This window comes from Nonomuraea fuscirosea (assembly GCF_003001935.1).
In the GTDB taxonomy this organism is placed as follows: domain Bacteria; phylum Actinomycetota; class Actinomycetes; order Streptosporangiales; family Streptosporangiaceae; genus Nonomuraea; species Nonomuraea fuscirosea.
Genome location: NZ_PVNG01000010.1, coordinates 56,625 through 167,684 on the forward strand (window position 1 = coordinate 56,625; position 111,060 = coordinate 167,684).

The window sequence follows — 111,060 nt, forward strand, 5'->3', positions numbered from 1 at the left end:
TGATGACCTGTTGTTCGTGGGGGAGGAGGTAGCGGTTGACCGACGATGGAGCTGAGTCCCCGTGGGTCACAAGTCTCATGAGAGGCTGTTCACAAATTGCGCCAGAGAGTCGGCTGCGTTGAACACCGTGTCGAACGCTCCTCTCACCGCGTCCGCGGCGTCAGCTGGTCGCGCGAACAGGTAGTACGCAACAAATGCGATACCACCGTATGTGAGGACCTTTTTGACCTGCACCGTCGCCTCCGTGCCACTTACCCACTCCACCCGCCGTATACATTACCCACCTGGATGCCAGGGTAAAGGTAAGTTGGCGGGTAAGTTCTGATCTTGCTTAGCCGCGTTCGCTGGCCACCAGAGCCAGGACGTGAAGGTGCTTGCGTGCGATGCGCTCGACAAGGCTCGGATGGGCGTAACCGGTGACCTCCAGCGCGCCGTAGTGCGCCGCCTCCACGCAGCGCGTTACGGTGGTCGTGGAGTGGACGCCGGCGAACTCGTCGCACAGCACCGCCTCCACGTCCGCGTACGGAGTCGGGTCCGCCTCGGTGTGATCGCTCATCGTGCTCCCCCACGCGCATGACGGAAGTTGCCTTCCTTCTCTCTTCGTACCCACTCAACCACAGTATGTAACGAAGAAGTGACTCCGCGTGACGGAAATGCGCCTTCGTGCGGTCACGTCGGACCTTGTGGCGCCCGAAGACGCTTCAGCCGGCGCTCACAGCAGCGGACGCCCGCTTGGACGACGCCCGCTTGGACGGCGCCTGCTTCGGGAATGCTCGCTCAGACGACGCCCGCTCAGACGACGCCCGCTTCGGGGGTGCTTGCTCAGACGACGCCGTAGAGCCGGTCGCCGGCGTCGCCGAGGCCCGGCACGATGTAGCCGTGCTCGTTGAGCCGCTCGTCGAGCGCCGCCGTGACCACCCGGATCGGCTTGCCCGAGTTGGCGAACACCTTGTCCATGTAGGCCAGCCCCTCGGGCGCGGCCAGCAGGCAGATGGCGGTGACGTCGACGGCGCCCCGGTCGAACAGGAACTGCACGGCCGCCGCCAGCGTGCCGCCGGTGGCCAGCATCGGGTCGACCACGTAGCACTGCCGTCCCGACAGGTCGTCGGGCAGGCGGGTGGCGTACGTCTCGGCCTGCAGCGTCGACTCGTTCCTGATCATCCCGAGGAAGCCGACCTCGGCCGTGGGCAGCAGCCTGGTCATGCCGTCGAGCATGCCGAGCCCGGCCCGCAGGATGGGCACGACCAGCGGGTACGGCTTCGCCAGCCGCACACCCGCGGCGGGGGAGACGGGGGTCTCGACATTGACCTCGGTGACGCGCACGTCGCGGGTGGCCTCGTACGCGAGCAGCGTGACCAGTTCGTCGGCCAGCCTGCGGAAGGTCGGCGAGTCGGTGCGGACGTCGCGCAGGGCGGTGAGCTTGTGGGCGACGAGCGGGTGATCGACGACGAGGGTCTCCATGGGTCCACACGCTATCTCCTGGCGAACGCTGCTGCCGACCCCTCTCACCTGGGGTGGATTCCGGCAGGCCGCGCGGGCGTCACGGAAACGGGCACACAGTCGCCCGGCACCTCAGATCTTTGGTTTTGATCACAATTTGGCCCGACAGGCACACGCCCAGTGGCTGGGTCTGGGACGATTGGGTCCGGATGATATCTGTCGTGTCAGAGGTCGGGTGGGGATGGCGATGACAGACGAAGACGCTCTCGACTTCGCCATCGTGGTTTATCGCGAGGACGACTGCTGGGATGCCGAGCTGCTGCCGGCCACCCTCACGTCGGACCTGCACGGGCTGATCCATGCCATGAAGCAGCAGCCGAGCGAGAGCGGCACGATCGGGCTGGTCGCCGTGGGCGACGAGTTCTTCGTGGCGCTGCGGGTCCTGGGCGAGCGGGTGGAGGTGTTCCTCTCCGACATCGCCGCCTCGTGGGACTTCCCGCTGGCGCGTCAGGTTCTCGACTATCTCGACGTGCCCGTCCCGGACGAGGAGGAGCTCGACGAGATCCTCCAGGACGAGGAGACCGCGCTCCCGGCCGGCGACCTGTCGATCTTCGCCGATCTCGGGTTGGACGAGATGGAGCTGGGCATCCTCTCCGGCGACATCGATCTGCTGCCCGAAGACGTGCTGTCCAGCATCGCCGCGCGACTCGGCTTCTCCGAGCCGTTCGAGCGCGCGATCGAATCAGTCTTCGGCTGACCCCCCTGGAGCGCGGACATGGCGGCCAACACCTTCTCTGCGGCTTTTGTCAGGACTTCCGACGGCTGGAGCGGGGCCGAGGTCGATCTCGGGGACGCCGAGATCGTCGATGACCTCGGCGACGCGGTCATGGAGTCGCTGGGGCTGACCGGCGACGAGCTGGCGCTGCTCTGTGTCGAGGTCGAGGACGAATGGTTCGCCATCGCCCGCTACCGGGGCGAGGACGAGCCGCGCGTGTTCCTGTCCGACGCGCACGCGATCGTCGCCAACGGTCTGGGTGAGCTGTTCGCCGAGTTCGCCGGGGTGGCTCCCGACAAGGAGAGCAACGGCCTCGGCGTACGCCCGGCGGGCGATTTCGAGCTGCTCAGCGACCTGGGCTTGAGCAGCGAGGAGCTGATCGAGCTCAGCATGGAGGAGGGCAACCTGCCCGCCGACGTCCTGTCGGTCATCGCCGAGCGGCTGTCGTTCGCCGACGAGCTCGACCGGTTGCGGTGACGTACGAGGAGGCCATGCGCTCGGCCCTGGAGCAGGCCGTCATGGCCGGCGACCGGGGCGAGATCCCCGTCGGGGCGGTCGTGCTCGGCCCCGGCGGCGAGGTGCTGTCCGCGGCGGGCAACGACCGCGAGTCCTCCGCCGATCCCACCGCCCACGCCGAGGTGCTCGCGCTGCGCCGCGCCGCCGGGCGGCGCGGGGAGTGGCGGCTGACCGGCTGCACGCTCGTGGTCACGCTGGAGCCGTGCACGATGTGCGCGGGCGCCGCGGTGCTGGCCAGGGTGGACCGGATCGTGTACGGCGCCGTCGACGAGAAGGGCGGGGCCGTGGGCTCGCTGTGGGACGTCGTCCGCGACCGCCGGCTCAACCATCGGCCCGAGGTCGTCATGGGCGTGCTCGCCGGGGAGTGCGGCGAGGTGCTAAAGCGGTTCTTCGCCACTCGCAGGATCCGGTAAGCTCGTTCGCGGTGGTGTCGCCTAGTGGCCGAGGGCGCACGCCTCGAAAGCGTGTGATGGGGCAACTCATCCGTGGGTTCAAATCCCACCACCACCGCCACAGCGAAGGGCCTCCGATCCACCGGGTCGGAGGCCCTTTTCGCTGTCCCGGCCCCTGCCGCCCGCGGCCGGCGGGCAGGGGTGCGAATGATCTCGCCGAAAGCGGCTGATAATCATAATCGTGCGGAAAATCCGACCCCCGGTGCCGCCCCGCACTCAGGAAAAGAAAGGGAGCCGCGAATCGCGGCTCCCTTTCTTTTCCTTTCTCAGTTGGGTAGCTCAAGGACCCTGGCGTGCAGGATCGATCGTTGGTGCAGCGCCGCCCGCAACGCGCGGTGCAGGCCGTCCTCCAGATAGAGCTCGCCCTGCCACTGCACCACGTGGGGGAAGAGGTCCCCGTAGAAGGTGGAGTCGGCGGCGAGCAGCGAGTGCAGGTCCAGCATGGCCTTCGTGGTGATCAACGAGTCGAGCCGGACCTGCCGTGGAGGAATCTGGGCCCACTCTCGGTGGCTCAGACCATGGTCGGGATAAGGGCGTCCGTCGCCGACTAGCTTGAAGATCACCCCCCTGATTTTAGGAGAGATTCCGATTCCTCGCGCTATCCGGCCGCGTCCGCACCGGCACAGTCGGTGGGCGCGCCCTTTTCGTATCCGCGTTGGAAGGCGTTGACGCGTTGCTCGGAGCTGCCGTGGGTGAACGATTCAGGATCGATTCTGCCGGTGCTGCGTTGCTGGATTCTGTCGTCGCCGACCGCCGCCGCGGCGTCCAGCGCCTCGGAGACGTCCTTGGCGGTGAAGGGCTGGTCGTAGAAGCCGGTCTCGTACGCGTTGCGCGCCCACACGCCGGCGTAGCAGTCGGCCTGGAGCTCGACGGCGACCGAGCTGCCCCCGTCGAGGGCGCCGAGCAGCTTCTGCACATGGTGGCCGTACTCGTGGGCGATCACGTACGCCTGCGCGAACGGCCCGCCCTTGGCGCCGAACTGGCTGTGGAGCTGGTCGAAGAAGCTCAGGTCGAGGTAGACGCGCTGGTCGCCGGGGCAGTAGAAGGGGCCGGTCGACGAGGTGGCGGAGCCGCACCCGGTGCGCACCTGCCCCGAGTACAGGACGGTCTTGGCCGGGCGGTAGCCGGAGACCTCCTTCTTCCAGTAGTCCTGGATGCTGTTGACCACGCCGACCACGCGGCACCGTTCGGACTGGTCGGCGTCCTTGCCCGTCTGGCACTGCTCGGAGAGGTTCGACGGCGGCCGCCGCTGCGCGGGCTCCGCGCCGCCTCCGACGTTGTTCAGGACGAAGACCAGCACCAGCACGATCAGGCTGACGATCCCGCCTCCGCCGACGATCATCCCGCCGGGGAAGCCGCCACCGCCACCGCCACCGCCGCCCCCCGCGTCTTCCACCTGTGAAGCATCGAGGTCGGCCTGGTCTCTGAAGTCCATGCTGAGGTCCCTTCTGGGCACTGCCAGAAGGACCACTTCCCCGTAGACGGCGGGGATATCGTGCTAGATCGCGCCGGAGAAGGTGTCGCAGCGCTGGGGGTCGCCGCTGTCGTAGCCGGTGCGAAACCACTTCGCCCGCTGCGCCGAGGTGCCGTGGGTGAAGCCGTCGGGGGTGACGCGGCCCTGCGTGCGGCGCTGGATGCTGTCGTCGCCGACGGCCGCGGCGGCGCTGAGCGCCTGGTCGATGTCGTTCTGGCTGAACGGCTCCTCGTAGAAGCCGGTCTTGACCGCGTTCTGCGCCCACACGCCGGCGTAGCAGTCGGCCTGCAGTTCGAGGCGCACGGAGGGGCTGCCGGCGCCGGGGCGGTGGTCGCGGCCGACCCGGTTCATGGTGCCGAGCAGGTTCTGCACGTGGTGGCCGTACTCGTGGGCGATCACGTACGCCTGCGCGAACGGCCCGCCCTCGGCCCCGAAGTCGCGCTGGAGCGTGTCGAAGAAGGTCAGGTCGAGGTAGACCTTGCGGTCGGCGGGACAGTAGAACGGCCCCACGGCGGAGTCGGCCGCGCCGCAGGCGGTGTCGACCGCCCGGGTGAACAGCACGGTCTTGGCCGGCGTGTACGCCCTGCGCTTCTGGTCGCCGAACGCCTGCCGCCAGTAGGACTGGATGCTGTTGACCGTGCCGACCACGCGGCAGTCCTCGGACTGGTCGGCGTCCGCGCCGGTCTTGCAGCGCTCGGCCAGGTTGCCGGTGGCCTGCGGCGGCGGGCTCGGCTGCTGCCCTCCGCCCTGCGGCCCGCTCTCGTCGCCGGTGAAGGGCGTGGGGACGAGGCCGAACAGGAACAGGCCCGCCACGGCCACGACCAGCAGCAGACAGCCGCCGCCCCGGCCGCCGATGGGCAGCATGCAGCCGCCCAGCATTCGGCCGAACCCGCCCCCGCCTCCGCCGCCCCGCTGCGGGCCCGAAGCGCGTACGTCCTCGACCTGTGAAGGGTCGAGGGACTTGTCGTCGTCGAACTGCATGTCGTCCCCCTGACGCAGTTCTCCCCTGTAGCGCTTCGAATACGCACCGCAGTCAATAATGCGAGTTTTTTGCGGATATATCGGATAATGTGCCGCTATGACGGTTGGCTTGATCGGGATCGCTCTGGTGTCCCTCGGCATGGTGCTCACCCCAGGGCCCAACATGATCTATCTGATCTCCCGTTCGCTCACGCAGGGCCGCAGGTCGGGGCTGATCTCGCTCACGGGCGTCTTCCTCGGCTTCACCCTCTACCTGACCGCCACGTGTCTCGGGCTCACCGCCGTCTTCGCGTACGTGCCCGCCGCCTACACCGCGCTCAAGCTGGCCGGCGCCGCGTACCTGCTCTGGATGGCCTGGAACACCCTGCGGCCGGGCGGCATCTCCGCCTTCGAGGCGCGCGACCTGCCGGTGGAGCGCCCCGGCAGGCTGTTCTCCATGGGGCTGCTCACCTGCCTGCTGAACCCCAAGATCGCCATCCTGTACCTGTCGTTGCTGCCGCAGTTCATCGACCCGTCCATGGGACACGTCCTGCTGCAGAGCCTCGCACTCGGCTCGGTGCAGATCGTCGTCGGCACCCTCGTCAACGGCCTGATCGTGCTGTCGGCGGGCGCGCTGGCCGCGTTCCTGGCCCGCCGCCCGGTCTGGGTGCGCGTGCAGCGGTACGTCACCGGCACGATCCTCGGCGCCTTCGCCGTCAGTATGGCGACCGACCGCTCCAAGGCCCTGGTCAGCGCCTGAACGGGGCCGGCCGGCTCACCGGTCGAACCACGTCGCGGACGGGGACCGGCACAGCTGCCCGAACGCGACCCCGGCCAGCAGCACGCCCAGCACGTTGCCCAGGCTGACGCTGCCCAGGAGCTGCCACAGGCCGAGCAGCGTGACCAGGAACTCGACGACGAGCCCGCACGCGCGTACCCATGAGCGACGCGTCGAGATCCGCAGCGCCAGGAACCCGATCAGCAGGATCGTCAGCAGCGGAACGGCCAGCGCGGCCAGCACGGCGCCGCTCGCCGGGCCGGCCGGAACGCTGCCCAGCAGCACGAACAGCAGGAACAGCCCCACCAGCCCCATGACCGCCTGGACCCACATGCAGATCCTGGCCACGGACACGGCGCGGGGCATCGCCTCGACGGCGTAAGGCTCGGACATCGACGAGCCTCTCGATTCGGGGAAGGGTGATCGACGGGCCGAGCATAGGCCGCCGCTCATGGTCATGGACGCCAACCACGCCAACCGGCATACGTGGCGGGGATTGCCGACCCGGGAATCGCGGAGTGGACTGAAGTCCTACCCACGTCGAGAGGAGGAGCGGTGAGCAGGCTTCGTTTCGGTGTCTTCCTGGCCCCGTTCCACACCGCGGGACAGAACCCCACCCTGGCCATCGACCGCGATCTGGCCCTCATGGAGCATCTCGACCGGCTCGGGTACGACGAGGCGTGGATCGGGGAGCACCACTCCGCCGGCACCGAGCTCATCGCGTCGCCGGAGATCTTCATCGCGGCCGCGGCGCAGCGTACCCGCCACATCAGGCTCGGGACCGGCGTGACCTCGCTGTCCTACCACAACCCGCTCTGGGTGGCCGACCGCATGGTGCTGCTCGACCATCTGACCAGGGGGCGCGTGATGCTGGGCGTGGGGCCCGGCTCGCTGCCCACCGACTCGGCCATGATCGGGCTCGACCCCACCGACACGCGGGAACTGCTCGACGACAACCTCGACATCGTGCTGCGGCTGCTGCGCGGGGAGAGCGTCACGGCCCAGACCCGTACGCACACGCTGGTGGACGCGCGGTTGCAGCTGCGGCCGTACACCCACCCGCGGTTCGAAGTGGCCGTCGCCGCGGTGGCCTCGCCGACGGGGCCGCGCCTGGCCGGGCGGCACGGCCTGGGCCTGCTGTCGATCGGCGCGACGCTCACCGCCGACGGCTTCGACGCGCTGGCGCACCACTGGAACGTCATGGAGGAACGCGCCGCCACGTACGGCACCACGGTCGACCGCGCCGCCTGGCGGCTGGTCGGGATCATGCACGTGGCCGAGACCCGCGAGCAGGCGATGCGGGACGTGGAGTACGGCATCGAGCCCTGGTTCCGCTACTTCCAGAAGGTGGCCGCGTTCCCGCAGATGGGCGTCCAGGGCGGAGACCTGAAGGAGATGATCGACTTCGTCCGCGGCTCGGGCATCGGCGTGATCGGCACCGTCGAGGACGCCAAGGCCCAGGTGCGGCGGCTGCTCGACCAGTCCGGCGGGTTCGGGGCGATGCTGCTGATGGCCCACGAGTGGGCCGATCCGGCGGCGACGAACCGTTCGTACGAGCTCATCGCCCAGCACGTGCTGCCCGAGTTCCAGGATCAGGCGGGGCCGACCCTGGACGCCGCCGCCCGCGCGAGCGCGGTCCGCGAGGACTACGCGCAGGCGCAGCTGAGCGCGGTCGCCCGCATGACGGACAAGTACCGGACGGAGGCGAACATCAAGGACTGAGCGCTATTGCGGCGAGTCGGAGATCTCTCCCGAGGGCTTGGGCCACTCAAGCTTGGTGCCCGGATCGACAGCCCAGGCGGAGGAGGCGGCCGCGGCGCCGATGCCGATGCCGATGAGCCCGGCGGCGGCCACGAGGGCGAGCCTCTTGAGCAGTCTGGTGTTTCTCACAAGACCTCCGTTGCGTGACGAACGTGCGAGGGTGATGTTAATGGGCGCGGAGATCAGGACACAATGTGTTTCGCGTGCACGGCTGGGGTCGAGCCTGCGCACGGCCAGAGAATGGCGCTGTCAGGTGAACACCCGACAAACGTCGCGGCGATCCCGCGACGTCAGGTGTGAGGCCGGATGGACGCTCTCCGCGACGGATCCGGGCGGGGTGCCGCATGGCGATCAGGCGTCTCGCGAGTCGGTTGTAAGGGAGTTGTAAGCCCGTACTCCTATACATGCACTTGTGCACCCCAGCGCCGGAAATTTCCGCATTTATGGCGTTGTATCCGCTATTGCGGGACCGGCGGGCTTATTGTCGACCCCAATGAAGGAGGGCAGCGCTCCTAGTGACGCTGGAGATCAGATTTCTCGGCCCGTGGCAGGTATTCGCCGCTGACGAACCGGTCCGGATCGCCGGGCGCCGACGCATCGGCGTGCTGACCAGACTCGCCCTGAACGCCGGGCAGGCCGTACACGCCGAGCGCATCCTCACCGACATCTGGGGAGAGAGCTCCACGGCGACCGCCGCCAAACAGCTCCACATCGTGGTCTCCAAACTCCGCCAGACCTTCGCCCCGCACATCACCGGAGACATCCTCCAGACCGTGCCCGGCGGTTACCGGCTCGCGGTCGAACCGGACGACGTCGACGCCCACCTGTTCCTGCGCCTGGCCAGGCGCGCCCGCACCGCCCAGGCGCAGGGGGCCGCCGCCGACGCGCTGTTCCGCCAGGCCCTGCGACTGTGGCGGGGCGAGCCGCTGGCCGAACTGACCGATCCCTGGGCCAGGATCGAGGCCACCCGGCTGGAGGAGGAGCACCTCACCGTCCTGGAGGACCACGCCGACCTGCGCCTCGCCGCGGGCGACCATCATGCGGTGGCCGCCGAGCTGGCCGTACACGTGCGGGTTCATCCCCTGCGCGAACGCCCGGCCGCGCAGCTGATGCTCGCCCTGCACCGCGCCGGCCGCCCCTCGGAGGCGCTCGCCGTCTACCAGGCCACCCGCCAGGTCATGATCTCGGAGCTCGGCCTCGAACCCGGAGCCGAGCTGCGCCGGCTGCACCAGGCCGTCCTGGCCAAGGACCCGAGTCTCGACCTGACCGTCCCGGCCCAGCAGGTCACGGTCGCCGGGTCGTACCCGCCGGCCGAACTGCCCGCCGACACCCACACCTTCACCGCCCGCACCGCCGAGATCGACCAGCTGCGCACCGCGCTCGGCCCCGCGGCGGGCCCGACGCAAGGCCCGCCCGTCACCGTGATCGACGGGCCCGGCGGCATCGGCAAGTCCGCCCTGGCCGTGCACGTCGCCCACGCCGTGGCCCCCGGGTTCGCCGACGGCGTCGTCTACGTCAATCTGCACGGATCCACCCCCGGGCTCGACCCGCTGACCCAGGACCAGGCCCTGCGCCATCTGCTGCGCTCCCTGGGCCTGGACGGCGCCGCCGCCCCCGCCACCTCCGGCGAGGCCGCCGCCCGCTACCGCTCCCTGACCGCGCGGTCCGACCTGCTGGTCATCCTGGACAACGCCCGCGACGTACGCCAGGTCCGCCCGCTCATCCCCGCGGGCCCCGGCTGCCGCGTCCTGATCACCTCCCGCGAACCGCTGGCCGCCCTCGACAACGCCCGCCACCTCAACCTGGGCGCCCTGGACGCCGCCGACGCCGCCGCGCTGCTGTCCCGCCTGGCCGGACCCGACCGGACCCGCGCGGAACCGCGGGCGGTCGAGCGGATCGTCGACCTGTGCGGCGGCTTCCCCCTCGCGCTGCGGATCATCGGCGCCCGCCTGGCCGCCCGCCCCGACCTGACCCTGTCCGGCCTGGAGGCACGGCTGGCCGACGCCACCCGCCGCCTGGACACGCTGGAGTACGCCGACCTGGCCATCCGCGCCAGCATCGCCGTCAGCCACCATCACCTGCGCGAAGAGCCCGCCGGCCGGGACGCCGCCCACCTGCTGCCCCGGCTCGGCCTGCTCGACCTGCCCACCCACACCCCGGCCGCCACCGCCGCCCTGACCGGCTGGCCGCAGCACCGCGCGGAGGCCGCCCTCGAACGCCTCCAGGACGCCCGCCTGCTCGAACCCGGCCCCGACCGCTACCGCTTCCACGACCTGGTCGGCCTCTACGCCCGCGAACGCGCACACCAGGACGTGCCGGAGGAGGAACGCGCCGCCGCCGTACAGCGGGCGCTGCACCACTACGTGGCCACCCTCTGGACGGCGGGCCGGATGCTCAACCCCGACGCCGGCTTGCGGGCCCCCGTCGAGCTGCCCGACAGCCCCTTCGCCGACCCGGCGCAGGCGGGCGGATGGGTCCAGGCCGAACGCGACAACCTGCTCGCCGTCGCGCAGCAGGCGCTGACCGGCCCCGACCCGGCGACCGCCGTCGGCCTCGTCGTCGGACTCCACTGGCCCTTCTGCTTCCAGGGCTGGCACACCCAACTGGCCGGCGTCTACGCGCAGGCCATCGAGGTGGCCCACCGCATCGGCGCCTGGGAGGACAAGGCCCAGATCAGCAGTTTCCTCGGCTGGGCCTATCGGGACCAGGGCCGCTACGACGACGCGATAGCGCAGCTGAAGACGGCGCTCACCGACTGGGACCGGGCCGGCCTGCCGCGCAGGAAGGTCGGCGTGCTCAACAACCTCGGCGTCATCAACACCATCGTGGGCCGCCTCGACGAGGCGCTCGGCTACCTGGAGTCCGGGCTGGAGCTCAACGACGAGGCAGAACGGCCCGTGGCCACGGCCACCCTGCGCAACAACCGGGTGCACGTCTACTACCGGCAGGGCCGCTTCGACGAGGCGATCGCCGAAGCGCGCCTGCTGGTGGAGCAGGCGCCGCGGACGGGCCCGCTCGCCGACGCGGGCATCGCCCACGGGTCGCTGGGCGACGCCTACCGCCACGCCGGCCGGCCGGCCGAGGCGGCGGAAAGCTACACGACGGCGGTACGGCTGCTGCGCGAGGCGGGATACCACCTGAAGGAGGCCGTGTCCCGCTGGTGGTTCGGCACCACACTGCACGACCTCGGCCGCCACGCCGAAGCCCGGCGGCAATGGGAGGACTCCGTCCGCCTGCTGCGCGACGCCCGCCTGCTGACGCCGGGGGAGGCCGGCGACATCCTCGCCCAGACCGTGCCGGAAACCCCCCAGCCGATCAGGAACATGCTCTGACCCGCCACCCTCGGAGCCGGGCTGCTCATGGCGCCGGCCACGCACGCCGCGCCCGATGCGAAGATCAATCGGCGTCGGCCCGATATCGCGAGAAGCTGAGCTCATGCCTGAACGGAGCAGCGCTACGGGTTGAGCGCGGCACGCAGCCGCTCCGCGTAGGCCCGGCGACGGTCGGCGGGCAACCACTCGGGCTCCGGGGGCGTGCGGTAGAGGTCGTCGCCGGGGTAGCGGGGGAAGAGGTGCTGGTGGAAATGCCAGACGTCCTGGTTGCCCGCGGGCTCGTTGTGCTGGCGGGTGGAGACCCCCGCGCAGTCGTACGCGCTGCGCATGGCGCGGGCGAGCAGCCGGGTGACGTCGAAGATCGCGTGCCCGTCGGCGGCGGGGAGGTCGTACAGGTTCTCGTGATGGGCGACGGGGATGATCAGCAGATGCCCCGCGTTCCGCGGCCACCAGCGGGGACAGATCATCGCGAAGACGCGCTCGTCGCGGTGGACCACGTCGGGCTCGCGGTCCGGGGTGAGATGGCAGAACGGGCAGTGGTAGTCGGCGGGGGCGTGGTTGTGCACGCGGCGTCTCCCTGGCTGGTCGTCATCCGTGGGTCCAGTCTGCTGCGAATGCCCGGCCACGACACGCAACGTACGCATTCGAGGCCCTTCAGGGACGCGCCGGCGGCGGCCACTCGACGAGCCCGTCGAGATCCGGCGGCCGGTAACCGGCCCCTTTGAGCACCTTGCCGTCCGCCCGGCGGAGTACCCGGCCGTCGGCGTCGAGCTTGCTCATGTTGGACCGATGAACCTCGACGAACACGGCCGGCAGATCGATCCCCAGCGCATCCGCGGCACCGTAGGTGACATAGAGCACGTCAGCCAGCTCCTTGGCCACCGCCTGATACGCGCCGAGCGGATCACCGCCGGTCCGCAGAGCCTTCGCCAGCTCGGTCAGAGCCTCGGCGGCCTCACCCGCCTCCTCGACCAGCAACGTCCGCCGCTGCTCCGCCACCTCGGGCCGCCCGGCCTCGGCCACACCGTCGAACACCTCGCGAAACTCGGCCACCCGCCGCATCGGCTCATGATCCATGCCCCGACCCTAAGCGCTCCGCACCATCGGACGACGCGTCACAGCCCTTGCGCGCGCAGCACGTCAGCAAGCGTCTGCGAAGTGCTGTTCTGCATGGAGTTGTAACTGAACCCCCCGAGTGTTCCTGCGCCGAGGAACCGCAGGTTGCGCAGATCCGTGGAGTACGAGAGCCCGGTGAGGTCGCTCGCCAGGGCGAACGATCTCTCCAGCGGGTGGTCGATCCCCGGCCCGTCGATGTCGTGATCGGGATCCAGTGCGACCTCACGCATCTTCGCGACCAAGCGGTCCGGATCACTGCCCGATCGCTCCTCCGGATACATCGGGTCGAACCAGACGACCGGCGCGCCGTCGACGATGTAGGCGAAGGTGTCCTGGGCATAGTCGTGGCGGCAGACCGACACGACCTCGGTTCCTCGTGAGACCGGGGCGTAAACCTCGTCGGCGACGGCCATCATCCATCCTCCCGGTTCGACGACCACAGTCCAGTCGCCGACCCGGGCGGCGCCGATGTAACCGGCCGCGTCGGCCCTCATGCTCTCCGCCGAGCGATACTCGACTTCGTGGAAGGCCACCTCTTCCACGGTCTTCTCGTCCACGCCGAACCGGCGGAGGGCCTCCTCCGGGGAGACATCGCGGACGAAGGACACACAGTAGATCTCACCCAACGTCTCGTAGCCGGGGAAGCAGGGAAGGTCTTCGGGGGCCTCTGTCATGGTCGCTCCTTGATCGTGTGAGCGGCATGATCGCAGCCCTCGCCGACAAACGGCCTCGCCGCGCGCGTTCGGCCTGGTCATGGGCGGCGTCCGACGGTGGGCGCGCTCAGATCCAGAGGTAGAGACCCTGACCGGCGCGTACGACCGGATCCAGCCAGTCGAAGAACTCCTCCACCCATGGATCCCGCACGCCCTCTTCCGCGACCGGCAACGCGGGCGGATGCCGTTTGAAGGCGCCCGGCACCACCCGGCTGAACGCGCGGGCGGCCTGATCCAGCAGCTCACCGTGCCGCGTCACCGCCTCACGATGCTCCCGCTGTCCGGGCTCTGCTCTGTCGTCCTCGACGGTGAGCGGCGGCGGGCCGGGGCTGGGCGCGGTGGGCGGGGCCGGCAGGGCGAACACACGGTGGCGGGCCTCGACGAAGGCGGGTCTGCGGGTCCAGGCGTTCGTACGATCCAGGGTGGTCTGTGCTGTGGTGAGGAGATCTTCCTGGGTTTCGGCGAGCAGGCGGCTCGTGTCCCACGTACGCAGCCGGTCGCGGTAGTGGCGGAACCCGCCCGCCATGGTCTCGGCGTACCAGCGGCGCCACCTGACCGCCCACCCCGCCAGCTCGTCGGGCAGGAGCGTCGCCCAGGCCGCCTGCCGCCACTCGGGCGGGAAGACGGGGTTGCCGCCGATGACGCCGACCCGGTGCGAACGGTCCTGATCGAGCACGAGCAACGAGCACAGCCGCTCGTCGAGCTCCCGCCACCGCGCGAGGATCGCGTCGTGCCCGGTCTCCTCCGGCGGGCTCGTCTCTTCCGGCGGGTCCGTGCGCAGCGTGCTCCCGAGTGCGTGGGCCAGGCGCGCGTGGGCGCGGGTCAGCCGGACGAGCTCACCGGGATCCCGCCGGGCGACGTCGCGTACGGCCGCAGGCACCCAATCCGTCCCCACGGCCCGTCATCGTAGCTGGCGATCATCCGAAGAGGTGTCCCTCAGGGAGTCGGTGCCGCGAGTCGCTCAGCGAACGCCGCGAGTCGCTCAGCGAACGCCGCGAGTCGCTCAGCGAACGTCGTCAGTCGCTCAGCGAACGTCGTCAGGGAAGCGAAGGTCGGCGCTGCGGTAGAGCCGGTCGACCGCCTCAACACTGTCGGCCGCACAGGTGGCGGCGACCTCGTCGATCAGCAGGTCGTAATCAGGGCCGGTCTTGCCCTCGTAGGACGCGGTCATCCGGCCCCATTCGTCCCACGGCAGCGTCTCCGTCTTGCACAGCGCGGCCAGGTCGCGGATCGCGTTGCCCCGGATCTCGGCCGCTCCCCACGCATGCGTCGTGCCCGCGACGCCGAACGTGTCCGGGTCGATCTCTCCCCGCCGGTAGAGCGTCCACGCTTCGCCGCCGGTCAGGAACTGTCCCGGAGCCAGGTCTTCGGGCCGTGCGACCTGGTCGCCGCCGAGGGTCTGGCTGTCGATGCGGACCCAGCGCCGCTCGCCGGCGTGCCAGTATTCGGTGACCCAGTGGTCAATGGCCTGCCCAGGGGCGAAGTAGGTGGCGAATCCACACCGCGCGCGTGCCGCGATGCCCCGTACCCGGAGCAGGGCGCAGCTCAGCGTGGCGAAGTGGCGGCAGGTGCCCACCACCCGCAGGTGCGCCGGCCGCTGGACCTCCAGCGGCGCGGCGTCGAGCCGCGTCAATGCCCCGACGATGGCGCTCGCCGGCCGCAGGTCCTTCTCCGCCATACGCTCCTTGGGCAGCGACAGCGTGGCGGCCTCGAACGGATGGATGACGATTCCACGTACGACGCGGCAGATCTCCACCGGATCAGTCGGAAGGCCGGCGATGAGAGGTAATTGGTCGGCGTCCAGTGTGGTGAAGATTCCAGGGCTGGCGTAGTCGATGACCATGCGGGAGACCCTACTGAAAGGGGCTCCGCCGCAACGGGAGAAGCACATAGGGCCTGCGTCGTTCGGCGTTGAGCAGCTTCAGTCCCGGCCCGCTGCGCCCGATCCCGACGATGGTCACGGACTCCTTGCCCGCGTTGACGAAGTCCACGGACACTTCGAAGCCGTCCTGGCCGCTGTATCCGCCCGTCCCGCCCGTTGTTAAGGGGCGGGGTTCGTCGACCGCGAGCGGAACACGATTCTTCGGCGCGAAGCGCGTCACGTCCTCAGGGTGTCTGGGAGCGGTCCGGGTCATCGCCGGCCGGGGTGGTGGAGCGGTGGTGGGTCTCGACGGCCGGCGCCAGGAAGATGGCGCAGGCGACGAAGACCAGGACCACGATCATGGCGGTACGCAGCCCCCAATGATCCCCGAGGAAGCCGAGGCCGGGCGGTCCGACCAGGAAGGCGACGTAGCCGAGGGTGGCTACCAGGCTGACGCGGGCGGTCGAGTCGGGGCCGGTTTCGCCGGCGGCCGACAGCGCGACCGGGAAGCCCAGTGAGGCGCCGACGCCCCAGAACAGGACGGCGGCACCGGCCAGCACGGCGTTGTCCGAGAAGATCACCATGAGCAGGCCGATCGCTCCGGCGATGGCGCTGGCGCGCATGACCGGGGTCCGGCCGAAGCGGTCGAGGAAGTAGCCGCCGCCGAAGCGGCCGATGGTCATGGCGGCGGCGAAGGCGGTGTAGACGAGGGATCCGGCGGTGGCGTCCACGCCGTGGCCGTCCACCATGATCAGCGGCAGCCAGTCGCTGGCGGCTCCCTCGGACAGGGCCATCGCCAGGACGATCGCGCCGATCAGGACGAGCTGGGTGTCCTTCCAGAGCTTCTGCCGCGGGTGCTCGGACCCCGCCTGAGCGGGCGCCTGCACGCCGGTCCCCGCGGGAATGGCGCGGATGGCGTACAGGAACAGGGCGGCGGCGATCACGGTGATCACGGCCAGATGCCAGTACGCGGGAAGGCGGGCGGCGGTGGCGGCGATGCCGGCGCAGGCGCCGAGGACGGTGCCCAGGCTGAAGCAGCCGTGCAGGATGGGCATGGTCGTCTTGCCGGTGAGCCGCTCGACGTCGGCGGCATCGACGTTGATCGCGACCTCACCGCCACCGATGCCCACGCCGAACACGAACAGGCCCACCACGACCAGCGGCACGGACGACAGCAGCAGCCCGACGCTGATGACGGCCAGGCTGGTCACCAGCATCCCGGTCCCGGCACCCATGACGGGCCTGGTGCCGTAGCGCGAGACGAACCGCCCTGAGCACAGGATCCCGACCATGGAGCCCAGCGACAGCCCGAACAGGATCAGACCCATCTGACCGGTGGACACTCCCAGTTGGTCGCGGATGTCCGGGGTGCGGGTCACCCACGACGCTATGGAGATACCCGGGAGCAGAAAGAACAGGAGCAGCGCTCGTCGGCGACGACGGGTGGCGAGGTCCATGAACAAGGGGTCTCCGTGGAGGTGCGAGGTCCGGCAGGCCAGCCGTCAGCGCCACCGACCGCGCGCAGACGTACAGGTAGACACTAAAGAGGAGGAAATAGCCGTAGACGGCCGGGAGTCCTCCCACGGCGAAGTGGGCCGGCGGCCTGATCTGGGAGACAGGGAAGAGCCCTCCGCGGAGATCAACGGGGGCCGGAAAGCAGGAAGGGGCGCGCCGTCATCCTGGCGCACCCCTTCTGAGCTGGCGGAGGATAGGGGATTTGAACCCCTGATAGGTTGCCCTATACACGCTTTCCAAGCGTGCGCCCTCGGCCACTAGGCGAATCCTCCGCCGACGAGCTTACCGGACTTCCCGGGGTGTGCAGACCACGTTTTTCGCGGGATGGCTCAGGGTGGAGCGAGCACTGCGGCATCCGGCTAGACTGTCCAGGGACCCCTCGCGCGGCGTCATCCTGTGAACCTCCCCAGGGCCGGAAGGCAGCAAGGATAAGCGGGCTCTGGCGGGTGTGCGGGGGGTCTCTTCGTTGGGAGCCCCCTCGCAGGCGGGATGGTCGTATGAGCCTTGCGCTTTACCGCAAGTACCGACCCGGGACCTTCGCCGAGGTCAAGGGTCAGGAACACGTCACTGATCCGCTGCGACAGGCGTTGCGTACGGGCCGCATCAACCACGCCTACCTGTTCAGCGGCCCCCGCGGATGTGGCAAGACGTCCAGTGCCCGCATCCTGGCGCGCTCCCTCAACTGCGAGAAGGGCCCGACCCCCGATCCGTGCGGCGAGTGCGAGTCGTGCGTAGCGCTGGCTCCGACCGGGCCCGGTCACCTCGACGTCATAGAGATCGACGCCGCCTCCCACGGTGGTGTGGACGACGCGCGCGACCTGCGTGAGCGGGCCTTCTTCGCGCCCGTGTCCGCGCGCTACAAGATCTACATCATCGACGAGGCGCACATGGTGACCCGCGAGGGTTTCAACGCGCTGCTCAAGCTCGTCGAGGAGCCCCCGCCGCATCTGAAGTTCATCTTCGCGACGACGGAGCCGGAAAAGGTCATCGGCACCATCAAGTCGCGTACGCATCACTACCCGTTCCGGCTGATGCCGCCCGCGACGCTCCGGGCGCTGCTGGAGGAGATCCTCACCTCCGAGAGCGTGCCGTTCGAGCCCACCGCGCTGCCTCTGGTCGTCCGCGCGGGCGCCGGCTCGGCCCGTGACTCGCTGTCGATCCTCGACCAGCTCCTCGCCGGGGCGGAGGAGGACGGCATCACCTACACCAAGGCCGTCTCCCTGCTCGGCTACACCGACGGCGACCTGCTCGACGAGGTCGTCGGCGCGTTCGCGGCGCGCGACGGCGCCCAGGTCTTCCACACGGTCAACCGGGTGATCGAGGGCGGCCACGACCCGCGCCGCTTCGCCTCCGACCTGCTCGAACGCTTCCGCGACCTGGTGATCCTGGCCAACGTTCCCGAGGCGGCCTCCAGCGGGCTGCTCGACCGGCCCGCCGACGAGCTGGAGCGGCTGGTGCAGCAGGCGGCCTCGATGGGGCCGGCCGAGCTGACCCGCGCCGCCGAGATCTTCAACGCCGGCCTCACCGAGATGCGCGGCGCCACCTCGCCGCGCCTGCTGCTCGAACTGATGTGCGCGCGGGTCCTGCTTCCGGGGGCGGCGCAGGGCGAGGGTGCGTTGCTGGCGCGGCTGGAACGGCTCGAACGCGGTGGCGCGGTCGCCCAGATGGCGGCGAGGTCGGCGGCTCCTGTCGCGTCCGCCCCACCTGCCGCCGCTCCACCCGCTGCTGCTGGGACGGCTGCGGGGGTACAGGGTTCTCCGAGTACGTCCGCTTCCGCCGGTGGATCCGCCGCTCCCGCGGTCGAGTCGTCGTCCGCGCCCGCTCGTGGTGGTGGTGACGACTGGCCCGAGGCGGTGCGTCCCGGTGCTCAGGCGGCGTCCTCTCCCGCTGCGGGGCCGGCCGCTTCCGGCGGCTCTGGCGGGGGGTACGCGACCGCGGCGGGCAGTGGCGCTCAGCAGGCTCCCCAGGGCGGCCCCAGCGGTCCGACGCCTGGTGGAGCCGGCGCCATCCAGGCGCAGTGGGCCGCGGTGCTGGCCGCACTCAAGCAGCGCAGCATCGTCGTCTGGGCCAACGTGAGCACCAACGCCCAGGTCGTGGGTGTGGAGGGCAACCTGGTCACGCTGGGGTTCGCCCAGGTCGGCGCGATGAAGAACTTCACCGGCGGCGGCAAGGACGCCGTGGTGGCGGCCGCGCTCGGCGACGTGCTGGGGGGCACGTGGCGGGTCGAGGCGGTCGTCGGCGGCTCCCCGGCTCCGCAGGCCGCGCGCGGGCCGGCCCGTACTCCGTCCCACGGCCCGGCCCAGGGCGGGCACGGTTCCGCGCCGGGAGGGCAGAACGCGGCCGGGCCCGGACAGTCCTCTTACGGGTCGCAGGGGCCCACCGGTCCGCAGGTGGTTGGTCAGCCGGCGCCCGGACCTCAGGGGGGTCAGGGCAAGACGGGTCCTCAGGGGCGTACGGCGTCCCACGGAGACTCGGCCGAGGACAAGGGCGGGCAGGACCCCGGCCAGCCTCCCGCCGCCCCGCCAGGACCTCTGGCCACCGACGAGTCCTGGCCCGACGCCCCCGACGATTTCGGTCCCGGCGCCCCGCCGAACCCGGACCCCACGCGCACCGTCGCCGCCGCCCAGCCCGCCGCCGCGAGTTCGGGCGCGCCCCCGGGAGCCGGCCTGGCCGCCGCTCGATCGGCCGCCAAGGCCGCCGCGCAGGCGGGTCCGCGCGTCCCGATGGCCCGTAGTGGGGCCGTCGCCTGGCCCGACAAGGTCCCCAGCCGTGACAAGAGCCCCGTTTCCGACGAGGTGGACCCGCTCAACGACGCCGACGCCGACGTGGACGCCCTCTCGGGCATGGCCCTGCTGGAGCGGGAGCTCGGTGCCCAGGTGATCGGCGAAATCGATCACGCCTGAGCGGCCCCACCTGACCCCCGGGTGGCTCGTGCCGAGGTGGGTGAGTGGTGCCGCCTGGCCCTCGGTGGCGCGCGCCGACGGTCGTGGTGAATGCCCTCAGCTGAGAAGGCGGGAGCGGGCGGCGGCGGAGCGGGGGTCGGTGGAGGGGAGGGCAGCAAGGCGTTCCAGGACCTCGTAGTCGTCGCGCCCGTTGCACGTCTGCGCGTACGCCCACAGATCCTCCGGCGATCCCTCCCGCAGCAGGCAGGCCCGCACCTGCGCCTCCAGTTCGTCGCGTTCGCGGCGGATCTCCGGCGACTCCGAGCGGGGCAGCAGCGGGCCGGGGTAGGCCCGGGACAGGGCGCCGGGGTCGGAGGCGGTCAGCAGGCGGCGCAGGGTCAGGAAGTCGGCCTCCACCGGGCAGGTCAGCCGGTACGGCTTGGCCGCGATGGCATCCCCGAGCTGGGCGCGCAGCCGGTGGATCTCGGCCCTGATGGTGACGGGGTTGCCGGCGTCGCCGTACAGGTGGAAGGAGAGCTGTTCGGCCGTCAGGCCGTGGGGGTGCAGGGCGAGGAGGGTGAGGATCTCGGCGTGCCGCAGCGACAGGGGGCGGTCGCGGTCGGAGAAGGTGGCCGACGGGGTGCCGGCGCCGAGGAAGGTGAGGGTCAGCGGCTGCGGGGCGGCGGAGGGCGCGGCGCGCAGGAGGAAACCGTCGGAGAACGGTTCGATCTGGGCGACGGTGCCGTCTCTGAGGATCATGCGCCGGCCGGGGCAGCGGGCGCTCTGCTCGCCGAGGTGGACGCGCTCGCCGAGGCCGCCGGCGGGGTCGCCGGAGATGACCCGGCCGGTGGGGGAGAGCAGGATGCCGGGACGGCCGTGCAGCGATTCGTAGCGGCGGCGCAGGCGTTCGTCGCGCTCGTGCATGCGCAGCGCGAGTTGCGTCTCGGCGAGCTTGGCCGTGGCGGCGACGAGGGCGAGCGTGGCGGGGTGCAGGGTGCGGGCGATGCCGCTGATGTCGACGCAGCCGATGACCCGGCCCGAGTCGGGATCGGTGATGGGGGCGGCGCTGCACGACCAGACGTGCAGGACGCGCATCAGGTGCTCTTCCGAATAGACGTGAACGGGCCTGCCTGTCGCCAGGGCCGTGCCCAAGCCGTTGGTGCCGACGTCGCCCTCGGTCCATTGATGCCCGTCGGCCAGGCCGACCTGGTCGGCGCGGCGCAGGGTGGCGGAAGCGCCGTCGCGCCACAGGATGCGGCCGTCGCCGTCGGTGACGATCATGATGTGGCCGGTCTCGCCGGCCAGCCCGGACAGGGTGTGGTCGAGCAGCGGCAGGAGATCCTGCAGCGGGTGGGACTCGCGCATGTCCCTGATGCGGGCGGGATCGCAGACGAGGGGCGCGCTGCTGCCCTCCGGGTCGACCCCGGCGGCCAGCGAGCGGCCCCAGGAGGCCTTGATCAGGTGGCGTGGCGGCTCCGGCCAGGCCCGGCCTGTCACCGCGGCTTCATGGGCACCGCGCAGAAGCCGGGAGTACGCGTCGAGATGGGGGTAACTCATCGGTCACTCCAAGTAGTCAATTAGAGGATCCGTCTTGTCCGGCCTCCGCGCAACCCGTTCAGGGGGATTGCAGAGGGTGATTGAATGAACGCAACGTGTGTGCAACGTTCGTCCGGCTAGCGTCCTCGTCAACGCGTCGGCGTGGTGCGGCCGCTCCGCCGACGTGATGGCCGGGTCTCGGACGCTGGAGGGGGGCCGAGATCCGGCCAGAACAATGCCCGGCGACGACGCCGGGGCACGTCAGAACACGCCGACGCGAGTCGGACCGCGGACCCGAGGGCCGTGCCGGGCGGCGGGAATCGCCGGTCGGGGACGGCGCACGGAGGCGGGGCGACCGCCCCGGGCGAGGCTCGGGCAGGAAACAGGGGGACACCCCAGTACATGACGCCGCCCAAACACCGTAGGCTCGTGGCAGTCAAGAACGCGGAGCCACGAGGAGCGCACGACGGTGAACCCAGGGGATGTCAACCTGCAGCAGCTGCTGGAGCAGGCCCAGCTCATGCAGCAGCAGCTTGTGAGCGCCCAGCAGGAGCTCAACGATGCGCAGATCGAGGGCTCATCGGGCGGCGGCATGGTCACGGCCGTCGTCAACGGCTCCGGCGAGCTGCTCGAACTCAAGATCGACCCGAGCGTGATCGACTCGGGAGACGCGCAGGACACCGCGGACACGATCGCCGACCTGGTGATCGCCGCCGTCCGCGACGCGGTGCGCGCGGCCGCCGACCTGCAGCAGGAGAAGCTCGGCCCATTGGCCCAGGGGCTGGGTGGCGGCGGGCTCGGACAGTTGCCAGGGTTCTAGCCATGTACGAAGGGGTCGTCCAGAACCTGATCGACGAGCTGGGGCTGCTGCCCGGCGTCGGTCCCAAGAGCGCGCAGCGGATCGCGTTCCACCTCCTGGCGGCCGATCCGGCTGACGTCAAGCGGCTGGCGCACGCGTTGCTGGAGGTCAAGGAGAAGGTCCGCTTCTGCCGGGTCTGCGGCAACGTGGCCGCCGAGGAGGAGTGCCGCATCTGCCGCGACGCCCGCCGCGACACGCACGTCATCTGCGTGGTGGAGGAGTCGAAGGACGTCGTCGCGATCGAGAAGACGCGCGAGTTCAGGGGCACCTATCACGTGCTCGGCGGCGCGATCAGCCCGATCGACGGCGTCGGCCCCGATGACCTGCGCATCCGCGAGCTCATGACACGCCTCGCCGACGGCCGTGTCACCGAGCTCATCCTCGCCACAGACCCTAATCTCGAAGGCGAGGCGACTGCTACCTACCTCGCCCGTCTGGTCAAGCCGATGGGCATCAAAGTGACACGACTGGCCAGCGGTCTGCCTGTGGGCGGTGACCTCGAATACGCCGACGAGGTGACCTTGGGCCGCGCGTTCGAAGGACGGAGGCTGCTGGATGTCTGACCAGTGGAGCACGCTGGCGGAAGAGATCGCCGCGCACGCACAGAACTACGTGGACGGCCTGACCAGGATGGCGGGCGGCGAGGGCGGCGACGCCATCTGGTCGATCCTGCTGGTGGAGGTCGCGCAGGTGAGCCTGGCGGGGGCCAAACTGGGCGCCAACCAGGACGTCATCCTGGCCGGCAACTACGAGCCGCCGATGAGCGAGGACCCCGACATCGACGGGGTGCGCACGGCGCTGGCCGAGCGGCTGGAGGCGGTCGACGACTACGCCGAGGTGTTCGACCCGTACAAGGACACCGGCGTCACGGCGTACCGGCTGTCCGACGACCTGACCGCGGTGGCGGCCGACCTCATCCACGGGCTGCGCCACTATCACGCGGGCCGGCCGCACGAGGCGCTGTGGTGGTGGCAGTACTCCTACTTCAACACCTGGGGCAACCACGCGGGCGCCGCGATGCGCGCGCTGCAGGCCCTGGCCGCGCACTCGCGGCTCGACGTGGCGGAGGAAGCGACCACCGTCTGATTCCACATAGTGGTACGAGCCATCAGGCGCATGAGAGGCCCCAAGTAGACTGGCACCTCACAGTCCAGACCGGGAGACTCTCGTGGCACTCGTTGTGCAAAAGTACGGTGGTTCGTCCGTCGCCGACGCGTCCTGCATCAAGCGGGTCGCGCAGCGGATCGTCGCGACGAAAAAAGCCGGCAACGACGTGGTCGTGATCGTCTCCGCCATGGGTGACACGACGGACGAGCTGCTCGACCTGGCCGAGCAGGTGTCGCCGCTGCCTCCTGGCCGCGAGCTCGACATGCTGCTGACCTCGGGCGAGCGCATCTCCATGGCCCTGCTGGCGATGGCCATCGCCAACCTCGGCCACGAGGCGCGCTCGTTCACCGGCTCGCAGGCGGGTGTGATCACCGACTCCACCCACGGCAAGGCGCGCATCATCGACGTGACGCCGAGCCGCATCCGGGAGGCGATCGACCAGGGTCACATCGCGATCGTGGCCGGCTTCCAGGGCGTCTCGCAGGACACCAAAGACATCACCACGCTCGGCCGCGGTGGCTCCGACACCACGGCCGTGGCGCTGGCGGCGGCGCTCGACGCCGACGTCTGCGAGATCTTCACCGACGTCGACGGCATCTTCACCGCCGACCCGCGCATCGTGCCCGCGGCGCGCCAGATCCCCAAGATCTCCTACGACGAGATGATGGAGATGGCGGCCTGCGGCGCGAAGATCCTGCATCTGCGCTGCGTCGAATACGCTCGCCGTTTCAACCTGCCGATTCACGTACGCAGCTCTTTCAGCATGAAGGAAGGCACGTGGGTCGTCTCCGACCCTTACACCGAAGGAACCGAGATGGAGCAGCCGATCATCTCCGGCGTCGCGCACGACCGGAGCGAGGCCAAGATCACTGTTGTCGGGGTCCCCGACAAGGTCGGCGAGGCTGCCTCGATCTTCAAAACGCTGGCCGACGCCGAGATCAACATTGACATGATCGTGCAGAACGTGTCCGCCGCGGCCACGGGCCGCACCGACATCTCCTTCACGCTGCCCACGGCCGACAGCCAGACGGCCCTGACGTCGCTGAAGAAGATCCAGCCCCGGATCGGGTTCGAGTCGCTGCTGTTCGACGACCAGATCGGGAAGGTGTCGCTGATCGGCGCGGGCATGCGCTCGCACCCCGGCGTCACCGCGACGTTCTTCGCGGCCCTCGCCGACGCGGGGGTCAACATCGAGATGATCTCCACCTCGGAGATCCGCATCTCAGTGGTCGTCGAGCAGGACGGTGTCGACGCGGCCGTGGCGGCCGCCCACCGGGCCTTCAACCTCGACGCCGACCAGGTCGAAGCCGTGGTGTACGGAGGTTCAGGACGATGAGCAGGAAGCCGAGTCTGGCTCTGATCGGCGCGACCGGCGCCGTGGGCACCGTCATGCGCGACATCGTGTCGACGCGGGCGGACATCTGGGGCGAGATCCGTCTCGTCGCCTCGCCGCGTTCGGCGGGCAAGGTGCTGCCCGTACGCGGCGAGGACGTCGTGGTGCAGGCGCTGGCGCCCGAGGTGTTCGACGGCGTCGACGTGGCCATCTTCGACGTGCCCGACGAGGTGTCGGCCGTCTGGGTGCCGATCGCGGCCGAGCGCGGCGCGATCGCCATCGACAAGTCGGGCACGTTCCGCATGGAGCCCGACGTGCCGCTGGTCGTGCCCGAGGTCAACCCGCTCGACGCGGCCGACCGGCCGCGCAACATCATCTCCACCCCCAACTGCACGACGCTGTCGATGATGGCGGCCATGGGGGCGCTGCACGCCGAGTTCACCCTCACCGAGCTGGTCGTCGCCTCCTACCAGGCGGTCTCCGGGGCCGGGGTGGCCGGTTCCGCGCGGCTCTACGACGAGATCGAGGCGCTCGCGGGCGACCGGACGATCGGGCAGAGCGTCGGTGACGTACGCAAGGTGCTGGCCAACAAGCTGCCGGAGGAGTCGCCCTTCCCCGCGCCCATCGCGTTCAACGTGGTGCCGTGGGCCGGCTCCGCCAAGGATGACGGGTGGGCCTCCGAGGAGCTCAAGCTGCGCAACGAGTCCCGCAAGATCCTCGGCATCCCTGACCTGAAGCTCTCCGCGACCTGTGTCCGCGTGCCGGTGATCACGACGCACTCGCTGGCCGTGCACGCGCGCTTCGAGCGCGAGGTCACGGTCGCCGAGGCGCACCGCGTGCTGGAGGCGGCGCCGACGGTGGTCCTCATGGACGACCCGGCCAACGGGGTCTACCCGACGCCTCTCGACGTGGTCGGCACCGACCCGACCTACGTGGGCCGTGTCCGTCAGGCGCTCGACTTCCCGAACACGCTCGACCTGTTCGTCTGCGGTGACAACCTGCGCAAGGGCGCGGCGCTCAACGCGGCGGAGATCGCCGAGCTGGTGGCGGCCGAGTTCTGAGGTTCTTCCTGATGTGAGCTGTGGCGCCGTGCGTTCCGTGCGGCGCCACACCTGTGTGCGGGGCACGGACGACTCTGTACGGGCACGGACGACTCTGTACGGCCACGGATGGCCCTGTACGGGGCGCGGACGGCTCTGTCCGGGCATTGGACGGTTCTCTGCGGGGCGCCGGCGGCGGGCCCTGTCACCGGAAGAGGATGTCCCAGTGGTTGCTCTCGTCGAAGAACGTGGTGCCCGAGTCCGACTTGTAGATCCGGGCTCCGTCGCTGCGTACCCCGGCCTTATGGTGATTTTTGGTGATGTGCCGGTCGATGCAGGCGTTGTGCGAGATGTCGAGCTTGTAGCCGTTGCCGTGACTGAAGTGACCCGAGGCGTGGCCCCGTTCGGTGCCGCCGGTCACCATGATCGGACAGCCGCTCTCGCGCTTCAGCTGGATCACCTTGGCGATGGTCCCGGTCCGTACCCGGTCGAGTGACGTGCAGTGGTGCATGTGCTTGCTCGTGCAGTTGCCGGTCGACCGCGTCCGCAGCCCGGCGCTCTCCAGCCAGCCGTGCGCCGTCGCGTGCGACATGTGCACGGCCGCCGTCCGCGGCAGGACCCGCGTCAGATCGACCTGAGCGCGTCTGTGGGCGACGTGGGACCGCGTACGGGGCATCTTGGCCACTCCGGTGCGCATGTGGCGCTTTCCCGCCTTCGTGGCCTTGGACCGCGTCTTGGCCTTCTCGGCGCGGGCCACGTCCTTACGGGGCCTGACCGTGCGCGGGTCGGCGGCCGGCCGGTGCTCGTACGTCGCCCACGCCTGGTCCGGGCGGGCCCGGGTCAGGTCGCCCCAGCCCGCGTGCGCGCCGTCCACGTCCGTCCAGTCCAGCTGCGTCGGGTTCGGAACGGCCCGGTCGGTACGTGGTCCGTCCAGAAGCGGCCGGCCTGTACGGGGTCCGTCCAGGAGCGGCCGGTCGGTACCAGGCCCGTCCAGGAGCGGCGGGTCCCCCGTGGGCCCGTCCAGCCGCGGCAGGTCCGTACGGGGCCCGTCCAGGAGCGGCCGGCCCGTACGGGATCCGTGCGAGTGCTTGCGGCGGACGCCGAGCCTGGGCCAGCCCCGTACGGCATCGAGGTTCCCCCGGCCGAGTACGAACCGATCGAAGTCCCAGGCGCCGGCCAGCCGCGGCCCCACCTCGTACGGGTCGGCGAGGACGGCGGCCAGCGCCGGAGCGTCCTCCCATGTGTGCTGCCCGACCTCGTACAGGCTGCCCTGAACCGGTGACCCTTCGGGGTGGGTGGCGGCGGAGGCGGCCGAGGCCAGCGCGATTATGGTGATCTCAATGCCGAGGAGCGCGACCACGATCAGCCGCACTGTTCCACGTATCCACATGTCGATGCCTTTTCGCGGAAATAGCCCTTCCGCCTGAAACGACAATCCCACCTTCCACAGGAGATAACTCATCCCGCGAGGGCAACTTTGCCTTGTGGCGGTGATCACCGTGCGGCTGCATGACCTAACCTCGCTCGACGACGTAAAGTGACGGACGTGTCCGAAGCCCGAAACCGCGGAGCGGAGAGCACCCGAGAGGTCATCGTCGAGACGGCGTTGCGCCTGTTCAGGGAGCGCGGCTTCGACGCGACCACGATGCGGGCCATCGCCGCTGAGGCGGGGGTCTCCGTGGGCAACGCCTACTACTACTTCGACAGCAAGGAAGCGTTGATCCAGGCGTACTACGACCGCGCCCAGGCCGAGCACGAGGAGGCCTGCCGGGACTTCCTGGCCACGGAGCAGGCGTTCGCGGCCAGGCTGAGCGGGGTGCTGCGCGAGTGGGTGCGGGTCTCGGAGCCCTACCACGAGTTCGCGGTGAAGTTCTTCAAGCACGCGGCCGAGCCGACCAACCCGCTCAGCCCGTTCAGCAAGCACTCCTCGCCGGCGCGTGAGGCGTCCATCGCCATCTACCGGCAGGTCGTCGAGGGGTCGCGGGACCGGATGAACGCCGAGCTGCGCGAGGAGCTGCCCGAGCTGCTCTGGCTGCTGTCGATGGGCATGGTGCTGTTCTGGGTGCACGACACCTCGCCCGGGTGCGAGCGCACCTACCGTCTGATCGACGTGACCGTGCCGCTGGTGGACCGGCTGGTCGGGCTGTCGCACCTGCCCGGCCTGCGCGGGATCACGAAGGATTTCATCGCGGCGGTGCACGAACTACGCGCCTGAAGCGGGGCGCGCTGCTGGAGCGGGTCGCGCGCCTGGAGTACATACCGGTCGGTTGGTAGGTTGGTCTCCGACGATCTGGAGGCCGGGCATGACACAGAGCTGGGGCATGACGATCCCCTTCTACGACCGTTCGCTGAGCAACTCGCAGGAATTGATCGCCCGGTTGCCGGAGCTCGGCTACACCGACGCGTGGTCGGCCGAGGTCAACGGCGTCGACGGCTTCGTGCCGCTGGCCATGGCCGCGCAGTGGGCGCCGGGCCTGCGGCTGGGCAGCGCCATCGTGCCCGTCTCGACGCGCGGGCCTGGCCTGCTGGCCATGTCCGCGGCGACGCTGGCCGACCTGGCGCCGGGACGGTTCACGCTCGGCATCGGTGCGTCCTCGCCGGCGATCGTCGAGCGCTGGAACGCCGGCACGTTCGCCAAGCCCTACGCGCGCACCCGGGACACCCTGCGGTTCCTGAAGCGGGCCCTGGCGGGGGAGAAGGTCTCGGAGACGTACGAGACGTTCGAGATCAAGGGCTTCAAGCTGGAACGCGCGCCCAAGACACCGCCGAAGATCGTGCTCGCGGCGCTGCGGCCGCGGATGTTGCGCCTGGCCGCCGAGGAGGCCGACGGCGCCATCACGAACTGGCTCTCGCCCGACGACGTCCGCAAGGTGCGCGCGGAGGTCGGCCCTGACACCGAGCTGATCGCGCGCCTGTTCGTCTGCGTGGACGAGGACGTCGAACGCGTGCGCGAGACCGCCCGGTGGATGCTGGCCAGCTACCTGACCGTCCCGGTGTACGCCGCCTTCCACGACTGGCTCGGCCGGGGGGAAGTGCTGCGCCCGATGCACGAGGCGTGGGCGGCGGGAGACCGGCGGGCGGCGCTCAAGGCCATCCCCGACGAGGTCGTCGACTCCCTCGTCGTCCACGGCGACGCCGCCACCTGCCGGGCCAGGATCAAGGAGTATGTCGCCAACGGGCTCGACACCCCCGTGCTCGCCCCCATCCCGGGCGGCGACGTCCCCCTCGACCAGGCGGTGCGCGACCTGGCCCCGGAAAGATGAGCTCCGGAGAGGTGAGTATGGACGAGCTGCTGAGACTCGACGCGATCGGGCAGGCCGAGGCCGTCAGGCGGGGCGAGGTGTCGCCGCGTGAGCTCGCCGAGGCCGCGATCGCGCGCATCGAGGCCACCGACGGCGTGCTGAACGCGGTCGTCCACCGCCGCTTCGAGCGCGCGCTGGCCGAGATCGACGCCATCCCCGCCGATGCGCCGTTCCGCGGGGTGCCGATCCTGCTCAAGGACCTGGGCTGGCGGGAGGCGGGTGAGCCGTACAGCGCGGGCTCGGCGGTCCGCGACGGCGTCGAGGACGCCGCCGACGACCACGGCGTCGTACGGCTGCGCGAGGCCGGCTTCGTGCTGCTCGGGCGGACCAACACGCCGGAGTTCGGCAGCACGATCACCACGGAGCCGGTGGCGTTCGGGCCGACGCGGAACCCGTACGATCCGGCGTACTCGGCGGGCGGGTCGAGCGGCGGCTCGGCCGCGGCGGTGGCGGCCGGGATGGTCGCGCTGGCCACGGCCAGCGACGGCGGCGGGTCGATCCGCATCCCCGCGTCCCTGTGCGGCCTGGTGGGGCTCAAGCCCGCCCGGGGCCGCGTGAGCATGGGGCCGGCCCTGGGGGAGGGGTGGAGCGGGTTCTCCACCCCCGGCTTCGTCACCAGGACCGTCAGGGACGCCGCGGCGGCGCTCGACCTGATCTGCGGCTTCCGGCCGGGCGACCCGTACGCCGCTCCCGCCCTGCCCGGCCGGCTCGCCGACGAGGTGGGCCGCGATCCCGGACGGCTGCGGATCGGGTTCCTCACCACGCACCCCAGGGGCGACGTGCCGCCGGTGCCCGAGCTGACCGAGGCCGTCACCGGGGCCGCCGCGCTGCTGGAGTCGCTCGGCCACGACGTGGCCCCCGGCGGCCCCGAGGCGCTCGCCGACCCCGCCTTCCCCCGGCACTTCGGCGCGGTCGTGGCCGCCAACCTGGCCGCCCACGTGGCCGGACTGGGCGAGCTGCGCGGCAAGCCCGTGCAGCCGGAGGAGCTGGAGCAGCGCAACGCCGCCATGGCGCAGGCGGGGCGCGAGCGCGGCGCCGCCGACCACATCCTGTCGCTCCAGTGGCTGGACGGCTTCCGCCGCCGCATGGCCGCCTGGTGGAGCGGCGGACATGACCTGCTGGTCGTGCCGTCGCTGGGCGTGGCGCCGTTCCCGCTGGGCTGGATCCCGCCCGACGACCTCAGCACCGCCTTCGGCCGGACCACGCAGGCGGTGGCCTACACCTCGCCGTTCAACGCGACCGGCCAGCCGTCGGTGTCGCTGCCGCTGTACAGGACCGGCGCGGGGCTGCCGGTGGGGGTGCAGCTCGTGGCCGCCGCCGGCCGCGAGGACCTGCTGGTACGGGTGGCGGCCCAGATCGAACGGGCGAGGCCGTTCGAGCACCCCGTACTTCCCTAGGCAGGGCAGGAACCCCTGGCCCTTCCGACGCGTTATGTCGTGAAGGACCGGGGGTAGGGGGTTGCACATGATGGCGAAGGCAGCACGGGCGGCGGCGGCGTGGCGGACCTACCGCGAGGTGACCAAGCCCGGGTCGCCCAAACTGATGACCAGGGTCCGGGCCATCCCGCGGATGATCGGCGCGGTGATGCGCGGCCAGTACACCGGTATGGGCAAGGGCAAGCTCGCCCTGATGGGCATGGGCGTGCTCTACCTCGTGTCACCGATCGACGTGATCCCCGACTTCCTCATGCTGATCGGGGTGGCCGACGACTTCGGGGTGTTCCTGTGGCTCATGGCCTCGCTGCTCGGTGAGAGCGGGCGTTATGTGCACCATGAGCACACGGTCATCCAGGCCCCGATGAAGGGACAGGTGGAGGGAAGCTAGATCTCCTCCATCCGCAGCCAGGCGCGTGACGGCAGCGGATGCCCGAACAGACGGGCGGCGTTGCCGTAGGCGACCCTGGCGATGTCGGCGGGCGGCAGCGTGCCGAGGTTGCGGGCGACCGACTGCTGCGTGTCGGGCCAGGTGGAGTCGGAGTGGGGATAGCCGCTCTCCTGCAGCACGTGGTCGAGGCCGACCGCGAGCCGCACGCCCGACAGCGCGTGGTCGTCGAGCGTGCCGAAGAAGAAGTTGCGGCGCAGCACCTCGCTGGGCTTGAGCCCGCCCTCCCACTCCGCCTCGCCGGCGACCGGGTGGTCGAGGGCGTAGTCGGCGCGTTCGGCCAGCATCGGCAGCCAGCCCACGCCGCCCTCGACGATGAGGATGCGCAAGGACGGGAAGCGCAGCGGCAGGCCCGACCACAACCAGTCGGCGCAGGCGAACATGGCGCTGGTCGGCATCAGCGTGGTGATGGCCTCGATGGGCGTGTCGGGCGAGGGCACGGGCGACCACGACGAGTCGCCGGCGTGCAGGCACACCACGGTGCCGGTCTCCTCGCAGGCGGCGAAGAACGGGTCCCAGTGGCCCGAGTGGATCGAGGGCAGGCGCAACCGGGTGGGGAACTCGGGGAAGACGACGGCCTTGAAGCCTCTGGCGGCGTTGGCCCTGATCTCCTTGGCGGCGACATCGGGGTCGGGCAGCCACGGGAGCTGCAGGCCGATGATCCGCTCGGGGTAGGTGCCCGCCCAGACCTCGATGTGCCAGTCGTTCCACGCCTTGACCAGGGCCAGGCCGAGCTCCTGGTCGCGGGTCCTGGCGAACGGCATGCCCGACTGCCCGGCCAGCATGCCCGGGAAGCAGAGCGCGGCCCAGATGCCCGCGGCCTCCATGTCCTGGACGCGGGCCTCGATGTCGTGGCACCCGGGGCGCATGTGCTCGAACCGCACCGGGTCGAGCGTCCACTGCTCGCGGGGGAGACCGGCGCCCACGTCGATGCCGGCGCACGGGTAGGTGGCGCCGCCGTAGCGCCAGACCTGGTGACCGGCCTCCGTCTCCACGACCTTGGGCGCGGCCTCGGCGTATTTCTCGGGCAGCCGGCCTTCGAACAGGTCGGGCGGCTCGATCAGGTGATCGTCAGCTGAGATGATCACATAGTCGCGCCGCCTGGGGTCAGGGTCGGGGAGCAGCGGCGTAGTCACGCACGTAACCGTACGACGGCCGGATAACGTCGAACAAGCTGCGACGTATCCGTTGGGTCTCCGAGATGGTTGACCCGGGACCGCCGGGAGGGGGATGGCTGGCGATCCCGGGAGTGGGAAGGCCCGATCGCGCAGGACGGACCCGGTGGGCCACTACCCCTCCAAAGCCTGATCAGTCAGCAGATGGGCGCGAAGTTCGGCTATCGTGGCGGAGGATAGCTGGAGCTCCTGGCGTACGTACCGCTCGATCGAGCCGTGCCGCGCGGTGAGATCGGTGAGGAAGTGCCGCATCGCCTCCGCCGGCGCGAGCCCGAAACCGGGCCACAGCGGCGCGCCCGGATGCCTCCTGGTCCAGTCGGCCACGAAGCGATCGGTGGCCAGCCCGGTGAGTGCGTAGTCCGCCACGATGTCGCTCTCGCTCACCCCCGCCAGCGACAGCACCAGCGCGGTCAGCACACCCGTGCGGTCCTTGCCTGCCGCGCAGTGGATGACCACGGGGGCGTTGTCGGCTCGCGCGATCGTCTCCAGGGCGGTCCTGAGGTTCCGTACGCCGTCCTCGGAGATCTCCAGGTAGCGGTCGGCGAGGTAGCGGGCCACGCCGAGTTCCTCGCTGAACGCGTCGGTCTGCCAGCGGCGGCCCTCGATCGGCAGGTTCTGGTAGTGCTGTCCCTCGCTCTCGGGGATCCGCCCGGCCTTCTCGACCTCGTACGCGTGCCGCAGGTCGATGACGCTGCGGACGCGCAACGCCCGGAAGGTCGTCAGATCGTCGCCGTCCAGCCAGCCCAGTGAGTCGGCCCGGTAGAGCCGCTGCCACCTGACGGTGCGCCCGTCTTCGGTGGCATATCCACCTATGTCACGGAAGTTGCAGAGATTGGTGAACTCAATATGGCGGATCACCCTCCACACATTAATTGGCGGTGGTCTGCGCCTTCGAGGCGACAGAGGACTCCGACCCCTCCTGCGCCTTCCGTTCGGCCACCTCGCGCCGGATGAGCAGGATCCAGCCGCCCACCGCGATCCCGATGAACAGCCACCACTGCACGCCGTAGGCGAGGTTGAGCCCGCCGCCCGACCCGACGTCGGGCGCGGGCACCGGCGCGGGCGCCGCGCCCGCCTCAGGCTGCTGCTCCGTGAGCTCGACGTAGCCGTCCACCAGCCGGTACGGGAGCCCCTGGCCGATCTTGCCGGCGTTGATCAGCAGCACCTGGCCGGGCGGCAGCCCGGGCCGCTCCCTGATGCCGCTGGACTCCTCGGTCTCGCTCGGCCGTAGCCGTCCGGTTAGAGTTACCTGCCCGGGCGGCGGAGGCGGCACCTCGGGCGCGGCGTCGGCGGTGGCGCCGGCCGGCACCCAGCCCCGGTTCACGATCACGGCCGTGCCCGGGCCGGTGACGAGCGGGGTCAGCACGTAGTAGCCGTTGCGGCCCTCCTGGGGGCGGCGGCGTACGACGAGGGCGTGGCCCTGGTCGTACGTGCCCGCCACCGTGACCCGCCGGAACCGGTCGTCCTCGCTGACCGGACGTCCGGCCGCCGCCAGCCGCTCCAGCGGCACGGGCGCGGCCTCGATGTTGGCGGTGACCCGCTCGCTGTTGGCCGAGCGCTCCTCGAAGCGCCCGAACTGCCAGCGCCCGAGGAACACGAAGGCCGGGATGACCAGCAGCACCACCACGTGGAGCGCGAGCCATCTGGGCGTCAGCAGGAACCGGTACACGCCTCCAAGGTTAGGCACCGGGACCGGTGGTCCCGAACGCGACCTGCTCAGGCGCTCCTGCGGCCGGAGCCCTCGCCGAGCAGCGGCGTCACCTCGCGCGGCCCGCCCACCTCGTGGCCGTCGGCGCAGCGGAAGCGCAGCTCGATCGGCGCGCCGCAGTCGCGGTGCGTGAGCAGCACCGGCGGCCCCTCGTCGCCCGAGAGGTGTTTGTCACCCCAGTGCATGAGCGCGACCAGCAGGGGATAGAGGTCGCGGCCCTTCTCGGTGAGCCGGTATTCGTCGCGCTTGCGCTGACCGGGCTCGCGGTAGGGCTCCTTGCGCAGCAGGCCCTCGTCGACCAGCCGGGCCAGGCGCGCGCTGAGCACCTGGCGGGGGGCGCCGGTGAGGGTCTGCATGTCGGCGAACCTGCGCACGCCGTTGAACGCCTCGCGCAGCACCAGGAACGTCCACTTCTCTCCGACGATGTCCAAAGTGCGCTCTATCGAGCAATTGTCCGCCCGGAGACCCATGGGGATCGGCACGTTCATCATTCAAGTATACCTGAGTTCGATTGACAGACTCAGCCCTGCCGGGCAGGCTGGGTCTATGTGTCGAACTCAGATCCGCCCGGCCCGCCCCGACGACGAGGAGCGGATCAGGCGCTTCCTGGCGGGGCTGTCGCTGCACACGCAGACGCTGCGGTTCTTCACCGGCGTCACCGCCCCGGCCGCCCCGCTGGTGCGGGCGCTGCTGGCCGTGGACGAGCGCCGCGACGCGCTGGTCGTGACCTCCGAGGAAGGGGAGATCATCGGCCATGCCATGAGCTACCGGGGCGGCTGCGCCGACGTGGAGATCGCCGTGGTGGTGACCGACGCGTGGCAGGGACGCGGGCTCGGCCCGGAGCTGATCGCCGAGCTGCTGCTGCGGGCCTCGGTGAAGGGCGCGAAGACCGTGGGCATGGACGTCCTGGGTGAGAACCGGCGGGTGCTCAGGCTCATCCGGAGACTGTGGCCGCGGGCCACGATGAAGGTGAGCTCGGGGTCGGTGGAAGTGACCGCTAGGATCGATGAGGCGGGCCTATTTGCGGAACAAGGTTCTGGTAGCACACCATTGACGGTGTGAAGAGTGTCAAGAACGGACGCGACGGCCGTACGCGCATCATCGAGGGCGCCCTCCGCCGTTTCAGCCAGGACGGCGTCTCCGCCACCACCCTGGCCAGCCTCCGTGAGGAAAGCGGCGTCAGCGTCGGCAGCTTCTACCACCACTTCGCCAGCAAAGAGCACGTCTTCGGGGTCCTCTACGCCGAGATCCTCGACGCCTACCAGCGCGAGTTCCTCGCCGAGCTGGTCCGCCACGACGACGCCCGCGCCGGCATCGAGGCCATCGTCGCCTTCCACATGCGCTGGGCGGGCGAGCACCCCGAGCGGGCCCGGCTGCTGATCAGCGAGCGCCCGCCGCGCAAGCAGGAGCCGGGCGGCGCCGAGGTGGCCGAGGCGCGGCGCGCGTTCTTCCGCCAGGTCTCCGACTGGTGGCGGCCGCACATGAAGAACGGCCAGCTCCAGCCCGTGCACGCGACCATGTGTTACGTGCTCTGGCTGGGCCCCTCGCAGGAGATGTGCCGCCTGTGGTTCGCCGGCGCCCACACCCCCACGGAGGACGAGATCAGGGGCCTGGGCGAGGCCGCCTGGCAGAGCCTGCGCCAGCGCGGGGAGCAATGATCTGAGCACCGTCTGTGGTGTTATTGTCCAAATGTGAGACGACCTCGGGCGCTGGTGCTGCCCACCTTGCCGGAGAGCGCGCTCGCCCGACTGGGTGAGATCGCCGACCTGACCGAGGCTCCCGCACGACCGAACCTCGGTTACACCGACGAGCAACTGGCCGACCTGGTCATCGAGACCGGAGCCACCGTGCTCATCACCGACGGCGACCAGGTGCGCACGTCGGTGCTCGGGCTGCACCTGGACGTCGTGGCCACCATGGGGCCGCCCGCGAGCGTGGATCTGGCCCTGGCCGCCGAGCGCGGCGTGACCGTCCTGCACGCTCCCGCCCGCGATCCCGAGGCGGTGGCCGAGCTGACGCTGGCCCTGCTCTTCGCCGTCAGCAGGAACATCGTCCCGGCCGACCGCGAAGTACGGCGCGGCCGGGTCTACCAGGGCCGGGTGCCGCCCGCGCAACGCCACAGGGGCCGCCGGCTGAGCGGCAGGACGATCGGCATCGTCGGCCTCGGCCGCGTCGGCCGGGCCCTGCGCTGGCGCTGCGAGGGGCTCGGCATGCGGGTGATCGTCTGCGACCCGTTCGTGCCCGAGGCCACCCACTCGCTGCCGGCACTGCTGGACGAGTCGGACGTGGTGTCGCTGCACATGCCGCTCACGGCCGAGACGAGGGGCTTCTTCGGCTACACCGAGTTCGGCGCGATGCGCCAGGGCGCGGTCTACCTCAACACCTCGCGCGGGGCGCTGCACGACCTGCAGGCGCTGGTCGACGCGCTGCGCTGGGGCCGGGTGGGCGGTGCCGGGCTCGACCACTTCGAAGGGGAGTGGCTCGACCGGGCCCATCCGCTGACGCGGCTGCCGAACGTGGTGCTGACGCCCCGGCTGGGCGACGCCACGGGGGAGAGCCGCGAGGAGCTGGCCGGGACGCTGGTGGAGGACATCGCCCGGCTGCTGCGCGGGGAGGAGCCCGCGCACGCGTACGCGCCGGCGACCGCGTAGGGCGCCGGCGCGTCCGGCCGCCGGGGCCGCCGGCACCGCTGGGCGTTCACCGCGGGCGCCGGCGACACGCGCGTTCATCGACACCGGCGGGGTAGAGGCGGCGGATGTTCGACGACTTCGCCACCGGCATGATCGACGTGGGCGAGACGGAGCTGTTCGTCCGGCACGGCGGCTCCGGCACCCCGCTTCTGCTCCTCCATGGCCATCCCCGTACGCACGCGACCTGGCACCGCCTCGCCCCGCTGCTCGCACCGAACCACACTGTGGTCTGCCCGGACCTGCGCGGCTACGGCCGCTCCGGCAAACCGCCCACCACCCCCGATCACGCGCCCTACTCCAAGCGCGCCATGGCCGGCGACCTGGTCGCCCTCATGCGGGTGCTGGGCCACGACCGCTTCGCCGTCGCGGGTCACGACCGGGGCACGTACGTCGCCCACCGCCTCGCCGCCGACCACCCTGGCGCCGTTACGCACCTGGTGGTGATGGACGGCATCCCCATCGGCGAGGCGCTGGCTCGCGCCGACGCGAAGTTCGCCGCCGCCTGGTGGCATTGGTTCTTCCTCGGCCAGACCGCCAACCCCGCCGAGCGGGTCATCAACGCCGACCCCGACGCCTGGTACACGGCGACCGCCGAGCAGATGGGCCAGGAAGCCTATGAAGATTACCGCCGGGCCATCCACGACCCGGGCACCGTCCACGCGATGTGCGAGGACTACCGCGCCGGTCTGACCGTGGACCGCGCGGCCGACGACGCCGACCACGCCGCGGGCCGCCGCATCAGCTGCCCGACCCTGGTCCTCTGGTCGGCCAAGGACGACATGGAGGACCTCTACGGCGATCCGCTGGCGATCTGGCGCTCGTGGGCCGACGACGTGACCGGCCACGCCATCGACAGCGGCCACCACGTGGCCGAGGAAGCCCCCGAACAGCTGGCGGAGTCGCTGCTGGCGTTCCTCCGCCCGTGAGCGCGGCTCGCCAAGCCTCTTGCCCGGATCCGTGCCGACTCGCAGTTTCGCCGTACCCGGGTCGTCCTCAAGGGCGGCGTCATCGAGGCGGGGCCAGCACCGACAACGGGACCCAGGCCAGGCGGCGGCTCCAGGAGGAGCTCAGCCCCCGATGAGGGCTGGGCCGGGTGGGTGCGGGGTCAGGCGGGCTGGCGCAGGCGCGTCGCCACCCGCCAGCACGCCCGGTCGAGCGAGATGTCCAGCCGCAGATCGCCCCGCTGCCGGCGCAGGCCGGGGACGCGGAGCCGGTCGTGCACGTCGAACCTGCCCCGATGCGGATAGCCGAAGCCGAGCTCGCCGGGCAGCACCCGAAGGTCGTCGCGGTTGCCGCAGCGCGGGCACGTCCAGGAGACGAGGTCCATCCCCCGGTTGTAGTCGGAGCAGGCGTTGAAGTATTCGTCAGGACCGAAGCGGGACTCGCAGGCCAGGCACGGGATCAGCATGGGCGCGCTCCTCGGGGTGACGTGCTGACACCCACAGTGATATCGCGCGTGGCTTGTCCGTCGCTTGCAGAACGCTTGGGTCCTTAAGTAACAGTATGAGCACTGTCGGTATCGGATCATGCGGAAGATTCCACGGTGAAAGGATGGGCTTGTGGAACGACTGCGCCATCACCTCCTCGAAACCGGCTACTCGATCGACGGCGTACGCGAGCGCCTGGGCACCGTGGCCGCCTCCGCCCTGGCCAGGGAGGAGCTGACCCCGGCCCTGCGCGCGACCGCGGACGGCGACCCGCTGGCGACGCTGATCCGGCTCTGGTGGCTCGGCGTCCCCGTGCCGGCCAAGAGCGTGCCGCCGGAGGTGCTGGAGTCGGGGCTGGTCACGGCCGACGGCGATCAGGTCGCCGCCACCGTCCACCTGCAGCCCTGGGAGACGGGCGGCTACCTCGTCTCCGACAGGAAAGTACGCCCTGGCGACCCCGCGTTGCGGCCCGACCACGTGGTGGGGGCGGGCGGGGCCTCGGCCAACCTGGCCCAGCTGGTCACCCGCCGCCCCGTGGGCCGCGCGCTCGACCTCGGCACCGGCTGCGGCGTTCAGGTGCTGCACCTGGCCGGCCGGGCCGAGCACGTCGTGGCCACCGACCTCAACCCGCGGGCCCTGGAGCTGGCCCGGCTGAGCTGGGAGCTGTCCGGGGTCGAGGGTGTCGAGGCGCGGGCCGGGTCACGGTTCGAGCCGGTCGAGGGCGAGCTGTTCGACCTGATCGTGAGCAATCCTCCGTTCGTCATCGCCCCGGCGCGGGAGGGGAAGCTGACCTACCGCGAGTCGGGCGGCGACGGCGACGACTTCTGCCGCGACCTCGTCCGCGAGACACCCCGCCACCTCAACCCGGGCGGTCAGGCCCATTTCCTGGCCAACTGGCTGCACGTGGAGGGGGAGGACTGGCGCGAGCGCGTCGGCGGCTGGCTGAGCGAGAGCGGCTGCGACGCCTGGGTGGTCGAGCGCGACGTGCAGGACCCGGCCGAATACGTCGAGCTGTGGCTCAAGGACGCGGCCGAGCAGGGCACCAGGCACTACGCCGAGCACTACGACCGGTGGCTGTCCTGGTTCGAGGAACGCGGGGTGGAGGGGGTCGGGTTCGGCTGGATCACCCTGCGCAACTCCGGCACGCTCGACCCGGTCGTCCGGGTGGAGCACCTCGCCCACCAGGTCGCGCTGCCGGTCGGCGACTACGTCGACTCCGTCATCGACTCCATCGCCGCCGCGCACCGAGCCGAGAACCTCGACGCCGCGCTGCTGCGTACCGCCGAAGGGCTGCTCGACGAGCGGGTCGGGCTGCCGGGCGCCGAGGACCCGATCCGGATCGTCCTGCGCCAGACCCAGGGGCTGCGCCGCAGCAGGGAGGTCGGCACGGTGGAGGCCGCGCTGGCCGGCGTGTGCGACGGTGAGCTGGCGCTCGGACCGCTGCTCAACGTGATCGCCGAGCTGGTCGGCGACGGCGAGATCGCCAACTCCGACGCGATCAGGCCGCTCATCGCCGAAGGCTACTTCCTGCTGTGATCCGACTGCTCTGATCCGACTGCTGACCCGGCTGACCTGCCCCGACCGCCGTGGCGGGAATGCTTTGATCCGGCGTTGATCGGACGTCAACCTCCGTGGTGGAGGCTCTGAGTCAGGACACGGACCTGGGGGGTTCGAGGGCCGTGTCGGGTCCGGCCGGCCGTCTCAAGTGAGGCGGCTGGTCACCGCGCGGAGCATCCGGACAACCGGGCCCCCTAGCGACGCGTGGTGACCACGAGATGGCCGGCCGGGCTGAACACAACCGATCACGAGGTGTGCGTGACTCCCTAAGGACAGCCTTGATCAACCATGTGTGGATGACACGTCTGGACGACGAGCTGTACTCAGGACTCGACGAGTCAGTCGACGGGGACGCCGTCGAGCAGGGCCTTGAGATCACCGGCCTCGGGCGCGCCGAGCCTGCCGAAGATCTCGAACGCCCTCCGTAGGCAGTCGATGCTCCTGGTCTCGCTGCCGAGGCCGTGCAGCGCCTTGCCGAGTACGGTGAGCGAAAGCGCCTCGCCGTAGGGATGGCCGATGTCGCGGGCGACGACCAGGGCCTCCTCGGCATGGCGGACCGCCTCGGCGTAGCGTTCGGCGGCGATGAACGTCTCGGCCAGCCGGGAGCAGACCCGCTGCTCCCACACCCGCTGTTTGCTGGCCCGGAAGAAGGCCAGGCACTCGGCGTGGTGATGGACGGCCTCGGTGATCCGGCCGACCCGGCTGAGCACGATGCCGAGGTGGTAGCGGGCCCTGGCGGTGCCGGCGCCGCTGCCGATCTCGGTGAAGATGGCCAGGCCCTTCTCGGCCGCGGCGATCGCGTCCTCGGGCCGGCCCAGGCCCAGGTGGTCGCGGGCCGAGTAGCTGAGCACCAGCGCCTCGCCGGCCGGCACGCCGTTCTCGCGGTAGAAGCGCGACGCCGCGTCGAACAGGGCCAGCGCCTCGGTGTGCCGCCGCTGCCTGCCGACCACGACGGCCAGGGCGTTGAGCACCTCGCCGGTGACGACCTTCTCGCCGCGGGCGCGCGACAGCTCGTCCACCACCCTGAACTGCTCCTCGGCCTGCTTGAGCCGGTTGCCGGCGAACAGCACCCGGCCCAGCACGTAGCGGGCGCGCAGCTCGCCGCCCTCGTCGCCGATGTTCTGGGCGGCGGCGAGCACGGCACGGGTGCTCTGGTCGAACTCGCGGGTGTGCGTGCCCGACTCCAGCAGCGGCTCCATCGCCACCAGCAGGTCGCCGGCGGGCAGCAGCTGCCCGGGGGCGCGGGCCGACGCGGCGGCCTGGTAGATGGCCGCGAACAACGAGTCGCCCTCGGCGATCAGCCAGGCCACGGCCTCGTCGACCGAGGTGAAGTCGAGCCCGGTGCCGGCCACGGCGAGGTTGGCCGGGATCATGCTGCCCTCGTAGGCCAGCGTGTGCGCGGAGCGTGCCGAGGCCAGGTAGAAGTCCAGCAGCCGGCGCAGCGCCGTCGTCTTGGTCTCGGGCCGCTCGGTCTTGTCCAGCGTCCGCCTGGCGAACAGTTTGAGCAGGTCGTGGAAGCGGTAACGGCCGGGCGCGGGGGCCTCCAGCAGGCTGGCGTCCACCAGCGACTCGAGTACCTCCTCGGCCTCCAGGACGCTCGTCGCCAGCACGGCCGCGGCCGCGCCAGTGGAGACGTCGGGGCCGTTGGGCAGCGACAGCAGCCGGAAGGCGCGGGCCTGTTCGGGGGTGAGCTGGCCGTACCCGAGCGCGAACGTGGCCTCGACGGCCAGGTTGCCGACGCGCAGCTCGTCGAGGCGGCGCTGCTCGTCGGCCAGGCGCGACACCAGCGAGGCGACCGTCCAGGACGGGCGGGCGGCCAGCCGGGCGGCCAGGATGCGCACCGCCAGCGGCAGGAACCCGCACGCGGCCACCGCGTCCATGGCCGCGCCGTGCTCGGCCGAGACCCGCTCGGCGCCGGCCACCGCGGCGAACAGCTGCAACGCCTCGTCCGGCTCCATCACGTCGAGGTCGATGAGCTTGGCGGAGGGCAGGTCGGCCAGCTTGCCCCGGCTGGTGACGAGGGCGGCGCAGCCGGGGGCGCCCGGCAGCAGCGGGCTGACCTGCTCGGCGTCGCGGGCGTTGTCGAGCAGCACGAGGATGCGCCGCTCGGCCAGGAGCGAGCGGTAGAGCGCCGAGCGTTCCGCCTCCCCGTCGGGGATGACGTCGGGCGGGATGCCGAGCGCGCGCAGGAAGCCGCCGAGCGCCGACGCGGGCGCGGTCGCATCGTCGCTGTCGCCGCGCAGGTCGGCGTAGAGCTGGCCGTCGGGGAAGGCGTCGTCGAGCAGGTGGGCCACGTGTACGGCGAGCGCGGTCTTGCCGACGCCGCCGATGCCGGAGATGGCCGCCACCGGCACGCCCTCCGCCGCCGACCTGGTGGTGGACAGCGGGGCCGGGGAGTGGGCCGACAGGAGCGTGCGCAGCCGTACCACGATCTCCTTGCGGCCGGTGAAGTCGCCGGCGGCGGCGGGGAGCTGGGCGGGCCTGGGCAGCTCGGGAGCGGGCGGCTGCTCCTCCTGCTCCTGCGCGGGCTCGTCCGCTTGCGGGATGTCAGAGGTCTCCAGCGCCAGGGCGGGGTCGGCGGCCAGGATGCGCTGGTGCAGGGCGCTCAGCTCGGGGCCCGGCTCGATGCCCAGCTCGTCGATCAGGGCCTCGCGGGTCTCGGTGAAGACGCTCAGCGCGTCGCCCTGCCGGCCGCAGCGGTAGAGGGCGAGCATGAGCTGGGCGCGCAGCCGTTCGCGCAGGGGGTGGTCGGCGGTCAGGGCGATCAGCTCGGAGACGACCTCCGCGTGGTTGCCCAAATCGAGGTCCACGTCCATGAGCGTCTCGATGACGCTGATGCGCCGCTCGATGAGCCGGTCGCGCTGGTGCTCGGCGTAGGGGCCGACGGTGCCGGCCAGCGGCTCGCCCTCGAACAACGCCAGTGCGGAACGCAGCTCCCCAGCGGCCTCGCCCAGCCGGCCGGCCTTGCGCGCGGCCTCGGCCTGGCCGATCCCGCGCTCGAACCTGGCCAGGTCGAGCGAGTCGTCCGGCAGCCGCAGCGCGTAGCCGCGGCCGATGGAGGTGAGCAGCTCGGGGCGCGAGCGGGCGGGCCGGTCGGGCTCCAGCACCGTACGCAGCCTGGAGACGTACGTGCGCAGCGCGCCCAGGGCGCGCGGCGGCGCCTCCTCGCCCCAGACCGCGTCGATCATCTCGTTGGGCGTGACCGCGTGGCCTTGCCGGAGGAGCAGCATGCCGAGGATGGAACGCTGCAGGGGCGTGCCCAGGTCGAGTTCCCGGCCATCTCGCCACGCGCGGACAGGACCGAGCACGGCGAACCGCAGCTCGCCTTCAACGCGTGGACCAGCCATGCCGTATATCTCCAAGCCAATGGAACGATTTGTTACCAAATGATAGATCCATACCTTCTCGTCACCTAGATCCAGGTTGATCGTTCACCGGAGCGTTGATCCGCCTTTGATTGGGTGTTGAGCGCCGCCCTCGATGGTGGTCGTGAGGCGTGACACGCATCGCGGGGGCGTGTGTCATGTAGAGGGAATGTAGGCCGGAAAAAATACGACCCCGCCCGATCAAATCGGGCGGGGCTGGGGTGGACGGGTTCTCAGGCTGCCTCGACCAGGCCGAGCCTCATGGCCAGACGCTCGCGTACGAGCGGCCATTCGGAGCTGAGGATCGAGTAGAACGCGGTATCTCGGACCGTATCGTCGGCGCCTCGGCTATCCGCTCGCCGCACCCCGTCGAAGTGTGCGCCGAGAGCCTCGATGGCGGCCCGGGATCTGCTGTTGCGTACGTCTGCCTTAAGGGTGATGCGGTGGACGCCCCACGTCTCGAAGGCGTGCGAGAGCAGGAGGTATTTGCTCTCCCGGTTGACCCCGGTGCCCTGGGCGCCGGCGCCCAGCCAGGTGTAACCGATGTCGGCCACGGACGGGGTGTCGCCCACCGCACCTCGTGTACCCGGCGGCCAGGGCATGGGGCCCTGCCAGTACTCCAGGTGCATGAGACGGGTGGCACCGACCACGCGGTCGGTGTTCAGCCACCGGATGGCGAAGGGCAATGAGCGGCCCTCCGCCTGCTCAGCCATGGCCGCCTCCACGTAGGAGACGACCTCGTCCCGGCTGTGCGGGACCCGAGTGAAGGCGTAGATGGAGCGGTCTTCACTCGCAGCGGCGACGAGGTCCTCGACCGCCGCCAGGCTGAGAGGTTCCAGGCGCACGAGGCGCCCGGACAAGGTGACAAGAGCGGGCATGAGCACATGATGAGGGCTACGGAGCGTGCGCGTCACCAGGCAGTCACAACCATCTTCCCGACCGATTTGCGGACGTGGTGTTTCCGCAGGTCAGGGGCCCCTTTTGAGGGTGGGTAAACCCGCTCTTGGGGAAAGATTCGCCTAACCGTGACATGCCGTCGGCACGAGGGCGGCGGGCCGTTCGCCCACCACGCCGTGACGTACCGGGGAGAGCCTGCTCAGCCCGGCCGACAGGAAGTCGAGATTGGCCGCGATCCACGGCAACTGGAGCGGATCGGGGCTGTTCAGGGCGGCGCCGCGCTCCTCGGCGGTGTCGCCGTAGAGCAGGCTCACCGCGACCCTGACCCGGGCGGCCGTCGGGGTGTCGCCGAAGGCGTGTCCCGGCAGGACACCGATGCCGTGCTCTTCGAGCAGCAGCTTGGTGATCTCGGCGGAGCCGCCGAGCCGCAGGTGACTGAGGTCGGGATAGAGGTAGAAGCCGCCCTGCGGCATGGGCACGCAGGCGCCGATCTCGGTGAACCTGTCGTGGACTGCGCGGGCGACCACGCCGTGCAACCGGCGGCTGCGGGCGATGCGCTCGGTCAGCTCGTCGGGATCGCCGAAGGCGTAGGCCGCGGCCTCCTGTACGGGCGCCGCGGGCGCCGACCAGATCTCGCTGGCCACCGCGAGCAGCTGCCTGCGCAGGTCGTGCCCGTTCTCGGGCAGCCGGGCCACGCCGATCCGCCAGCCGCCCAGGGCCAGGCTCTTGCTCAGCCCGGTGGTGACGATCGTGCGCTCCGGCGCCAGATCGGCCGGCGAGGTGTAGGGCAGCTCCGGGTCGTGCAGCAGGTCGCGGTAGATCTCGTCGGAGATGATGGTCAGGTCGAACTCGCGGGCGACCCGGACGAGGCGGGCGATCGTCTCCGGCGTGGCCAGGCGTCCCGTCGGGTTGTCGGGCAGGGTCACCAGCACGGAGCTGACGGTCCTGCCCTGCGACCTGGCCAGGCGCACCTCGGCGGCGACCAGATCCGGATCGGGCACTCCGCCCTCTCCTGGCGGTGCGGGCACCAGGAGGGGACGGGAGCCGACCAGGTCGGCCTGCGCGGCATAGCTGACCCAGCTGGGCATGGGCAGGACGATGTCTCCGCCGATCGCCAGCAGCAGGCCGTACAGCAGTGACTTGCTGCCGGGGCCGCAGACGACCAGGTCGGGGTCGGTGGTGAGCCCCCGTCGGGTCCAGTAGCCCGCCGCCGCGGCCCGCAGGCCGGGCGCCCCCGCGACCGGCCCGTAGCCGTTGCGCTCCGACGCGGCGGCCAGCCTGTCGCGCAGCGCCGGGTGGACGGGCAGACCGGCCTCACCGAAGGCCAGGTGCAGCACGCGCTCCCCGGCGCGTCGTCTTCGCTCGATGTCCTCATTGGCCGCCAGGGTGGCGGACAGAGTTACGGTCATGTTTGTCACGTTCCCAGAGTGGTTGGATGAAGGCATCAGCACAAGCGGAGCTTTTTGTGGGTAGGCATAAGGAAGTCTGATGCTCGAATTGCGGCGATTGGTCCTGATCTGCGAATTCGCTAGGAAGGGAAGTATCGCGGCGACGGCAGAAGCGCTCGGCTACAGTCCGTCCGCCGTATCCCAACAGCTGGTCGCGCTCGAACGCGAGACCGGCACGGCGCTCATCGACAGGACGGCGCGCAGCGCCGAGCTGACCGACGCCGGCCGCCGGCTCGTCCTGCACGCCGAGCGCATCCTGTCGATGGTGGAGGAGGCCGAGTCCGACCTCTCCGCGCACGCCGGCAAACCGTCCGGGCGGGTCGTGGTGAGCGCCTTCCCGACGGCGGCGGTGGCGTTCGCGCCCGCGCTGGCGCGCTCGCTGCGCCGCCACACCGAGCTGACGCTGCGGCTGGGACAGAGCAGGTCCGGGCGCGGGATGCGCGAGGTGCAGTCGGGCGAGGTGGACCTCGCGCTCGTGGACGACTGGTACGGCCGCGTCCGCGACAGCGAGAGCCTGCGCGTGTTCCCCCTGCTGCGCGACCCCATGGTGCTGGTCGTCCCGCGCAAGCACCGCCTGGCCGACCCCGACGTGCCTCTCGACCTGCGCGAGCTGCGCGACGAGCCGTGGATGGCCACCCCCGACGGCGAGCCCTCGCGGCTGGCGGTGGACCGGCTGCTCGTCGACGTGGGCGGCACCCGGCCGACGCCGTGGGAGTTCGAGGGGCTGGGCACGATCCTGTCGCTGGTCGCCAAGGGCATCGGCATCGCCGCCGTGCCCTCGCTGGCCCTGGCCGCCGGCGTGCGCGGGCTGGCCGTGCGGCAGTTCCCCGGCGATCCGGTGGTCCGCGACGTGCACGCGGTCGCGCGCGGGTCCAGCGTGCACCGGCCGTCGGTGTCCGTGACGTTGCGCGCCGTCCACGTCGCCGCCCGCTACATCGCCGCCGACCTGGAGCCGGTGCGCCTGGCTGAGCGGCGGCGCGAGGACCGGCCGGCCGGCGAATCCGGCGGCGGGTGGGAGGGCGGTTCTGTGCGGTCGGCGGGTGACGTCGTCGGGAGGTCGTTCGGCGAGTGAAAGGTCGTTGAGGTCTGCTGCCGGTTCTTCTTCGGTCTGTGCGGTCATGGTCCTGTGAGGCGATAACGTCTGCGGTCATGGCGCCGACGTACGACATCGAGCAGTTGCTGCTCTCCCAGCCCAGCGTCCGTACGGTCGCGGGCGTGGACGAAGTGGGCCGGGGCGCGTGGGCGGGGCCGGTCACGGTCTGCGCGGTCGTCACCGACCTGTCCGAGCCGCCGGCCGGTCTGACCGACTCCAAGCAGGTCTCCGTGGCGAAACGCGCTCCGCTGGCCGCCGAACTGGCGGTCTGGGCGGCGGGCGTCGGTTTCGGCGAGGCCACGCACGAGGAGATCGACACGCTCGGCATGACGGAGGCCCTGCGCAGGGCCGCGCGCCGGGCGCTCGAATCGCTGCCGGTCCGTCCCGACGCGGTGATCCTCGACGGCAAGCACGACTACATCGGCGCGCCGTGGCCGGTGCGGCTCGAGGTCAAGGGTGACGCGGCGAGCATCTCGGTCGCCGCGGCCTCGGTGCTGGCCAAGGTGCGGCGCGATGCGTACATGGGGACGATCGGCTGCGAGGAGTACGGGTTCGCGGAGAACGCGGGCTACCCCTCACCCGTGCATCAGGAGGCGCTCGCCCGTCTCGGGCCCACCCCGCACCATCGGCTCTCATGGTCATACCTAGACGAACTGCCCCAATGGCGACACTTGAAGCACCATCGTGACCCGCTGGCGGGCGAAGGGCAGGCCAGCCTCTTCGCGTAGTCGCGTTGATCGGCCATGATTCGGTGAATGCGCATCGGCATTTTCGTCGTCGCGGGCCTGTTCCCCGGCCGGCAGGCCGGGCCGACGCTCACGGACGCTGTGGAATGGATCGTCGCGGCCGAGCGGGCCGGGTTCGACGACGCCTGGATCGCCGAACACCACTTCATGTCGTACGGCGTCTGCCCCTCCCCGCTCACCCTGGCCGCGGTCGCGATCGGCAGGACCACCCGCATCGGGCTCGGCACGGCCGTCAGCGTGCTGTCCACCCAGCATCCCGTGGCGCTGGCCGAGCAGGCCGCGATGCTGCACCACCTGTCCGGCGGGCGGTTCACGCTGGGCGTCGGCAGGGGCGGGCCGTGGGTGGATCTGGAGGTGTTCGGGACCGGGCTCGATCGCTACGAGCGGGGGTTCGCCGAGTCGCTCGACCTGCTGGTGTCCGCGCTGTCGGGCGCGTCGGTGGCGGCGGACGGGGAGTTCTTCCGGTTCAGGGAGGTGCCGATGGTGCCGCCGGCGCGGCTGCGGCCGGTCGTCGCCTGCACCTCTCCCGGCACCGTCGGGCTGGCGGCCGAGCGCGGGCTGCCGATGTTGCTGGGCATGCACATCGGGGACGCGGACAAGGCGGCGCTGGTGCGGAGGTACCGCGAGCACGGTGGGCCGGGGGCCGCGCATGTGGCGGCGGGGGTGGCCTTGGTGGGTGACTCCACGGCCGCGGCGGTGCGGGAGCTCAAGGAACGGATGCCGTCCTGGCTGGGGCCCGGGCTGGCCGGATACGTGCCGCTGGACGACCGGCCGCGCACTCCTCGGGACGCCGGCGCCTACGTGGACCTGCTGACCGGGATCCATCCCGTGGGGTCGGCTGGACACTGCGCCGAGACGCTGCGGCGCACGGCCGAGAGCACCGGCATCGAGCACTTCATCCTGCTCGTGGAGGGGCTCGGCGAGCACCGGCGGACGCTGGAGAACATCGCCAGGTTCGGCGCCGAGGTGCTGCCGCTGCTGCGCGGCTGAGCGGCTGCGCGTGCTGCTGCGTGTGCGGCGGCAGGGCTTGGGCGGCTGCGCGGCTGATCCGGCGGGCCGGCCGGGGCCGACCCGCCGGGCAGGGGCTCAGCAGTCGACGAGCTCCGGTTTCTGGTTGAGGATCTGAGCGCGCGGGGTGACGAAGTCGGCCAGTGCCTTCGTGGCCGTCGGGTCGAAGACGGCGACCCGGTGGCAGTTCTGGAAGGCCAGGCGTACGCCGTAGTGACGCTCAAGCGCGCCACGCATCGAGTCGCTCGCCAGGCAGCGAAGGAGCTGGCCGCGCGCCTCTTCCGACGGCGGCGGCACCTCGTTGTCGGCGAACTCGGTCCCGCTGTGCTCACGCTGCTTGACCAGCTCGCTGATCAGCGACCACGCGTAGGGCAGTGAGTCGCGGACGCAGGCGAGGAAGGCCGCGTCATCGACCTCACCGGCTTTGGCCTGGTCGAGCAGATCGTTCGGAACGGTCAGCGACATTCTGTCTCCTCTCGAAAGGGATTGAATCTGACGCTAGGTCGGAAAAGGGAAGGGCTCCAGATTCCCGACGGGAACAGTCGCGTGATCTCGGGCCCCGCGTCCCCTGGGCCTCGGCGTAGGGTCGCGCCGTTCAGGGGCCGTAGACGAAGTCGGGGTCGACCTGCTGGGCGAGGTCGGCGCCGGTCCTCTCGTCGCCCCACGCCTTCGCGTTGCGCAGGTGGAACTCCACGGTCTGGCGGCCGAAGCGGGCCCAGTCCTTCTCCTGCTCGTCGAGGGTCTTGCGGAGCAGGGCGAGGGCGTCGGCGTTGGCCGGCTCCAGGTCGTCGAGCGTGAAGTGGCGGCCCTGCTCCATGGCGCGGACCGCGGTGGAGTGCTCCATCCAGGTGAGCAGGTCGTCACCCACGTGCTCGCGCAGGAAGTCGACGTCGGACGGGCCGTGCACCTTGTTGCCGACGACGGCGAGGGCGACGTCGTACTTGGCGGCGTACTCGCGGTACTGCTTGTAGACGCTCACGCCCTGCCTGGTCGGCTCGGCGACGAGGAAGGTCAGGTCGAAGCGGGTGAACAGGCCGGAGGCGAAGGAGTCGGCGCCGGCGGTCATGTCGACCACCACGTATTCGCCCGGGCCGTCGATCAGGTGGTTGAGCAGCAGCTCCACCGCGCCGACCTTGGAGTGGTAGCAGGCCACGCCGAGGTCGTCCTCGCTGAACGGGCCCGTGGCCAGCAGGCGCAGGCCGTCGGGGGTGGTCAGGCCGTAGGGGTCGGCGGCCAGGTCGTCGAAGCCGAGCAGCGTGGAGCCGCGGCCGGGCGGGGTGGTCTTGAGCATGACCTCGGCGGACGGGATGCGCGGGTTGTCGCCGCGCAGGCGGTCCTTGATCTCGGTGAGGTGGGCTCCGAGCGGCTCGGGCTGCCGGTCGAGGCCGAGCACGAGGGCCAGGTGCTGGTTGATGTCGGCGTCCATGGCCACCACCGGGCCGCCCTGGCTCGCCACATGTCTCGCGAACAAGGCCGACATCGTCGTCTTGCCGCTGCCGCCCTTTCCGACGAACGCCACTCTCACGGTTGCTCCTGTTGAGGATGAAAATCATTTCCGCTGGGGACGATCACCATCATGCCACAGGCGTCGGGCGGGAGGCAGGGGAAACGGTGAGCATGCCGAAATGGAAATCATGTTCGGCGGGGCATCGAGAGTGCGGACGCGGACGGGCTTCGGCGGGGTGCCGGGGTCAGGCGCAGGTGGCGTCGAGGTTGACCGGGGCGTCGGTCGGCGTCGGGGACGGCGAGTGCGCGCCCGCGGTCTTGGTCGACGAGGAGCGCTCCTCCAGGGCGTCGTCCACCTCGCGCCGGATCGCGTACCAGTCCGGGTCGGCGGTGTTGACCAGCGGCGGCACGAAGTTCAGGCTGCGGATCTTGGCGCCCTTGACCTTCTGCGACAGGTCGACGACCGCGGGCAGGAGGTCCTGCGGCAGATCGGTGGAGATGGCCCGCTTGGTGGCCGCGGCGAGGCGTTCGAAGCTGTTCAGCACCGTCATCGGGTCGGCCTGCTTGGCGACCGCGTTGAGCAGGCACTTCTGCCGTCCCATGCGGACGTAGTCGTCGCTGTCGGTGCGGGAGCGGCCGTACCAGAGGGCCTCCTCGCCGGACAGCTTGCGGGTGCCGGCGGCCAACAGGCCCTCGCGGTAACGCCCGTACACGATGGGGTCCTTGATCGTGACCTGGACGCCGCCCATGGCGTCGACCATCTCGGCGAAGCCCTTCATGTCCACCATCGCGTAGTAGTCGACGGGGATGCCGAGCATGTCGGCGATGGTCCGCTTGAGCAGGGCGGGGCCGCGCTGCCCCTTCTGTACGCCCGGCACCATCTCGGGGTGGTCCTCGGCGTACTGGAAGACCTCGTTGAGCAGTCCAGGGGTGTCGGGGCCCGCGCCGGTGAAGCCCGAGGGGAAGTGGTCCCTGGCGGGGCCCTCGGGCAGTTGGACCTGCTGCAGGTTGCGCGGCAGGCCGAACAGGACGGTCGCGCCGGTGGCCACCTCCACGCTGGCCACGGTCATGCTGTCGGTACGCACCCCGGGCCTGCTGGGCGCGGAGTCGCCGCCGAGGAGCAGGAAGTTCACCCGCTCGGCGCCGTTCCACGGGTCCTGGGCCATGACGGGGGTGGTGGCGGTGGTGCCGCGCGGGAACAGGGTGTTCACGACGTCGCGCGACAGGTACGCCAGCCGGGTCGCGTACGCGGTCGGAGCCAGCACGAGCGCGCAGAGGGCCACCGTGAGCGTGGTGGTCAGGAAGCGGCCGACGGTGTCGGAGCGGGCGGGGCGTACCAGGAGGAACGACCAGATGATCACCCCGGTCCAGGCGAGCGCGACGGCCACCAGTGCGACGGTGAGCCAGGTGAGCCAGCGGGGCTGCACGGCCAGCGACAGCAGGTTCGCGCTGAACGCGGTGAACACGATCAGCACGCCGGCCAGCATCAGCACGTACGCCGCCATCAGGGCCAGGCCGGTCTTACGACGTTCGGCGGCCAGGTGGGCCACGCCCCACAGCAGGGTCGAGGCCAGCGTGAGCGCGATGCTCGCGCCCGGTCCGAATCGTCGGTCCTCTCCCGTCATGCCTGGTCATACCCCCAATGTGCGCCCATCCCCAGCACCTTAGTAATGCGCGGTGCGCGTCAGGCGTTGCCAAGGGGAAGGGTTCGGTCAACTCCCCGTCAAATACACATTGAGATATAACTTGAGTATGAGCAAGCGTCACGGCAGCTACGGATTCGACGCGCCCTGGGCGCTGGCCGGTCTGCTCCTCGGAGCGATCGTGCTGCTGGGCCTGGCCGGGATCTCGTTCGCCCTCGACATCCTCGCCGCCGGCCTCACCTTCCTCTTCGGCGGGCTCTACACGCTCGCCAGCGCGATCAGCTACCTCTACACGACCAGACGCGGCAAGTTCGTCGTCTGGGACAGGGAGCTGCGGCGGCTGCGCGGCGACGAACGGCTGCTCGACCTGGGCTGCGGCAGGGGAGCGGTGCTGCTGCTCGCGGCCGGACGGCTGGAGCGGGGCAGCGCGACCGGCATCGACCTGTGGCGATCGAAGGACCAGTCGGGCAACCGCGAGCTGGTCACCAGGCGCAACGCCGAGCTGGAAGGGGTCTCCGACCGGGTGGAACTGGTCACCGGCGACCTGCGCGACCTGCCCTTCGGCGACGACGCGTACGACGTGGTGGTCGCCAGCCAGGCCGTGCACAACATCCCCGACGTCGAAGGAAGGGCCGAGGCCGTCCGCGAGGCGTACCGTGTGCTGCGGCCCGGCGGGCTGCTGCTCATCGCCGACTTCCAGCACACGCCCGCGTACGAGGACACTCTGCGCGACCTCGGCGTCATCGACGTACGGAGGCGCAACGCGGGCTGGCGGTTCTGGTACGGCGGCCCGTGGTTCGGCACCGGCATCGTCGAGGCCAGGAAGCCGGCCGGGTAAAGCCACGTTTGCGCGCCGCTTCCGGGGTATCGAGAAGATCCTATGAGCGACGTGGAAACCGGCACCATCACCACGAAAGTGCCCGCACGGCTGGACCGGCTGCCGTGGTCACGCTGGCACTGGATGATCGTCATAGGACTCGGCACCGTCTGGATCCTCGACGGGCTCGAAGTCACCATCGTCGGTAACCTGTCCGCGCAGCTCGCCAAGCCCGGCAGTGGCCTGGACATCACCCAGGCCCAGGTCGCGGGCGTCGCCGCCGCACTCTACGTCGCGGGCGCCTGCTCGGGAGCGCTGTTCTTCGGCTGGCTGACCGACAAGTTCGGCCGCAAGAAGCTGTTCATCATCACGCTGGTCGTCTACCTGCTGGCCACGCTGATGACCGCGTTCTCCTTCAGCGCGTGGTGGTTCTTCCTGTTCAGGTTCCTGACCGGTTTCGGCATCGGCGGCGAGTACGCGGCCATCAACTCCGCCATCGACGAGCTCATCCCGAGCCGGCACCGCGGGCGCATCGACATCATCATCAACGGCAGCTACTGGCTCGGCGCCGCCGGCGGCGCGCTGCTGACCGTGCCGCTGCTGAACGACCTGCCGGTCAACATCGGCTGGCGCGTCGCCTTCGGTCTCGGCGTGGTGCTCGGCCTGGCCATTCTTCTCGTACGGCGCAACGTACCGGAGAGCCCGCGCTGGCTGTTCATCCACGGCAGGGGCGACGAGGCCGAGAAGATCGTCGGTGACATCGAGCACGACATCGGCAAGGACGACCTGCCGGAGCCGCAGCAGTCGATGACCGTCCACACGCGCAAGTCGATCGGGTTCGTCCGGATCGCGCACACGATGGTGGCGCTCTATCCCAAGCGGACGGTGCTGGGGCTGTCGCTGTTCATCGGGCAGGCGTTCCTGTACAACGCCATCACGTTCGGGTACGCGCAGATCCTGTCCACCTTCTACGGCATCGACACGCACACCGGTTACTACTTCGCCGTCATCGCCGTCGGCAACTTCCTCGGCCCGCTGCTGCTCGGGCACCTCTTCGACACCGTCGGCCGGGTGCCGATGATCTCGGCCACGTACCTCGGCTCCGGGGTGCTCCTGCTCGGCACGGCCTGGCTGTTCAACCAGGGCGTGCTCACGGCGGTCACGCTGACGGCGTGCTGGTGCGCGGTGCTCTTCGTGGCCTCGGCTGGGGCGAGTTCGGCGTACCTGACCGTCAGCGAGATCTTCCCCATGGAGACCAGGGCCATGGCCATCGCGTTCTTCTTCGCGATCGGCACGGCCGCGGGCGGCATCGCCGGACCGCTCGTCTTCGCGTCCCTGGTCGAGAGCGGGGTGCCGGGGGACACGGCGCTGGCGTTCTGCATCGGGGCGGTGGTGATGATCATCGGTGGGCTGGTGGAGCTGTTCCTCGGGGTGAAGGCCGAACGGAAGGGCCTGGAGGAGATCGCCGCACCCCTCTCCAAGGCGGAGACGGAACCCGCCGCCTGACCACCTCACCCCCGCGCCCGTCTCACCTCCGCGCCCGCCACACCCGCGCCCGCCACACCCGCGCCCTCCACACTCCGCGCCCGCCTCCTCTCAGCGCATGTCAGCCGAGCCTCGTGCAGACGCGCCTTCAAGAGACCGGGGCGAGGTTGACCTGGTTGACCCGGTAGACCTGGCGTTCGACCTGATCGATGTAGGCGGAAGGGAGCCGGCGCAACACCGCCCCCATCTCCTCATCCTGGATCACCGGCAGGGCGGCCAGCGCGTCGGCGGCCAGGCCCCGGCAGTACCGGATCGTGTGCTTCGCCATCGGGCTCGACCGCAGCACCCGCAGGGCCGTCGCCACCTGCTCTTCGCTCATGTCCCGGCCCACCAGGCCGCTGCGGGCCAGGTCGATCCCGGACATGAGCAGAGGCAGGCTGTAGACGCCCTGGCGCAGGTCGTTCCCGGCCGGCTTGCCGAGCTGCTCGCTGGTGGCGGTCAGGTCGAGCAGGTCGTCGAGCACCTGGAAGATCAGCCCGAACTTCTCCCCGTACGCCGCCATCCGCGCCCTGTCCTCGGCCGGGGCGTGCGCGCACAATGCCGCCACCAGGCAGCCGGCCCGGAACAGGGCCGCCGTCTTGCCGGTGATCGACCGCACCGCGCTCTCCCGCGTCCGGCCGGTGTCGAACAGGTCGGCCGTCTCCAGGTACTGGCCCTCCGCCAGCTCCACCACCGTGGCGGCCAGCACCTCGGCCACCGGCCGCGACACGTTCACGATCGCCGCCAGCGCGGCCCTGGCCAGCATGAAGTCCCCGATGACCAGCGCCTTGCCGTCACCCAGCTCGGCGTTGAGCGTCCGCTGCCCGCGCCGCCGATCGGCCCGATCCATCAGGTCGTCGTGCACGAGCGAGCCCGTGTGAATGAGCTCCACGCACGCCGCCGCCGTGATCACCCGCCGGTCGGGCGGCTTGCCGAGCGCGATCGAGGCGGCCAGGGTCAGCGCAGGCCGCAGCCGCTTACCGCCCGCCGACACGACCCGTCCCGCGCCCGCGTTGATGTCCGGCAGCACGGACGACCCGCTCAGCCGCCGGATCCTGGCCTCGACCTTGACCAGCCCCGCGACGACGGCCGGGCTGCGCAGCAGTTGATCCATACCGTCCAGCCTGCGCCCCCGCCGCTGTGGCGCACCTGAGAGACACTGAGGGCCCTCTCAGCCGTCGTCCCGGAGCATTCTTTAATCGGGAAACCCTGTCGCCTCCCTGGAAGTGAGTGCATCGCGTGAGCGAATCATCGGGCGAAGTCCTCTACCTCGTCGTCTGCGCGGCCGGCGTGGCCCACGACGTCGGCCGGCTGGTCACCCTGGCCCAGGAGGCGGGCTGGATCGTCCAGGTCGTGGCCACGCCGTCCGCCCTGGACTTCATCGACGTGCCCGCACTGGAGAACCAGACCGGCCGCCCCGTACGCAGCCAGTACCGCAAACCCCACGAGCCCAAGCCGCCCCGGGCCGACGCCATGATCGTGGGGCCGGCCACGTACAACACGATCAACAAGTTCGCCCAAGGCATCACCGACACCTACGCCCTCGGCGTCCTGGCGGAAGCACCGGGCCTGGGCATCCCTGTCGTGGTCCTACCGTTCGTCAACCCCGCCCTCGCCACCCGCACCCCGTACCGACGCAGCCTGGAGGATTTGCGCGCGGACGGCGTACGCATCGTCTCGAACCCCAGCCACACCGAGCCTTACGCCTGGCACCGCGCAGTGAAAGAACTCGGCCCCGCCCCTTCCCGGCGGAAGAGATAAAGGACGACCAGGGACTGGCGACTCCGCATCTGCTGATCCCGTGGCGGCGCATTTCTCAGGGGGTTGGGTTGCGGGTGGCATCGTGTGAGGCTGTGGGTGTGTATGGGTCGATGGCGAAGGAGGGTGTTTCGTGGGAGTGGCTGAGCGGGTTGATGGGGTGGTGCGGGCCGGGAGGGCGCCGCACCTGCATGGGCTTGTGGTGATGCGGGGCGGGCGGGTCGAGGTCGAGTGGTATGGGGCTGGGCGCGATCATCACCTGGGGGAGGATCTAGGGCACGTCGTGTTCGGGCGGGACACGTTGCACGATCTGCGGTCCGTGTCCAAGAGTGTGGTGGCGCTGGTGTACGGGGTCGCGTTGGGGGAGGGGCTGGTGCCGGGGCCGGGGGAGTCGTTGGTGGGGCAATTTCCGGAATATCCGGATTTGTCCGAGGATCCGGAGCGGGGGCGGCTCACGGTCGAGCATGCGTTGACCATGACGCTCGGGCTGGAGTGGGACGAGTCCCTGCCCTACACCGATCCGGCCAACGGTGAGATCGCGATGGAGCTGGCGCCCGACCGGTACCGCTATGTGCTGGGGCGGCCCATCGTGGAGGCGCCGGGTGAGCGGTGGAACTACTGCGGTGGGGCGTCGGCGCTGATCGGCGCGATCATCGCTCGGGGGACCGGGCGGGCGCTTGAGGAGTACGCGGCGGAACGGCTCTTCAAGCCGCTCGGGATCTCCCGGTACGCCTGGGGCAAGGGGAGCGACGGCGTGGCGGCGGCCGCGTCCGGGCTGCGGCTGCGGCCCGTGGACCTGGCGGCGATCGGGCAGCTCGTGCTCGACGGCGGGCGGGACATCGTGCCCGGCGCCTGGATCCAGGAGATGTCGCGGCCCCGGGTGGTGATCGAGGACGGGTTCGAGTACGGCTACCAGTGGTACCTGAGCACCGGCGAACGCCGCTGGGTCGAGGGCATCGGGAACGGTGGGCAGCGGTTGCTGGTGGTTCCGGAGGAGCAGCTGGTGGTGGCGGTGACGGCGGGAGAGTACGACCAGGCGCATAGCAGTGCGGGCGCCGTGCTCGATGCCGTTCTCGATCGGTAGTCGTTCTGGTGGTGGTCAGAGGGGGAGGTGGGGGAGGGCGGTGTGGAAGGCGGCTATGGCGGCTCTGATCGCCGGGTGCTCGCCGTTGCCCCTTCTGAACGCCGCCAGCGTGCGCCGGCTCAGCGGTAGCCGGGTCAGGCGTACGGCTCGCGGCGGGTTCACGGCCGCCAGGCGGGGGACGAGCGCGACCCCCTGACCGGCGGCGGCGAAGGCGAGGACCGTGTCGAAGTCGTCGATGTGGTGGCGGACCAGCGGCTCGAAGCCGGCCGCCTGGCAGGCTCTGATCGCCATGGTGTGGCAGAGCGTGCCGGGCTTGTTCATGATCCAGGCGTCGGCGCGGGCGGCGGCCACGGAAGGGCGGTCGGTGAGGTACATCGGCTCGGTGAACAGGGGCTCGGTCTCGGTGGACGCGTCGGTGACGGGCGGGACGAAGTCGTACTCGTGGACGAGGGCCACGTCCAGCTCACCCGCCCGCAGCGCCGCCGAGACGTCGGCCGGGTCGATCTCGGACACCATGGGTTCCAGGCCGGGGTGCGCGCCGGTCAAGGTGGCGAGGGCGGGTGGGAGCAGGACGCGGGCGGCCGTGGGGAAGGCGCCGATGCGCAGCGGGCCCGAGGGGCCGCCCCGCACCGCGGCGAGGGCGGCCGAGGCGCGTTCGAGCTGTTCCAGTACGGCCTGCGCGTGCTCGACGAGCAGGTGCCCGGCGGGCGTCAGCGCCACCGTACGCCCGGTGCGTTCGAGCAGCCGCACGCCCGCCTCCCGTTCCAGCGCGCTGAGCTGCTGGGAGACGGCCGACGGCGTGAACGTGACCGCCTCCGCGACGGCGGCGATCGTGCCGCGCCGGGCGAGTTCGCGGAGCAGGTGGAGCTTGCGCGGGTCGAGCATAAGGTGAGCTTAATCTCGAACGCAGAAATCCGTGCTGGACCTAACGGGTCGGCAGGGGTCACGCTCGAAGCATGCTGAGAGGAATCCATGTACCGCTGGTCACGCCGTTCGACGCCTCGGGCGAGGTGGCCGTGGACGCGATCGAGAAGCTCGCCCACCAGGTGCTCGACCAGGGCGCGAAGGGGCTGGTGGCGCTGGGCACCACCGGCGAGGTGGCCACGCTCGACCCAGGGGAGCGGGCCCGGGTGATCGAGGTGTGCGCACGGGTCTGCGCCGAGCGGCAGGCGCTGCTGACGGTGGGGGTGACGGGCAACGACACGCGTTCGACCGCGCGGGCGCTGCGTGAGCTGCCTCCGGGGGTGGGGGCGGCGCTGGTGATCGTGCCGTACTTCCTGCGTCCCGGCGAACGCGGCGTCGTCGCGCACTTCGAGGCGCTGGCGGAGGAGACTCCGGTGCCGCTGGTGATCTACCACATTCCCTACCGGACCGGGCAGCCCGTCAGCGCCGCCACGCTGCGCCGGCTCGGGGAGCACCCGAGGATCGCGGGGGTGAAGTACGCGGCCGGTGGGATCGACCAGGACGCGGTGAGCCTGCTGGGCGACCTGCCCGACGGGTTCGAGGTGCTGGGCGGGGACGACGCGTTCATCTCGCCGCTGCTCGCCCTCGGGGCGGCGGGCGGCATCCTCGCCTCCGCGCACCTGGAGACCAGGAGCTTCGCCGACCTGGTCGACGCGTGGCACGAGGGGGACGCCGTACGGGCGCGGCGCCTGGGGCACCGGCTGGCCCGGATCTCGGCGGCGCTGTTCGCCGAGCCGAACCCGACGGTGATCAAGGGCGTGCTGCACGCCCAGGGCCTGATCCCGACCCCGGACGTGCGCCTGCCGCTGGTGCCGGCCGGCGCGGAGTCGGTGTCACAGGCTCGGCTGGTAGCGGTACATCCAGGCGAGTGACTCCTGGCTCGCGCTCCGCTTGAGGAAGAACGGCAGCATCAGGTCGCGGAACACCCGGGCGACCGGGCCCGCGGCCTTGCTGTTGCTGATGGTCCTGGAGTAGGCGACGACCCGCTCCACGCGCGGGCGCCGCTCGGCCTCGAACCGGCGGAACGCCTCCTCGTGCCCGCCGCTGTCGCGCAGGCACCGGGCCAGCACGATCGCGTCCTCGATGGCGAGCGAGGCGCCCTGGCCGGAGCTGGGCGAGGTGGCGTGCGCGGCGTCGCCGGTCAGCAGCACCCGGCCGCGGTGCCAGACCGGCACCGGGGGCAGGTCGTGGACCGGGAGCGCCAGGTCGACGCCGCCGCGGCGGATGAGGTCGGCCGAGAAGTTCGCGTCGTCCTCGAACGCCTCGGCCAGCACCGGCGTCCAGTCGGCCGGTACGTCGCCGAGCCGCCGGGGCAGGTTCGCGAACCACCAGGTCTCGCCCGACTCGGCCACTGTGTAGCCGAAGAACGCGCGCCTGCCGAAGACCATGTTGTACACACCGGGCTCGCCGGACACCCCCGCGTCCTCGACGATGCCGCCGAAGCTGTACAGGCCGCTGTAGCGCGGCGCTGGGGCCTGCGGGTCGAGCAGCTTACGGGTGCGCGAGTGCACGCCGTCGCAGGCGATGAGCAGGTAGCCAATGGCTTGGGTGCCGTCCTCGAACGTGGCCGTCACCTGCGGCCCCGTGTCCTCGTACGAGATCATGCGCTTGCCGAGGGAGACGTGGATGCCGCGCTGCTCGGCCTCGTCGCGGACGGTCCGGTAGAGCTCGGAGCGCAGGACCGTGTGGCTCACGGTGCCGTCGTCGAGCCGCAGGCCGTTGGCCACCTCGCCGAGGCGTTTGCCCGAGCCGCTCCACATGACCATGCGCGGGGTGGGGATGGCCGTGGCCAGGACCTTGCGGTGGGCGCCGAGCGTGCGTAGTGCGGCCAGGCCGTTGGAGGCGATGTTCAGGAAGGAGCCGACGTCGTCGGCGCCCTGCCCGTACGCCTCGAAGATCTCCGCTTCGATGCCCACCTGGCGGAGCGCCATCGCGGTGACGGGGCCGCCGATGCCGCAGCCTATGATCAGGGCCTTCATGGTGATAACCTTTCGTTCGTCCGAACGAAATATTAGGCAGAGGTGGTGGGCTGTGTCGAGAGATGTTTCGGATCGACGAAATGAATTGCTCGAGGCTCTCACCGTCGCGGGGCGCGAGCACAGCAACGCCGCCGTGATGTACCACAGCGCCATGGGCGACCGGCTCGGCCTGGGCATGACCGAGGAGAAGACGCTCGACCTGCTGCAACGCCTGGGACCCCTGACGGCGGGGGAGATCGCGCAGCACACGGGCCTGGCGCCGGCCACGGTCAGCGGGCTGATCGACCGGCTGGAGGGCAAGTGGCTGGTGCGGCGCGTCCGCGACACCAAGGACCGGCGGCGGGTCATCGTCGAGATCAACTTCGAGCGGCTGGCCGGCTTCTCGGAGCTGTTCGAGCCGTTCGTGGTGGCGCTGTCGCAGCTGTACGAGCGTTACACCGATGACGAGCTGGAGCTGATCCTCGACTGGCTCAACCGGTCTGCGGCCATCCAGCGCGAGGCCACCCAGGGGTTGAACGAGGAGTAGGCGCTCGGCGCGGCGTCTCCTCCTCGTGTCCTGAGTGGCCGTGGGGGCGGCAGCGGACCCCGTCTGAGTGGCCGTCGTGGCGGGGTCTCAGCGGGCCCAGCCCTTGATGGCCGTCGTGGCGGAGGCTCAGCGGGTCGAGTCCTTGATGGCGGAGCCGACCTCGCTCACCCGGTCGGCCAGCAGGCCGAGCGCGCCCACCGCCCGCACCATCGGATCGTCCTCCGCCCCACCCAGCGCCCGCGCCTTGAGGTAGGCGGCCTTGACCTCCGCCCAGCGCTCCGCCTGGGCCGGGGTCAGCCGGCCGCGCAGCTCGGCCAGCTTGAGCAGGTTCGCCTCCGCGTCGGTGGTGAGCGTCTGCGCCTCGCCGAGGTAGTGGTCGTCGATCACCGACTCCAGCTCGGCGTCGTTCATGGCGGGGACGATCCGCTCGGCCAGCTTGTTCATGTTCCGGTACGAGCCCTGCAGCCGGTACGGCGGCTCCGTACGGGCGGCGTCGGACTGGGCCGCCGAGGCGATGTAGGCCTGGTTGTTGGCCAGGACCACCTCCTGCACCCGGACCAGCTTGGCCAGCACGCTGAGCATCTGGTCCAGCTCCGGCTTCGTGTACGGGTGCTTCAGCTGGTCGGGGCGGACCGTCGGGTCGCCCTTCGCCAGGCGTACCAGCAGCTCCACGTCCGCCCGGTCGCCCCCGGACAGGGGAGCGAGCACGGGGTTGGAGGTGAGGGCGTTGTCCACGTAGCTCAGCGCGAACAGCTCCTCCTTGCCGGAGAGCACGTCGCCCAGGTTCCACACGTCGGCCCGGTTGGCCAGCATGTCGGGGATGCGGAAGCGCCGGCCCGACTCGGTGTACGGGTTGCCCGCCATGCACACCGCGAACCGCTTGCCGCGCAGGTCGTAGGTCCGGGTGCGGCCGTTCCAGACGCCCTCGATGCGGCGCTGGGCGTCACAGAGGGAGATGAACTTCTGCAGCAGCTCGGGCGAGGTGTGCTGGATGTCGTCGAGGTAGAGCAGGGTGTTGTTGCCCGTCTCCAGCGCGAACGAGATCTTCTCCACCTCCTGCCTGGCCGTCGCGTCGGGCGCGTCCGCCGGGTCCAGCGAGGTCACCTCGTGGCCCAGGGCGGGGCCGTTCACCTTGACGAAGACGAGACCGAGGCGGCTGGCCACGTACTCCATCAAGGTGGTCTTGCCGTAGCCGGGCGGGGAGATGAGCAGAAGCAGGCCCATCTGGTCGGTGCGCTTGCCGGCGCCGGCCGCGCCGAGCTGTTTGGCCAGGTTGTCGCCGATCAGCGGCAGGTACACCTCGTCGAGGAGGCGGTTGCGGACGAACGCGCTCATGACCTTGGGCCGGTACTCGTCCAGGCGCAGGCGGCGGCGTTCGGACTCGATCAGTTCACTCCTGCGGCGCTGGTAGGCGCGGTAGGCGGGGACGCGTTCCTGGGCGAACCTGCGCGTCCTGGCCAGGATCTCGTCCAGGCGGAGCTCCAGCTTGCGGTCCTTGATGCGGGAGTGGGCGCCGAGCAGGCCGTCCACCGTCGCCGTGGTCGCGGCGCTGGAGTCGTGGCGGGGCAGGTCGCACAGCAGCACGGCGATGGCCTCCGCGACCTCGGGGCCCTGGTGGTAGGCGGTCAGCCAGGCGCGGGCGAGCTGGAGGCGTTCCGGCAGCGGCAGGGCCTTGAGGTCGTCCTCGAACTCCCGGGTCCTGGCCGGGCCGAGGGTCTGCCGGAAGCCGTCGAGCAGGTCGCGGGCCTGCTTGGCGGTGATGAAGCCGGCGGGCGTGCAGCCCAGCTCCTCGACCAGGTACTCACCGGCGACTCGGGCCATCCCGGCAAGACCGGCGTTCCCGGTGTCCGCGCCCGCCCCGCCGTCAGCGCCCGGAAGCAAGCCCCCGTGAGTGGAGAGGAAGGCGGCGATCAGGTCGCCGAGCTCGTGGCTCAGGTCGCTCAGCGCCGGCGTGAGCCCGAACACCGTCCGGGCCCGCACCAGCGACAGCGCCCTCGTGGTGAATGTTTTACGTGAAACCTCCTCCACCCCGAACGCCCAGAACAACTGCGCCGCCGCCCGGACCTCGGCCGGGTACCGCAGCAGCCCGGCCCCCTCCCGCAACCTCACCAGCGCGTCCAGCACGGCCGCCGCGTCGTGGTCGTGGACCCCGCGCTCGTATCCCTCGTCGTACCGCGTCTCGGCCGCCCGGCGGACCAGCTCGCCGAGCTCGTCCGCGGTGGTGGCCGAGTCGAGCAGCGAGGCGGCCAGGTACTCGCCCCGGTAGACCTCGGGCGTCTCCGAGACCAGCAGCTGATCCCAGAACGGCCGCGTGTCGGCGAACGAGCCGGGCACCGGCGCGCGGTAGTCGGTGCCGGTGATCGCGAAGTACATGGACCCGTCGTGCGGCACCAGCGTCAGATCGATCGGCTGGGTGTTGACGGCGAAGCGGTGACGGCCCAGCCGCAGCGTCTCGCCCCCGTCGGAGAACAGGTCGAGGCGGTCCCGCAGCGCGCGGCCGGCCTCCTGCTGGGCCGACTTGACCCGCCCGTCCAGCTCCTCCGCCCGTACGGCGTCCCCGAGCGCGCGCAGCTCCCCGGCCGCCGAGCGGACCTTGGCCACCATCGGGTCGGTCGCGAAATACGTGTTGACCTCGTCCGGCGACGACAGCGCGGCCAGCCGCCTGGTGATGCTGCCGAGGACGCGCTCGGCAGAGGCGAACAGGCGGTCGGCGCGCCGGGCCAGGTCGTCGAGCTGGGTCTGCTTGCGGGCCGAGAACGCCTCGTAGACGTCCTCCCGCTTGGCGGCCAGCTGCGCCGCGAAGTCCTCGGACTCGCCGAAGCGCGACTCCAGGTTCTCGACCTGGAGCATCAGCCGGCCGAGCTGCTCGTCGCATTTGTCCGGCGTGTCCGCCATCGCCAGCGCGCCGGTGATAGCCTGCCCGAGCAGGGCGAACTCGGCGGCGAACGCGGCGCGGCCCTCCGCGCCGAGCAGGTCGCGCCGGCGTCCGTCGAGCAGGGCCCTGGCCCGGTTCACGCCGCTCAGCACCTCGGCGATGCGGCTGAGGATGGACGTGCGCACGGTGGCGTCGGCGATGTCGAGCGACCCGACGACCTCCGTGACCACCTCCAGGCCTTCGCTCTGCTCCTCCAGCCGGTCGGCGACGGGCGCGGCCTCGGCCACCGTGGCGATGGCGGCGGCGTCGGCGGCCAGGGTCTCGACGGCGGCGTGGTAGGCGGTGAAGGCGTCCTGCCCCGACAGGAAGTCCACGGCGCGCCGGCCGGCCGAGTTCAGCTCCTCGGCCACGGAGGCCGACAGCTCGTCCAGGGCGGCCAGGTCGATGTAGCGGACCTCGCGCAGCGTCACCAGCCGGCCCTGGGCGCGGCGCAGCGTGGCCAGCAGGGTGACCCAGGCGTCGGCGGTCGCGGGGGTGTCGGCCCTGGCCCGGCGGACCAGCTGGGTGGTCTCCTCCGTGGCCGCCTCCAGGGTCTGGGCGGCGTGGCGGGTGAGCTGCTCGACGTTCTCGTACTCGTCGAGGACCTGCTCGGCGGTGGCGCGCACGTCGGTGAGCGGGCCGAGCAGACCGTGCTCGCCGAGCCAGTGATAGGAGTCGAAGGTACGGGTGCACGCGGCGATGAGGCCCTCGAACGTGCCCGCCGACGGCGCCATCTCCTCGACCATCCGCGACACGGACAGGCAGTCGGAGATGCCGCGGACGAGCTCCGCGTTGCCGATGCGCTCCAGCGGCCCGGTCCCGGCCGGCTGGGCGGCGGCGTAGGTGTCCGACACGTACGGCGTCTGCCACACCTGCATCGGATGCACCCGGGTGGGCTCCTCGGAGATGGCGCGGAAGACCACCATCGTGCCGTCGTCGAACAGCGAGTACCCGTGACAGACGATGGGGGTGGCCACCTCCTTCCTGATCACGTTGTACGGCAGCAGCAGCGACCGCCCGTCACCCCGCGCGTGGAAGACGTACAGGACGTCCTCGCCGTTGGGCGAGCGCACCACCCGCTCGAACTCCAGGTCGGTGACGTCGGTGTCGAACGTCTTGCTGACCCCCGTGGCCAGGTAGTAGCCGCCGGGGAAGATGAGCCCCTGGTCCTCGGGCAGCCGCTGGCAGGCCTGGCCGATGCCGTCGAGCCGCACCACGGCCTTGGTGCGGACGTTGAAGACCAGGTGCCGCCAGTCCTCCTCCTTGTACGGCTTGATCCGCATGAGGATGAGCGGCCCGACGCGGGCGTACTCGATGTCGGCGTCGGCCAGGCTCTGCAGCGGCTCGGCCACCGGCTCGGCGTAGATGCCGGCCCCGGTCTCGGTGTTGTTCTCGATCTTGATGGTGAGGTCGCCGCCGAGGGTCTCGACGAACACCTCGCCCTCGATGGAGACGTGCGGATGGCGGCCGAGCACGTGGTCGTCGCGGGTGGTGACCGTCCACTCGAAGTCGTGGGACGGGGGGAACACGTGATCGCGCTCACCCCGGTTGTCCACATATTTCGGGACCCCGCCGTTGCTGACCGCCCAGCGCAGCACCCGGATGTCGGCCGGACCCGTACGGAAGACGGCCAGCAGCTTGCCGTCCACCCGTCGCAACTGCTGCAGCCGGGTCTCCTTGTAGTACCGGTACAGCTCGGCGAAGTCCTTCCTGAACGCCGGGTCGGCCAGCGTCTCCAGCTTGTCCGCGTCGAACCTGAAGGCGTCGCCGTCCCTGGAGAAGCGGTGCACCGCGAACACGTCGGCCACGGTCGTCTCCGGCTTGAGCCCGATGAAGACGTTGTAGCCGAACAGCATCACGTCGCCCAGGGAGACGATGTCCCTGGGGACGCAGTTGTTCTCGGTCCTGATCCGCTCGGTCCCCAGCAGGCGCAGTTCGGTGCCGCCGAAGACGCGCAGCCGCTCCTGGTTGACGCCTTCGGCCGCCGCCGCGAGGGCCTTGGCCTGGGCCTGGAGGCGGTTCTTGAGAACCTCGTACGTCCCCGCCTCCAGCCCCGCTTCGATCGTGCTCACTTGGCCCCGGCCAGCGCAGCGACCGGCGAGTCCGCGACGCCGAGTCTGCGGGCGGTCTCCAGCAGCTCACCGAGGGCCGACGACTGCGGGCCGCCGTCCTGGATGAGCCGCATGAGCAGGGCGGACACGGTCAGGTTCTTGAGGTCCTCGGTGCTCACGCCGCCGACCAGGCTGGCCAGGTCGCCGGCCAGGCTGGCGGTGCCGTTGACGTACGGGGCGGCGATGGCGCCCGCGACCTGCGAGTGGCCGACGAAGCCGTCCACCACCTTGCCCGCGGTGATCGAGCCGACCACCTTGTCGAAGAACATCGTGTCGCCGCCGACGATGTCGATGTTGGCCTTGGCCAGCCCGGCGGCCAGCACGCTGGCCTGCGACTCGGCCACCTGACGGGAGACGTCGATGTGCTTGAGCCGGATCTCCTTGTCGGCCTCCAGGCGCAGGCGGTACTCCTCGTGCGCCCTGCTGGCCTCGTCCAGCGCCGCCATCGCGGCCGCCTTCTCGGTGAGACCCTCGGCCTCGGCCTTCAGCTTCTCGCCCACGGCGGCGGCCCCGGCCAGCGCCATGGCCTGCTCGCCCTCGGCCTGCGCCTTGAGCCGGTCGCCCTCGACCAGCGCCATGGCCCTGGCGCCGTCGGCCTCGGCGGCCAGCTTCTCCTTGAGCGCCACGGCCTCGGCGCGGCCGACCTTCTCGATGGCCTCGGCGTCCCGCTCCCTGACCTGGACCTGCGCCAGCCCGCTGGCGGCCGACTCGGCCTGGATGCCCTCGGCGAGCCGGATCTTGGCCCTGGCGTCCAGGTCGGCGGCCTGCTGCCTGGCCTCGGCCAGCACCAGTTCCTCGCGTGCCTTGAACTTGGACGCGGCCTCCGCGGCCTCGGCCGCCTTGATGTCCTTGACCAGGTTCTCCTGGGCCTCGGCCTCGGCGGCGATGATCACCTGCTGGCGGGTGCGCTCGGCCTCCTCGACCACGCGCAGCCGCTTGATGGACTCCTCCTGCTCGGCCACGGTCTTGTCGACCGCGATGCGCTCGCGGATGACCTCGGCGATCGAGCGCTTCTCGGACTCGACCTCCTTGTCCTTGGCGATGCGCGACAGCTCGGTCTCCCGCTCACGGGAGATGACCTCCAGCAGGCGGTCCTTCTCGATGCGCTCGGACTCGATGGCGATCACGCGCTCGCGGTTCTTCTCGGCGACGGCGATCTCGCGGGCCCGGTTCTCGTTCTGCACGCCGAGCTGCTCGTCGGTCTTCATGTGCGCGGCCTGGGCGCGCAACCGCTCCTCGGCCTGCACGCGGGCGATCTCGGCCTCCTCGCGGGCCTTGACGGTCTCGATCTCGCGCCGCTGCTTGAGCTCGGCGTCGGCCTGGCGGCGCTCCAGCTCCAGGATGGCCTCGCGGGCGTCCACGTTCTGGCGGGTGATCTCCTTCTCCTCGTTGCGCTGGAACTCGTTCGTCCGCACGTGCTCGATCGCCGTCAGCTCGGTGATCTTGCGGATGCCCTGCGCGTCGAGGATGTTGCTCTTGTCGAGCTGGCCGAGCGCGGTCTGCTCCAGGTAGTCGATGGCGGCGTCCTCAAGGCTGTAGCCGTTGAGGTCGGTGCCGATGATCCGGACGATCTCGTCGCGGAACTCGTCGCGCTTGGTGTAGAGGTCGACGAAGTCGAGGTGCTTGCCCGCGGTCTTGAGCGCCTCGGAGAACTTGGCGTTGAACAGCTCCTGCAGCGTCGTCTCGTCGCTGGCGCGGGCGGTGCCGATGGCCTGGGCGACCTTGATGACGTCCTCGGCGGTCTTGTTCACGCGGACGAAGAACGTGATCTTGATGTCGGCCCTGATGTTGTCCCGGCAGATCAGGCCCTCGCGGCCGGTCCGTTCGATCTCAATGGTCTTGACCGAGATGTCCATGATCTCGGCCTTGTGCACCACGGGCAGGACCACGGCGCCGGTGAACGTGACGTCGACTTTGTTGACCTTCGAGACGATCAGCGCCTTGCCCTGTTCGACCTTCCGGAACAACCGGCCGACGACGAGGAGGAGACCGATCACGATGATCAGGATGACGGCGAGGAATACGCCGAAGCCGGTGGAGATGACGTCCATCAATGCTCACTTTCGTACGGCATGACCCAGAAGAATTCGCCGTCTTTGTCGTAGTCGAAGATGAGTGCGTTCTGGCCGCGGGCAAGGCGGTCCTGACCGGTCGTGCGCACCTGTACGACCGCGGACGAGCCGTCGGCGGCGGTGACCTCGGCCTGGCCGAAGTCCGGGGTGGCCGTGCCCGTGCGTACCACGCACATCTGGCCGACGAAGTCGCCGCGCGAGTGCCGGTCCCCTTCGGGAAACAGCCTGCGTAACGGCACCACGAGGCCGCGAACGGTGAACCAGGCGGCGGCCGCGGCGGCGAAGGGGACGGCGATCAGCGGGCCACCGCTCACCAGCACGCTGCCGATCAGGCAGAGCAGCCAGGCGAACGCGATGAGCAGCGACAGCGTGATCCCGGCCGGAACTCCCCCGAGTCCCAGCCACGTGGCGTCGTCCTCCAGCTCGAACAGGCCGGTGATGACAACCAGCCAGTAAGCGGCGACGACCACGAGAAGAAAACTGAAAATGACAGTCGGAAAGCTCAGTGCGATGGTGAAGAAGTCGGTCATCCCGCCTCGGTATACCAGATCCCCCTGTGTACGTCCTGTCGGACTATATCTAGATAAAGCGCTACTAAAGAAGAAAGTTCCCAAAACGATAAGGCACTTGACCTCAACCATGGTTGAGCGTGCAGGCTCGCAGGCATGAGCGAACTGATGCGGGCGGCGGCGTTCACCGAGCCGGGCGGCCCCGAGGTGCTGAAGGTGATGGAGCTGCCCGCGCCCCAGGCGGGGCCCGGCCAGGTGCGGGTGCGCGTGCGGGCGGCCGGTGTGCAGCCCTTCGACACGGCCGTACGCCAGGGCTGGCTGCCGCCGTACATCGAGGACCCGGGCTATCCGCGCGTCCCTGGCAACGAGTTCGCCGGGGTGGTGGACCAGGTGGGCGAGGACGTGACCGGGGTGGCGCCGGGCGGTGACGTGCTCGGGTTCACCGCGCTGCACGCCTACGCCGAGTACGTCGTCGTGCCGGCGGCCAACGTGACGCCCAAGCCGCGGGCCGTGCCGTGGGAGGTGGCCGGCGGGCTGACCGCCGGCGTGCAGACGGCCGAGCTGGCCATCGACGGGCTGGGACTGGCCGAGGGCGAGACGCTGCTCGTGCACGCCGCGGCCGGCGCCGTGGGCACGGCGGCCGTGCAGATCGCGCGCAGGCGCGGGGCCACCGTCATCGGCACCGCGCGCGAGGTCAATCACGACTACCTGCGCGCGCTCGGGGCCGTCCCCGTCGAGTACGGCGAGGGCCTGGCCGAACGGGTGCGCGCCCTCGCGCCGGGCGGGATCGACGCGGTCCTCGACGGGGCCGGCGGGCACGCGCTGGAGGTCTCGCTCGACCTGGTCGCAGACCGCGGGCGCATCGTGACGCTGGTCGAGCACGACAAGGCGGCCGCGCTGGGCGTCCGGCTGGTCAGGGGCGACCGCTCGGCCGAGCGGCTCGGACGTTACGCCCGGCTGTGCGCGGAGGGGGAGTTCACCTTCCCGGTACGGAGGGCGTACCGGCTGGAGGAGGCCGCGGACGCGCACCGCGAGGTCGAGACCGGCCACGGCCAGGGCAAGATCGTCCTCACCATCTAGCCCGCATCGCCATCGCCACCTGCACCTGGACGCCGTCCGGCTCATGGCCGTCCTCCAGACACCACAGCAGGTCCTGCAGCACCCGCCCGAGTGTCCATCCGGCGGCCCGGCGCCGGTCGAGGCCGAGCGCGTCCACCATGAAGTCGAAGCGCCGCAGCACCTCCCGCGGCGCGTCGCCGGTGGCCAGCACCTCGTCCCACCGGTTGTGCAGGGCGGGCAGCAGTTCGAACGCCGGGTCGCCGGCCAGCGGCTTGGGATCGATGGCCAGCCACGGCTCCCGCTCGCCGGCCAGCACGTTGTCATAGTGCAGGTCCCAGTGCAGCAGCCGGTCACCCCCCTCCGCCGCCGGGCCGGAGACGAGATCGGCGACCGCCGAGGCGCACACGCCGACCCAGTAGCGCTCCTCGTCCGGAACCGGCTTCCCGGCGATCCGCTCCGCGCGCTCCAGCATCGCCCGCGCGATGTCGTCCAGCCGGCGCACGCCCTCGGGCGCGGGATGGGCCACCAGCCGGCGCAGCAGCCCGGACAGGACGTTCAGAGCCTCCATGACGTCGGGCACGGCGGCCAGGGAACGGCCGCCGTCGAGCCGTTCGAGCAGCATGGTGCCGGTCTCAGGGTCGGCGTCGAGCAGCCGCACCGAGCCGTCGCCCGCCCACGTTTGCAGGGCCAGCCCCTCGTGCACGGTCTCGGGGGTGACAGGCTGCAGCTTGAGCACGGCCTTCGTGCCGTCGGCGCGTACGACGGGCTGGACGAGCGCCATGATCCCGTGCCGAGGCCCGCCGTCGGGGCGCAGGTCCCACTCGTCGAGATAGCGCTCGGCGAGGGCAGGCAGCCCGGCGGTCCACGCCACGCCGGCCTCGCCGCCGTACTTCAGGTGCGCGGCGGCCAGCGCGCCGGGGATCTCGATGGGCATGAGCGCGGCCCAGGGACTGCCGTCTAGAAGTGCCAGGGGAAGGGCGACCAGTCGGGCTCGCGCTTCTCCAGGAACGAGTCACGGCCCTCGGCCGCCTCAGCCGTCATGTACGCCAGCCGCGTCGCCTCGCCCGCGAACACCTGCTGCCCCACGAGCCCGTCGTCCACGGCGTTGAAGGCGAACTTGAGCATCCGCTGCGCGGTCGGCGACTTGCCGTTGATCTTGCGCGCCCACTCCAGGGCCGTCGTCTCCAGCTCCTCGTGCGGCACCACGGCGTTGACCATGCCCATCCGGTGGGCGTCGGCCGCGCTGTAGGTGTCGCCGAGGAAGAAGATCTCGCGGGCGAACTTCTGTCCCACCTGCCGGGCCAGGTAGGCCGAGCCGAAGCCGCCGTCGAAGCTGGCCACGTCGGCGTCGGTCTGCTTGAAGCGGGCGTGCTCGGCGCTGGCCAGGGTGAGATCGGCCACCACGTGCAGGCTGTGGCCGCCGCCCGCGGCCCAGCCGGGCACCACGCAGATCACGACCTTCGGCATGAAGCGGATCAGGCGCTGCACCTCCAGGATGTGCAGGCGGCCGGTGGACGGGGTGCCGTCGGCGTACTGGTAGCCGTCTTTGCCCCTGATGCGCTGGTCGCCGCCGGAGCAGAAGGCCCACCCGCCGTCCTTGGGCGAGGGGCCGTTGCCGGTCAGCAGCACGCAGCCGACGTCGGTGCTCTGCCGGGCATGGTCGAACGCGCGGTAGAGCTCGTCGACCGTCTGCGGCCTGAAGGCGTTGCGGACCTCGGGACGGTCGAAGGCGATGCGCACGGTGCCCTGGTCGACCGCACGGTGGTAGGTGATGTCGGTGAAGTCGAATCCCTCGACCGCCTGCCACGCCTTGGGATCGAACAGTTCGGAGACCATGGCCGGAAGCCTAACGGATTTGGCCTTCGGCCCACTCGGCCCACTGGCGCTGGCTCTCGGCCAGGCCCAGGCCGTATTCGAGGGCGAGGCGGCCGTACACCGACAGGTTGTCGTCGCCCCGCTCGACGAACTCGCGGATGCTCGCGATGTGCTCCAGCTGCTTGGTTGCCAGCTCGGCCTGGCGGCGCAGGTAGCTCCTGGCCTGCTCGGGTGAGACCTGGGCCAGGAAGAACACCCGCAGCAGCATGTCGCTGCGGACGACCCGCGTGGGCTCGACGTCGGTGATCCAGTGACGCAGCTCGGCCAGGCCCCGCTCGTTGATCGTGTATTCCTTGCGGCCGCGCGGGCCCTGCGCCGCCACGTCCACGAGCCCCGCGTCGGCCAGCTTGCCGAGCTCGGTGTAGAGCTGGCTCTGCGTGGCCGGCCACACGTTGGCGAGCGAGACGTCGAACAGCTTCAGCAGGTCGTATCCGCTCGCCGGTCCCTCGGACAGCAGGCCCAGCAAGGCGTGTCGAAGACTCATATTCCTATATTGACATATCTATCCAGGAATTTCTACTTTCGACATGTCTACTTAGGAATGTCGTGAGAAGGAGATGCCCGATGCGCGGCCTGCTCGGTTTCCTGCCCTGGATCGTCTACGGCTTCATCGCGACCAGCGACGAATGGCGCTGGGGAGCGATCACGGGACTCGTCATCGCCCTGGTGCTCGTGGCCGTGGACCGCAGGTCGGGCAGGTCGTGGGACATGATGGTGATCGAGACCAGCGCGGTGGTGTTCTTCGCCCTGCTCACCGCGCTGTCGCTGCTCGATCCCGACTCGCCGCTCACGCCGTACGGGCCCGCGCTCGTCGACGTCTGGCTGGCCGGCACGGCCTGGGGCTCGCTGGCCGTCCGCCGGCCGTTCACACTCGGCATCGCCCGCGCCACGACGCCCGAGGAGCTGTGGCGCAACCCGGTCTTCCACCGCGCCAACGTGATCATCAGCGCCGTCTGGGCAGCCGCCTTCACCGTCGCCGCACTCGCTCTGACGCTCGTCCTGTCCGTCTCGCCCCACGCGACCACGCTGGTGATCACCATCAAGGTGCTCTCGTTCGCCGCCCCCGCCGCCTTCACCGCGTGGTACCCCGGGCACCTGAAGCGGCGGGCGCTCGCTAGGTGACCTCGGCGCGCAGCTCCGCGAGCAGTTCCCCCTGGTCGGCCAGCATCTCGGTCAGTATGCGCCGGGCGGCGCCCAGCAGATCGGCCAGCTCGGGCGTGGCCAGGGTGTAGACCACGGTGCTGCCCTCGCGGATCGCGCTGACGATGCCCGCCCGCCGCAGGACGGCGAGCTGCTGGGACAGACTCGAAGCCTCGATGTCGATCTGGGCCAGCAGGTCCCTGACGGGGAGCGGCCCTTCCTGGAGTAGCTCCAACACTCGGATGCGAGCGGGGTGGCCGAGCGTTCGGAAGAAGTCGGCCTTGGCCTGGTAGACCTCCACGTGCATATGGTTAGCGTAATCCAGTTCAGTTGCATAATTCTTCAAGTCGCTATGTTGTCGGATAGCATGACAGCGGGGACTAGGGAGTTGCCATGGGCCGAGGAAGAGCCAAGGCGAAGCAGACGAAGGTCGCTCGCCAGCTGAAGTACACCAACCACAACATCGACTACGACCGGCTCCGCGAGGAGTTGGGCGCGGACACGCGACGCGAGGAGTACTACCCGCCTACGCCGTCCGAGCAGGAGTCCGAGCGCGGGCGGTGACGCGGGTCTGCTTCGCGGGTGCCAGGGTGACGTTCTGCAGCCGCCTGGCCTCCGGCGCCTGATCGGGCGCCGTGAGCTCCAGGCGGTGCAGCACCTCGCGGATGATGACGCGCATTTCCAGGAGCGCCAGTTGCGCTCCTACGCAGAAGCGCCGCCCGCCGCCGAAGGGCATCCAGGCTCTGCTCTGGTGCCCCTCCAGGAACCGCTCAGGACGGAATCGTCCGGGCTCGGAGAAGGCGGCGGGGTCACGGTGCACGAGCGGGATGTACGGTCCGGCGTACCATCCGGCGGGGATCTCGTACCCGCCCAGCCGCAGAGGCGCGTCGAGCAGCCTCGGCGCCTCATAGACCACCGGCCTGACCCGCAGCACCTCCTTGACCGCCGCGTCGAGGTAGGGCTCGTCGTCCGGCAGCCGCTCCAGCACCTCGGGCATGCGCAGGAACCGTTCGAAGGCCCAGGCCAGGCCGGTCGCGGTGGTCTCGTGGCCGGCGATGAGCATGGTGATCAGCTCGTCGCGGATCTCCTGGTCGTCCAGCTCGGTCTCCAGCAGCCGCCCGAGCACGTCCGTGCCCCCGGGGGCGGCCCGGCGCCGGCGGATCTCGCCGAACAGGATCGCGTCCACCTCGGCGCGCAGCCGCAGGAACCGCGCGTAAGGCAGGTACGGCACCCGCGCCGCCAGCGGGCGCAGCCGTTCCGGCAGCAGCACCACCTGCGTGGAGCCGCCCGTCGCGAGCAGTCCCGGCAGCAACTCCCGTAGCCGGCCGGTGCGCCCGGCGTCCCTGATGCCGAAGATCAGCCGGATGATGATCTCCAGCGTGATCTCCTGCATGCGCTCGCGCAGCGCGAACGGCCGGCCCAGCGGCCACGTCGCGATCCTCTCGGCCGCGATGGCGGCGATGTCGTCGTGGTAGCCGGCGACCTGTTTGGCGCGTAGCGGCGGGTTCAGCGTCTTGCGGTGCCGCCACCACGGGTCGCCGTCCAGCGTCAGCACGGAGTGCGCGCCCACCAGGTGCTCCAGGAAGTCCTTGCGGGCCGCGCCGGCCTGCCCGCCGCCCTGGTCGGTCCGGTAGACCTCGGCGGCCAGCTCGGCGGTGGTCACGTAGACCTCCGGCGGGAAGCCGGCGTAGCGGACCGTGAAGATCGGCCCGTATCTGCGGTGGTAGCTCTCGAACGTGCGCTCCGCGTCGGCCACGAACCGCGCGGTCTGCACGATCGACGGCATTCTCGGCCCCGGAGGGATCATCGTCTCTCTCCTGTCGTATACGTACGTTTGTCATAGACGCTTGTATATATCTGTAGCATGGATCCCGTGGCGAGCACAGAGGCCGGTGGATACCGCGAACGACTGCTGGCTGGAGCGGTGAGCTGCCTCCAGGACAAGGGCTATGCCCGCACGACCGCACGAGACCTGGTGGCCGCATCCGGCACCAACCTGGCCTCCATCGGCTACCACTTCGGCGGCAAGGACGCGCTGCTCAACGAGGCCATCGCCGAGTTCTTCGAGCAGTGGACCGAGCGGGTGGAGCGATCGTTGTTCCGGGCCGAGCCGGGCACGCCGAGAGAGCTGCTCCTGCGTGCGCTGGAGCAACTGGTGGACGTGTTCGGGGAGATGCGGCCGCAGCTCGTGCTCTGCGTCGAGAGCTTCCCCGCGGCCCTGCGGGAGCCCGTGCTGCGGGCGAAGCTCGCCGAGGCCTACGCCAAGGCCAGGGTCGCCGGGACCGACATGCTGAGCAGGGCCGCCGGGCGTCTGGGGGCGGAGCTGCCGGTCGAGCCCGCGGCGCTGGTGTCGGTCGTGATCGCGATCTCCGACGGCCTGATGTTGCAGTGGCTGCTCGACCCTGAGGCCACGCCGGACGCCCGGCAGGTCGTGGACGTCCTGGCCGCGCTGGGCGCCTTCGTCGCCTGACGCCTGTCGGCCGACGGCCGCCGGGTGACCGCCGCGTCCGAGGGCCGTTGTTTCAGGGCTATCGGGCGGCAAAAGGTGTCGGTTCGGAGGAATGTCATCCGTGGGTATGGGCACACCCACGGAGGACGAGGAGATCGAGACATGCGCGTAGGAATCGTGGGGTCCGGAAGGCTGGGCTCGCGGCTCGGCCGCCTGCTCGCCGCGGCGGGCCACGACGTGTTCTTCAGTGACTCAGACCTCGCTCTCGCCGAAGCCGCCGCCGGTGCCGCGGTCAGGGTGTCCGCCGGGAGCGGGGACGGCCGGGCCAGGAGCGGGCCGCCGGCCGAGGCCGCGGCGTTCGGCGACGTCCTCGTCCTGGCGGTCGGCTGGGAGGCGTTCCCTACGGTGGTGGCGGAGCTCGGCGGCGCCCTCGCGGGCAAGATCGTCATCGATCCGAGCAACCCGATCGGTGAGCGCGACGGCCTGGCCGTGATGGTGGCCGTCCCCTGCGGGCTGACCAGCCCGCAGTACCAGCAGCACGTGCTGGGGGCGGGTGTGCGCGTGGTGCGCACGTTCAACACCAAGTACCCCAACGAGCTGCTGGACCTGGGCATCGCGGGCCAGCGTGGCGGGGCACGGGCCGACATGCCCTACTGGGGGGACGACGACGAGGCCAAGAAGGCCGTGGTGCCGCTCATCGAGGACGCCGGCTTCACCGCCATCGACGCGGGCGGTCTGTCAGAAGCCCGGTGATCAGCGCGTCGCTCATCGGGGTCCGGTGATCAGAGCGGCCCCGGTGATCAGGACGGCCCCGGTGGTCAGGTGGCGCAGGTGTCGTGGGTGGCGTCGAAGCCCTTGATGGCTTCGGTGTCGTCCGTGCGAAGCTGCTTGAGGCCCTTCCAGTCGTCCCCGAGCACCAGGATCAGCCGGCTGGTGACGGCCCCGGGCACCTGGCGCAGCGCGGCGAGCTGGAGGTCCTTGGTGAGCGTGGGCACGCGGGTCTCGCCGTTGGGGCCGTAGACGATCGTGGTCTTGCGCTGCGGCTTGCGCTGGGTGTCGCCGATCTTGGCGATGTGGTAGCCGCGCTGCTCCAGGTAGGCCGCGACCTCGGTGGCCAGGCCGGTGCGCCAGGTGCCGTTGCGCAGCTCGATCTGGATCTTCGAGCGGCTCACCTTCGCCTGGCCGCCCTTGACGCCGTCGACGCTCTGGTCCTTCGCCACGATCTGGAACAGCCGGTGGGACTGCTCCCGCTCCCATTCGACCCGGCCCGGCTGGGTGAGCGAGTAGTGCCACGGGGTGGTGATGAAGCGGAGCTTGCTGATGTCGAGGCCCTGGAGGCTGGTCGCGAGGTCCTTCATCACGCCGGTGGTCAGGCCGCTGTCGGTGGTGATGGCCTTGGTGCCGGCGTCGAGCAGGGCCAGGAGCTTGGCCGGGTCGGTGAGCGTCTCGCCGCTCATCGCCTTCTTCACCATCGAGGCGATGAACATCTGCTGCCGCTGGATGCGCCCGATGTCGGAGCCGTCGCCCAGCGAGTAGCGGGCGCGCACGTAGCCGAGCGCCTGCTCGCCGGTGAGCGTCTGCCGCCCGGCCGGCAGGTGCAGCAGCGCCTTCTTGTCGTTGACCGGCTCGGGCAGGCAGACCTCGACCCCGCCGACCGCGTTCACGATGCCCTTGAAGCCGGTGAAGTCGACCTTCACGAAGTGGTCGATGCGGATGTGGGTGAGCGACTCGATCGTCTTCCAGGTGCAGGCGATGCCGCCGGAGTTGAACGACTCGTTGATCATGCCGACATGGGCCTGCTGTCCCGGCAGGCCGCGGACGGCGCGGCAGGCGGGCAACTGGACGACCGAGTCGCGCGGGAAGCTGATCACCATCGCGTTGTCGCGCCTGGACGACACGTGCATCAGCATGATCGTGTCGGTGCGCTCGCCCGGGACCCGGCCGTATTTCGCGTTCTTGCCGTCGCGCTGGTCGGAGCCGACGACCAGGATGTTCATCGCCGTACCGGCCACCTTGGGCGGGCGGGTGGCGCCGAGGTCGTCGGCGGTGACGTCCTGCTGCTTGAGGTTTCCGGTCAGCCGCGCGTAGACGCCCACGGCCGCGCCGGCGACCAGCAGGACGACGGTCACCGTGACCGCGATCACCCAGCGCAGCCACGGCCGGCGACGCCGTGGCGGCGTGCTCGGCCCGGACGGAGGCGCGTCGACAAGCCCGCTGCTCACGTCACTCCCCACAGAGACGGGGCCGAAGGGCCGCCGCCCCTGGCCAAGAGCCACGCCGTACTGATCTCGGCCGTTGAACGTGCCTGAGTGTACTCAGTCGGGCGCGCCTTCGTGGCCTCAGTCGGGCAGGTTGACCCGCAGGGACACCGTTCCGCGCAGGTCGAGCCAGGCCGCGCCGGGGCCGCGGACCACCCTGAGCACGACCTCCTCGCAGCCCGGGCAGCGGCCCACCAGGCCCGGATCGGGGCCGTAGACGAGCAGCGAGGCGACGGGGCCCGTCAGGCCGCAGTGGGCGCAGCGGCCCGTCGCGGAGGTCACGTCCACGGCGAAGATCTCGCCCAGCGGGCCCGCCAGCGCGTTGCCGTCCAGGTGTTCTGCGGTCATCGTCAGCCTCCGGTGGGACCGAAACGTTCGGTTCTGATGCGTTCGGGTGCGTGCCCGAGCGCCAGCAGCAGGTCGGCCGCCGCCTCCACGAAGCCGGTCGGCCCGCACACGTAGCAGTCGGCCTCGAACGAGGCCGGCCAGCCGCCCTCGGCCAGGTCCTCCAGCATGAGGCGGCGGGCCGGGCGGGACACCCCCTCCGGCGCGGAACGGGTGTAGAGGTAGGTGACGTCGAGCCCCGGGTCGGGGCGGCGCAACTCCTCGGCGTAGTAGCGGCGGGCGGGGTCGCGCAGCGAGTACAGCAGCCGGAAGGGCACCCGGCCGCCCGCCAGCCGGCGGGCCCTGATCATCGCCATCAGCGGCACGATGCCCGACCCGCCGCCGACCAGCAGCACCGGCGCCGTGCTCTCCTGCCGCCAGACGAACCAGCCGCCCACCGGGCCGCGGATCTCCAGCCGGTCGCCGGCCTGCATCACCTCGGTCAGGTAGGGGGACACCTCGCCGTCGGGCACGTTCTCCACGGTCAGCTCGACCAGGTCACCGTCCGTCGGGTTGGCCACCGAGTAGCTGCGCTGCGCCGTGTAGCCGTCGTCGGCGGTCAGCCGTACGTCGACGTGCTGGCCCGGCAGGTGTCCCGGCCAGCCGGGCACCCGGAAGCGCAGCGTGCGCGCGCTCTCGGTCTCGGCGACGCAGGAGATCAGCTCGGCCGGCCGCCAGACCAGACGGCGCACCCTAGTCGCCCTCGTAGCGCTGCTCGCGCCACGGGTCGCCGTAGTTGTTGTAGCCGGCCGTCTCCCAGAAGCCCGGATAGTCCTCGTTGAGCAGGCGGATGCCGCGGACCCACTTGGCCGACTTCCAGAAGTACAGGTGCGGCACGATCAGCCGGGCGGGGCCGCCGTGACGGGGCTCCAGCTCCTCGCCGTCGAAGCGGTGCGCGATCCACGCCTGGCCGTCGAGCAGGTCCTCCAGCGGCAGGTTCGTGGTGTAGCCGCCGTAGGAGTAGATCAGCGCGTAGTCGGCGGCGGTCTCCACGTCCTCCAGGAGCACGTCCAGGGAGACGCCCTGCCAGGTGGTGTCGAGCTTCGTCCACTTGGTGACGCAGTGGATGTCCACCGTGGGCGTCTCCTGCGGCAGCGCCAGGAACTCCGCCCACGACCACCGGTGAGTCTGGCCCGCCTCGGTGTCGACGGCGAACTCCCACCGGTCGAGCGGCACCCGGGGCGTCGGCCCCGCCGACAGCACGGGGAAGTCGTCCACCAGGTACTGGCCGGGCGGCAGCCGGTCGCCCGCGTCTCTGCGCCTGCCCTGAAAACCGCGCGAAATGATGCCCACGTCGCCTCCTGAGCCCATTCCATCACGAGGCGCTCCAAAGGGCTCAGCGACCCGCCCGGGGAACGACCAGTCCCGACTCGTAGGCGAAGACCACGAGCTGGGCCCGGTCGCGGGCGTGCAGCTTCGTCATCGCCCTGCTGACGTGGGTCTTGGCGGTGGTCGGGCTGATCACCATGTGCGCCGCGATCTCGTCGTTGGACAGGCCCCTGGCCACCAGGGCGGTCACCTCGCGCTCGCGGTTGGTCAGCACGTCCAGGCCGTGGTGGTCCGGCTCGGGGCGGCGCGCGACGAACTCGCCGATCAGCCGGCGGGTGATCGAGGGCGACAGCAGGGCGTCGCCGCGGGCCGCCACCCTGACGCCCTGCAGCAGGTCCACCGGCTCGGTGTCCTTGACCAGGAAGCCGCCCGCGCCCGCCCTGAGCGCGTCGAAGACGTACTCGTCGAGGCCGTAGTTGGTCAGGATCACCACGTGCACGCCGCTCAGCCGCTCGTCGCCGGCAATCCGGCGGGTGGCCTCGATGCCGTCCAGCACCGGCATCTGCACGTCGACGAGCGCCACGTCGGGGAGGTGGGCGAGGGCGAGCGCGACGGCCTGCTCGCCGTTCGCGGCCTCGGCCACCACCTCGATGTCGTCCTCGGCCTCCAGCAGGGCGCGGAAACCGCCCCGGATGAGCGCCTGGTCGTCCGCGAGGAGCACACGGATCACGACGCGTCCCCCAGCGGAAGCTCCGCACGCACGGTGAAGCCGCCCTCGGCGCGGGGCTCGGCCCGCAGCCGGCCGCCGAGCGCCGTGACGCGCTCGCGCATGCCGACCAGGCCCACGCCCGGCACAGGCGGCGCGTCGCTGCTGGCCCCGCCGTCGTCCTCCACCTGCACGACCAGCTCCGTCCCTCCGTAGTCGATGCGCACCGAGGCGGCGGCGCCGCCCGCGTGCCTGGAGACGTTGGTGAGCGCCTCCTGGACGATCCGGTACGCGGCCCGGTCGACCTCCGCGGGCAGCGGCCTGCGCTCGCCCGAGACCGTCACCGTCGCGGGCAGGCCGGTCGAACGGGCCCGGTCCACCAGGTCGTCCAGCCGGTCGAGCCCGCTCGGCTCGGCCCTGACCGGCTCCGCGTCCTCATGCCCGGCCGCACGCCCGTCCTCATGCCGGGCCGCGTGCGGTTTCTCGCGCGGGCCCCCGTCCTGGCCGTCGTCCGGGCCGCCCGTCGGACTGCCGCCTGGGCCGTCGTCCTGGTCCCGCTCCTGTGCGGCGTCGTCGCGCAGCACCTCCAGCGTGGCGCGCAGTTCGCGCATGGCGTCGCCGCTGGCCTCCTGGATGGCGAGCAGCGCCGCGGGCACCTCGTCGCCGCGCTTGCGCGCCAGGTGCACCGCCACCCCGGCCTGCACCTTGATCACGGAGATGCTGTGGGTGAGCGAGTCGTGCAGCTCCCTGGCGATGCGCAGGCGCTCCTCGCCGGCCCGCCGCCGGGCCATCTCCTCGCGGGTCCGCTCGGCCTCGGCGGCGCGCTGCTCGGCCTGCTCCAGGTACGCCTGCCGGTGCCGGGTCACCGTGCCCGCCACCCCGGCGGCCAGGAACCAGCCCAGCAGCAGCACCGTCTGCTGGACGATCGGCTGGGGGTCCTGCCCGGACGGCACGCCGGCCAGGTTCGCCGCCAGGGCCACCCCCAGGAAGAGCGTGCCGGCCAGCGCGGCCGGCACCCGGTGCCCCGCGCGTACCGCGCCGAAGACCGCCACCATCACCGGGAAGGCGGCCTGCGGGCCCGGCTGCGCGTGCGCCGCGTAGACGATCATGCCGAGGGTGCTGACCAGCAGCGGAAACAGCGGCGCCCGCCGCCAGGCGACGAGGGCGGCCGAGGCGACCAGCACGGCGGCGAGGTCGAGGGCGCCCGCGCCCGGGTTGGTCAGCACGGTGGCCGACTGCAGCACGGCCACCACGACGGCCAGCGCGCCGTCCACGGCGACCGGCCGCCACGCGTGCACAGAGCTCATCACTGCAGAGTAGAACGACTTCCTGGCAGGCTCATCGGCGCGGGGAAGTGCTTCGGGGCTACTCCCGGGGAAGTATCCGCTCCGGTTCGCGGCCGCCGGCGGTAGCCCGGGAAGTCTTCCCACGGCCGATGACCGGCGGCGGGTCCGCGCAGGACGATTCGGCCATGGACACGATCCGTCGCGGGAGCCGATGATGGCCGGCTCCTTCCGTTACGTCACCCCGGTCCCGGCCAGAGCCGCCACCGGCCGGACCGCACAGGTGTACGCCCAGCTCGCCGAGGACTTCGGCATGGCGCGCATGGCGGTGTTCCTGACCCTGTCGCCCGCCGAGGAGGTGCTGGCCGCGACCTGGGTCACGCTGCGCGAGTCGCTGCTGGCCGGGGCGGCGCCCAGGACCGGCAAGGAGGTCGTGGCGCTGGGCGTCTCGCTGGCCAACCAGTGCACGTTCTGCGTGGCCGCGCACACGACGCTGCTGCACGCCACCGGTGACCACCGGCTCGGCGAGAGCATCGCCCGTGGCGAGGTGCCCGCGGATCCCGGGCACGCCGCGCTGCTGGCCTGGGCCAGGTCGCCCGGGGCGGCGCGGCCGTATCCGGACGCGCTCGCGCCGGAGTACGTCGGGACCGCGCTCAGCTTCCACTTCATCAACAGGATCGCCTCGGCGTTGCTCACCGAGAACCTCATGCCCGCCAATCTGCAGAAGTTCCGCCTGGTCAGGAGTGTGGGCGGGCGGGCGATGGCGGGACCGGTGCGCAGGCAGGCGGCCCCGGGGGCGGGCCTGCCGCTGATCGCCGGGCTGCCCGCCCGTGCCGAGCCCGGCTGGGCGGACGGGGCTCCGGCCGGGACCGCGTACGCCACGCTCAAGGCCGTCACCGAGGCCGGGGGCGACCTGCTCAGCGGCCCCGCGCGGGCGGCCGTGACCCGGGCGGTCGCGGTCTGGGACGGCGCGCATCCGCCGATGGGCACCGCCTGGCTGGACGAGCCGCTGGCCGGTCTGCCCGCCGGCGACCGCGCGGGGGCGCGGCTGGTCCTGCTCACCGCGTTCGCGCCGTACCGGGTGACGGACGCCGACGTGGCCGCCTGGCGCGGCTCCGCCCGTACGGACGAGGACCTGGTACGGCTGTGCGCCTACGGCGCGATCCTGGCCACCGCGCACGTGGAGGCCCGCATCACGGCCGCCGGAGGCGGGGTCGTCCGGAGCGGGGCGGGTGCCGTACCGGCTGAGACGACTCAGGGAGAGCGATCATGACCGCGCACCACACCCTCGCCGGCCCGCCCGCCACCGCCCCCTGGCCGATGCAGGCGCTCAAGGCGGTGGCCGTCCTGCACGTCGTCGCGCTGCTGTTCCAGGCGGTGACGGCGGGCATGCTGCTCTCCTCGCCCGGCGGCCGGGCGCTGCACCTGAACTCGGGCATCGCCCTGGGCGTCATCGGGCTCGCCCACCTGGTCGCCGCGATCCTGGTCTGGCGGCCCGGCGGCGGCTCCGCCAGGTTCGTCGGGCCGGCCGCGGCGCTGCTGCTGCTCACGGCCGTGGCGGCGGTCCTGGGCCTGGCGCACGTGACGGTGCCGCACGTGCCGCTCGGTGTGGGGATGTTCGGCGGCGGGGTCGTCCAGCTCTTACGGGTGCTGGCGGCGGATGGACAGGGGGACGGTCAGGCGGGCAGGCGGTCGGAGCGGGGCCAGACGTAGTCCAGGTCGTCGGGGTCACCGTCGCCGAAGACCGGCCGGTAGAAGCCGGGGTCCTTGCGCAGGAGCGCCGAGCGGTGGCTGAGGTGCAGTTTCTCGTCGCCGAGCCAGGGCGGCAGCTCCCCGGCCGCCGCCAGCTCGGCCTGCGCGCGGATGACGGGCGTGCCGCGCAGCCGGGTCACCTCGGTCGTCATGGTGTCCGCGCAGGTGTCGGCGCGGCCGAGCGAGCACCAGTGGCGGCACATCTCCAGCCCGTAGCGGACGAGCGCCTCCTCGTAGCCGGCCCACATCTTCACGACGGGGTGGTGCCGCCAGCCGTACCCGGGGACGGTGAGGGCGCGCAGGACCTGCAACGTCTCGACGCGCTGCTTGCCCAGCCGCAGCGGGTCGAGCACCGCCGCCGAAGCGGCGAAATCCGGATATGGCAGGAATGTTTGCATCGTTACCCTCGCTGACGTGCTCTTTCTCGCGGATGGTATAGACCGCCGCCCGGGGAGCGCTCACAATCGGGCCCATGGGGAACGGGTATGTCGGCGCGCGGACGCCACGCAGGGAAGACGCCCGGCTGCTGACGGGAAAGAGCAGATACGTCGCCTCCGTACGCCTGCCGGGCATGGCGTACGCGCACGTGGTCCGCAGCCCCGTCGCGCACGGCCGGCTGCTCGGCTGCGACACCAAGGCGGCGCGGGCCGTCGAGGGCGTGCTCGACGTCATCCTCCCCGCTGACGCCGCCGGCCTGCGCCTGCCCTGCGTGAACGTGATGCCGGGCCAGCTGATGACGTCCTACCCGGTGCTGGACGACGCCGTCAGATACGTGGGCCAGCCGCTCGCCGTGGTGGTCGCCGAGACGCCGCAGGCCGCCAGGGACGCCGCCGACCTGCTCGACCTGGACCTCGACGAGCTGCCCGCCGTGGTCGGCGCCGAGCGGGCGCTGTCCGATGACGCGCCGCTGCTCCATCCCGATCTGGGGAGCAACGTGCTCTTCGACTTCGTCATGGGCGACGACGACTGCGCGGCCGCCGTGGAGGGGGCCGAGCACGTCGTCGAGATGACCTTCAGGATGGGCCGGGTCTCGCCGTACCCGCTGGAGCCGCGCGGCGTGGTGGCCTCCTACGCCTCCTACGCCGGCGACGAGCTGACCGTGCACCTGTCCTCCCAGGCGCCGCACCACGCCCGCGAGCATCTGGCCGAGGCGCTCGGGCTGTCCCACGACCGGGTCCGCGTCGTCAGCCGCGACACCGGAGGCGGGTTCGGCGCCAAGGAGCACCTCTACCCGGACGAGACGCTCGCCTGCCTGGCCGCGATCCGGCTGGGCCGGCCGGTGAGCTGGTCGGAGCCGCCGGGCGACCGGTTGTTCGCCACGCTGCCCGCCCGGCAGGCCGTGCACAGGGGGCGGCTCGCGCTCGACGGCGACGGGCGCTTCGTGGCCATGGACGTGGACGTGCTCGGCGACCTCGGCGCCCATCCGTCGAACGTGGGCGGCTCGACGTTCGCGGTCACCGCCACGCTGCTGCCGGGACCGTACCGGTTCGACCGGTTCGCCGTACGGGTGCGCGGCGTCGTCACCACGACCACGCCGACCGGCTCCTACCGCGGCTTCGGTCAGCCGGAAGCGGCCCTGACCAGGGAGCGGCTGATCGACGAGGCGGCCCGCAGGCTCGGCCTGGACCCGGTCGAGCTGCGGCTGCGCAACATGCTGCGGCCGGACGAGCTGCCGTACACGACGCGTGTCTTCCAGACCTACGACTCCGGCGACTACCCGCGCGCCCTGCGCACGCTGCGCGACCTGGTCCGGCCGGTCGAGAAGGACGACGGGCGCAGGCGCGGCGTGGGCTACTCCTGTCACGTGGAGAGCACCGGCATGGGGCCGTCGATGGACATGAAGGCCATCAACGCGGCGGCGGGCGGCTACGAGACGGCGATCCTGCGGATGGAGCAGGACGGGTCCGTGGTGGTGTCGTCCGGGGTGGTCTCGATGGGACAGGGGATCGAGACGGCGCTGGCCCAGATCGCGGCCGACCGGGTGGGGGTGCCCATCGAGCGGGTGCGGGTGGTGCTGGGGGACACGGCGACGACGCCGTACTCGTCGATCGGGGCGGTCGCCAGCCGTTCGCTGGCGGTCGGCGGCGGCGCGCTCGTACGGGCCGCCGTCCGGCTGCGGGACCGGCTGCTGGCCCTGGCCGCGCACCGGCTGGAGGCCGACGCCGGCGACCTGGAGATCGCCGACGGTTCCGTACGTGTGCAGGGCGATCCGCGGGCGTCGCTGACGCTGCGCGACCTGGCCACCTCGGCCTGGCGCGGCTGGGACCTGCCCGAGGGGTTCGCGCCCGGCCTTGAGGAACGGGTCAGCTACGACCCGGAGGGCTACACGTTCGCGTACGGGGCCCACGCGGCGGCCGTGGCCGTCGATCCCGAGACCGGGGCGGTCGAGGTGGAGCGTTACTGGGTGGTCAACGACGCCGGCGTGCTGGTCAACCCCACCGTGGTGGAGGGGCAGCTCACGGGCGGCGTGGCCCAGGGCATCGGCCAGGCGCTGACCGAGGAGATCGGCTACACCGACGACGGGCAGCCGATCGCCGAGTACCTGCCGCCGACCACGCGGGAGGTGCCCGGCATCGAGGTCGTGCTGATGGAGACGCCGTCGCCGCTCACCCCCGGCGGGATGAAGGGCGTCGGCGAGGCCGGCACGATCGGGCCGCCGGCCGCCATCGCGAACGCGGTGGCCGCCGCGCTGCCGGAGATCGCCGCCCAGGTCACCGACGTCCCTCTGACGCCGGCCGTCGTGTGGTCCCTGCTGCGGGCCTGACACCGCCGGAGTGCGGCGCTCCGGCGGCGGGGTTCGTGCTGTGCGGCGCTCCGGCCGCGGTGCTCGTGGCGTGCGTTCTTGTCATGCCGGCCCGCTCGGGCCGATGAGATCTTCGATGGCCTTGCCCGACTCGAACAGCGCCTGCTCCAGGGCCTTGCGGCCGGCGGGCACGGGCTCGTCGGGGCGGCGGCGTTCGCGTTCGCCGTCGGTCTTGGGCTTGTACTCGTCAGGACTGCTCATGCGGGAGTCAGTACCCGGCCCGGCGCGGCCGTTTCGAGCGACTGGCAAAACAATGGCGATTTCTCGCCGAAGAATCGACCCGGAACGGCCTTCCGTACGTACAGGTTTCGACGGCGATGTACGACAACCCCGGGGCAGGTCCTCTTGTTAAGCGAAACGCGCATCCGTTGCCCATCGGCACAGGAGACAGATGCCATGACCAGGCTGCGACCGACTCGCCGGAGCAGGATGCGGCACGCGTGGCCGCTGCACGACGACGTCAGGACAGTGGGCCGGGCGCGAGCTGCCATTCGCACGGAATTATCGCAACTCTCCCTTTCTTCCGAGGTCGTGGACGACGCCGTTCTCATGGTGAGCGAATTGATCACCAATGCCCTCATGTACGGCGCCGAGCCGTACGAACTCGGGCTGCACGTGGACGCCAGAGAGATCATGTGCGTGGTCGTGGACAGCAGCCCGCTGCTGCCCGCCCAGGCGCCCCACGACCTCGCGGCCGAGCACGGACGCGGTCTGCGCATCATCGCCAGGCTCTCCGACGGCTTCTACGGCTGCCACCCCCAGCGCTACGTCACCCGGCCCGACCTCGTCGGCAAGGCCACCTGGTTCGCGCTGCCGCGCCGGGGCGCGGCGGGCAACGTCGTGCCGATCAGAGCCGGGGTCTGACGTCTTCCCGGGCCACTGATCAGGCCCGGCGCGTCGTCCCCACCGTGACCAGGACCAGCAGGCCCGCCAGGACGCCGGTGGCCGCGCTGACCCGGTAGACGTCGTCGAGCGCCGCGTACGCCGGCCCGCCGCCCTGGTAGACGATGCCGAGCACCGCGATGCCGAGCGCGTACCCGAGCTGCCTGACCGTGTTCACGGTGCCGGCCGCCATGCCCGCGCGCATGGCCGGGGCGTGGGCCATGGCGGCGGAGCTGAGCGCGGGGACGGCCAGCCCGACGCCCACGCCCACGACGATCAGGCCCGGCGTCAGCGCCGGCCAGTCCGACCGGGCGTCGAGCAGGCCCTGGAGGAACGAGCCCGCGCCGATCAGCAGCAGCCCGCCGCCGAGCGCGGCGCGCGGCGTCAGCCGGGGCAGCAGCCGGGAGGCGGCCACGGAGGTCACCAGCGAAGTGGCGGCCATCGGCGACAGCGCCAGCCCCGCCATCACCGGGCCGAGCCGCAGGTCCTGCTGCAGCCAGAGTGAGGTGAAGGCCAGGCAGGCGAACGCGGCCGGCATGAGCAGCCCGGCTCCCGCCATGATCCCGCTGAACGACCGGTCGGCGAACAGGCGCAGGTCCAGCATGGGGTTCGCGCCGCGCGTCTCGACGACGAGGAAGACGAAGAAGGCCACCGCCGCCGCGCCGAGCGGCACCAGCGTCCGCGCCGCCGTCCAGCCGTGCTCGCCGGCCTCGATCAGCCCGTACGTGAGCCCGCCGGCCGCCAGCGTGAACGTGGCCATGCCGGCCCAGTCGAGTCTGGCCCCGCCGGGCAGGCGCGACTCCTCCACGCCGCGCACGGTCAGCCAGCCGGCGACCAGCGTGATGGGCAGGTTCACCAGGAAGATGGCCCGCCAGTGCAGGTGCTCGGTGAGCAGGCCGCCGAGCACGGGCGCGACGGCCGCGGCGGCTCCGTTCACGCCGCCCCACACGCCGAACGCGATACCGCGCCGCCTGCCGTGATAGGTGGCGCTGATGAGGGCGAGGGTGGTGGCCATCATGGCCGCGGCCGCCGCGCCCTGCACCACGCGGGCCGCCAGCAGCACGCCGCCGGAGGGGGCCAGCCCGCAGGCCAGCGAGGCCAGCGCGAACACCGCCAGCGCCGACAGGTACACCTTGCGCCGCCCCGTGTGGTCGGCGAACGACCCGGCGGCCAGCAGCAGGGCGGCCAGGGCCAGCGCGTACCCGTCGAGCAGCCACTGCGTGCCGGTGAAGGACATGCCGAGGTCGGCGGTGATGTCGGGCAGGGCGACCATGACGATGGTGACGTCCACGAGGAGCATGAAGGCGCCCAGGCAGGCGGCCACCAGAGGCGACCACGAGGTGGTCGCGGTCTCGGGGATCCGGGTTTGGGTCATGGCGACCACAGTGCGGCCCGGGTGCGGGTTCCCGCCAGCGATGAGACCGGTTCTGCAGATTATCCGTACGAGCTAGCCTGTGATGATGGAAATCCTTGAGCTGGACGACGTCGATCGTGGGCTGATGCACGCGCTCCAGGTGGACGGGCGGGCCTCGTTCAACCGCATCGCGGAGGTGCTCGGGGTGTCCGACCAGCGAGTGGCGCGCCGCTACCGCCGGCTGCGCTCCAGTGGCATGTTGCGGGTGGTCGGCGTCGTGGACGGGCGGCGGCTCGGCTACGAGTCGTGGGCGATCAGGCTGCGCTGCACCCCCGACGCGGCGGTGTCGATCGCCGAGGCGCTCGCGCGGCGCTCCGACACGTCCTGGGTGCACCTGCTGTCCGGCGGCACGGAGATCTCCAGCGGCACGCTGCACCGCACCGCCAAGGAACGCGAGTCGCTGCTGCTCGACAAACTGGCGCGGACCAACCGCGTGCTGTCGGTGTCGGCGCACCGCACCCTGCACACGTTCGTGGGCGGCCGGATCGGCTGGTCGGGGCTGGCCGTGCTCGCCCCCGACCAGGTGGCGCACCTGGCGGCGGACCGGATCAACGGGCCGCGCGGCGACGGCGAACGGCTCACGCTCGGGCCCGGCGACCAGGCGATGGTGGACGCGCTGTCCCGCGACGGGCGGGCCGGCTACGCCGACCTGGCGGCGGTGACGGGCTGGTCGGAGTCGACGGTCAAGCGCCGGATGGACCAGCTCTGCGCGGCGGGCGCCCTCTTCTTCGACATGGACGTGCTGCCCACGCTGCTCGGCTACCAGGTGGAGGCCCAGCTGTGGATGTCGGTGCCGCCGGCCGAGCTCGACGCGACCGGGCGGGCGCTGGCGGAGCACCCGGAGGTGGCGTTCGCGGGCGCGACGACCGGGCCGACCAACCTGACGGTCAGCATCGTCTGCCGCGACGACACCGCGCTCTACCGCTACCTGACCGACAGCGTGGGCGCGCTGCCCGCCATCCGGCACATCGAGACGGGGCCGATCATCAGGACGATGAAGCGGGCGGGGGCGGTCCTGCCGGGGTGAGGGGGTCCTGCCGGTGTGCCGAGGTAGGGCCGGCGCCACCACGAGATGGGCGGAGCGCGGGATGGGGCTCGAACGCCGCGATCCCTAGCGTTTCGTGTCATGAAGACCTCCATGAAGACCCGGCTGCTCGCCCTCGCCTGCGCCGGGCTCGTCCTGGCCACCGCGACCGCTCCGGCCGCACTGGCCGCGACCGGGACGTCCTCCGCCACGCCGTCCGCCCTGTCGTCCGGGACGTCGTCCGGGACGGTGATCGCGGACGGCAGGGGCTCGGTCGTCTCCGCCGAGTTGCTGGCGCGCCTGTCGGCTGCCCAGGTCAAGGCCACGCTCACCGAGCGCGGCTACCCCGTGCCGCCCCGGCCGCAGGGCGCCGACCTGTACGCGGTCGTCTACCGCACCGTCGCCGTGGACGGGACGCCCACCACGGCCAGCGGCGTCGTCGCCCTGCCCGCCAGGTCCAGGCGAGGACTGTGGACGGTCAGCTACGAGCACGGCACCCTGGCCACCAAGGCGTACGCCGGCTCGGTGTCCGACGGCGACGGGCGGGCGGTGCCGCTGATGTTCGCCGCCGCCGGATTCGCCGGGATCGCCCCCGACTATCTCGGGCTCGGGACGGGGCCGGGGTTCCACCCGTACATGGACGCGGCCACCGAGGCGTCGGCCTCGGCCGACCTGCTGCGGGCGGCCGGGGAACTGGCTCGGCGGCAGGGGCGCACGCTGAGCGGCGACGTGCTGGTGACCGGGTTCTCGCAGGGCGGGCACGCGGCCATGGCGCTGAGCAAGGCGCTGCGTGAGGATTCCGGGTACCGGCTGCGCGGCGTCGCGCCGATCGCGGGGCCGTACCACGTGCGCAGGGCCGAGATGCCCGCGCTGCTCCAGGGCCGGCTCGACCCCCACGTCGCCACCTACTATCTCGCGTACTGGACCGTCTCGATGAACCGGCTGCACCACCTGTACGACTCCCCGTCGGAGGCGTTCCGCGACCCGGGCGTGGAGCGGCTGTTCGACGGGCAGCACGGCTTCGACGAGATCGTGGCCGGGCTGCCCGCCTCGCACCGCGACCTCCTCACCGACGCCTACCTCAAGCGCGTGGCCCAGCCGTCCGGCTCGCTGCTCAAGGCGATGGTGGACAACGACGCCACCTGCGCCGGCTGGCGGCCCGGCGTGCCCGTCCGCCTCTACGCCGGGCGCGGCGACAGGGAAGTGGTCATCGCCAACTCCCGCCTCTGCCTGAAGGAGCTGAAGGCGAGCGGCGTGAAGGCGACGCTCACCGATGTCGGGAACGTGGACCACATGACCTCGCCGCTCCGCGCCATGCCGCGGATACTCGACTGGTTCACCGGCCTGCGCGGCGCGTGATAATCGAGGCGTGCCGCTGCCATCCAGGCGATCGTTCCTCCGGCTCGGCGGCGTGGGCGCGGCGGGGACGCTGGGGGCTCTGACGCCCGCGCGGGCCGCGCACACGCCGGACGACACCTTCACTCTGTTGCGCCGTCGCTGGCGGGAGGTGGTGACGGGGCCTCCGGGCGATCCGGGTGCGCGGCCGTATCGTGAACTGGCGCGGGCCGCCGCCCGCTACCGCGACACGATGGCGCCCGGGCCTTCCTGGCTCTGGCCGGACGAGCGGTTCCCCTCGTTCGCGGCGACGCCGCGGCGGCTGCGGGTCATGGCGCGGGCGTACGCGCTGGACCCGCGTCCCGAGCTGGCCAGGGCGGTCGCCGAGGGCGTGCGTCACTACGTGCGGCACGTGTACGCGGCCGGCGCCGAGGCCACGGGCAACTGGTGGCACTGGCAGATCGGCGTGCCGAAGGCGCTGCTCGACGCGGCCGTGCTCACCGGGCAGGCGGACACCGAGCTTCTGGACGCGGTCGATCACTTCGTCCCGCTGAGCCGGCTCGCCGCCTACAGCGGCACCAGCACCGGCGCCAACCGGGTGGATCTGTGCCTGGTGACGCTGCTGCGGGCCATGCTCGACGACGACCACGACCGGGCGCGGGCCGCCGTCGCCGCGCTGGCCCCGGTGTTCCCGACGGTCTCCGACGGTGACGGGTTCTACCGCGACGGGTCGTTCGTCCAGCACTCCTCCGTGCCCTACCAGGGCGCCTACGGGGTGACGCTGCTGTCGGGGCTGGCCACGCTGTACGCGCTGCTGCGCGGATCGCCGTGGGAGATCGCCGACACGAGGGTGTTCGACACGGTCGAGCGGTCGTTCGCCCCCTTCGTCCGCGACGGCGCCTGCATGGACCTCGTCCGCGGCCGGTCGGTCGGCAGGAGGGCGTTCGGCGACCACGAGAGCGGGCGGGCCGTCGCGGCCGCGGTGCTGCTGCTGGGGGAGAGCGCGCCGGCCGGCCCGCGGGCGCGCTGGCAGGCGATGGTGAAGGGCTGGGCGGTACGCGGCACGTCCCGGCCGATGCTGGAGCACGCCGATCCCGCGCTGCACGCCCGCCTGACGGCGGTCATGGACGACGACGCCGTGCCCGCGGCGCCCGAGCCGCTCGGGCACCGGCTGCTGCCCATGAGCGCCAGAGCCGTGCACCGGACGCCGGGCTGGTGTGCCGCGCTCAGCATGGCCTCGCACCGGATCGGCCACTACGAGCACGGCAACGGCGAGAACCTCCGCGGCTGGCACACCGGCTCGGGGATGCTCTACTGGTGGGCCGAGGGTTCGGGCGACCAGTACTCCGACGCGTTCTGGCCGACCGTGGACCCCTACCGGCTGCCGGGCACGACCGTCTCCACCCGGCGGCTGCCCGACGGGGCCGGAGCGGCGTGGGGCGACACCCGTACGCCGTGGCGGTGGGTGGGCGGGGCGAGCGACGGCACGTACGCGGCCGTCGGCCAGCACCTGAGCGGCCTGGAGAGCACGATGGAGGCGTTCAAGTCGTGGTTCTTCCTCGACGACGCCGTCGTGTGCCTGGGTGGGGGCATCACGGCCGACGACGGTGTGGCCGTCGAGACGATCGTGGACAACCGCAGGACGGGTGCGGCGCTCACCACGGGGGAGGGATGGGCGCACGTCGAGGGACACGGCGGTTACCTCGTGCCGTCCCCGCAGGTCCTGCACACGCTGCGGGACCGCCGCGCGGGTGGCGGGGTGAGCGGGGACCGTGCGGGCGGCGGCTTGAGCAGGGACTATGTGACGCTCTGGTTGGATCACGGCGTCGATCCGCGCGGGGCCGGTTACGCCTACACGCTCCTGCCCGGTGCGACGAGGGGGGAGACCCGCTTACGCGCCGCCGATCCCGGACGGGTGCGCGTGCTGGCCAACACCGCCCGGGTGCAGGCCGTGCACGTGCCCGCGCTGGGGCTGACGGCGGCCTGCTTCTGGAACGCGGGCACCGCCGGCGGCCTGACCGTCTCGGCCCCGTGCGCGGTGCTGCTGCGCGAGCGGCCCGGCGGGAACGCCACCGTGACCGTCGCCGACCCCCGCCGCGACCTCGGCGAACTGTCCGTCACGCTGCCGCGTCCCGTCGCCGGGGTGCTGGAAGGGGACGCGGTCGCGGTCGAGGGCGGGCTCAGGTTCGGACGGCTGCACGACCGTGAGGGCGCCTCCGTGACGGTCGGCGTGCGGCTCGGATGACGTCCCGTCTCGGTCCGGTGCGGGATGGCATCGCGGGTGGACGGTGTTGCGATGAGCGGGTAATGCGGGATGAGCGGGTACGGGCGGAGGACCGATGAGCGGGATCAAGCGGGCACTGGTGCTGGGCGGCGGAGGGATCGCCGGGATCGCATGGGAGACGGGCGTGCTGGCCGGGCTCGCGGACGGCGGGGCCGACGTCACGGACGCCGACCGGATCATCGGCACCTCGGCCGGCTCCACGGTGGCCGCCCAGGTCACCAGCGGCCTGACGCTGACCGAACTGCTCGCCCGTCAGACCGACCCGGTCCTGCAGAACGCCGAGCTCCGGGCCGGCGTGTCGATAGAGGAGCTGGGGGCGGTGCTCCTGCGCATCTCCGAGAGCTCGCTCGACGCCGTCGAGCAGCGGCGTGAGATCGGCGCGCTGGCGCTGGCCGCGGACTCGGTTCCCGAGGCCGCGCGGCGCGAGGTGATCGAGGGGCGGCTGCCCGTGCACAAGTGGCCCGACCGGGACGTGGTGATCGTGGCCGTGGACGCCCGCACCGGCGAGCCGCGGCTGTTCGACCCGGGCTCGGGGGTCGAACTGGTGGACGCGGTGGCGGCCAGTTGCGCCGTTCCCGTGGTGTGGCCGTGCGTCACCATCGACGGGGCCCGGTACATGGACGGCGGCGTACGCACGAGCGCCAACGCCGACCTGGCGGCCGGGTTCGAGCGGGTTGTGGTGCTCGCTCCCATGCCCGAGCTGGGGGAGCCGTCGTGGCTCCGGCTCTCGGGCACGGTCGAGGTGATCGAGCCGGACGAGCCCGCGCGGGCCGCGTTCGGCGCCGACCCGCTGGACCCGTCGTCCCGCACGCCGAGCGCCGAAGCCGGTTACGCCCAGGGCCGCGCCGCCGCGGCCGGCGTCGCGAAGATGTGGCGCTGACCGCCAGCCTCCGCGCCCAACCGGCGCTCACGGCTCCGGCGCGAAGAGCATCCAGAGCCGGTCCGTGGCTCACGCCCCGAGGACGAAGAGTGACCAGGTTTCGCCCGGGGCCAGCCCCGCCAGTTCGCGTCCGCACTCGCGCAGCACCTGCGGGCCCGAGGTGATGTGCTGGGTGCCCGCGTGGACGTCCCTGAACAGCCGCTGGATCAGCCCGTCGCGCAGCGCCGAGGTGCCGCCCGAGATGTAGACGAACCCGGCCACCTCGGCCAGCGTCGAGGTCGCGTGGTTGAGCGCGAGCCGTACCATCGTCTCCTGCCGCACGTCGAGCCGCCCGCCCGCGGCCAGCGTGCGCTCGGCGTCGTCCCACGTCTCGTGCACCAGCGCCTTGGCCGCCCGGTAGCGCGCCTCCGCGCGGGCGAAGTCGGTGTGGAAGGCGTCGCTGCCGGCGATTTGCCCCGGCCGGCCCGCGCGGGCCCCGACGTGCCTGACCAGCTCGTCGAGCAGCCGGCGGCCGACGCCGAGCGCCCAGGAGGAGTGGCAGATCAGCGCGTGGTCCACGATCCCCAGCCGGTAGAGCGCTCCGCCGCGCAGGGGCTCGTTCGTGTCGAAGACGTGGCTCCGCGACTCCGGTACGAAGACGTCGTCGATGGTGTAGTCGATGCTGCCCGTGGCGCGCAGGCCCAGGACGTCCCAGTTGCCGAGCTGCTTGACGTCGTCCAAGGGGGTGACGAAGATCCGTCCCTCGTCGGTGCCCTCGACGATGCCCAGGCTGTGGGAGTACTGGGCGTGCAGCATGCCGGAGGCGAAGCCCCACTGCCCGCTGAGGCGGAACCCCCCGTCCTCGCGGACGGCGACGCCCGGCCGGGTGCCCTGGCCCGCGATGAGCGGCGTCCGCGGGCCCGCGAAGATCCGCTCGACGGCGTCGTCGCCCAGGTACGCGCCGCCCGTGCCGTTCGCCAGGGTGGTCGCCATGACCACCCAGCCGGTCGAGGGATCGGCGTAGGAGAGCTCTTCGAGCACGTCCATCAGCTCCCTGGGCGACAGCTCGGCGCCGCCCAGCGGGGCCGGCACGCAGATGCCGAACAGCCCGGACTCGTGCAGGGCGTCAACGACGGCGTCGGTGAGCCTGCCCTGGGCCTCCGCCTGCGTGGCGTCCCGGTCGATCAGCGCGCGCAGGTCGCGGGCCCGCTCCAGCGGCGCGGTACCGGCGGTGTGCAGTCGCGGCGTGTCGTCCATTTCCGGTACTCCCGTTCGCGATCGTCGGTGCTTTTACTCCCTCCGTCAGATCACGTAAACGCCGGGTTGTCCAGTGCCGGGCGGGGGTTCGATCGCCTCCCAGGGGTGGGTCAGGGACGTTCTCAGGGACCTCCCCGACGTCCGCGCCGCCCGTATGCCGCACAATCGGGCGTCATGAGGATGAAGCGGATGGCCACGATCGCGGGTCTGCTGGGCGTGGCGGTGACGCTGACGGGGTGCGGGATCGGCGGTCCGAACGAGCAGGACACCGTCACGTACGACGTCGCCGACAAGGTGGCGGCCCTACAGGTGGAGACCGACTCCGGCTCGATCGAGGTGGTGGAGTCGGAGCGGCAGGGCATCCACGTGACCGAGGCGCTGACCTGGCGCAAGAACAAGCCGGAGACCAGCCACCAGGTGCGGGGCGACACGCTCGCCCTGACCTTCAACTGCCCCGCGACGTGGGGATTCGGAGCCGTGGGCACGTCCTGCGACGTGAGCTACAAGGTCGAGGTGCCCAAGGGGCTGCGGGTCAAGGTCAGCTCCGACTCCGGCGCCCTGACGCTGACCGGCCTGTCCGGTGAGCTGGACGCCCGGTCCGACTCGGGGGCGATCGAGGCCGACGGGCTGTCCGTGAAGCAGGTTGCCGCCAAGACCGATTCCGGCGCGGTCGGGCTCACCTTCACCGGAGCGCCGGACAAGGTCACGACCGCCACGGACTCGGGCCGGATCTCGGTGCACGTGCCGCAGGGGCCGTACAAGGTGGTCGCCTCGACCGACTCGGGCGGCAAGAACATCAAGGCCGCCGTCGACGACTCGGCCCCCCGCCTGATCGAGCTGACCAGCGACTCGGGTGACCTGGAAGTCGTCTCTCCCTGAACGTCCGGACGAGCGCGGCGGGTGACCTGGGAAACCGGCACGGACCGGCGCGGCGGGTGCGGGACCGGTTTTCGGTCCCGCACCCGCTTTCGTTCAGCTCGGGAGCGCCGGTTCCGCGGGCGGGCGGTAGCCGAGGCGGCCCCGGGTCGCGGCGAGCACCAGGATCGCCGCCGCGGTGCCGGCCAGCAGGGTGACGCGGGACGCCTGCTCGGGGGTGGCGAGCGTCGGGAACACCTCCGAGAAGGCGATCGACATGAAGTTGTTGACGCTGACGTGCAGCAGCATGATCAGCGGCAGGCTCTGGCCGGTCCGGTTGAACACCCAGGTGACGACCACACTGAAGACGCAGGCGAAGGCGACGAACTCGGCCACCCGCAGCCACGTGACGTCCGGCCACCCGCCCCACTCGCTCAGGAACAGCGGCAGGTGCCACATGCCCCACAGCGGGCCGAGGATGACGGTGGCGCCCAGCGGGCCGAACTTGCGCTGCATGCGGGCCAGGGCGAAGTCACGCCAGCCGGGCTCCTCCGCCAGACCCGTGGTGACCATCTGGAGCAGCAGCCCCGGCACGTACGCCACCAGCACGGCGACGGACGGCAGGTGGATGTTCTCGTCGGAGAGCGCGAGACCGGTGACGATGATGGCGGCGGGGACGCCGAGCGCGGTCACCAGGTACCAGACCCAGCTCACCCGCCACTTGGTCATCCGCCCGATCCACCGGCGGACGCCCTCCTTGCCCTCCGTGACCCTGGTCACCAGGTACGCGGAGAAGATGGGGCCGAGGTAGGCGCCCGGCAGGACGCCGAGGAGTTGCGAGGTGCCGAGGAACTCGGGGAAGCCGAAGTTCAGGATGCCGAGGCCGTTCGTGGACAGGACGTACGGCACCCAGGCGACCCAGCTCAGCAGGTTGGCCAGGATGAAGAAGCTGACCAGCGGACGCCGGCGGATGAATCCCCCGAGTCCGGCCTGTCCCGGATGCTGCTCGGCCTCCGGCCGGCTGTCGACTGTCATTTCTCTTTCTCCTTGGGGGGAGCGTTTTGACTGACAGTGATCAGCACATCAGCCGGAGGCCCTTCCGGTCGTTCCCGCGTACAGCCCAATGGAGGTATAGCCAGGGGTACCTTCCGCCGCCGCGAGGACGGCCAGGAATGCCTTCTGGGCAGGTCAACACTCGGAAAGACGGCACCGTTCGTCAGGGTGTGCACGCGGATGTCTCCATAACGTCGATGGCATGAAGATCAACGTGGTGCTGCCCTGTCTCAACGAGGCGGCCGCCCTGCCATGGGTGCTCGGGCGGATGCCGGACGGCTTCCATCCGATCGTCGTGGACAACGGCTCCACCGACGGCTCGGCGGGGATCGCGGCCACCCTCGGGGCGACGGTGGTGAGCGAGCCCCGTCCGGGGTTCGGCGCGGCCTGCCACGCGGGGCTGGCGGCCGCGGTCTCGGACGTCGTGTGCTTCATGGACGCCGACGCGTCGCTCGATCCCGTTCAACTGCCCCGGGTGAGCGGTCCCGTCGTGGCGGGGGAGGCCGATCTGGTGCTGGGCCGCCGGGTTCTGCGGCCGGGGGCGTCGTGGCCGGTGCACGCGCGGCTCGGCAACGCCGTACTGGCCAGGGGGCTGCGCCGCCGTACCGGGGTCCGGTTGCGCGACCTCGGGCCGATGCGGGCCTGCGAGCGTCTGCCGCTGCTCGCGCTCGGGCTGGTCGACCGGCGCTTCGGCTATCCGCTGGAGATGGTGCTGCGGGCGGGGGCGGCGGGCTGGCACATCGCCGAGACCGACGTCGACTACCTGCCCCGCCAGGGCAGATCCAAGGTCACCGGTACGGTACGCGGCACGCTGCGAGCGGTCGGCGACATGCGCCGCGTCCTGATCCGCCAGAACGGAACCGCGTGAACGCGCCCCGCGGCCGGTCGAGCGGCGACGGCGCTCACGCGGAGACGGGCGGTCGGTCGAGCGGTGACGGCGCTCACGCGGCGATGGGCGGTGGCGCGTGAACGCGACTCGTGAGGACGGTGCTCCGAGCGGGCAGATTCTGGTGATCGCCAAGGAGCCCGTGCCGGGGAGGGTGAAGACGCGGCTCGTGCCGCCGCTCACCCACGACGAGGCCGCCGGGCTGGCCGGCGCCGCGCTGGAGGACACGCTGCGTACCGTCGCACAGGTGCCGGCCGCCGGCCGGGTGCTCGTCCTCGACGGCGTCCCCGGCCCCTGGCTTCCCTCCGGCTTCACCGTGCTGCCGCAGCGGGGCGGCGGTCTGGACGAACGGCTGGCCGCGGCCTTCGCGGACGCCCACCTGCTGCGGCCGGTCCCCATGGTGCTCATCGGCATGGACACCCCGCAGGTCACCCCGGCTCTGCTGACCGCCGCCCTGAGGCTGCTCGCCGGCCACGACGCGGTGTTCGGCCCGGCGACCGACGGCGGCTTCTGGCTGCTCGGGCTCCGCGCCCCCGATCCGGCGCTGCTGCTCGGCGTGCCGATGTCGTCGCCGTCCACCGGCGCGAGCCAGTTCCGCAGACTGAAGGAGGCCGGGATGAGCGTCGCCACGATGCCGTGCCTGACCGACGTGGACACCATGGCGGACGCGATCGAGGTGGCGGCGCTCGTCCCCGGGTCCCGCTACGCCGCCGCGCTGGCCGGCCTGGGGGTGCCGCGATGAGGGTGCTGGTGACCGGGGCGGCGGGGTTCATCGGAAGTCACGTGGTCGAGGCGCTGGAGGCGCGGGGGCACGAGGTGACCGGCTTCGACCTGCGGTGCGGCGACGACGTACGCGACGCCGCCGCGCTCGCCCGGCCGCTGGCGGAGGCCGACGCGGTCGTGCACCAGGCGGCCAAGGTCGGGCTCGGCGTCGACGTGGCGGACCTGCCCGACTACGCCTCGGCCAACGTGTACGGCACGGCGGTGCTGCTGGCCGCGATGGCCCGCCACGGCGTGGGGCGGCTCGTGCTGGCCTCCTCCATGGTGGTCTACGGCGAAGGCGCCTACGACTGCGCCCGGCACGGCCGGGTCCGCCCCGGTCCCCGTACCGCTGAAGATCTGTCCACAGGCTCCTTCGAGCCGCGCTGTCCCCGTTGCGGCGCGGGCGTGCTCCCGGCCGCCATCGACGAGGACGCGCGGACGGATCCGCGCAACGCGTACGCCACCACCAAGCTGGCGCAGGAGCATCTGGCCGCCAACTGGGCCCGCGAGACCGGCGGCACGGCCGTCGCCCTGCGGTACCACAACGTGTACGGGCCGAGGATGCCGAGGGACACCCCGTACTCGGGCGTCGCGGCGATCTTCCGGTCCGCGCTGGAGGCGGGGCGGGCTCCGCGCGTGTTCGAGGACGGGGGCCAGCGGCGCGACTTCGTCCACGTCCGGGACGTCGCCGACGCGAACGTGGCCGCCCTCGACGGGGGCGTGCCGGGAACGCCGGCCGTCTACAACATCGCCAGCGGGCAGCCGCACACCGTGGGCGAACTGGCCGCGGCCCTGTCGGCGCAGCACGGCGGCCCTGAGCCGGTCGTCACCGGGGAGTACCGGCTCGGCGACGTCCGCCACATCACGGCCGCACCGGACCGGGCGGCGGCGGAGCTCGGCTTCCACGCCCGCGTCGGCTTCACCGAGGGCATGAAGGAGTTCGCCACCGCCCCCCTGGCCTGACCGGCCATGCCACGGCTTGGCCACGGCGAATCTGTGTCTGACCGTCGCAGCGTTGTGCCTGGCGTCCGCAGTGCCGAGCGATCTTGATGGAGGGATTCTTACGCGACGCGGCGAGAAGACGACGCTCGACGGCGCGGGCCGTCGCCGGGTCGCCGGCACGGCCGTGCTCCTGCTCGCTCTGGTCGGCGCGCTGGTGCTGACGATGAGCGCCGGACACCCCGCCGAGCGCGCGAGCCTGATCCGCTGGTACGCGCTGTCCTGGGCGCTGTTCGGCGCTGCGGTGTGGACGCTGCGCAAGGTGCCGGCCCGGCAGGCGGTGTTCCTGGTGGTCGCCGGAGCCGTCGCGGTGACCGCCACGGGGCTGCTCGCGCCGCCGACGACCAGCACCGATTCCTACCGGTACGTCTGGGACGGCCGGGTCCAGGCGGCGGGCGTCTCCCCTTACACCTACGCGCCCGCTGATCCCGCGCTCCTTCCGCTGCGCGACCGCTGGCTCTTTCCCGAGGGCGCGGACTGCGACTTCCCCTACCGCTACGCCGTTCACTCGGGCCCGGCCGCCCGCACGTGCACGTTGATCAACCGGCCCGACGTGCACACGATCTACCCGCCGCTGGCGGAGCTGTACTTCCTGGTCGTGCACCGGCTCGCGCCGGAAGACGGCCGGTACGAGCCGTTCCAGGTCGGTGGGGCGCTGCTGGCGTTCGGCACGTCGCTGGTCCTGCTGGCGACCGTCAGGCGAAGAGCTGCGGACAGATCCGTGGACAGGCGCGCGTGGTGGGTGGCGTGCTGGGCGTGGTGTCCGGCCGTTCCGCTGGAGGCGGTGAACAACGCTCACGTCGACATCCTCGGCGTCCTGCTCACCGTCGCCGCCATGGCCCTGCTGAGCCGGCACAAGGTCCGGGGCGGTCTGCTGCTCGGAGCGGCGACCGCGGTGAAGTTTGTGCCCGCGCTGGCCCTGCCCGGAGCGCTGTCCGGGCTCCTGGCCACCCGGGGGCCCTCCGTACGGCGGCGGGCGCTCGGCGCACTGGCCGTCGTCGGGCCCGCCGTCCTCGTCGTGGCGCTCGCCTATCTCCCGTACGTGCTCGCGTCCCGCGCGTCGGTCCTCGGCTACCTCTTCGGCTACCTGAACGAGGAGGGGTACGACGACACCGGCACCGGCGGCGCCCGGTACGCGCTGCTGCGACTGGTCCTGCCCGGCGCGGCGGCGCTGCCCGCGGCCCTCGTCCTGCTCGCGGTCGCGGCCGTGCTCGTGCTGCGCCGGGGTGACGCCGCCCGGCCGTGGCGCGGGGCCCTGGTGGTGACCGGGGTCGCGTTCCTGCTGTTCACACCCGGTTATCCCTGGTACGCCCTGCTGGTCGTCGCGCTCGTCGCCTTCGACGGCCGGTGGGAGTGGCTCGGCATCCCGCCGGCGGGCGCCGCCGCGTACCTGGGCGTCCACGAGCACGCCGGCACGGCCGCCTACGCGGTCGCCGCCCTGGCAGTGGTCGCGGGCTCCGTCGTACGGGCGAGGCGGGCGTGCCCAGCCCTCTCGCTGCCGGAACGATCATGACGGGGTGGCGAACCACCGCCTGGCCAGGTTCCGGCGGACAACGGTGGGAGGGTCATGACAGGGCCGCGAACCAGCGCCTGGCCGTGTTCCAGCGTTCGGCGGTGGGGAAGCCGCAGCGGGTGGCGAGCGGGCCGATGTCGTCGGCGGAGACGGTCGCCCAGGCGAACCAGCCGCCGGTACGGCCGTCGTGACGCAGCCGTACCCGGTCCACCGTGCTCTTCGAGCCGGGCGGGCGGACTTCGGCGATGACCGTTCCGCCCGGTCTGACCAGTTGCCGCAGGCGTCTGAGCAGCGCCACCGGATCGCCGCCGATGCCGATGTTGCCGTCCGTCAGCAGCGCCTCCGCCCACCGCCCCGTACCGGGAAGAGGGTCGAAGACGCAGCGCAGCAGGGCCGGGCCGCCCGCCCGGCGGGTCAGTTCGACGGCGAGAGGGGTGACGTCGATGCCCAGGGCGGGGACGCCCCTGCGGGTGAGCGCCACGGTCAGCCGGCCGGGGCCCGAGCCGACGTCCAGCGTGGGGCCGCCGCACCGGGCCAGGACGTCCTCGTCGCCCTCGATCGGGCGCAGCCAGCGCTCGGCGGCCAGCGGGCGGACGCGGCCGTCGGCGTACTCGACCTCCACGTGCCCGCCGCGCAGGCCGTGCTCGTAGACCGCGCTGCAGGACCGCCAGTCCGACAGCGTCACGGGATCGCCGATCGCGCCGCCGCTCACCGACCCGGCCGTCCCGCGGCCCGGCGTCGTACCGCGTAGAGCAGGGCGGAGACGACGAAGAGCGCCACGGTGATCCACAGCCACCGCGCCAGGTAGGGGGACGTGCTCAGCCCGACCGCTCCCACGTAGTTCGGCTCGGCGCCGCGCAGGACGAGCGGGAACCACACCAGCAGCAGCAGGCAGGACAGCGCGACCGGCACCCGCACGTGGTTGACCAGCGGTGGCCGTCCGCCCGGTCGCTCATGCTGCCGGGAAGGGGCGCGGAGCACGGCGTCGGCCGCCGAGTACAGCGGCCACAGCACCAGATCGTGGAAGACGGCGGCGCCGACGAACCACACGGCGAACCCCAGCCAGATGCCGGCCTCCACCACCCGGGTGGCGGCGTAACCGGCGACCGCGAAACAGACCACCAGCCCTGCCAGATGCCCCGGCCCGGCCCCGTAGAGCCTCGCCCACAGGCCCGCCCCCCGCCCTGCTCCCCGGCCCGCCTCCTGGTCCGCCCGCCGACGCGTCCACCAGCGCGTCCACCGGCCCATCGGCCGGTCGGCGTCGCCCTTCACGGGCGCTCCCGGCGGAACTCCAGCTCCCGCACCCACTTGGTGTTGTGCACGCCTGGCGCGTTCGGCACGATGATCCGCGCGGGATATCCGTGGTCGAGGGAGAGATCCGCGCCGTTGACCCGCAGCGCCAGCAGTGAACGAGGGTCGGACACCTGGCCGGCGTTGAGCGAGGCCTGGCCGAAGTAGCCGACGCGCTGCACCGACCTGGCCGTGACCTCCGCCGCGCCGGGCGGGATCCCGGCCAGCCGGGCCAGGTCGGCCAGCCGTACGCCGGTCCAGACCTGCTCGGTCGACCAGCCCTCGACGCAGGCGATCGGCAGCGCGTACGTGCGCAGCGGCAACGCCAGCAGATCCGCCCGGGTCAGCAGGGCCCGGCCGGCACCGGCGAGCACCAGCCGCCACGCGTCACCGGTGTCCGCCTCGGTGACGCCCAGGCTCGCCGCCGTCTTGTTGATCTGGAAGTCGTTGGGCCCCGTCCCGTACTCGCGCCCGTGCGGCGCCAGCAACGCCGTACGGCGCAGCGGCCCGTCGAACGTCTGCCCGGCCGACAGGCCGAACATCAGCACCGAGCCCCCGCCGACGAACGCCAGCAGGCCGCGCCGCGACATGGTGGGCGGCGCCGGGTCCACCGGCACCAGACCATTGGGGTCGGGCGGCTCGGGACGGGTGCCGGCCAGACCCGTACGCAGCTCGCGGCGCAGATCCCTAGACCGCAGCGCGCGGATCGCCATCGGCAGCCGTACCGCCACGTGCACGGCGAGCGCCGCCAGGAAGATCCACGCCCCGTACAGGTGCGCCGGGTAGAAGGAGAAGGGGAAGACGTAGAAGAGCTGGATGTTGAGTATCCCGGTGGCGAACTGGAATCCGGCCCCGCCGACCAGGAGCAGCAGGCTGACGCGCTCGACGGCCTGGGCGAGCGAGCGCGCCGGCGGCCAGTCGAACAGCTTGGGGATCACCGACCACAGCTTGGCCAGCAGCACCGGCACCAGTGTCAGCCCGAGGATGACGTGGGCGCCCTGGGTGACCCGGTACACCCAGGCGGGGCTCGTCGGCCAGTCGAACAGGTAGAAGCCGAGCAGGCCCTTGCCCGGGGTCGTGTCGTTGCCGGGCAGGCGGGGGTCGTACGCGGCGTACGACAGCAGGCCGGTGACGGCGACGACGGTCAGCCCGGCGAGCAGGACCAGACCGAGCACCGACGTGAGCCACGGACCGCGCAGCGGGCTGCGCCAGAAGCCGGGCCGGAACGGACCGGGCGGCCTGCGCCAGAAACCCGGGCGGCGTGGTCCGGGCGGCCCGCCCTCCTCCCGACCCTTCGCGGCGGAGGCGTGCCGATCATGAGCGCGCCCGGATGGCGTATCCGGCACAGATCCCCCCGAAGCCGTTGTCGAATGCTGGATGTCTTTACCGCAAACGGCGCGCTCAAAGTAGGGCGAGGGTAAGCATTCCGCCACGCTCTGGCGTACGCCGCGTGGTCTTTGTCCCCCATGAGAGCTATGGGCGAATGTCCACCGTGCGGGGACGACCCGTGGTGCGCCCGTTCCCTAGCGTTATGGACGTGACGGCAGCGGTTCGGCCCGCTTCCCGCCACCGTCGGCGCGCATCCGCCCCGGCGCCGATGAGCTACCTGGGAGAACGTCATGCTCCGCACGTTCAAGGCATCCGCTGTGGCCGCACTGTGCTGCGTCGTCGTCGGCGTGGGGATCGCCGGCGCCCCGGCCGCCTCGGCGGAGGAGTGGGACCCCTTCGCGAAGACCGACGCCGAGAGCTGGGACCCCTTCACCGGGCACAGGGCCGACCCGTTCGTCGGCACCAAGAAGATCAAAGTCAGCGGCAAGAAGGTGAACGTGTCCTGCTCGGGCCGCCAGGGGCGGGGCAAGCCGGTCGTCGTGCTGCTGCACGGTGCCGGTGACGGGGTGGAGAAGCTCGCGGCGCTGCAGAAGACGCTGAGCGGCAGGAACCGGGTCTGCTCCTACGACCGGCTCGGTGCCGGGGCGAGCGACCAGCCCGACGGCCCGCAGAGCTTCACGAGCACCGGGAAGATCCTGACCGGGGTGCTCGACCGGATCGCCGGTGACAGCCCCGTCGTGCTGGCGGGTCACTCGCTGGGCGGGCTGATCGCCGCCAGGTACGCCCCCGAGCACCGCGACCGGGTCAAAGGCCTGGTGCTGATGGACGCCACGCCCGCGACGATGACCGCCGACATCAAGAAGGCCATCCCGGCCTCCGCCGAGGGCCCGGCGGCCGAGCTGCGCGCCCAGAACCTGGCCATCTTCGCGGGGCAGAACCCGGAGAAGCTGGTCATCCCCGACGGAAGGGTCCGTTCGGCCGGCCGGATCCCGGTCGAGGTGCTCACGCACGGCAAGCAGTACCTCGCCGCCATCCCCACGTACGGGCCGAAGCTGGAGCGGGCCTGGTCCGCGGGCCAGCGCGCCTGGCTCAAGCTGTCCACCCGCAGCAGGCTGACCACGGCCACGAAGAGCGAGCACTACATCTACGTCGACCAGCCCGAGGTCGCTGTCAAGGCCATCCAGCGCGTCGCCGCCCAGGCCACCCGCCACAGGTGACCGGGCACCGGCCGCGTCCGGCCGGCCGCCGCCGCACGGGTCCTCCCCGGCGGCGGCTTTCGCCGTTCCCGCCTTCCTCATAGGCACTAGTGACGACGTCGGCGATCCGGTACGGCGTCACGCGCCCCCGGAAACCGGCAGGAACAGGTCGGCGAGGTCGTCGAAGGCGATCAGGAGGACGGCGCCGACCAGCCCGGCCGGCACCGCCAGCGCGAGACCGGCCACGGTCACGGGACCGCCGGTGAACGCCGCCGCCACCGCACCCAGCCCCACGACGAGCAGCAGCAGCCCGTTCCGGACCAGATGCACCGGGCCGAGCGGCGTCACCGACGCGCCGAAGCACCGGCACGGCTCCCGCCGCCCGCCCCGCAGCGAGACGGCGATCCACGTGGAGAACGCGACCAGCAGCACCCCACCGGCGGCCAGCCCCGCCCGGGGCAGCACGACCAGGCCGGCCGCGGCGACGACCTCCACGACCGCCGTCGCCAGCGCGGCGGGGAACCGGATCGGGCCGGGCAGCGACTCCAGCGTGGCGGCGAAGGACCGCAGCGCGGCACGGCTGCGCAGCTTCGAGTACGCGGAGACGACGAAGACCGTGGCGAGCAGGACCTGACACGCCACCAGCACGTGAACCATGACCTCAGATGCTCGCCCGCCCCGTTAGCCCGCCACTGGCGCGCCGGTAGCGCGCCCCGCCACCGAGCCGGGCACCGCCCCGGGCGCGTATGCAGGTGCCGCCCACCCCTCGCCGACGAGGCGACCGTGCGCCGGCCGGCCCTCCACGACGCGCTGGCCAAGCTGCGCGCGCTCACCCCCCGAGGCGCACGACCCGGCTGGCCGTGCTGACCGGCGCCGTGCTCACCTGCCTGGCCGTGGTGGGAGGCGGAGTCATCCCGGCGCTGCTCCGTCCGGCGCCCCCGATCGTGATGACGCCGCCGGAGACGGGAAGGGCGGCGTCCCGCGCGGCTGGGCGGCTGGCTGAGCGCCACGGGGTGACCCTGCCGGCCTTCTCCGAGCCCACGAACGTCACCTCGGGCGGCGCCGGGACTGGTGTGGACGCCGGCCGCTCCCCCTGCGGGGTACTGACGGGCCCGTGATCCCCCGCGCGAGCTACCCGGCGAAGCCCGTCAGAGGGGGATGGCAGGTCAAAGCCCGATCTCTAGTGTTTTTCTCACCGCGGAAAACGCCGCGGAGACCTGATCGAGAGGAACACGATCGTGGCATCCACGGAGCACCAGCAGACCCTTCCGCAGGCCGGCCCCTCCGCGGCCCGGAGCCGGCTGCGCACCTTCCGCTTCCCCGTCCTGCTGGTCGCGATGTTCGCCGTGATGACGGTGATCGCCGGGATCAACCAGCTCGTCTCGCCCGTGCCGCTGCTGGCCCTGCCGGTGGGCGTCGGCCTGGCCGTCGCGGCGATCGTCGCCTACCGCCGCCTCTCCCGTGCCGTCGAGCTCCGCTCGGACGTGCCCGAGCTGGACAAGGCGGACCGGCGGCCCCGGCTGCGGCAGGGGACGCTGCTCGGGCTCGGCCTGTTCACCGGGCTGATGGCGCTGATCGCGGTGTTCGGCGGCTGGCAGGCCGTGTCCTGGGGCTCCATCGGCAGCGCCCTCGGCGCCGCGGGCATGATGGCGAGCGTCGCCGTGGCCGAGGAGCTGCTGTTCCGCGGGATTCTGTTCCGGATCATGGAGGAGCGCCTCGGCACCGTGATCTCGCTGGTCGTGTCCATGCTGGTCTTCGGCGCGACCCACCTGGTGAACGCCAACGCCACGCTGTGGGGCGTGCTGTCCATCGCCCTGACCGGTGGAGCCATGCTGGCCGCCGCCTACGTCGCCACCCGCTCGCTGTGGCTGCCCATCGGCCTGCACTTCGCCTGGAACTTCACCCACACCGGGATCTTCGGGGTCTCGCTCTCCGGATCGGACGCTCCGGTCGAGGGCCTCCTGAACGTGACGCTGTCCGGCCCCTCCGCGCTGACCGGCGGCGTCTTCGGGCCCGAGGCCAGCCTGCTCGCCCTGGTGGTCTGCCTGGTTCCCACGATCGTCCTGCTCCGGCGGGCCAAGCGCACCGGCCAGATCAAGAGCCGCACCCGCTCTTCGTGAAGCACCGACTGAACGGCCCGCCGGGGACTCCCGGCGGGCCGTTCAGTCGTTCGCGACGGCGCGCAGGACGCACTCCCTGAGCAGCTCGCGGCGCCGCTCGTGCACCGCGGGCGGCTCCTCGTCGGACGCCGCGTAGACGTTGCTGACCGGCGACCAGGCCATGGACATCGCGATGACCAGGGCCATCAGATCGAACGGATCTCCCTGCCGCACCCGCCCCGCCGCCTGCGCCTCGGCGATGGCGCGCAGTTTGTGGTCGTCGAGGCGGTCGTGCTCCGCCACGAGGTGGCCGGTCGGCCGGCGCTCCAGCCGGGCCCAGGTGGCCAGCCGGATGAGATCGGGACGGCGCAGGTATTCGTCGTAGAGGCGCACGGCCCAGTCGGCGAGGTCGGCGGCGTCGATGGGGACGACGTTGACGATCCGCTCCAGCGAAGCGAAGAAGATCGCGTTGAAGAGCCCCTCCTTGTTGCCGAAGTAGGCGTAGAGCTGGGCCTTGTTGGTCCGCGCCGCCGCCACGATCCGCTCGATGCGGGCTCCGGCGATGCCGTATCGGGCGAACTCCTGGGTGGCCACGTCGAGGATGCGCTGGTACGTCGCGGCGCCGCGCGCGGTCAGGGGCTGGTCCGCCATGGTCGTTCACGCTACCAGACAGAACAGTTGGTTTGCTTTGGCCGGCGGAGTGCGCCTACGATCAAATAAACCGAACAGTCTGTTTCAAGGAGAACTGTTGTGCGTACCACGACCGGATGGCAGGCGGACGGGCCGACGACGCTGCGGCGTACCGAGCTGAAACGGCGCGACCTGCGCCCCGACGACCTCGCGGTCAGGATCGACTACTGCGGCGTCTGCCACAGCGACCTGCACGCCATCCGCCACCAGGACAGCGCGGCGGGCGCTCTGGTGCCGGGCCACGAGTTCACCGGCGTGGTCACCGAGACCGGGCCGGCCGTCACCCGCTTCGCCCCCGGCGACCCCGTCGCGGTCGGCAACATCGTCGACTCGTGCGGCGAATGCGGCATGTGCCGGGCGGGCCAGGAGAACTTCTGCCACGCCTTCCCGACCTTGACCTACGGCGGCACCGACCGGCTGGACGGATCGACCACGCTGGGCGGCTTCTCCCGCGAGTACGTCGTCCGCGAGGGCTTCGCCTACCCGCTTCCGGCCGGCCTCGACCCGGCCGCCGCCGCGCCGCTGCTCTGCGCCGGCGTCACCGTCTGGGAGCCCCTGCGCGCCCTGGGCGTGGGCCCGGGCAGCCGGGTCGCCGTGGCCGGGCTGGGCGGCCTCGGGCATCTCGCCGTCATGATGGCCGTGGCCCTCGGCGCCACGACCTCGGTCATCAGCCGCTCGTCCGGCAAGGCCGACGACGCCCGCCGGCTCGGCGCCCACGGGTTCGTCGTGTCCACCGACCCGGACCAGGTGGCCGCCGCCCGCGACACGTTCGACGTGGTCATCGACACCATCTCCGCCCCGCACGACCTCGGCCCGTACCTGCGGCTGGTCGCCATGGACGGCACGCTCAGCCACCTCGGTCACCTCGGGCCGGTCACGGTGGACACCATGGACCTGCTCCTCGGGCGCAAGAAGCTCAGCTCCGCCGGCAGCGGCGGCCGTCCCGCGACGGCCGCCATGCTGGAGTTCTGCGCCGAGCACGGCATCACCGCCGAGATCGAGCTGCTGCCCTCCGCGCGGGTGAACGAGGCGCTCGACCGCCTCGGCCGCAACGACGTCCGCTACCGGTTCGTCCTCGACCTGTCCGACCTGAGCTGAACGGGCGCGGATCGTTCTGACCCCAGCCGCGAGAACGACCAGGTCACGAGAGCGACCCGGTCACGAGGACGGCGCGGTCACGAGGGCGATGCGGCGAGGTCGAGGGCGATGTCGGCGATCAGGTCCTCCTGGCCGCCGACCATGCCGCGCCGCCCCGCCTCGACCAGGATCGAGCGGGTGTCCAGGCCGTAGCGCGCGGCGGCGGCCTCGGCGTGGCGCAGGAAGCTCGAATAGACGCCGGCGTAGCCGAGGGTCAGCGTCTCGCGGTCGACCCGCACCTCGCGGTCCTGCAACGGCCGGACGAGGTCGTCGGCGGCGTCCATCAGCGGGAACAGGTCGCAGCCGTGATCGAGGCCGAGCAGGTCGGCCACCGCGACGAACGCCTCGATGGGGCAGTTGCCGGCCCCGGCGCCCTGCCCGGCCAGGGACGCGTCCACGCGGGACGCGCCGTTCTCGACCGCGATCACGCTGTTGGCGACGCCCAGGCCCAGGTTGTGGTGGGCGTGGATGCCGAGCTGGGTCTCCGGCCGCAGCACGTCCCGGTACGCGCGGATCCGGTCCCGTACGCCGTCCATGGTGAGACGCCCGCCGGAGTCGGTCACGTAGACGCAGTGCGCGCCGTAGGACTCCATGAGCCTGGCCTGCGCGGCGAGCTCGGCCGGCGCGGCCATGTGGGACATCATCAGGAAACCGGCCACGTCCATGCCCAGCTCGCGGGCGGCGGCGATGTGCTGCGCGGAGATGTCGGCCTCGGTGCAGTGCGTGGCGATCCGGACGGAACGGATGCCGAGTCGGTGCGCCTGGCGCAGGTCGTGCAGGGTGCCGATGCCGGGCAGCAGCAGCGTGGTCGGCACGGCCCGCCGGGTGACGTCGCAGACCGCCTCGATCCACTCCCAGTCGGTGTGCGCGCCGATTCCGTAGTTGATGCTCGAACCGGACAATCCGTCGCCGTGCGCGATCTCGATGGCGGCCACGCCGGCCGCGTCCAGCGCGGCGGCGATCGAGCGCGCCTGCTCGACGGTGTAGCGGTGCCGGATGGCGTGCATGCCGTCCCGCAGGGTCACGTCCTGGACGTACAGGCTCGCGATCGATGGGCCGGTCGTCGGCTGGCTCGTCATCGGGTGGTCTCCTGGCGGTGGGCGGCGATCCGTTCGGCGGTCCGCAGGGCCGCCGACGTCATGATGTCGAGGTTGCCCGCGTAGGCGGGCAGGTAGTGCGCGGCGCCCTCGACCTCCAGGAACACCGACACCTTGATCGCGCCGCCGGGCGCGCCGGCCGGGATCAGCCGGTGCAGCGGGTCGTCGGCGGCGACGGTCTCGAACTGCACCTTCTGCTTGAGCCGGTAGCCGGGCACGTACGCCTGCACCCGCCCGACCATCGCCTCGACCGACGCGGTGACGGCTTCGGTGTCGGCGTCGGAGACGAGGCAGTGCACGGTGTCGCGCATGATCAGCGGCGGCTCGGCCGGGTTGAGCACGATGATGGCCTTGCCCCGCGCCGCGCCCCCGACCCGCTCGATCGCCGACGCGGTGGTCTCGGTGAACTCGTCGATGTTGGCCCGCGTGCCGGGCCCCGCAGAACGGGAGGAGATCGACGCGACGATCTCGCCGTAGTGCACCGGGGTGACCGCACCGACCGCCGCCACGATCGGGATGGTGGCCTGCCCGCCGCAGGTGACCATGTTGACGTTCGGAGCGTCGAGGTGTTCGTCCAGGTTGACCGGCGGCACGATGTAGGGCCCGAGCGCCGCCGGCGTGAGGTCGACGACGGTGCGGCCGAGGGGGCGCAGGACCTCGTCGTGGCGGCGGTGCGCGCCGGCGGAGGTCGCGTCGAAGACGTACTCGACCTCGGCGAACTCGTCCAGCCGGACGAGACCGTCGACGCCCTCGTGGGTCGTGGCGACCTTGAGGCGGCGGGCCCTGGCCAGCCCGTCGGACTCGGGGTCGATGCCGGCCATGGCGGCCAGGCTGAGCCGGTCCGACAGCCGCAGCACCTTGATCATCAGGTCGGTGCCGATGTTGCCCGAGCCGATGATCGCCACCTTGGCGAGCCCGCTCATGACGCCTCACCCCGCTCGGCGAAGGAGGCGGTGACCTCGGCGAAGGAGACGGTGACGGAGCCCAGGCCGGAGATCTGCGCGGTGAAGACGTCGCCGGGCGCGGCGGGGACCATCGGGCCGAGCGCTCCGGTCAGGACCACGTCGCCGGCGCGCAGGGGTTCGCCGCGGCGGGCCAGCGTCGAGGCCAGCCAGGCCGCGGCGTTGAGCGGGTCGCCCAGGCAGTCGCGGCCGGTGCCTTCAGAGACCAGCTCGCCGCCCCGGTACATCCGCATCGCGATGTCGGCCGGCTCGACCTCCTCGATGGAGACCTGCTCGTCGCCGAGGACGAACAGCCCCGAGGAGGCGTTGTCCGCCACGGTGTCGACGATCGTGATGTCCCAGCCGGCGATCCTGCTGTCCACGATCTCCAGCGCGGGGCGGACGGCCGCCGTCGCCGCGCGCACGTCGGCCGGGGTGCAGTCGGGACCGGTCAGGTCGGCGCCCAGGATCAGCGCCACCTCCGCCTCGATCCTGGGCTGGAGCAGCCGCCCGGCCGGCACGGAGCCGCCGTCCGCCAGCGCCATGGAGGCGAGCAGTGCCCCGAAGTCGGGCTGGTCCACGCCCAGCTGGCGCTGCACGGCCGGCGAAGTGAGGCCGATCTTGCGCCCGGTCAGGCGGTGGCCGGCCGCGAGCAGACGCTCGTTGTTGAGCCGCTGGACCTCGTAGGCGGCGTCGATGTCCCCGGCCGTGAACAGGTCGCGGATCGGCGGGCACGGCGTGCCGGTGGCGGTCGCGGTCGCGAGCAGGTCCGCGGCCTTCTGGACGGTGGCGCTCATCGTGGCTCCGAGCGGGTCGAGGGCATCGGCGCACCTCCGAAGGGGTGGCTGTGAACGTCCCCAGGTATAGGCGGGTGAGCCGGGGTGTGCCAAAGTTCGTTCCGTGCACCGGAACACCTCGCCCGTGAACATGCTGGACAAGGCCGTGTCCATCCTGGACGTCTACCGCCCGGACGGCGGCTCGTTCCGCCTGACGGAACTCGCGGCCAGGGCGGGCCTGCCCAAGACCACGGCCTTCCGCCTGATCGGCGACCTCGTCCGGCTCGGCCTGCTGGAGCGCGACGGGGAGCGCTACCGGCTCGGCGGCACCCTGTTCGAGCTGGGCTCGCTCGTCCCCCGACGGCATGACCTGCGCGAGAGCGCGCTGCCGTTCCTCCAGGACCTGTTCGAGAGCACCCGCCAGACCGTGCACTTCGGGATCCGGGACGATCGTGACGTCGTGTATCTCGAACGTATCCACGGTCACGACGCCGTTCCCCTGCCGTCCAGGATCGGTGGCCGGCTGCCGCTGACCTGCACCGCGATCGGCAAGGCCCTGCTCGCGTTCTCCGGGCCCGAGCTGGCGGACGCGATCCTGGCCGGGCCGCTGCCGCGGCTGACCGCGTACTCGATCGCCGACCCGCTGCGTCTGCGGACGGCGCTCGAACAGACCCAGGTGTCCGGGCTCGCGTACGAGGAGCAGGAGGCGGCGCTCGGGATCAGCTGCATCGCCGCGCCGGTGTTCGCCGGCGCCGGCGAACCCGTCGCGGCGCTGTCGGTGGCGGTGCCCCGCGAGCACTTCCGGCCGGCCCACCTCGCCCCGGCGGTGCGCACGGCCGCCCTCGGCCTGTCCCGCACGCTGCGACAGGGCTGAATCAGAGAAGAGAGAACGTTCGGTCTTGACCAAACGGCGGCCGACCGTCATGATGAGTGGAGGGAGAACGTTCGGTCTTCTAGGGAAGGAACCGCGACCATGAGCCAGCCCCTTTACACCGGCATCGCCACCTCCACCGGGGACGGCAGGGCGGGAGGCAACGCCAGGACCGACGACGGCCTGCTCGACGTCACCCTGGCCATCCCGAAGGAGATGGGCGGCCCCGGCGGCGCGACCAACCCGGAGCAGCTGTTCGCGGCCGGCTGGGCCGCGTGCTTCCACTCGGCGCTCAAGGCCGTGGCCGCGCAGCGGAAGACCCCCGTCACCGACTCGGCGGTCATCGCCGAGGTGCAGGTGCTCCCCACCCCGGAAGGCGGGTTCACGCTCAGCGCCGCGCTGCACGTCGAGCTGTCCGGCGTGGACCAGGCGACGGCGGA

Annotated in this window: 112 protein-coding genes, 2 tRNA genes and 1 other RNA gene (2 of these 115 running past the window's edge); 56 read left to right on the forward strand and 59 right to left on the reverse strand. The window is 71.5% G+C overall.

Features of this window, described 5'->3' with window-relative positions; all coding sequences use genetic code 11:
* From B0I32_RS23160 to upp, 3 genes are all read right to left on the reverse strand, one after another.
* Positions 1–79 carry the start of a PH domain-containing protein gene (locus B0I32_RS23160; RefSeq protein ID WP_106242925.1) on the reverse strand. The gene continues 455 nt to the left of window position 1, outside the view, so the window shows 79 of its 534 coding nt (coding positions 1–79); it begins with the start codon at positions 77–79; its stop codon lies beyond the left edge, outside the window.
* A 252-nt stretch (positions 80–331) separates the two neighbouring features.
* On the reverse strand, positions 332–556 hold the full coding sequence (locus B0I32_RS23170; protein WP_106242929.1) for a hypothetical protein: 225 nt from the start codon (positions 554–556) through the stop codon (positions 332–334).
* Between the two features lie 266 nt (positions 557–822).
* Positions 823–1,461 carry a uracil phosphoribosyltransferase gene (gene upp, locus B0I32_RS23175; protein WP_106242931.1) on the reverse strand — a complete coding sequence of 213 codons (639 nt, stop codon included), beginning with the start codon at positions 1,459–1,461 and terminating at the stop codon, positions 823–825.
* A 220-nt stretch (positions 1,462–1,681) separates the two neighbouring features.
* Here upp and B0I32_RS23180 point away from each other — a divergent pair, with 220 nt between their 5' ends.
* The 4 genes from B0I32_RS23180 to B0I32_RS23195 all read left to right on the forward strand — a co-directional run bounded on the left by B0I32_RS23180 (position 1,682) and on the right by B0I32_RS23195 (position 3,244).
* A complete protein-coding gene (locus B0I32_RS23180) occupies positions 1,682–2,197 on the forward strand; it encodes a tRNA adenosine deaminase-associated protein (RefSeq protein ID WP_393269681.1) in 516 nt (171 codons plus the stop codon).
* 18 nt (positions 2,198–2,215) lie between these two features.
* Complete coding sequence (locus tag B0I32_RS23185) at positions 2,216–2,692, forward strand: tRNA adenosine deaminase-associated protein (protein WP_106242932.1); 477 nt, start codon at positions 2,216–2,218, stop codon at positions 2,690–2,692.
* 14 nt (positions 2,693–2,706) lie between these two features.
* Entirely contained in the window at positions 2,707–3,144 is a 438-nt protein-coding gene (gene tadA, locus B0I32_RS23190) for a tRNA adenosine(34) deaminase TadA (RefSeq protein WP_106243537.1), read from the forward strand.
* Between the two features lie 10 nt (positions 3,145–3,154).
* Positions 3,155–3,244: transfer RNA gene (locus B0I32_RS23195), tRNA-Ser, on the forward strand.
* Positions 3,245–3,449: 205 nt separating this feature from the next.
* On the opposite strand, the gene B0I32_RS23200 is transcribed toward B0I32_RS23195, so the two are convergent.
* The 3 genes from B0I32_RS23200 to ypfJ (B0I32_RS23210) form a co-directional block, all read right to left on the reverse strand.
* The gene (locus B0I32_RS23200) at positions 3,450–3,746 is read right to left on the reverse strand and encodes a type II toxin-antitoxin system VapB family antitoxin (RefSeq protein WP_106242934.1); all 297 of its coding nucleotides are present in this window, start codon (positions 3,744–3,746) and stop codon (positions 3,450–3,452) included.
* Positions 3,747–3,781: 35 nt separating this feature from the next.
* Positions 3,782–4,618, reverse strand: a complete 837-nt coding sequence (gene ypfJ / locus B0I32_RS23205; RefSeq protein WP_106242935.1) for a KPN_02809 family neutral zinc metallopeptidase — start codon at positions 4,616–4,618, stop codon at positions 3,782–3,784.
* A gap of 63 nt (positions 4,619–4,681) precedes the next feature.
* A complete protein-coding gene (gene ypfJ, locus B0I32_RS23210; RefSeq protein WP_106242937.1) occupies positions 4,682–5,638 on the reverse strand; it encodes a KPN_02809 family neutral zinc metallopeptidase in 957 nt (318 codons plus the stop codon).
* 97 nt (positions 5,639–5,735) lie between these two features.
* On the opposite strand from ypfJ (B0I32_RS23210), the gene B0I32_RS23215 reads away from it, so the two are divergent.
* Positions 5,736–6,377 (forward strand): LysE family translocator, encoded by a 642-nt coding sequence (locus B0I32_RS23215; protein ID WP_106242938.1) that lies wholly within the window; start codon positions 5,736–5,738, stop codon positions 6,375–6,377.
* A 15-nt stretch (positions 6,378–6,392) separates the two neighbouring features.
* Here B0I32_RS23215 and B0I32_RS23220 read toward each other — a convergent pair whose 3' ends face one another.
* A complete protein-coding gene (locus B0I32_RS23220) occupies positions 6,393–6,788 on the reverse strand; it encodes a hypothetical protein (RefSeq protein WP_106242940.1) in 396 nt (131 codons plus the stop codon).
* Positions 6,789–6,950: 162 nt separating this feature from the next.
* Here B0I32_RS23220 and B0I32_RS23225 point away from each other — a divergent pair, with 162 nt between their 5' ends.
* Positions 6,951–8,117, forward strand: a complete 1,167-nt coding sequence (locus B0I32_RS23225) for an LLM class flavin-dependent oxidoreductase (RefSeq protein WP_106242942.1) — start codon at positions 6,951–6,953, stop codon at positions 8,115–8,117.
* A 3-nt stretch (positions 8,118–8,120) separates the two neighbouring features.
* On the opposite strand, the gene B0I32_RS57800 is transcribed toward B0I32_RS23225, so the two are convergent.
* The gene (locus tag B0I32_RS57800; RefSeq protein WP_181307685.1) at positions 8,121–8,285 is read right to left on the reverse strand and encodes a hypothetical protein; all 165 of its coding nucleotides are present in this window, start codon (positions 8,283–8,285) and stop codon (positions 8,121–8,123) included.
* A 386-nt stretch (positions 8,286–8,671) separates the two neighbouring features.
* On the opposite strand from B0I32_RS57800, the gene B0I32_RS23230 reads away from it, so the two are divergent.
* Positions 8,672–11,488: an AfsR/SARP family transcriptional regulator gene (locus B0I32_RS23230; RefSeq protein WP_106242943.1), complete on the forward strand. Its 2,817-nt coding sequence runs from the start codon at positions 8,672–8,674 to the stop codon at positions 11,486–11,488.
* A 122-nt stretch (positions 11,489–11,610) separates the two neighbouring features.
* On the opposite strand, the gene B0I32_RS23235 is transcribed toward B0I32_RS23230, so the two are convergent.
* The 8 genes from B0I32_RS23235 to B0I32_RS23265 form a co-directional block, all read right to left on the reverse strand.
* Complete coding sequence (locus B0I32_RS23235; RefSeq protein ID WP_106242945.1) at positions 11,611–12,054, reverse strand: HIT family protein; 444 nt, start codon at positions 12,052–12,054, stop codon at positions 11,611–11,613.
* 88 nt (positions 12,055–12,142) lie between these two features.
* Positions 12,143–12,550 (reverse strand): pyrophosphohydrolase domain-containing protein, encoded by a 408-nt coding sequence (locus B0I32_RS23240; protein WP_106242947.1) that lies wholly within the window; start codon positions 12,548–12,550, stop codon positions 12,143–12,145.
* Between the two features lie 53 nt (positions 12,551–12,603).
* Positions 12,604–13,278 carry a DUF6461 domain-containing protein gene (locus B0I32_RS23245; protein WP_219911976.1) on the reverse strand — a complete coding sequence of 225 codons (675 nt, stop codon included), beginning with the start codon at positions 13,276–13,278 and terminating at the stop codon, positions 12,604–12,606.
* Positions 13,279–13,384: 106 nt separating this feature from the next.
* The gene (locus B0I32_RS23250) at positions 13,385–14,212 is read right to left on the reverse strand and encodes a hypothetical protein (RefSeq protein ID WP_146178280.1); all 828 of its coding nucleotides are present in this window, start codon (positions 14,210–14,212) and stop codon (positions 13,385–13,387) included.
* A 129-nt stretch (positions 14,213–14,341) separates the two neighbouring features.
* Positions 14,342–15,160, reverse strand: coding sequence for a transglutaminase-like domain-containing protein (locus tag B0I32_RS23255; RefSeq protein ID WP_106242951.1), 819 nt, complete (start codon positions 15,158–15,160; stop codon positions 14,342–14,344).
* 10 nt (positions 15,161–15,170) lie between these two features.
* Complete coding sequence (locus B0I32_RS56600; RefSeq protein WP_146178281.1) at positions 15,171–15,419, reverse strand: hypothetical protein; 249 nt, start codon at positions 15,417–15,419, stop codon at positions 15,171–15,173.
* A 4-nt stretch (positions 15,420–15,423) separates the two neighbouring features.
* Positions 15,424–16,635 (reverse strand): MFS transporter, encoded by a 1,212-nt coding sequence (locus B0I32_RS23260; protein ID WP_106242952.1) that lies wholly within the window; start codon positions 16,633–16,635, stop codon positions 15,424–15,426.
* Between the two features lie 242 nt (positions 16,636–16,877).
* Positions 16,878–16,965: transfer RNA gene (locus tag B0I32_RS23265), tRNA-Ser, on the reverse strand.
* 98 nt (positions 16,966–17,063) lie between these two features.
* On the opposite strand from B0I32_RS23265, the gene ffs reads away from it, so the two are divergent.
* Both ffs and B0I32_RS23275 read left to right on the forward strand, forming a co-directional pair.
* An RNA gene (gene ffs, locus B0I32_RS23270) (signal recognition particle sRNA small type) lies at positions 17,064–17,159 on the forward strand.
* A gap of 31 nt (positions 17,160–17,190) precedes the next feature.
* The gene (locus B0I32_RS23275) at positions 17,191–19,596 is read left to right on the forward strand and encodes a DNA polymerase III subunit gamma and tau (protein ID WP_106242954.1); all 2,406 of its coding nucleotides are present in this window, start codon (positions 17,191–17,193) and stop codon (positions 19,594–19,596) included.
* Between the two features lie 96 nt (positions 19,597–19,692).
* Here the strand turns inward: B0I32_RS23275 and B0I32_RS23280 are convergent, their stop codons facing one another.
* Positions 19,693–21,132 carry a helix-turn-helix domain-containing protein gene (locus B0I32_RS23280; RefSeq protein WP_106242957.1) on the reverse strand — a complete coding sequence of 480 codons (1,440 nt, stop codon included), beginning with the start codon at positions 21,130–21,132 and terminating at the stop codon, positions 19,693–19,695.
* Positions 21,133–21,580: 448 nt separating this feature from the next.
* Here B0I32_RS23280 and B0I32_RS23285 point away from each other — a divergent pair, with 448 nt between their 5' ends.
* The 5 genes from B0I32_RS23285 (at position 21,581) to B0I32_RS23305 (ending at position 25,471) form a co-directional block, all read left to right on the forward strand.
* The gene (locus B0I32_RS23285) at positions 21,581–21,931 is read left to right on the forward strand and encodes a YbaB/EbfC family nucleoid-associated protein (protein WP_181307688.1); all 351 of its coding nucleotides are present in this window, start codon (positions 21,581–21,583) and stop codon (positions 21,929–21,931) included.
* A 2-nt stretch (positions 21,932–21,933) separates the two neighbouring features.
* Positions 21,934–22,533 carry a recombination mediator RecR gene (gene recR, locus B0I32_RS23290; RefSeq protein WP_106242960.1) on the forward strand — a complete coding sequence of 200 codons (600 nt, stop codon included), beginning with the start codon at positions 21,934–21,936 and terminating at the stop codon, positions 22,531–22,533.
* Entirely contained in the window at positions 22,526–23,056 is a 531-nt protein-coding gene (locus B0I32_RS23295) for a DUF5063 domain-containing protein (protein ID WP_106242963.1), read from the forward strand. The genes recR and B0I32_RS23295 overlap by 8 nt, the downstream gene beginning before the upstream one ends.
* A gap of 82 nt (positions 23,057–23,138) precedes the next feature.
* A complete protein-coding gene (locus B0I32_RS23300) occupies positions 23,139–24,413 on the forward strand; it encodes an aspartate kinase (RefSeq protein ID WP_106242966.1) in 1,275 nt (424 codons plus the stop codon).
* On the forward strand, positions 24,410–25,471 hold the full coding sequence (locus B0I32_RS23305) for an aspartate-semialdehyde dehydrogenase (protein ID WP_106242969.1): 1,062 nt from the start codon (positions 24,410–24,412) through the stop codon (positions 25,469–25,471). Before B0I32_RS23300 ends, B0I32_RS23305 begins: the two co-directional genes overlap by 4 nt.
* Before the next feature lie 184 nt (positions 25,472–25,655).
* Here the strand turns inward: B0I32_RS23305 and B0I32_RS23310 are convergent, their stop codons facing one another.
* Complete coding sequence (locus B0I32_RS23310; protein WP_146178282.1) at positions 25,656–26,840, reverse strand: hypothetical protein; 1,185 nt, start codon at positions 26,838–26,840, stop codon at positions 25,656–25,658.
* Between the two features lie 156 nt (positions 26,841–26,996).
* On the opposite strand from B0I32_RS23310, the gene B0I32_RS23315 reads away from it, so the two are divergent.
* The 4 genes from B0I32_RS23315 (at position 26,997) to B0I32_RS23330 (ending at position 30,576) form a co-directional block, all read left to right on the forward strand.
* Positions 26,997–27,665 carry a TetR/AcrR family transcriptional regulator gene (locus B0I32_RS23315; protein ID WP_181307690.1) on the forward strand — a complete coding sequence of 223 codons (669 nt, stop codon included), beginning with the start codon at positions 26,997–26,999 and terminating at the stop codon, positions 27,663–27,665.
* 88 nt (positions 27,666–27,753) lie between these two features.
* Entirely contained in the window at positions 27,754–28,713 is a 960-nt protein-coding gene (locus B0I32_RS23320; protein WP_106242977.1) for an LLM class F420-dependent oxidoreductase, read from the forward strand.
* Between the two features lie 17 nt (positions 28,714–28,730).
* Positions 28,731–30,149: an amidase gene (locus B0I32_RS23325; RefSeq protein ID WP_219911977.1), complete on the forward strand. Its 1,419-nt coding sequence runs from the start codon at positions 28,731–28,733 to the stop codon at positions 30,147–30,149.
* 67 nt (positions 30,150–30,216) lie between these two features.
* Positions 30,217–30,576: a YkvA family protein gene (locus B0I32_RS23330; RefSeq protein WP_245955983.1), complete on the forward strand. Its 360-nt coding sequence runs from the start codon at positions 30,217–30,219 to the stop codon at positions 30,574–30,576.
* Here B0I32_RS23330 and B0I32_RS23335 read toward each other — a convergent pair.
* The 4 genes from B0I32_RS23335 to B0I32_RS23350 all read right to left on the reverse strand — a co-directional run bounded on the left by B0I32_RS23335 (position 30,573) and on the right by B0I32_RS23350 (position 33,947).
* The gene (locus tag B0I32_RS23335) at positions 30,573–31,769 is read right to left on the reverse strand and encodes an amidohydrolase family protein (protein ID WP_106242982.1); all 1,197 of its coding nucleotides are present in this window, start codon (positions 31,767–31,769) and stop codon (positions 30,573–30,575) included. The two genes, B0I32_RS23330 and B0I32_RS23335, sit on opposite strands and share 4 nt — an antisense overlap.
* 153 nt (positions 31,770–31,922) lie before the next feature.
* Positions 31,923–32,666, reverse strand: a complete 744-nt coding sequence (locus tag B0I32_RS23340; RefSeq protein WP_106243544.1) for a tyrosine-protein phosphatase — start codon at positions 32,664–32,666, stop codon at positions 31,923–31,925.
* 10 nt (positions 32,667–32,676) lie between these two features.
* On the reverse strand, positions 32,677–33,477 hold the full coding sequence (locus tag B0I32_RS23345) for an SURF1 family cytochrome oxidase biogenesis protein (RefSeq protein WP_106242985.1): 801 nt from the start codon (positions 33,475–33,477) through the stop codon (positions 32,677–32,679).
* 47 nt (positions 33,478–33,524) lie between these two features.
* Positions 33,525–33,947 (reverse strand): winged helix-turn-helix transcriptional regulator, encoded by a 423-nt coding sequence (locus B0I32_RS23350; protein ID WP_245955984.1) that lies wholly within the window; start codon positions 33,945–33,947, stop codon positions 33,525–33,527.
* Positions 33,948–34,062: 115 nt separating this feature from the next.
* On the opposite strand from B0I32_RS23350, the gene B0I32_RS23355 reads away from it, so the two are divergent.
* The 4 genes from B0I32_RS23355 (at position 34,063) to B0I32_RS23370 (ending at position 37,132) form a co-directional block, all read left to right on the forward strand.
* Positions 34,063–34,578 (forward strand): GNAT family N-acetyltransferase, encoded by a 516-nt coding sequence (locus tag B0I32_RS23355; RefSeq protein WP_106242990.1) that lies wholly within the window; start codon positions 34,063–34,065, stop codon positions 34,576–34,578.
* Positions 34,575–35,174, forward strand: a complete 600-nt coding sequence (locus B0I32_RS23360) for a TetR/AcrR family transcriptional regulator (protein WP_106242993.1) — start codon at positions 34,575–34,577, stop codon at positions 35,172–35,174. Before B0I32_RS23355 ends, B0I32_RS23360 begins: the two co-directional genes overlap by 4 nt.
* A gap of 33 nt (positions 35,175–35,207) precedes the next feature.
* Entirely contained in the window at positions 35,208–36,167 is a 960-nt protein-coding gene (locus B0I32_RS23365; protein ID WP_146178283.1) for an NAD(P)-dependent oxidoreductase, read from the forward strand.
* Between the two features lie 104 nt (positions 36,168–36,271).
* Entirely contained in the window at positions 36,272–37,132 is an 861-nt protein-coding gene (locus B0I32_RS23370; RefSeq protein WP_106242997.1) for an alpha/beta fold hydrolase, read from the forward strand.
* 179 nt (positions 37,133–37,311) lie between these two features.
* On the opposite strand, the gene B0I32_RS23375 is transcribed toward B0I32_RS23370, so the two are convergent.
* Complete coding sequence (locus B0I32_RS23375) at positions 37,312–37,614, reverse strand: hypothetical protein (protein WP_106243000.1); 303 nt, start codon at positions 37,612–37,614, stop codon at positions 37,312–37,314.
* Positions 37,615–37,765: 151 nt separating this feature from the next.
* Between B0I32_RS23375 and B0I32_RS23380 the strand changes: the two genes are divergently transcribed.
* Positions 37,766–39,169, forward strand: a complete 1,404-nt coding sequence (locus B0I32_RS23380) for a N5-glutamine methyltransferase family protein (RefSeq protein WP_106243003.1) — start codon at positions 37,766–37,768, stop codon at positions 39,167–39,169.
* 359 nt (positions 39,170–39,528) lie between these two features.
* Here the strand turns inward: B0I32_RS23380 and B0I32_RS23385 are convergent, their stop codons facing one another.
* The 3 genes from B0I32_RS23385 to B0I32_RS23395 all read right to left on the reverse strand — a co-directional run bounded on the left by B0I32_RS23385 (position 39,529) and on the right by B0I32_RS23395 (position 44,861).
* Positions 39,529–42,537, reverse strand: coding sequence for an AfsR/SARP family transcriptional regulator (locus tag B0I32_RS23385; RefSeq protein ID WP_106243006.1), 3,009 nt, complete (start codon positions 42,535–42,537; stop codon positions 39,529–39,531).
* Between the two features lie 251 nt (positions 42,538–42,788).
* A complete protein-coding gene (locus B0I32_RS23390; RefSeq protein WP_106243547.1) occupies positions 42,789–43,433 on the reverse strand; it encodes a GNAT family N-acetyltransferase in 645 nt (214 codons plus the stop codon).
* A 141-nt stretch (positions 43,434–43,574) separates the two neighbouring features.
* Entirely contained in the window at positions 43,575–44,861 is a 1,287-nt protein-coding gene (locus tag B0I32_RS23395) for a pyridoxal phosphate-dependent aminotransferase (RefSeq protein WP_106243009.1), read from the reverse strand.
* A 79-nt stretch (positions 44,862–44,940) separates the two neighbouring features.
* Between B0I32_RS23395 and B0I32_RS23400 the strand changes: the two genes are divergently transcribed.
* The 3 genes from B0I32_RS23400 to B0I32_RS23410 all read left to right on the forward strand — a co-directional run bounded on the left by B0I32_RS23400 (position 44,941) and on the right by B0I32_RS23410 (position 47,729).
* Positions 44,941–45,972 (forward strand): LysR family transcriptional regulator, encoded by a 1,032-nt coding sequence (locus B0I32_RS23400; RefSeq protein ID WP_245955985.1) that lies wholly within the window; start codon positions 44,941–44,943, stop codon positions 45,970–45,972.
* A 77-nt stretch (positions 45,973–46,049) separates the two neighbouring features.
* Positions 46,050–46,721, forward strand: coding sequence for a ribonuclease HII (locus B0I32_RS23405; RefSeq protein WP_106243011.1), 672 nt, complete (start codon positions 46,050–46,052; stop codon positions 46,719–46,721).
* A 27-nt stretch (positions 46,722–46,748) separates the two neighbouring features.
* Positions 46,749–47,729, forward strand: coding sequence for an LLM class flavin-dependent oxidoreductase (locus tag B0I32_RS23410; protein ID WP_106243014.1), 981 nt, complete (start codon positions 46,749–46,751; stop codon positions 47,727–47,729).
* A gap of 96 nt (positions 47,730–47,825) precedes the next feature.
* Here the strand turns inward: B0I32_RS23410 and B0I32_RS23415 are convergent, their stop codons facing one another.
* From B0I32_RS23415 to B0I32_RS23425, 3 genes are all read right to left on the reverse strand, one after another.
* Positions 47,826–48,212 carry an SCO5389 family protein gene (locus tag B0I32_RS23415; RefSeq protein ID WP_106243017.1) on the reverse strand — a complete coding sequence of 129 codons (387 nt, stop codon included), beginning with the start codon at positions 48,210–48,212 and terminating at the stop codon, positions 47,826–47,828.
* Positions 48,213–48,342: 130 nt separating this feature from the next.
* Complete coding sequence (locus tag B0I32_RS23420) at positions 48,343–49,272, reverse strand: ATP-binding protein (RefSeq protein ID WP_106243019.1); 930 nt, start codon at positions 49,270–49,272, stop codon at positions 48,343–48,345.
* A 166-nt stretch (positions 49,273–49,438) separates the two neighbouring features.
* Positions 49,439–50,818: an LCP family glycopolymer transferase gene (locus B0I32_RS23425; protein ID WP_106243022.1), complete on the reverse strand. Its 1,380-nt coding sequence runs from the start codon at positions 50,816–50,818 to the stop codon at positions 49,439–49,441.
* Positions 50,819–50,945: 127 nt separating this feature from the next.
* Here B0I32_RS23425 and B0I32_RS23430 point away from each other — a divergent pair, with 127 nt between their 5' ends.
* Together B0I32_RS23430 and B0I32_RS23435 are read left to right on the forward strand one after the other, a co-directional pair.
* Positions 50,946–51,674, forward strand: a complete 729-nt coding sequence (locus B0I32_RS23430; RefSeq protein ID WP_106243024.1) for a class I SAM-dependent methyltransferase — start codon at positions 50,946–50,948, stop codon at positions 51,672–51,674.
* 42 nt (positions 51,675–51,716) lie between these two features.
* Positions 51,717–53,159 (forward strand): MFS transporter, encoded by a 1,443-nt coding sequence (locus tag B0I32_RS23435; protein ID WP_106243026.1) that lies wholly within the window; start codon positions 51,717–51,719, stop codon positions 53,157–53,159.
* A 127-nt stretch (positions 53,160–53,286) separates the two neighbouring features.
* On the opposite strand, the gene B0I32_RS23440 is transcribed toward B0I32_RS23435, so the two are convergent.
* Positions 53,287–54,291: a polyprenyl synthetase family protein gene (locus B0I32_RS23440; protein WP_106243028.1), complete on the reverse strand. Its 1,005-nt coding sequence runs from the start codon at positions 54,289–54,291 to the stop codon at positions 53,287–53,289.
* 125 nt (positions 54,292–54,416) lie between these two features.
* On the opposite strand from B0I32_RS23440, the gene B0I32_RS23445 reads away from it, so the two are divergent.
* Both B0I32_RS23445 and B0I32_RS23450 read left to right on the forward strand, forming a co-directional pair.
* Positions 54,417–54,938, forward strand: coding sequence for a flavoprotein (locus tag B0I32_RS23445; RefSeq protein WP_106243031.1), 522 nt, complete (start codon positions 54,417–54,419; stop codon positions 54,936–54,938).
* A gap of 160 nt (positions 54,939–55,098) precedes the next feature.
* Positions 55,099–56,019 carry a serine hydrolase domain-containing protein gene (locus B0I32_RS23450; protein WP_245956006.1) on the forward strand — a complete coding sequence of 307 codons (921 nt, stop codon included), beginning with the start codon at positions 55,099–55,101 and terminating at the stop codon, positions 56,017–56,019.
* Between the two features lie 15 nt (positions 56,020–56,034).
* Here B0I32_RS23450 and B0I32_RS23455 read toward each other — a convergent pair whose 3' ends face one another.
* On the reverse strand, positions 56,035–56,904 hold the full coding sequence (locus tag B0I32_RS23455; protein WP_106243034.1) for a LysR family transcriptional regulator: 870 nt from the start codon (positions 56,902–56,904) through the stop codon (positions 56,035–56,037).
* Positions 56,905–56,975: 71 nt separating this feature from the next.
* Here B0I32_RS23455 and dapA point away from each other — a divergent pair, with 71 nt between their 5' ends.
* Positions 56,976–57,854 carry a 4-hydroxy-tetrahydrodipicolinate synthase gene (gene dapA, locus B0I32_RS23460; RefSeq protein ID WP_106243035.1) on the forward strand — a complete coding sequence of 293 codons (879 nt, stop codon included), beginning with the start codon at positions 56,976–56,978 and terminating at the stop codon, positions 57,852–57,854.
* Here dapA and B0I32_RS23465 read toward each other — a convergent pair.
* Complete coding sequence (locus B0I32_RS23465; RefSeq protein WP_106243037.1) at positions 57,816–58,961, reverse strand: FAD-dependent oxidoreductase; 1,146 nt, start codon at positions 58,959–58,961, stop codon at positions 57,816–57,818. The genes dapA and B0I32_RS23465 overlap by 39 nt on opposite strands.
* Positions 58,962–59,046: 85 nt before the next feature.
* Here B0I32_RS23465 and B0I32_RS23470 point away from each other — a divergent pair, with 85 nt between their 5' ends.
* Entirely contained in the window at positions 59,047–59,487 is a 441-nt protein-coding gene (locus B0I32_RS23470) for a MarR family winged helix-turn-helix transcriptional regulator (RefSeq protein WP_245955986.1), read from the forward strand.
* Between the two features lie 126 nt (positions 59,488–59,613).
* Here B0I32_RS23470 and B0I32_RS23475 read toward each other — a convergent pair whose 3' ends face one another.
* From B0I32_RS23475 to B0I32_RS23485, 3 genes are read right to left on the reverse strand one after another with little or no spacing between them, the layout of a single operon-like run.
* Positions 59,614–64,473, reverse strand: a complete 4,860-nt coding sequence (locus B0I32_RS23475) for a DNA repair ATPase (RefSeq protein WP_106243040.1) — start codon at positions 64,471–64,473, stop codon at positions 59,614–59,616.
* The gene (locus B0I32_RS23480; protein WP_106243042.1) at positions 64,470–66,563 is read right to left on the reverse strand and encodes a flotillin family protein; all 2,094 of its coding nucleotides are present in this window, start codon (positions 66,561–66,563) and stop codon (positions 64,470–64,472) included. The genes B0I32_RS23475 and B0I32_RS23480 overlap by 4 nt, the downstream gene beginning before the upstream one ends.
* Entirely contained in the window at positions 66,563–67,114 is a 552-nt protein-coding gene (locus tag B0I32_RS23485) for an OB-fold-containig protein (RefSeq protein ID WP_106243044.1), read from the reverse strand. The genes B0I32_RS23480 and B0I32_RS23485 overlap by 1 nt, the downstream gene beginning before the upstream one ends.
* Positions 67,115–67,249: 135 nt before the next feature.
* Here B0I32_RS23485 and B0I32_RS23490 point away from each other — a divergent pair, with 135 nt between their 5' ends.
* Complete coding sequence (locus tag B0I32_RS23490; protein WP_425438110.1) at positions 67,250–68,173, forward strand: NADP-dependent oxidoreductase; 924 nt, start codon at positions 67,250–67,252, stop codon at positions 68,171–68,173.
* Here B0I32_RS23490 and B0I32_RS23495 read toward each other — a convergent pair.
* The 3 genes from B0I32_RS23495 to B0I32_RS23505 are packed head-to-tail and all read right to left on the reverse strand — an operon-like array spanning position 68,163 to position 70,511.
* Positions 68,163–69,086, reverse strand: coding sequence for an aminoglycoside phosphotransferase family protein (locus B0I32_RS23495; protein WP_106243047.1), 924 nt, complete (start codon positions 69,084–69,086; stop codon positions 68,163–68,165). The genes B0I32_RS23490 and B0I32_RS23495 overlap by 11 nt on opposite strands.
* A 23-nt stretch (positions 69,087–69,109) precedes the next feature.
* Positions 69,110–69,988: a 1,4-dihydroxy-2-naphthoyl-CoA synthase gene (locus B0I32_RS23500; RefSeq protein ID WP_106243050.1), complete on the reverse strand. Its 879-nt coding sequence runs from the start codon at positions 69,986–69,988 to the stop codon at positions 69,110–69,112.
* A gap of 10 nt (positions 69,989–69,998) precedes the next feature.
* Positions 69,999–70,511 carry a PadR family transcriptional regulator gene (locus B0I32_RS23505; protein ID WP_106243053.1) on the reverse strand — a complete coding sequence of 171 codons (513 nt, stop codon included), beginning with the start codon at positions 70,509–70,511 and terminating at the stop codon, positions 69,999–70,001.
* 80 nt (positions 70,512–70,591) lie between these two features.
* Here B0I32_RS23505 and B0I32_RS23510 point away from each other — a divergent pair, with 80 nt between their 5' ends.
* Positions 70,592–71,149: a hypothetical protein gene (locus B0I32_RS23510; protein ID WP_106243055.1), complete on the forward strand. Its 558-nt coding sequence runs from the start codon at positions 70,592–70,594 to the stop codon at positions 71,147–71,149.
* Here B0I32_RS23510 and B0I32_RS23515 read toward each other — a convergent pair.
* Entirely contained in the window at positions 71,142–71,474 is a 333-nt protein-coding gene (locus B0I32_RS23515; RefSeq protein ID WP_106243058.1) for an ArsR/SmtB family transcription factor, read from the reverse strand. The two genes, B0I32_RS23510 and B0I32_RS23515, sit on opposite strands and share 8 nt — an antisense overlap.
* An 86-nt stretch (positions 71,475–71,560) precedes the next feature.
* Between B0I32_RS23515 and B0I32_RS23520 the strand changes: the two genes are divergently transcribed.
* Positions 71,561–71,731 (forward strand): DUF3073 domain-containing protein, encoded by a 171-nt coding sequence (locus B0I32_RS23520; RefSeq protein WP_106243061.1) that lies wholly within the window; start codon positions 71,561–71,563, stop codon positions 71,729–71,731.
* Here the strand turns inward: B0I32_RS23520 and B0I32_RS23525 are convergent.
* Entirely contained in the window at positions 71,694–72,974 is a 1,281-nt protein-coding gene (locus B0I32_RS23525; protein ID WP_106243063.1) for a cytochrome P450, read from the reverse strand. The genes B0I32_RS23520 and B0I32_RS23525 overlap by 38 nt on opposite strands.
* 66 nt (positions 72,975–73,040) lie before the next feature.
* Between B0I32_RS23525 and B0I32_RS23530 the strand changes: the two genes are divergently transcribed.
* Positions 73,041–73,637, forward strand: coding sequence for a TetR/AcrR family transcriptional regulator (locus B0I32_RS23530; RefSeq protein ID WP_181307692.1), 597 nt, complete (start codon positions 73,041–73,043; stop codon positions 73,635–73,637).
* 141 nt (positions 73,638–73,778) lie between these two features.
* Positions 73,779–74,369, forward strand: a complete 591-nt coding sequence (locus B0I32_RS23535) for an NADPH-dependent F420 reductase (RefSeq protein WP_106243068.1) — start codon at positions 73,779–73,781, stop codon at positions 74,367–74,369.
* A 65-nt stretch (positions 74,370–74,434) separates the two neighbouring features.
* Here the strand turns inward: B0I32_RS23535 and B0I32_RS23540 are convergent, their stop codons facing one another.
* The 6 genes from B0I32_RS23540 to B0I32_RS60030 form a co-directional block, all read right to left on the reverse strand.
* Positions 74,435–75,838: an LCP family protein gene (locus tag B0I32_RS23540; protein WP_106243071.1), complete on the reverse strand. Its 1,404-nt coding sequence runs from the start codon at positions 75,836–75,838 to the stop codon at positions 74,435–74,437.
* A gap of 117 nt (positions 75,839–75,955) precedes the next feature.
* Complete coding sequence (locus B0I32_RS23545; protein WP_106243073.1) at positions 75,956–76,222, reverse strand: DUF6510 family protein; 267 nt, start codon at positions 76,220–76,222, stop codon at positions 75,956–75,958.
* Between the two features lie 2 nt (positions 76,223–76,224).
* The gene (locus B0I32_RS23550; protein WP_245955987.1) at positions 76,225–76,950 is read right to left on the reverse strand and encodes a ferredoxin reductase; all 726 of its coding nucleotides are present in this window, start codon (positions 76,948–76,950) and stop codon (positions 76,225–76,227) included.
* Between the two features lies 1 nt (position 76,951).
* Positions 76,952–77,551 (reverse strand): sulfite oxidase-like oxidoreductase, encoded by a 600-nt coding sequence (locus B0I32_RS23555; RefSeq protein WP_106243078.1) that lies wholly within the window; start codon positions 77,549–77,551, stop codon positions 76,952–76,954.
* 43 nt (positions 77,552–77,594) lie between these two features.
* Positions 77,595–78,257, reverse strand: a complete 663-nt coding sequence (locus B0I32_RS23560) for a response regulator (protein WP_106243081.1) — start codon at positions 78,255–78,257, stop codon at positions 77,595–77,597.
* Positions 78,254–79,540, reverse strand: a complete 1,287-nt coding sequence (locus B0I32_RS60030; protein ID WP_106243083.1) for a sensor histidine kinase — start codon at positions 79,538–79,540, stop codon at positions 78,254–78,256. Before B0I32_RS60030 ends, B0I32_RS23560 begins: the two co-directional genes overlap by 4 nt.
* Positions 79,541–79,730: 190 nt before the next feature.
* On the opposite strand from B0I32_RS60030, the gene B0I32_RS23570 reads away from it, so the two are divergent.
* Positions 79,731–80,789 carry a carboxymuconolactone decarboxylase family protein gene (locus B0I32_RS23570; RefSeq protein WP_219911979.1) on the forward strand — a complete coding sequence of 353 codons (1,059 nt, stop codon included), beginning with the start codon at positions 79,731–79,733 and terminating at the stop codon, positions 80,787–80,789.
* Positions 80,786–81,229: a hypothetical protein gene (locus B0I32_RS23575; protein WP_181307694.1), complete on the forward strand. Its 444-nt coding sequence runs from the start codon at positions 80,786–80,788 to the stop codon at positions 81,227–81,229. The genes B0I32_RS23570 and B0I32_RS23575 overlap by 4 nt, the downstream gene beginning before the upstream one ends.
* Here the strand turns inward: B0I32_RS23575 and B0I32_RS23580 are convergent.
* On the reverse strand, positions 81,193–81,666 hold the full coding sequence (locus tag B0I32_RS23580) for an MSMEG_6728 family protein (protein ID WP_106243085.1): 474 nt from the start codon (positions 81,664–81,666) through the stop codon (positions 81,193–81,195). The two genes, B0I32_RS23575 and B0I32_RS23580, sit on opposite strands and share 37 nt — an antisense overlap.
* 74 nt (positions 81,667–81,740) lie before the next feature.
* On the opposite strand from B0I32_RS23580, the gene B0I32_RS23585 reads away from it, so the two are divergent.
* On the forward strand, positions 81,741–84,032 hold the full coding sequence (locus tag B0I32_RS23585; protein ID WP_106243088.1) for a xanthine dehydrogenase family protein molybdopterin-binding subunit: 2,292 nt from the start codon (positions 81,741–81,743) through the stop codon (positions 84,030–84,032).
* Between the two features lie 81 nt (positions 84,033–84,113).
* On the opposite strand, the gene B0I32_RS57805 is transcribed toward B0I32_RS23585, so the two are convergent.
* Complete coding sequence (locus B0I32_RS57805) at positions 84,114–84,272, reverse strand: hypothetical protein (RefSeq protein ID WP_181307696.1); 159 nt, start codon at positions 84,270–84,272, stop codon at positions 84,114–84,116.
* Between the two features lie 228 nt (positions 84,273–84,500).
* Between B0I32_RS57805 and B0I32_RS23590 the strand changes: the two genes are divergently transcribed.
* Entirely contained in the window at positions 84,501–84,935 is a 435-nt protein-coding gene (locus B0I32_RS23590; protein ID WP_245956007.1) for an ATP-binding protein, read from the forward strand.
* Between the two features lie 19 nt (positions 84,936–84,954).
* Here the strand turns inward: B0I32_RS23590 and B0I32_RS23595 are convergent, their stop codons facing one another.
* A complete protein-coding gene (locus B0I32_RS23595; RefSeq protein ID WP_106243557.1) occupies positions 84,955–86,328 on the reverse strand; it encodes an MFS transporter in 1,374 nt (457 codons plus the stop codon).
* A gap of 82 nt (positions 86,329–86,410) precedes the next feature.
* Between B0I32_RS23595 and B0I32_RS23600 the strand changes: the two genes are divergently transcribed.
* From B0I32_RS23600 to B0I32_RS23615, 4 genes are all read left to right on the forward strand, one after another.
* Positions 86,411–87,394: an Lrp/AsnC family transcriptional regulator gene (locus B0I32_RS23600; RefSeq protein ID WP_106243559.1), complete on the forward strand. Its 984-nt coding sequence runs from the start codon at positions 86,411–86,413 to the stop codon at positions 87,392–87,394.
* A gap of 99 nt (positions 87,395–87,493) precedes the next feature.
* Complete coding sequence (locus B0I32_RS23605) at positions 87,494–88,750, forward strand: alpha/beta hydrolase (protein ID WP_146178284.1); 1,257 nt, start codon at positions 87,494–87,496, stop codon at positions 88,748–88,750.
* Positions 88,751–88,760: 10 nt separating this feature from the next.
* Complete coding sequence (locus B0I32_RS23610) at positions 88,761–90,971, forward strand: polysaccharide lyase 8 family protein (protein WP_106243096.1); 2,211 nt, start codon at positions 88,761–88,763, stop codon at positions 90,969–90,971.
* A gap of 94 nt (positions 90,972–91,065) precedes the next feature.
* The gene (locus tag B0I32_RS23615) at positions 91,066–91,890 is read left to right on the forward strand and encodes a patatin-like phospholipase family protein (protein WP_106243099.1); all 825 of its coding nucleotides are present in this window, start codon (positions 91,066–91,068) and stop codon (positions 91,888–91,890) included.
* A gap of 69 nt (positions 91,891–91,959) precedes the next feature.
* Here the strand turns inward: B0I32_RS23615 and B0I32_RS23620 are convergent, their stop codons facing one another.
* Positions 91,960–93,126 (reverse strand): acyl-CoA dehydrogenase family protein, encoded by a 1,167-nt coding sequence (locus B0I32_RS23620; RefSeq protein WP_106243102.1) that lies wholly within the window; start codon positions 93,124–93,126, stop codon positions 91,960–91,962.
* 174 nt (positions 93,127–93,300) lie between these two features.
* On the opposite strand from B0I32_RS23620, the gene B0I32_RS23625 reads away from it, so the two are divergent.
* A complete protein-coding gene (locus B0I32_RS23625) occupies positions 93,301–94,005 on the forward strand; it encodes a DUF4097 family beta strand repeat-containing protein (RefSeq protein WP_106243105.1) in 705 nt (234 codons plus the stop codon).
* A 93-nt stretch (positions 94,006–94,098) separates the two neighbouring features.
* Here the strand turns inward: B0I32_RS23625 and B0I32_RS23630 are convergent, their stop codons facing one another.
* Positions 94,099–95,016, reverse strand: a complete 918-nt coding sequence (locus tag B0I32_RS23630; protein WP_106243107.1) for a CPBP family intramembrane glutamic endopeptidase — start codon at positions 95,014–95,016, stop codon at positions 94,099–94,101.
* 220 nt (positions 95,017–95,236) lie between these two features.
* Between B0I32_RS23630 and B0I32_RS23635 the strand changes: the two genes are divergently transcribed.
* From B0I32_RS23635 to B0I32_RS23650, 4 genes are all read left to right on the forward strand, one after another.
* A complete protein-coding gene (locus B0I32_RS23635) occupies positions 95,237–95,902 on the forward strand; it encodes a glycosyltransferase family 2 protein (protein ID WP_106243110.1) in 666 nt (221 codons plus the stop codon).
* 97 nt (positions 95,903–95,999) lie between these two features.
* A complete protein-coding gene (locus tag B0I32_RS23640; protein WP_106243113.1) occupies positions 96,000–96,662 on the forward strand; it encodes a TIGR04282 family arsenosugar biosynthesis glycosyltransferase in 663 nt (220 codons plus the stop codon).
* Positions 96,659–97,645 (forward strand): NAD-dependent epimerase/dehydratase family protein, encoded by a 987-nt coding sequence (locus B0I32_RS23645; RefSeq protein WP_106243115.1) that lies wholly within the window; start codon positions 96,659–96,661, stop codon positions 97,643–97,645. Before B0I32_RS23640 ends, B0I32_RS23645 begins: the two co-directional genes overlap by 4 nt.
* Positions 97,646–97,715: 70 nt before the next feature.
* Positions 97,716–99,194: a glycosyltransferase family 87 protein gene (locus B0I32_RS23650; protein WP_219911980.1), complete on the forward strand. Its 1,479-nt coding sequence runs from the start codon at positions 97,716–97,718 to the stop codon at positions 99,192–99,194.
* A 52-nt stretch (positions 99,195–99,246) separates the two neighbouring features.
* Here B0I32_RS23650 and B0I32_RS23655 read toward each other — a convergent pair whose 3' ends face one another.
* Genes B0I32_RS23655 through B0I32_RS23670 form a run of 3 tightly spaced genes read right to left on the reverse strand, consistent with a single transcriptional unit; the run spans position 99,247 to position 101,659 of the window.
* Complete coding sequence (locus B0I32_RS23655; RefSeq protein ID WP_219911981.1) at positions 99,247–99,906, reverse strand: methyltransferase domain-containing protein; 660 nt, start codon at positions 99,904–99,906, stop codon at positions 99,247–99,249.
* Positions 99,903–100,466, reverse strand: a complete 564-nt coding sequence (locus tag B0I32_RS57810; RefSeq protein WP_245955988.1) for a hypothetical protein — start codon at positions 100,464–100,466, stop codon at positions 99,903–99,905. Before B0I32_RS57810 ends, B0I32_RS23655 begins: the two co-directional genes overlap by 4 nt.
* A complete protein-coding gene (locus B0I32_RS23670; RefSeq protein WP_106243120.1) occupies positions 100,463–101,659 on the reverse strand; it encodes a molybdopterin-dependent oxidoreductase in 1,197 nt (398 codons plus the stop codon). Before B0I32_RS23670 ends, B0I32_RS57810 begins: the two co-directional genes overlap by 4 nt.
* 444 nt (positions 101,660–102,103) lie before the next feature.
* On the opposite strand from B0I32_RS23670, the gene B0I32_RS23675 reads away from it, so the two are divergent.
* Positions 102,104–103,030 (forward strand): alpha/beta fold hydrolase, encoded by a 927-nt coding sequence (locus tag B0I32_RS23675; protein WP_106243122.1) that lies wholly within the window; start codon positions 102,104–102,106, stop codon positions 103,028–103,030.
* 117 nt (positions 103,031–103,147) lie between these two features.
* Here B0I32_RS23675 and B0I32_RS23680 read toward each other — a convergent pair whose 3' ends face one another.
* The gene (locus tag B0I32_RS23680; protein WP_106243125.1) at positions 103,148–103,666 is read right to left on the reverse strand and encodes a MauE/DoxX family redox-associated membrane protein; all 519 of its coding nucleotides are present in this window, start codon (positions 103,664–103,666) and stop codon (positions 103,148–103,150) included.
* 203 nt (positions 103,667–103,869) lie between these two features.
* Here B0I32_RS23680 and B0I32_RS23685 point away from each other — a divergent pair, with 203 nt between their 5' ends.
* Positions 103,870–104,127 (forward strand): hypothetical protein, encoded by a 258-nt coding sequence (locus B0I32_RS23685; protein ID WP_106243127.1) that lies wholly within the window; start codon positions 103,870–103,872, stop codon positions 104,125–104,127.
* A gap of 120 nt (positions 104,128–104,247) precedes the next feature.
* Positions 104,248–105,129 carry a CPBP family intramembrane glutamic endopeptidase gene (locus B0I32_RS23690; protein WP_245955989.1) on the forward strand — a complete coding sequence of 294 codons (882 nt, stop codon included), beginning with the start codon at positions 104,248–104,250 and terminating at the stop codon, positions 105,127–105,129.
* A 42-nt stretch (positions 105,130–105,171) separates the two neighbouring features.
* Here the strand turns inward: B0I32_RS23690 and B0I32_RS23695 are convergent, their stop codons facing one another.
* A complete protein-coding gene (locus B0I32_RS23695) occupies positions 105,172–105,759 on the reverse strand; it encodes a TetR/AcrR family transcriptional regulator (RefSeq protein ID WP_106243128.1) in 588 nt (195 codons plus the stop codon).
* Positions 105,760–105,858: 99 nt separating this feature from the next.
* Here B0I32_RS23695 and B0I32_RS23700 point away from each other — a divergent pair, with 99 nt between their 5' ends.
* Positions 105,859–106,896 carry an NAD(P)-dependent alcohol dehydrogenase gene (locus B0I32_RS23700; protein WP_106243131.1) on the forward strand — a complete coding sequence of 346 codons (1,038 nt, stop codon included), beginning with the start codon at positions 105,859–105,861 and terminating at the stop codon, positions 106,894–106,896.
* Between the two features lie 77 nt (positions 106,897–106,973).
* Here B0I32_RS23700 and dmpG read toward each other — a convergent pair whose 3' ends face one another.
* The 3 genes from dmpG to B0I32_RS23715 are packed head-to-tail and all read right to left on the reverse strand — an operon-like array spanning position 106,974 to position 109,770.
* Positions 106,974–108,014 carry a 4-hydroxy-2-oxovalerate aldolase gene (gene dmpG / locus B0I32_RS23705; RefSeq protein WP_219911982.1) on the reverse strand — a complete coding sequence of 347 codons (1,041 nt, stop codon included), beginning with the start codon at positions 108,012–108,014 and terminating at the stop codon, positions 106,974–106,976.
* Positions 108,011–108,955, reverse strand: coding sequence for an acetaldehyde dehydrogenase (acetylating) (locus tag B0I32_RS23710; RefSeq protein ID WP_106243133.1), 945 nt, complete (start codon positions 108,953–108,955; stop codon positions 108,011–108,013). Before B0I32_RS23710 ends, dmpG begins: the two co-directional genes overlap by 4 nt.
* Positions 108,952–109,770 (reverse strand): 2-keto-4-pentenoate hydratase, encoded by an 819-nt coding sequence (locus B0I32_RS23715; protein WP_106243136.1) that lies wholly within the window; start codon positions 109,768–109,770, stop codon positions 108,952–108,954. Before B0I32_RS23715 ends, B0I32_RS23710 begins: the two co-directional genes overlap by 4 nt.
* 103 nt (positions 109,771–109,873) lie before the next feature.
* Between B0I32_RS23715 and B0I32_RS23720 the strand changes: the two genes are divergently transcribed.
* Together B0I32_RS23720 and B0I32_RS23725 are read left to right on the forward strand one after the other, a co-directional pair.
* A complete protein-coding gene (locus B0I32_RS23720) occupies positions 109,874–110,623 on the forward strand; it encodes an IclR family transcriptional regulator (protein WP_245955990.1) in 750 nt (249 codons plus the stop codon).
* Positions 110,624–110,722: 99 nt separating this feature from the next.
* Positions 110,723–111,060 carry the 5' portion of an organic hydroperoxide resistance protein gene (locus tag B0I32_RS23725; protein ID WP_106243139.1) on the forward strand. Its footprint extends 91 nt past the window's final position, so the window shows 338 of its 429 coding nt (coding positions 1–338); it begins with the start codon at positions 110,723–110,725; its stop codon lies off the right edge, out of view.

Bases quoted from the DNA above. Each gene is read 5' to 3' on its own strand.
- B0I32_RS23455 (WP_106243034.1), bottom strand. From the start codon at position 56,904: ATGCTCGACCCGCGCAAGCTCCACCTGCTCCGCGAACTCGCCCGGCGC.
- B0I32_RS23415 (WP_106243017.1), bottom strand. From the start codon at position 48,212: ATGTCGCTGACCGTTCCGAACGATCTGCTCGACCAGGCCAAAGCCGGT.
- B0I32_RS23390 (WP_106243547.1), bottom strand. From the start codon at position 43,433: ATGCCCGCTCTTGTCACCTTGTCCGGGCGCCTCGTGCGCCTGGAACCT.
- B0I32_RS23520 (WP_106243061.1), top strand. From the start codon at position 71,561: ATGGGCCGAGGAAGAGCCAAGGCGAAGCAGACGAAGGTCGCTCGCCAG.
- B0I32_RS23330 (WP_245955983.1), top strand. From the start codon at position 30,217: ATGATGGCGAAGGCAGCACGGGCGGCGGCGGCGTGGCGGACCTACCGC.
- B0I32_RS23295 (WP_106242963.1), top strand. From the start codon at position 22,526: ATGTCTGACCAGTGGAGCACGCTGGCGGAAGAGATCGCCGCGCACGCA.
- B0I32_RS23220 (WP_106242940.1), bottom strand. From the start codon at position 6,788: ATGTCCGAGCCTTACGCCGTCGAGGCGATGCCCCGCGCCGTGTCCGTG.
- B0I32_RS23375 (WP_106243000.1), bottom strand. From the start codon at position 37,614: ATGCTGATCCCGTGCCTGGCCTGCGAGTCCCGCTTCGGTCCTGACGAA.
- B0I32_RS23275 (WP_106242954.1), top strand. From the start codon at position 17,191: ATGAGCCTTGCGCTTTACCGCAAGTACCGACCCGGGACCTTCGCCGAG.
- upp (WP_106242931.1), bottom strand. From the start codon at position 1,461: ATGGAGACCCTCGTCGTCGATCACCCGCTCGTCGCCCACAAGCTCACC.
- B0I32_RS23485 (WP_106243044.1), bottom strand. From the start codon at position 67,114: ATGACCGACTTCTTCACCATCGCACTGAGCTTTCCGACTGTCATTTTC.
- B0I32_RS23580 (WP_106243085.1), bottom strand. From the start codon at position 81,666: ATGCAAACATTCCTGCCATATCCGGATTTCGCCGCTTCGGCGGCGGTG.
- B0I32_RS23505 (WP_106243053.1), bottom strand. From the start codon at position 70,511: ATGAGTCTTCGACACGCCTTGCTGGGCCTGCTGTCCGAGGGACCGGCG.
- B0I32_RS23320 (WP_106242977.1), top strand. From the start codon at position 27,754: ATGACACAGAGCTGGGGCATGACGATCCCCTTCTACGACCGTTCGCTG.
- B0I32_RS23675 (WP_106243122.1), top strand. From the start codon at position 102,104: ATGCTCCGCACGTTCAAGGCATCCGCTGTGGCCGCACTGTGCTGCGTC.
- ypfJ (WP_106242937.1), bottom strand. From the start codon at position 5,638: ATGCAGTTCGACGACGACAAGTCCCTCGACCCTTCACAGGTCGAGGAC.
- B0I32_RS23695 (WP_106243128.1), bottom strand. From the start codon at position 105,759: ATGGCGGACCAGCCCCTGACCGCGCGCGGCGCCGCGACGTACCAGCGC.
- recR (WP_106242960.1), top strand. From the start codon at position 21,934: ATGTACGAAGGGGTCGTCCAGAACCTGATCGACGAGCTGGGGCTGCTG.
- B0I32_RS23385 (WP_106243006.1), bottom strand. From the start codon at position 42,537: ATGGCTGGTCCACGCGTTGAAGGCGAGCTGCGGTTCGCCGTGCTCGGT.
- B0I32_RS23535 (WP_106243068.1), top strand. From the start codon at position 73,779: ATGCGCGTAGGAATCGTGGGGTCCGGAAGGCTGGGCTCGCGGCTCGGC.
- B0I32_RS23710 (WP_106243133.1), bottom strand. From the start codon at position 108,955: ATGAGCGGGCTCGCCAAGGTGGCGATCATCGGCTCGGGCAACATCGGC.
- B0I32_RS23410 (WP_106243014.1), top strand. From the start codon at position 46,749: ATGCGCATCGGCATTTTCGTCGTCGCGGGCCTGTTCCCCGGCCGGCAG.
- B0I32_RS23635 (WP_106243110.1), top strand. From the start codon at position 95,237: ATGAAGATCAACGTGGTGCTGCCCTGTCTCAACGAGGCGGCCGCCCTG.
- B0I32_RS23575 (WP_181307694.1), top strand. From the start codon at position 80,786: ATGACCGCGCACCACACCCTCGCCGGCCCGCCCGCCACCGCCCCCTGG.
- ypfJ (WP_106242935.1), bottom strand. From the start codon at position 4,618: ATGGACTTCAGAGACCAGGCCGACCTCGATGCTTCACAGGTGGAAGAC.
- B0I32_RS23495 (WP_106243047.1), bottom strand. From the start codon at position 69,086: ATGCCCATCGAGATCCCCGGCGCGCTGGCCGCCGCGCACCTGAAGTAC.
- B0I32_RS23370 (WP_106242997.1), top strand. From the start codon at position 36,272: ATGTTCGACGACTTCGCCACCGGCATGATCGACGTGGGCGAGACGGAG.
- B0I32_RS23480 (WP_106243042.1), bottom strand. From the start codon at position 66,563: ATGGACGTCATCTCCACCGGCTTCGGCGTATTCCTCGCCGTCATCCTG.
- B0I32_RS23570 (WP_219911979.1), top strand. From the start codon at position 79,731: ATGATGGCCGGCTCCTTCCGTTACGTCACCCCGGTCCCGGCCAGAGCC.
- dmpG (WP_219911982.1), bottom strand. From the start codon at position 108,014: ATGACGAGCCAGCCGACGACCGGCCCATCGATCGCGAGCCTGTACGTC.
- tadA (WP_106243537.1), top strand. From the start codon at position 2,707: ATGCGCTCGGCCCTGGAGCAGGCCGTCATGGCCGGCGACCGGGGCGAG.
- B0I32_RS23435 (WP_106243026.1), top strand. From the start codon at position 51,717: ATGAGCGACGTGGAAACCGGCACCATCACCACGAAAGTGCCCGCACGG.
- B0I32_RS23305 (WP_106242969.1), top strand. From the start codon at position 24,410: ATGAGCAGGAAGCCGAGTCTGGCTCTGATCGGCGCGACCGGCGCCGTG.
- B0I32_RS23395 (WP_106243009.1), bottom strand. From the start codon at position 44,861: ATGACCGTAACTCTGTCCGCCACCCTGGCGGCCAATGAGGACATCGAG.
- B0I32_RS23545 (WP_106243073.1), bottom strand. From the start codon at position 76,222: ATGACCGCAGAACACCTGGACGGCAACGCGCTGGCGGGCCCGCTGGGC.
- B0I32_RS23615 (WP_106243099.1), top strand. From the start codon at position 91,066: ATGAGCGGGATCAAGCGGGCACTGGTGCTGGGCGGCGGAGGGATCGCC.
- B0I32_RS23510 (WP_106243055.1), top strand. From the start codon at position 70,592: ATGCGCGGCCTGCTCGGTTTCCTGCCCTGGATCGTCTACGGCTTCATC.
- B0I32_RS23590 (WP_245956007.1), top strand. From the start codon at position 84,501: ATGCGGCACGCGTGGCCGCTGCACGACGACGTCAGGACAGTGGGCCGG.
- B0I32_RS23355 (WP_106242990.1), top strand. From the start codon at position 34,063: ATGTGTCGAACTCAGATCCGCCCGGCCCGCCCCGACGACGAGGAGCGG.
- B0I32_RS23605 (WP_146178284.1), top strand. From the start codon at position 87,494: ATGAAGACCTCCATGAAGACCCGGCTGCTCGCCCTCGCCTGCGCCGGG.
- B0I32_RS23430 (WP_106243024.1), top strand. From the start codon at position 50,946: ATGAGCAAGCGTCACGGCAGCTACGGATTCGACGCGCCCTGGGCGCTG.
- B0I32_RS23620 (WP_106243102.1), bottom strand. From the start codon at position 93,126: ATGGACGACACGCCGCGACTGCACACCGCCGGTACCGCGCCGCTGGAG.
- B0I32_RS23180 (WP_393269681.1), top strand. From the start codon at position 1,682: ATGGCGATGACAGACGAAGACGCTCTCGACTTCGCCATCGTGGTTTAT.
- B0I32_RS23500 (WP_106243050.1), bottom strand. From the start codon at position 69,988: ATGGTCTCCGAACTGTTCGATCCCAAGGCGTGGCAGGCGGTCGAGGGA.
- B0I32_RS23240 (WP_106242947.1), bottom strand. From the start codon at position 12,550: ATGCGGCGGGTGGCCGAGTTTCGCGAGGTGTTCGACGGTGTGGCCGAG.
- B0I32_RS60030 (WP_106243083.1), bottom strand. From the start codon at position 79,540: ATGAGCTCTGTGCACGCGTGGCGGCCGGTCGCCGTGGACGGCGCGCTG.
- B0I32_RS23280 (WP_106242957.1), bottom strand. From the start codon at position 21,132: ATGAGTTACCCCCATCTCGACGCGTACTCCCGGCTTCTGCGCGGTGCC.
- B0I32_RS23325 (WP_219911977.1), top strand. From the start codon at position 28,731: ATGGACGAGCTGCTGAGACTCGACGCGATCGGGCAGGCCGAGGCCGTC.
- B0I32_RS23585 (WP_106243088.1), top strand. From the start codon at position 81,741: ATGGGGAACGGGTATGTCGGCGCGCGGACGCCACGCAGGGAAGACGCC.
- B0I32_RS23625 (WP_106243105.1), top strand. From the start codon at position 93,301: ATGAGGATGAAGCGGATGGCCACGATCGCGGGTCTGCTGGGCGTGGCG.
- B0I32_RS23425 (WP_106243022.1), bottom strand. From the start codon at position 50,818: ATGACGGGAGAGGACCGACGATTCGGACCGGGCGCGAGCATCGCGCTC.
- B0I32_RS23630 (WP_106243107.1), bottom strand. From the start codon at position 95,016: ATGACAGTCGACAGCCGGCCGGAGGCCGAGCAGCATCCGGGACAGGCC.
- B0I32_RS23440 (WP_106243028.1), bottom strand. From the start codon at position 54,291: ATGGATCAACTGCTGCGCAGCCCGGCCGTCGTCGCGGGGCTGGTCAAG.
- B0I32_RS23715 (WP_106243136.1), bottom strand. From the start codon at position 109,770: ATGAGCGCCACCGTCCAGAAGGCCGCGGACCTGCTCGCGACCGCGACC.
- B0I32_RS23185 (WP_106242932.1), top strand. From the start codon at position 2,216: ATGGCGGCCAACACCTTCTCTGCGGCTTTTGTCAGGACTTCCGACGGC.
- B0I32_RS23310 (WP_146178282.1), bottom strand. From the start codon at position 26,840: ATGTGGATACGTGGAACAGTGCGGCTGATCGTGGTCGCGCTCCTCGGC.
- B0I32_RS23255 (WP_106242951.1), bottom strand. From the start codon at position 15,160: ATGGTCATCGACTACGCCAGCCCTGGAATCTTCACCACACTGGACGCC.
- B0I32_RS23215 (WP_106242938.1), top strand. From the start codon at position 5,736: ATGACGGTTGGCTTGATCGGGATCGCTCTGGTGTCCCTCGGCATGGTG.
- B0I32_RS23600 (WP_106243559.1), top strand. From the start codon at position 86,411: ATGATGGAAATCCTTGAGCTGGACGACGTCGATCGTGGGCTGATGCAC.
- B0I32_RS23170 (WP_106242929.1), bottom strand. From the start codon at position 556: ATGAGCGATCACACCGAGGCGGACCCGACTCCGTACGCGGACGTGGAG.
- dapA (WP_106243035.1), top strand. From the start codon at position 56,976: ATGCTGAGAGGAATCCATGTACCGCTGGTCACGCCGTTCGACGCCTCG.
- B0I32_RS23400 (WP_245955985.1), top strand. From the start codon at position 44,941: ATGCTCGAATTGCGGCGATTGGTCCTGATCTGCGAATTCGCTAGGAAG.
- B0I32_RS23515 (WP_106243058.1), bottom strand. From the start codon at position 71,474: ATGCACGTGGAGGTCTACCAGGCCAAGGCCGACTTCTTCCGAACGCTC.
- B0I32_RS23490 (WP_425438110.1), top strand. From the start codon at position 67,250: ATGAGCGAACTGATGCGGGCGGCGGCGTTCACCGAGCCGGGCGGCCCC.
- B0I32_RS23405 (WP_106243011.1), top strand. From the start codon at position 46,050: ATGGCGCCGACGTACGACATCGAGCAGTTGCTGCTCTCCCAGCCCAGC.
- B0I32_RS23245 (WP_219911976.1), bottom strand. From the start codon at position 13,278: ATGACAGAGGCCCCCGAAGACCTTCCCTGCTTCCCCGGCTACGAGACG.
- B0I32_RS23525 (WP_106243063.1), bottom strand. From the start codon at position 72,974: ATGATCCCTCCGGGGCCGAGAATGCCGTCGATCGTGCAGACCGCGCGG.
- B0I32_RS23465 (WP_106243037.1), bottom strand. From the start codon at position 58,961: ATGAAGGCCCTGATCATAGGCTGCGGCATCGGCGGCCCCGTCACCGCG.
- B0I32_RS23260 (WP_106242952.1), bottom strand. From the start codon at position 16,635: ATGGACCTCGCCACCCGTCGTCGCCGACGAGCGCTGCTCCTGTTCTTT.
- B0I32_RS23595 (WP_106243557.1), bottom strand. From the start codon at position 86,328: ATGACCCAAACCCGGATCCCCGAGACCGCGACCACCTCGTGGTCGCCT.
- B0I32_RS23680 (WP_106243125.1), bottom strand. From the start codon at position 103,666: ATGGTTCACGTGCTGGTGGCGTGTCAGGTCCTGCTCGCCACGGTCTTC.
- B0I32_RS23645 (WP_106243115.1), top strand. From the start codon at position 96,659: ATGAGGGTGCTGGTGACCGGGGCGGCGGGGTTCATCGGAAGTCACGTG.
- B0I32_RS57805 (WP_181307696.1), bottom strand. From the start codon at position 84,272: ATGAGCAGTCCTGACGAGTACAAGCCCAAGACCGACGGCGAACGCGAA.